This window comes from Micromonospora sp. DT46 (genome assembly GCF_049841735.1).
Taxonomy (GTDB): domain Bacteria; phylum Actinomycetota; class Actinomycetes; order Mycobacteriales; family Micromonosporaceae; genus Micromonospora; species Micromonospora reichwaldensis.
Window position 1 is genome coordinate 230,686 of the sequence record NZ_JBNCKW010000007.1, and the last position, 115,343, is coordinate 346,028.

The window sequence follows — 115,343 nt, forward strand, 5'->3', positions numbered from 1 at the left end:
ACGACGCCGACGACGCCGGGGCGGCGGCCGAGGCGGTCGCGGACCTTCTCGGCGAGGCGGCGCGCGTCGCCGGTGGTGGTGATGCCGGCGTACGCGATGCCGTCGAGGTCGGTGGCGTTGGCGGCGTAGGTGTCGGCGTCCAGGTCGATGAGCCGGCCGCGTAGGTCGTCGGCGTCGCGTTCGGTCTGCTTGAGTCGTGCCAGCAGGGTGGTGATGCGGTCGGGCAGTTCGTCGGGGCGGGCTTTGAGCTGGGCTGCGAGTTGGGTGACGAGGTCGCGTTCGCGGGCGAGGTAGCGGAACGCCTCGATTCCGGTGACGGCTTCGATGCGGCGTTGGCCGGCGCCGACCGACGATTCGCCGGTGACGGCGAGGGAGCCGATCTGCGCGGAGTGGTCGACGTGGGTGCCGCCGCACAGCTCACGCGACCATGCGCCGCCGATCTCGACGACCCGCACGGTCTCGTCGTAGGTTTCGCCGAACAGGGCCAGGGCGCCTTCGGTGCGGGCCTGTTCCAGCGGCAGGTAGCGGACGTCGACGGGCAGGTCGCGGCGGATCGCCAGGTTCGAGACCTCCTCGATCTCGCTGCGGGTGGCGTCGGAGAGGCCGCCGCGCCAGGCGAAGTCCAGGCGCAGGTATCCGGGCCGGTTGTACGAGCCGGACTGCAACGCGTTCGGCCCGAGCACCTGCCGCAGCGCGGCATGCACGACGTGCGTGCCGGAGTGCGCCTGCCGGGCGCCGACGCGCCATTCGGGGTCGACTGCGGCGTGCACCGCGTCGCCGACGGTGAGGCTGCCGTCGAGGATCCGGACGGTGTGCGCGATCAGGCCCTTGACCGGTCGCTGCACGTCGATGATCTCGGCGCGCAGGTTCGGGCCGGTGATTGCGCCTGCGTCGGAGTCCTGGCCGCCGCTCTCGGCGTAGAACGGCGTCTGGTCCAGGGCGACCGTGACGATGTCGCCGGCGTGGGCGGCATCGACCGCCGCGCCGCCGGACCAGAGCGCGACGACCCGGGAGTCGGTGTCGAGCGTCTCGTAGGCCAGCCACTGCGTGGGCCCGTTCGCGTCGAGCACCGACCGGTACGCCGACAGGTCGGCGTGGCCGGTCTTGCGGGCCTTCGCGTCGGCCTTCGCGCGGGCGCGTTGCTCGGTCATGAGCGCCCGGAAGCCGTCGGCGTCCACGGTCAGGCCCTGCTCGTTGGCGATTTCGAGAGTGAGGTCGATCGGGAAGCCGTACGTGTCGTGCAGTTGGAAGGCCTTGTCGGCGGGCAGTGCGGAGCGCCCGGCCTTCTTGGTTTCCGTGATCGCGGTGTCGAGGATGGTGGTGCCGGCGCGCAGCGTGCCGAGGAAGGTGTCCTCCTCGGCGTAGGCGGCCGAGGAGATCCGGTCGAAGTCGGTGGCGAGTTCGGGGTACGACGGGGCCATGCAGTCGCGGGCGACGGGCAGCAGTTCGGGTAGAGCCTTGTCGTGCCAGCCGAGCAGCCGCATGGCGCGGATGGCGCGGCGCATGATCCGGCGCAGCACGTACCCGCGGCCCTCGTTGGACGGGGTCACCCCGTCACCGATCAGCATGAGCGAGGTCCGCACGTGGTCGGCGATGACCCGCAGGCGTACGTCGTCGGGGTGGGACTGGGTGGCGGCCTGCCCGGAGTGCACGCCGTACTGCTTGCCGGTGAGGTCGGCGGCTCTGGCCAGGATGGGGCGGACCTCGTCGATCTCGTAGAGGTTGTCCACGCCCTGCAGGATCGAGGCGATGCGCTCCAGGCCCATGCCGGTGTCGATGTTCTTGTTTGGCAGGTCGCCGACGATGCGGAAGTCGGTCTTCGACGCCACGTCGGCGATCTCGTACTGCATGAACACGAGGTTCCAGAATTCCAGGTACCGGTCCTCGTCGACCTCCGGGCCGCCCTCGGCGCCGTAGGCGGGGCCGCGGTCGTAGTACAGCTCGGAGCAGGGGCCGGCCGGACCGGGGATGCCCATCGACCAGAAGTTGTCCGCCTTGCCGCGGCGCACGATCCGCTCCGCCGGCACGCCGGTGGCGAGCCACAGGTCGTACGCCTCGTCGTCGTCCAGGTAGACCGTCGCCCAGATCCGCTGCGGGTCCAGCCCGAAACCGCCCTGCTCGACCGGCGTGGTGGACAACTCCCACGCCAGCGGAATCGCGCCGGCCTTGAAGTAGTCGCCGAACGAGAAGTTGCCGTTCATCTGGAAGAACGTGCCGTGCCGTGACGTCTTGCCGACCTCGTCGATGTCCGGCGTCCGGATGCACTTCTGCACCGACGTCGCGGCCCGGTACGGCGCGGCCCGCTGGCCGAGGAAGTAGGGGACGAACTGCACCATGCCGGCGTTGATGAACAGCAGGTTCGGGTCCGCTATCGCCGGCAGCGGCGCCGACGGCACCACCGTGTGCCCGTTGGTCTCGAAGTGCGCCAGGAAACGCCGCTTGATCTCCGCCGTCCGCACCAACGCCCCCTTGTTGCCCATGATGTGCAGCTACAGCTTATTGGCAACAGAGCGAGAGTGTTTCAGGTACCCCGCAGTCGCTCACGCACCCCGGGCGACGGTTGCGGTGATCCGGTCGGTGTCGCCGGCATGGCGTGCCGGCGACACCGACCGATGGACCAGCCGGGTCAGGTCTCGGGTGGTGTGGCGGTGGCGGCGACGAGCAGGGACAGCTCTCGTACGAGGTCGTCCATGGACTGGCCGCTCTGCGCCCGGAGCAGCCCGAGGCTCAGGTCTGCCAGCAGGTAGAAACCGAGGGTCCTGGCCTGCTCGGTGCCGAAGGCGGCGAGCAGTTCCTCGGCGCCGCCGAGATCACCGCGGTGCTTGGCCGCGATGACCCCGGCGGCCCGTTGGAGCAGCTCCGCCGCAGCCGGGGTGGGCTCGGTCACGCCGATCAGATCTTCGGCGTCGTGGCGCGGGCGGCGTCGAATCGGGCGATTACGTCCGACCAGTTGACCAGGTTCCACAGCCGGTCCACGTAGTCGGGCCGCACGTTCTTGTACTGCAGGTAGTAGGCGTGCTCCCAGGCGTCGAAGACCAGCAGCGGCGTGGAGCCCTGCCCGATGTTGCCGTGATGGTCGTACACCTGCTCCACGATCAGCCGCTGGCCCAGCGGCTCCCAGGCCAGGACTCCCCATCCGGAGCCCTGCACGCTCTTCGTGGCGGCGGAGAGCTGCCCGGCGAACGCGTCGAACGAGCCGAAGTGCTCATCGATCGCGGCGGCCAGCTCCCCGTCCGGGCGGTCGCCGCCGTCCGGGGACAGGTTGCCCCAGAAGATGGTGTGCAGCACGTGACCCGACAGGTTGAAGGCGAACGTCTTCTCCAGGCCGACAAGCTTCGAGAAGTCGCCCTTGTCGCGGGCCTCGGCGAGCTGGTCCAGGCCGTCGTTCGCACCCTTGACGTACGCGGCGTGGTGCTTGTCGTGGTGCAGCTCCAGGATCTGCCCCGACATGGCCGGCTCCAGTGCGCCGTAGTCGTAGGGCAAATCCGGCAGGTTGTAGACCGCCATCAGAACTCCTCTGTTGCTGCCAAGGCTAGGTTGTTGCCACTATCTTGCAACATGAGGAGTGCGTACGCGCTGAGGAGTGGCGATTGAGCACATCGGGAGCCGACCGGGTGGACGCCGCGGTGAGGCGCCTGCGTCGTGCGGGCCTGCGCAACACCGCACCACGTCGGGGAGTACTTGACGAGCTCGCCCGTGCGGTTGGCGACCAGGGGCACCTCACCGCTTCCCAGCTGCACCACGCGCTACTCGCCCGCGGCCTGGCCGTGGAGCTTTCCACGGTGCACCGGGTCCTGGCGCAACTGGTCGAACTCGGCATCGCGCACACCGTGCCCATCGGCAGGACGATCACCTTCGGTCTCGCCGACGACGCGCACCACCACGCCGTCTGCGCAGGCTGCGGCGACATACGACAACTGCCGGCCGAGGCGGTCGCGGCGAGCGTCGCCGCCGCGCAAGCCGCCGGCATCGAGGCGGACCCCAGCGGGCACCTCGCGGGCGTCGTCGTCTACGGACGGTGTACGCGGTGCCGGACGACGGCTCGCTGAGGCCGAATCCGCTGGTCCACGGCCCGCCACGATGCCGGCACCGGTCACGACGGCACGCCCGTCGAGCCCTCGGAAACCGACGTGGGCAACCGCAGCGGCCTCGCCGATCTCCGATGGCGCCGTCCAGCCCTGGCACCTGGCCATGCCCCACCAACCGGCCCAGCCTTACTGCCACTCATGTGCAGTTGCATAATATGGGCGACTATGGAAACGCATGCCGGCACCCCGAGGCCGATCACGCGCTACGGCGCCCCGGTGCTGCACCGCCGGTGCGCCCCGGTGACCGTCTTCGACGACGCGCTCGCCACGCTCGTCGACGACATGTTCGCCAGCATGTACGCCGCCCACGGCGTGGGTCTGGCCGCGAACCAGATCGGCGTCGACGCCCGGATCTTCGTCGTCGACTGCCCCGACGCCACCGGTACCCACACCGTCGCCCACGTGATCAACCCGGTGCTGCACCTACCCGAGCACCGGGAACTCGTGACCGACTCCGAGGGATGTCTGTCCGTCCCGGGACAACAGGCCGACCTGGCCCGCTCCGCCACCGCCGCCGTCACCGGAGTCGACCTGCACGGCGAGCCGATCCGCCTGGAGGGCACCGGCACCCTCGCCCGCTGCTTCCAGCACGAGGTCGACCACCTCGACGGCCTCGCCTACGTCGACCGGCTCCCCATCAAGCAACGTAAGCAGATCCTGGCCGCCAGCGCCGAACACCCCGGCGTCGGCGTCGGCACCCCCGACGGCACCTGACCATGCCGATCGTCCTCGGCATCGAGACGTCCTGCGACGAGACCGGCGTCGGCATCGTCGCCGACGGTGTCCTGCTCGGCGACGCCCTGGCAACCAGCATGGAAGAGCACGCCCGCTTCGGCGGCGTCGTACCCGAGATCGCCGCCCGCGCCCACCTGCACGCCATCACCCCGATGGTCACACACGCCCTCGACCGCGCCGGTATCGGCTTCGCCGACATCGACGCCGTCGCCGCGACCGCCGGCCCAGGCCTCGCCACCGCCGTACAGGTCGGCCTCGCCGCCGGCAAGGCCTACGCCCTCACCCTCGGCGTGCCCCTCTACGGCGTACACCACCTCGCCGGCCACGCCGCCGTCGACATCCTCGAACACGGGCCCCTGCCCGCCCGCTGCGTCGCACTGATCGTCTCCGGCGGCCACACCAGCCTGCTGCTCCTCGGTGACCTCGCCCGTGACCCGGTCGTCCACCTCGGCGACACCGTCGACGACGCCGCCGGGGAGGCATTCGACAAGGTCGCCCGCCTGCTCGGCCTGCCCTACCCCGGCGGCCCGGCGATCGACCGGATCGCCCGCACCGGCGACCCCGCCGCGATCGCCTTCCCCCGGCCGATGACCGGCCCACACGACCCGCCCTACCGGTTCTCCTTCTCCGGCCTCAAGACCGCGGTGGCCCGCTGGGTCGAACAACGCCGCGACCAACCAGTTCCGGTGGCCGACGTCGCCGCCTCCTTCCAGGAGGCCGTCGCCGACACCCTCACCCGCAAGGCCCTCGCCGCCTGCCGCGACCACCACGCCGACACCCTCCTGCTCGTCGGCGGCGTCGCCGCCAACAGCCGCGTGCGCGCACTCGCCGAACAACGCTGCCGCACGGCGGGCGTACGGCTGCGTGTCCCCTCACCACGGCTCTGCACCGACAACGGCGCCATGATCGCCACCCTCGGCGACCTCCTCGCCGCCGCCGACGCTACCCCGGACCCACTCGACCTCGGCGCCGACCCGTCCGCCGTACTGCACGGCGCGCTCCTGCACGGTCCCCGCTGACGACACGACCGGGTCGGCGGCCACACCTTCACCGTGCGCGATGCGACCGCCCCGCCGTCCGGGGCGCCAGGGTCAGGCGGCTGCGCACCTCCGGCGGGCTGTCGAGGCGTACCTCGTACAGCCGCCCCTCGGCGTGCGCCGGCGTCTGGTCCGTGTAGTGCGGCGAGAGGGGATGTCCCGAGCTGCCGTGGCGGAGCACGTCGCGGATGCGGGTGCTGCCGGAGGGGCCGAACTCCACGACGAAGCGCCAGGGCGCGCCCTCGACCACCTGGCCGTGGCGGTCGGGATACATCAGGCAGACGCTCTGCCCGCCGCCGCTTACCGGGGTCGGGGGCGATCCGTACAGCGAACGCAGCGTGTCCGACGCCGCGGCCAGGGGATGCTGGTCCGCGATCCGGTTCGACCTGCCGTAACGCCAGCCGGTGGGGTCGTCGCCGAATCTGTCGGCGAGTCGACGCGCCGCCTCGGTGAGGGCGTCGGCCACGACGACCGGCATTTCCTCCGTCTCGCCGAGCCGCCGGCGGGCGTCCGCGTCCATCACCAGGTGATCCACCTGGAGGGTCACATCGGTCATGGCGTCGGCGACGGCCGCACCGAGCCGGCTGGTGATCCAGCGCTCGGTCAACACGCGGGCCAGCGCCCCGAAGACCAGAGGTGCGGCCTGATCGGCGTCGTCCCTGCCGTCCCAGGTGGCCAACGACTGATGGCCGAACACGGCCAGCGGCGACTCCGGTGGATTCTCGTCGAGCGCCTTCAGCAGGGTGGGCAGGATGCGCTGTGCCCGACCGTTGCGCAGGTCCATCTGCCACGCGCCGAAGTCGTCCGGGCGGACCGTCGGGGTCGCCGTCAGCAGTTCCTCGATCCGGTCGGCCCGGTACGGTCCGCCCCAGTCGCTGCCCAGGTGCGGGGCGACCCCGTCGGGCAGGATCTGGTGGTTGGCGCTGACCACGAAGCCCGCTGGCGGATCGACGACCTCCGGTAGCTCGTCGAACCCGAGCGTGGTGGTCCAGCGAGCGGCCACCTCTGCCGCGCTGGCCGGGGCGAGGGCCTCCCGACGGTCCCGGCGGGGCACGATTCCGGCCGTCCGCAGCGCGACCGTCCCGTCCCGGGTCGCGACGACGAGGTTGAGCACGGGCACACCGAAGCCCCGCAGGGTTTCGCGGAACGCCGGGTAGTCGCGCGCCCGCCACATCCGCTGGCAGCTCTCGGCCTCGGTGGACGGGTGCAGACCACTCCAGTAGAGGGCCACCGGCTCGGCTTCCGCACCGCGCGGGCCCGGCAGGTCGACGTATCCCGTACCGCCTGCGGCGCGCACGGAGATCTCGTTCCCGCCGCGCACCCGGACGACGCTGGTCTGCGACCACCGTGGCTCTCCCGTCGGGTCCGGCCGCTCCCCCACGGCCAGGTCCTGGGTGTCGATGGTGGAGTTGGTCACCCCCCACGCGAGGTCCGGGTTGGCGCCGATCACCAGTCCGGGCACGCCCGGCACCGTCACCCCGTACGCGCGTTCGCCGTCGAGGTCCAGTCCCAGCTGGTACCAGAGGCTCGGCTGGGTGAACAGGATGTGCGGGTCGTTGGCCAGCGCGGCGAAGCCGGCGGCGGACCTGGCCGGGGACACCGCCCACGCGTTCGAGCCGCTCCCCTGCCGGCCTGCGAAGAGGTCGCCGAGGTGGGCGGCGCCGGCCGCGGAGAGCAGCGCGGTGTCGCCGCGCCGTGCCGCCGGCCCCGCCGGGGCGCCGGCCCTGATGGTGACGCTGCCGCCGGGCGGGTACTTCGGCGCCAGGAAGCTGTGGACGAGGTCCGGTCGCTCCGCCAGCAGCCGGCTACGGAAGACCTCCTGCTGCAGGTTGCGGCCCAGGTGGAAACCGAGCTGCTTGACGACGGCCAGCGAGTCGCCGACCGACCACGGGCCCGGCCGGTACCTCAGGAGGTGGAATTCGGGCGGGAGCTGCCCGCGGCGCCGCATCCGGCGTACCGCGGTGTCGACCCCGTGCGCGAAGGCCGCGAGGTTGGCGCGGGCAGGCGGTGAGAGCAGCGCCTCGCTCTGGTGGGCGGCCCGTTCGAAGGCGAGGGTACGGGCGAGGACGTCCGAACCGGCGGCACGAGCGCCGAACACCTCCGCCAGTCGTCCGGTCGCCCGCCGGCGCAGGACGTCCATCTGCCACAGCCGGTCGTACGCCATCGCGACCCCGACGCCCACGTAGAGATCGCGCTCGTCGCCCGCCCGGATCCACGGGATGCCGCGTTCGTCCCGGTCGATGTCGACGGTCCCATGCAGGGCCGCCACGGAAAGTACCCGGGTGCGCCGGAGCGCCCGACTGCTCGGCCAGGCGGCCAGGCGCAGGATGCCCGCCGCGGCTCTCATGACGCCTTTTCGGTCTCCGCCTCCGGGAGGGTGTCGTGGCGGCTCAGGTCGGGGATGCGCCGGCCGACCAGCAGGTAGAGCGCGACGCTCACCAACGCCAGGGAGCCGATGGCGAGGAACATGACCGGCCCGCCGAAGGACGCGAGGACGAGACTGCCGAGGAACGGTCCGGTGAACCCGCCGACCTGCGCGAAGGTCTGTGCGCCGAAGTAGGCTCCGCGCCGTTCCTCGGGCGCGATGCGGTCGACGAGGGCGAACTCCGACGGCACGATCAGGGTCTCGGCGACGGTGAACACCACCATCGCCACGATGTAGTGCCACATCTGCTCGGAGATCGCGAAGCCGGCCATCCCCACGAAGGTGAGGATCCCACCGAGGGTGATGGCGTTCAGCGGGTTGTAGCGCTGCACGTAGCCGGCGGCGAAGAGCTGGAGAACGATCACCGCCACCGCGTTGGTGGTCATGACCGCGGCGAGCACCCGGGCGCTGTCGGCGAAGTCGATGACGAAGTTCTGGGCGAGCAGCACCGAGATCCTGCTGTGCACCGTCTCCAACAGGATCGCGCCGATGAGCAGGAGGAGCAGGCGGCGGTCCGACATCACCGCCCGGGCCGATTCGCCCAGTCCCCGGACGATGGCGCCCGTGCTGCGGCCGAGCGTCGTCAGCCCGCCGTCCCCCGTGGACGGCCGTGGCAGTTGCCGCGTGGCCGCCCAGAGGACGGCGAGGTAGACCAGGTACACGCCGGCGGCGGCGGGGAACGAGAGCCGGGCGCCGGTGAGCCCGAGGGCCACGCCGATCAGCGGACCGACGGCGTAGCCGGCGTTGATCGCGAGGTACTGGTAGGAGAACCACTTCACCCGCAGCGCGACGGGGAGCAGGTCGCTGATGAGTACCTTCGCGACCGGGCTGAAGGCACTGGTGGCGAACGCCATGGACGCGTTGAAGGCGAACGCCGTCGCGGCGTCGCGGGCGAAGTAGAACCCGACGAAGCTGCCGATCACCACCAGCAGGCAGGAGAGCAGGACCCGGCGGCGGCCCACGATGTCGGAGAGCGCGCCGCCGAGGAACCCACCGGAGATGCCGAAGAGCACGGAGGAGCCGATGACCAGGCCGACCGCCGAGACGGACAGGCCGAGTTCGTTGCGGAGGTAGATGGTGAGGAAGGGAATCGTCACGCCGTTGGCCAGGCTCATCACGCCGGAACCGCCGACGAGGATCCTGGCCAGTCGCGGTGGGCGGAACGCTGCGCTCGCAGCCGGTTCCCGGGTCAACTCGGATTTCCTTCCGTCTTGTCCTGCTGGCGCTGGAATTCGGTCATTGCCTCGGCGACGGTCGCCGCTCCGGGCTCACGCAGCATGCCTTCGTGGCTGGTGGCCACCACCGTCTCGGTCAGGTTCGGCAGCACCAGGTGCCAGCCCTCGGTGTGCCCGCCGTCGTCGGTGGACCTCTCCAGGCCCGCCACCAGGAGCAGCGCGGGCACGGCCAGTGCAGGCGCGGGCTCTGCCATGATCCGTCCCATCGTCCGGTAGTCCTCGAAGGCGTGGGCGAGCCCGCCGATCGTGGCAGCCAGCGCGGGCGCCGCGGTGGAGGCGGCCCACCGCAGCAGTTCCGTGTCGGCCATCCCGGCTGCGGACTGCGGGGAGAGCTCGCGCCACCGGCGGGTGTGCTCGGGAAACGCGAGGGCCACGTCGGAGAGGAAGGCGACCAGCTGGGCCCGGTGCTCCTCGGAGAGGCGCTGGTGGAGACAGCGTGGGCTCGGCGCGTCGAGCAGGGTGATGCTCCGCACCTGGTGGCCGGCCGCCCGTACCGCGTGGGCGAGGTGCAGCGCCATCGCCCCACCCAGGGAGTGTCCGACGAGGTGGACCCCGGGATCGACGACGGGCAGCAGCTCGGTCAGGCACGCCTGCGCGGCCACGGCGGAGGACGGCGTGCCGTCCTGGGCCCGGAGGAGGTCCCGGGTGTGCAGGGCGTGGAACGGGCGGCCCCGGACGTGCGTCGACAGCCGCGCCATCGAGGCTGCGATCCCGAAGACGCCGGGCAGCGCCACCACGGGCGCCCGGCCCGCCGCGGAGTCCCCCAGCGGCAACAGGTCGACCGGGCGGCGGGACGCCGCACCCGGGCCGGCCTGCCGGGCCCGGCGGACCGCGCCCGCCACCGCCCGTACCGTCGGCGCCCGCAGGAAGTCGCGCAGCGGGACGACGACACCGAACTGCCGGCGTACGGCGGCCAGCAGGCGGGTCGCCAGCAGGGAGTTCCCGCCCTGCCGGAAGAAGTCGGTGTCCGGTTCGACCTCGGTGCCGGGCAGCAGCTCGGCCAGGATCGTCAGCAGGGACCGCGTGACGTCGTCGACGCCCGCGGGCACGTGTGGCGTCAGGACGGGGCCGGGATCGGGCAGGGCTGCCCGGTCGAGTTTGCCGTTGGCGGTGCGCGGCAGCGCGTCGACGGCGACGAACGCGGACGGAACGGCGTACGCCGGAAGCCGGTCCTCCAGCCGGGAGCGCAGCTGCGCCGGGCCGGCGTCGCCGACGACGTACGCCACCAGCCGCGTTCCCGTGCCGGGTGCGGTGTGCGGCACCACCGCGGCCTGCCGTACCCCGGGCAGGGCGAGCAGGGCGGCGTGCACCTCCCCCAGCTCCAGGCGGTAGCCGCGGATCTTGATCTGGTCGTCGTTGCGCCCGTGGTACTCGTACTCGCCGGAGGGCGTCCGCCGGGCGAGGTCCCCGGAGCGGTATCCGCGTACCGGCCGGCCCTGCGCGTCGGTGACGGTGACGAACCGCTGCGCGGTGAGTTCCGGCTGCCCCAGGTATCCGAGGGCCACGCCCGCGCCCGTGACGATGATCTGCCCGATCCCGCCGTCGGCGACCGGCTGGTCGTCCTCGTCCCACAGCAGGAAGTCGAGGTCGGGAAGTGGCGCGCCGATCAGGCTGGTCGTGCCGGCGAGGTCGGGGGCGAGGATCCGGCGGTACGACGCGTGGACGGTGGTCTCGGTGATCCCGTACATGTTGACCAGTTCGGGCCCGGCGTCGCCGTACTTGGCGACCCACGGCCGCAGGTCCGCGAACCGGAGCGCCTCACCGCCGAAGACCACCCACCGCAACGGCAGCCGGTCGTCGTACTCGTCCTCCTGGGCCGCCAGCGCACTGAAGGCGGTGGGCGTCTGGCTGAGCATCGTGACCCGCTCCGCCCGCAGCAGGCGCCGCAGGGCCACCGGGTCCCGCATGACCTCGCCCTCGACGACGACCACACACCCGCCGGTGAGCAGCGCCCCCCACATCTCCCACACCGAGAAGTCGAAGGCGAACGAGTGGGCCATGGTCCACACGTCGCCCGGCCCGAACCCGAACAGTGGCTGCGTGGTGCCGATCAGGCGCAGGACGTTGGCGTGGGAGACCTCGATGCCCTTGGGACGGCCGGTCGTGCCCGAGGTGTGGATGACGTACGCCCGGTCGGTGGGCGCGATCGGGCGGGCCGGTGCGGCGGGCGGGTCCGGCTGCTCCCCGCCGTTGTCCGGCGCGTCGAGCAGGACAGCCGCAGCCGTCGCGGGCAGGGAGCCGGCCAGCGCACCCGTGGTGATCACGAGGGACGGCGCCGCGTCACCGACGATCGTGCCGGTACGGACGGCGGGCGCCTCCGGGTCGAGCGGCAGGTACGCGGCCCCCGTGCGGAGCACCGCCAGCGCCGCCACGATCATCCGCGCCGAGCGCGGCAGCAGCACGCCGACCGGCCGACCGGGCGGCGCGACAGTCGCGATCCGGCCGGCCAGGGCCCGGGAGGCGGCGGCCAGTTCCCGGTACGTCAGGGCCTGCCGGTCGCAGCGGACGGCGACCCGGTCGGGGTGCCGTCCGGCGACCTCGTCGAAGGCGGCGACGAGGTTGTCGGCGGTGACCGGTGCGGTGGCGGCCGGGCCGACCTCCGGTGTGGACACCTCGCGGCGTCCGGCGAGCCGCCGACGCAGCCGTAGCGCGCGATCGGTCGACGTCATGAGCATCTCTCCCCAGGTTTCGTCCCGCTGGTCCTCACAGGGCGAGCACCAGCGGGACGATCAGCCCTGCCGCTTCGACCCGCGACACGTACGCGCCCCAGTGCGGGGAGTCGATGAGCGTCGCCGTCGCGCGGTGGTCGATCTCCAGGGACTGGCCGCTCACCTCCCGCCAGATCTCCCCGAGCGCCCCGCGGTCCTTGTCGTCGACGAGCGTCGCCTCCTCCACCGGCCGGTCCGGGCTGCCCAGGAAGAACCTCAGCAGCCGGTCGGCCGCCCCGGCCAGCCGGTCGACGGCCTCCGGGGTGAACAGCGACCGGTCGTACTCGATGGTCAGCCCGATCCGGTCCTCGTCGGTGAAGTGCAGCAACAGGTCGAAGCGACTCGTCTGCGCGCCCAACGGGGTCACGCTCGTGTCCAGGCCCGGCAGCGCGGCGACACCGTGCATCGACCGGGCGACGGAGACCACGACCTGCACCAGGGGGTTCACCCCGGGTCGACGGGGTGCTCCCACGAGGTCCACGATCTTCTGCAACGGCAGGCTCTGGTGGTCCAGGGCGTTCAGGGCGCTGTCCCGGACCGATGCGACGACGGCCCGCGCGCTGTGCTCCGGGTCGACCTGGTAGCGGAACGGCACGGTGTTGGCGAAGAAGCCGACGAGGTCCCTCGTCTCAGCCGGGTGCCGACCGGCGACGGCCGCGCCGATCACCACGTCCGACTGCTGGGCGAGCTTGGCCATCAGCACCGCGCTGACGGCGTGCACGACCATGAAGAGGGTCACGTTGTGCTGCTGCGCGAACGCCCGCACCTCGGCGGAGAAGGACTCGTCCCACTCCCGGCGGCGCCGGCCCGCGGCCCGCGCGCGGTCCTCGGTCCGCTCCAGGTCGGTCGCGAGGGCGAGTTCCCCGTCGTAGCCCTTCAGGTAGGACCGCCAGAAGTCGCCGTCGCGTCGGGCCGGCGCCGATTCGAGGTAGTCCTGCTGCCAGCGGGAGTAGTCGCCGTACTGGATCGGGAGCGGGGCCAGGTCCGCCTCCCGACCCGCCCGGTGGGCCGCGTACGACTCCGCGATCTCCCGCAGGATCAGCTCGTTGGACCAGCCGTCGGTGACCACGTGGTGGCTCGTCCATTCGAGCACGTGGTCCCGGTCGGCGAAGCGGTACAGGGTGGCCCGGGTCAGCACGCCACCGAGGTCGATGCGTCGCGTCGCCCGCTGCCGGACGTACTCCATCATCGCCTCGGTGTCCCCCTCCGCGACCACGCCGTCGGTGACCTCCCGGACCCGCAGGCGCGGCTTCGCATCGGGGTCCACGACCAGCAACGGCACGCCGTCGCGTTCGACGATCCGGCTGGACAACACCTCGTGCCGCGCGACGAGCCGGTCGACGGCCGCCCGCAGCGCCGTCACGTCGAGGTCACCGCGCAGATGCAGGAGGTACCCGTCGGTGTAGGCGCCGTCGGAGTCGATCTGGTCGAGGTACCAGAGGCTCGACTGCGCCATGGACAGCGGGAACTCCCGCAGGCCGGCGGGCCTCGCCGGGATCGGCACCTCCGACTCCCGGTCGTCGGTCAGCGCCGCCTCGACCCGGGCGGCGAAACCCCGCAGCGTCGGGTTCTCGAACAGTTCCCGGATCGGCAGGCGGACCCCGAGGCGGTCCCCCAGCCGGGCGAGGACCTGCGTCGCGTGCAGGGAGTGGCCGCCCAGGTCGAAGAAGCTGACCTGGGGCCCGGGCCGGCGACCGGCGAGCACGGAGGCCCAGATCTCGGCGACGGCCTCCTCCGTCGGGGTCATCGGGGCGGAGTTCTCCTCGGTCGGTTCGTCGACCGGGGACAGGGCCGTCGCCGCCAGCGCGCGGGTGTCGACCTTGCCGTGGCTCGTACGCGGCAACTGGTCGACGCGGACGAGGAAGTCCGGGATGGCGTTGCGTGGCAGGACCTGGCTGAGCCCGGAGCGCACCTCCTCGGGCCGCAGGTCCCGGCGGACCAGGGAGCCCTCGGTCGCACCGCCGGCGCCGCCGGAGACCACCTCCGGTACGAAGAAGCCCGCGAGTTGCTTGCCGCCGTCGGCGGACTGCCGGACGATCACGACGCTCTCCTGGACGCCCTCGACGCCGGCGAGGGCCCGACTGACCTCGTCCAGTTCGACCCGGTTCCCTCTGATCTTGAGCTGGTTGTCGGTCCGGCCGAGGAACTCCACCGAGCCGTCCGCCAACCGGCGGCCACGGTCACCGGTGCGGTACATGATGCCGTCCCCGTCCCCGTCCCCGTCCCCGTCGCCGGCGAAGGGGTCGCCGACGAAGACCGCGGCGGTCCGGTCGGGGTCGTTGACGTAGCCGCCGCCGACGCAGACGCCGCCGGCGTACAGCTCACCCGGCGTGCCGGTGGGCACCGGCTCCCGGGCGCCGTCCAGCACGTACAGGGCGGTGTTGCGCGCGGGCCGTCCGAGGGGGACGGAGGCGTCCCGCTCGTCGACGTCCGCCGCGACGAGGTGGTGCAGGACGTCGTCGGACGTCTCGGTCGCCCCCCACATGTTCAGCAGTCCCACCCCGGGCAGCAGCCGGCGGAACGTGTTGGCGGACTGCGGGGTCAGGGTCTCCGCCTGCGAGGCGACCCAGCGCAGGCGGAACGGGGGGAACGCGTCGACGCCGTAGAACGCGAGTTCGGCGCACATGATGTTGAGCACGGAGGGCGTCACCTCCAGCACGGTGACCCCGTCCTCGGCCACGGCCCGCAGCAGCGACGCCGCGTCCTGGCCGATCTCGTCCGGGTAGATCACGGTCGTGGCGCCGACGGCGAGCGGCGCGAGGAGTTGCCAGACGGAGATGTCGAAGGTGGCGGCGGCGTCCTGGGCCAGCCGGTCGCCGGGCCGCAGGTCCAGTTGCTGGATCTTGGCGTCGATGTGGTTGAGCATGCCGTCGTGCCGGATCAGGGCGCCCTTGGGGTCGCCCGTGGATCCCGAGGTGAAGAGGACGTACGCGCTGTCCCGACCGCCCGGTGCGGGGCCGAGCCCGGCCGGCGTGCCGGCGGCGGCGAGGACGTCCGCCAGATCGACCAGCTCGACCTCACCGATCGCGGCCAACGCGGCGCGGTGCGTCTCGTCGGACACCACCAGCCTCGCCTCCGCCCGCCCGACCATGCGGGCGACGCGTGCGGCCGGGCCCTGCGGCAGCGGCAGGTACACCGCGCCGAGGCGGAGGATGGCGAGGGTGACGACGAGGTAGTCGATGTTCCGGCCGCTGGCCAGGCCGACCACGGTGCCGTGGCCCACCTGCCGGTCACGCAACCATCCGGCCGCCCGCTCGACGTGCGCGGCGAGCTCCCGGTAGGTGATCTCGCGGCCGCGGCAGACGGCGGCCACCTCGTCGGGGAACGTCCGCACCGAATGGGCCATCCGTTCGAGGAAGCCCGTGGCCGTCGCCGGCTCGACCGGCCCGCGTGAGATCTCCACCAACGCCCGGTACCGCTGCTCACCGAGCAGCGCGACCTGCGTCGGCTCGTCGTCGGGCTGGTCGACGACGCTGGTCAGCGCCCGCAGGAAGATGTCCGCCACCTCGTGGAGCTGGTCCTCCGAGATCCGCTCCATGTTCGCTTCGAGGTCGAGCGTGAGCAGTCGACTGAACGGGTCCTTGTTGAACTCGGCCCGCAGGGTGAAGTTCGTCTGGATGTAGCCGAAGCCGTCGACCACCTCGATGCCGGTGGCGTGGGCGAGCCGTTCGTAGCCGTGGAAGTGGGTGTAGTTGAACATGATGTCGGTCAGCTCGGGCACGCCGGCGAGACGGAGCATCTCGGCGTGCGGGAAGCGCCGCACCGGCAGCAGTTCCCGCTCCTTGTCGCTGGTCGCCGCGATCAGGTCGCGCCAGGTGCGACCCCGCGGCCGGAACCGGAAGGGTACGAGGTTGAGGTGCAGGCCGATGACCTCGGTGCCACCCTCCTCCTCGATCCGCCCGTTGGCGGCGACGCCCAGCACGACGTCGTCGCGTCCCGTGAGCGCCATCACCACCCGCGCCTGGACGGCCATCACCACGTGTTTGACCGACACCCCGCAGGCGGCGGCGAGCTGGTGCAGGCGGTCGGAGAGTTCCGCCGGGAGGTCCACGCTGAGGAAGCCCATCCGCCCCTCGTGGACGGCGCCGGAGCCCCGGGCGAGGCGGGGCAGCAGGCTCGGCTCGACGTCGGCCAGTTCCTGCCGCCAGAACTCCCGCACCGCCTCGTCGCGGAGCACGGCCTGTTCCTCGGCGATGAAGTGGGCGTACCGGCGGACGGGCAGGGCACGGTCGTGCGACGCGATGCCCTGCAGGTCCTGCCAGTAGTCGACGAGGATCTCCGCGAGCAGCGACGTCTCGCTCCACCCGTCGAACATCGTGTCGTGGAAGCTCATGGAGAACATGAACTCGTCCGGGCCGAGCAGGTGCGCCGTGAACCGCACCAGTGGCGGCTGCGCCCAGTCGTACGGGTTGCTCATCTCCCGACGTTGCCAGGCCTCGAACTCGGCCAGCTGCCGATCCTCGTCGAACCGGCTCAGGTCCGTCACGTTCAGTGGGGTCCGGGCCCGCGCGTGGACGACCTGGAGCGGTTGCGAGAAGCCGGACAGGTGGAACGACGTCCGCAGGATCTCGTGGCGCTCGGTCACCCGCGCGAGCGCGCGGCTCATGGCGTCGTGGTCGAACCCCGCGCGCAACCGGAACATGAAGATGTCGCAGTACATGTTGACGCCCTCGGCGTACGCGCTGTGGAACAGCACGCCGGCCTGGAGGGTGGCCAACGGGTAGGCGTCCACCGCGTCGGCCGGCAGGTGCGCCCGGTCCGCCGGGTCGATGAGGCTGAACGGCTCGACCGGCGGGTCGGTCGACTCGTCCGTGGTGACCGCGTACGTGGCCAGCGCACGGGGCGTCTTCAGCTCGTAGATGTCGGCCAGGTCCAGCGTCATCCCGCGGTTCGCCGCCGCCGCACGCAGCTGCACCGCGATGATGGAGTCCCCGCCGATGCCGAAGAAGGAGTCGTCGGGTCCCACCCCCTCGACGCCGAGCACCTCCTCGAACAGCGCGCAGATCGCCCGTTCCACCGTCGCCGTCGAGGCGTCGGCGACCGCCTCCGTAGCCATCGGCGCCCGGAGCTGGTTGGCCGGGGTGGGTGCGGGCAGGAGCGTGAAGTCGGCCTTCCCGTTGGCGTTCACGGGAATCTCCGGCACCGGGACGACGAACGCCGGAAGCATGTACGACGGCAGGCTCGCCCGCAGCAGTTCCGGGATCTCGCCCAGCTCGCAGCCGGGGTCGTGGGTCACGTACGCGACGATCTGCGTCCGGTCGTTGCCGGCGCCCGACGCCGGCTGCCCGGCCCGGACGAGACTGCGGACCGAGGAGATCCGCCCGGACACCGCCTCCTGCTTCACCACCGGATTGCGCTGCGGGCGCGCCCGACGGACGGTCACCGCGACCTGCTCGACGCCGGGTACCGCGCTCAGCGCCGCGTGGATCTCCCCGAGCTCGACCCGGTGCCCACGGATCTTGACCTGGTCGTCGGCCCGCCCCAGGTACTCGTACTCCCCGGCGGGGGTCAGCCGCGCGAGGTCACCGGACCGGTATCCCCGCACGGGCCTGCCGTCGACGGTCAGGTCGAGGAACCGCTCAGCGGTCGCTCCGGGCTGGCCCAGGTATCCGGTGGCCACCCCCGGTCCGGTCACGATGATCTCGCCGGTCTGGCCCGGGGCCACCGGCCGGCCCTGCTCGTCCCCGAGCAGGAAACCGAGGTCCGCCAGCGGACGGCCGATGAGGCTGGCCGTGCTCGTCAGATCGGCCGCCAGGACCCTGCGGTACGAGGAGTGGACCGTCGTCTCCGTGATGCCGTACATGTTGACCAGCTGCGGCTGCTGGTCGCCGTACCTGTCCACCCAGGGCCGGAGGTCACCGAAGCGCAGCGCCTCGCCGCCGAAGACCACCCACTTCAGCGGCAGCCTGTCGGGCCGGGAGACCTCGTGCGCCACCAGGCTGTTGAAGGCGGTGGGGGTCTGGCTGAGCATCGTCACCTGTTCGTCGGCGAGCAACGCCCGGAAGGCCACCGGGTCCCGTGCGACGTCCTGTCCCACGACGACCAGCCGGCCACCGGACAGCAGCGCGCCCCACATCTCCCAGACGGAGAAGTCGAAGGCGAACGAGTGGAACATCGTCCAGACGTCCCCGGCGCCGAAGCCGAACTGCGGCTGGGTGGCCCGGATCAGGCGCAGCACGTTGCCGTGGCTGACCTCCACGCCCTTCGGCCGCCCGGTGGTGCCCGAGGTGTAGATCACGTAGGCGCGGGTGTCCCACGCCGCGGGGCACCGCCCGCCGGTGTCGTCGCTGCGGTCCTCCGTGACGTCCTGCGGCCCCATCACCGGGGTGTCCGGCGGCAGCAGCTCCGCCAGCTCGGAAGTCGTCAACACCACCGAGGGCGCCGCGTCCGCCACGATCATTCTCAGCCGGGCGGCGGGGGTGGACGGGTCGACCGGCACGTACGCCGCGCCGACCCGCAGCACGGCCAGGCTCGCGACCACCATGTCCACCGAACGCGGCAGGAGCAGCAGCACCGGACGCGACGGGTCGTCGACCCGCGCCCTGATCGCCGCGGCGAGCGCCGTCGAGCGGGCGGCCACCTCGGCGTACGACATCCGCCGGTCGCCGCAGCACACCGCGATGCTGTCCGGGTCACGTCGGACGACCTCGTCGAACGACTCCACCAGATTACCGACGGCACCATCGGAAGCAGTCATCATCTCCGCCTTAGCTGAGTCGAACCGGGTCGTGAGCGAGTGGTGCGGACGGCCGTCGGACCAGCCGGGCGAGGTTCTCGGAGAACCGCCGGCACACCTCGGCAGCCGTCTCCGCGGACACGAGGGTGCGTTGGTGGACGAGGCGGAACGCGAGTCCGCCCGCGTCGAGGGCGCCGTAGAGGCTCGTCGCGAAGGCGACGTCCACGGGCGGCACGTCGAACGTCTCGACGTCGTGGGACCCGATCCGTCGCCGCCGGCGGCTCCAGGGCACGGACAGTCCGACGTCGCCGCCGTCCACCGGCTGCTGGAGCGTCAACGTCGCCTGGAAGAGCGGATTCTGGCCGTGCCGATCCGCGGCGAGTGCCCGGACCAGGTCGCTGAAGGGCACGTCCGCCGTCGACAGCGCCGCCCGCAGTTCCCGCCACAGGCGTTCCTCGAGTGCCGACGGATCGGGCCCGTCGGTCAGGTCACCGAGGACGGGCACCATGTTGACCAGGTAGCCGACGGTGCCGGCGAAGCGCTGGTCGGTGCGCCCGTGGTGCGGCGCGCCGATCACGATCCTGGGCTGGCCGGTCACCTCGTGCAGGGCTTGAACGTAGGCGGCCAGCAGGGAGACGAACGGGGTGAAGCCGCGCCGCGCCGCGTGCCGGTGGAGGGTCCGTACGACGTCCGGGTCGGCCTCGAAGTCGATCCAGCCGGCCCGGTGCCGGTCCGGGTCCGGCCGTCGTCGTGCCGACCCGCCGCCAGCAGGTCGTTGCGGAAAGAGTACGAGGTCACGCAGTGGCCGCCACCTCTCCGCCAGGGCCGTGACCCGGTCGCGCCGGTCGGGATCGAGTCGCGCCTGCTGCTGCAGCCGGGCCCAGTCGGTGGCGTCCGCCGCGCCCGGTCCCGCCGTGACCGGCGGGGCGTTGCCGCCCGTGATCCGGGGCAGGATCTCGGCGAGCAGGAGCTGAAGCGACCAGTGGTCGACGACCGCGTGATGACACGCCACGAGAAGCACCGTGCCGTCCGGCGGGTACGCCACCCCGGCCCGCACCAACGGGCCCTTCACCAGGTCGAAGGGGCGGTAGGCCCGCTCGTGCAGGTAGGCGCGTACCGCCTCGTCGGGGCCGTCCGGGAAGGCCCGGCACTCCCAGTCGACCGTGCCCTGCTCGTGCACGGTCTGGACGCCGGATCCGAGCGGTCCGAGCGTCGTGCGCAGCGCGGGGTGCCGAGCGACGGCCTCGTCGATCGCGGCCCGCAGCAGGTCCTCCTCGACGCGGCCGGAGACGCGCAGGGCGATCGCCAGGCTGTTCGCCCGGTTGCCGCGGGACACCTCGTCGTAGAAGTGCAGCTCGACCTGGCCGGCCGAGGCGGGGCTCACCGCGCCGGTCTCCGCCGGCAGCGGCACGGCGGCCGGGCCGGGGCTCGCGGCGGCGGCGACCAGCTCGGCCACCGACCGGTCGCCGAAGAACAGCTCGGTGTCCAGGGTGCCGTCCACCAACCGCTCGACCGCCGCCTTGAGTTCGATCAGTCGCAGCGAACCGAGTCCCAGCGCCGCCAGCGGCAGCGACGGGTCCCACTCGGCCCCTTCGAGGTTCGCGTACCGCCGGACGAGCTGTTCCACCGCAGTGGACCGGTCGCCGGGGTGGGTGTCGGCGGCGGCCCGCTCGGGCGCCACGGACGGGACCGCCGGCACGACGCGCTTGAGCCGCCCGCCGACGAACTGCTCCCTGGTGGCACGCCGGCGGACCTTCCCGCTGGAGGTCTTCGGTATCGCGCCGGGCATGACGACGACCACGTCGTCGAGGTCCAACCCGCACTCGGTGGCCACCCGACGCCGCAACCCGCCGGTCAGCGACGCGAGCAGCGCGGGGTCCGCGAGCAGCCGCGCCAGCCCGCGGCGGGAGGCCTCGACCACCAGTGCCACCCGCTGGTCACCGGTCTCCGGCTGGAACGCCGCGGCGCCGCCCTGGCGCAGGTGCTCGTCGCCCGCGGTGGCGACGGCCTCGATGTCGTGCGGGTGGTAGTTGCGGCCCGCGCGGATGATCAGATCCTTCTGGCGCCCCGCGACGTAGAGCTCGCCGTCGTACATCGCGCCGAGGTCCCCGGTACGCAGGAACGTCCCCTGCTGGCCGCCGACGGTGGCGGCGAACGTCGCGGCGGAGTCGGACCTGCCCCAGTACCCGGCGGCCACCCCGCCGGAGCTCACGCAGATCTCGCCGACCTCGCCCGCCGCGCAGGATGCGCCGTCCGCGCGGCGCACGACGACCGTCGTACCCGGTGGCGGGGTGCCGCAGGAGACCAGCGTGACCGGGTCCGTCCCCGCTGCTCCGGTCGCCCCGGTCAGCCGGCCCGTCTCGAGGGCGTGCCGGTCGAAGGTGCCGGCGCGGTAGCCGGTCGACGCCTCGGGGCCGCTGACGAAGAGCGTCGCCTCCGCCAGGCCGTAGCACGGATAGAACGCCCGGCGGTCGAAACCGAGCGGCGCGTACGCGGCGGAGAACGCGTCCATCGTCCGCCTGTGCACCGGCTCCGCGCCGTTGAAGGCGACCCGCCACGAGCTGAGGTCGATCCCGTCGAGCAGCCCGGCGTCGAAGCGGTCCGCCAGGAGCTGATAGGCGAAGTTGGGTCCACCGGAGAGGGTCGCCCTGAAACGGGACACCTCCGCTGGCCACCGCAGCGGATTCCGGACGAACGCGAACGTGTCGAGCAGGACCGCCGGTACGCCCATGAACAGCGGCAGCAACGTGGTGCCGATGAGACCCATGTCGTGGTACATCGGCAGCCAGCTGAGCACCACGTCGTCGGCGTTGATCCCGAAGCCGGCCGCGATGGCCCGGTGGTTGTCGGTGAGGTTGCCGTGGCCGACCATGACCCCCTTGGGATCGCCCGTCGATCCGGAGGTGTACTGGAGGAAGGCGAGGTCGTCCGGCGCCGGCCGGTGGGGGCCCACCGGAGCGGCGTGCGCCCGCACCGCCTCGATCGGGTGCACCGCCGGTCCGCCCGGCTCGGCCGCCAGCCCCGACAGCGCTTCGACCAGCTTCGCGGTGGTCAGCGCGTGGGTGGCTCCGCAGTCGCGCACGACGGTGGTGACGCGGTCGAGGCGCGCGTTGGGGCCCGGCGGGTAGAGCGGCACCGCGACCACGTTGGCGTAGAGGCAGCCGAGGAAGGCCGTGACGTAGTCGAGGCCGGGTGGGAAGAGCAGCAGCGCCCGGTCACCCGGTTCGGCGATCGACCGCAGGTGGCCGGCCACGGTACGAGCGCCCTCGTCGAGCTGCCCGTACGTGGTGCTGGTCGTCGCCCCGGCGCTGTCGACGAAGGTCAGCGCGGGGTCGTCCGCTCGGGTGTCCGCCCAGGCCGACAGGGCCACGATGAGCGAGGTGTGCGTCATGGTCGTCCCTCAGTGGGCCGGGGCCAGGGACGCTTCGTCGCTGACGGCGTCCGGGCTGTCCTCGTCGACCAGCAGCTGGACCTGGTCCACGGCGGTACGGATCCGGCGGACGACCTCCGCTCTGCTGGAGCCCGTGGCGATGACGTACCCCAGGCGGTCGTAGCCGTTTCGCGGTGGTCGCACGGAGGTGCCGGGGGACGCCGTCACGGTCACCTGTTCGACGCCGTCGAGGCGCTCGATCTCCGCCCCGCCCACGGTGCCCCGGAGCGTCCCGGGTCGGGAAGCCACCAGGAACTCGATCGCGGCGTACCCGTGGGTGGTCGAGGAGAGCCGGGTCGGTCCCCCGACGGCCGCGGCCAGCTGCGCGGCGAGCAGGTCGGAGCCGGTGGCGAGGCGGTAGAGCTCGGGGATCATCCCGCCAGCCGGGCGGGGATTGATCTCGATGATGGCCGGGCCGGACGGCGTGAGGCGTACCTCGGTGTGGGTGGCCCCGTGTGACATCCCGACCGTGGCGAGCGCCCGCAGGACGGCATCCACCATCTCGGTCGCCTGATCCGCCGGCAGGTCCGCGGGAAAGACGTGACCGAGCTCCGCGAAGTACGGCCCGCCGGTCACCCGCTTCTCGGTGATCCCGAGACAGCGGTTCCCGGTGCTCTCGCCGAACACCTCGACGCTGAACTCGGCACCCCGCACGTACTCCTCGACCAGTGCGCAGCGGGCGGTCGGCATGCCCCGGACGTTGACGCGCATCGCCAGGACCGCCGCCACGTGCGCGGTCGCCTCCTCGACGGTGGCGCAGAGCAGCACGGCGTTGGACCCGGAGTCGTCCGCGGGCTTCACCACGCAGGGCAGTCCGACCTCGCGCACCGCGGCAGCGGCCCGTGCCGGGTCCGTCACCGCGACGAAGCGGGGTTGCCGGATCCCGCTGTCCCGCAGCGCCTCCCGCAGCAGGGCCTTGTTCCGACAGGCGGCCACGGCCGCCGGCGGGTTGCCCGGCAGTCCCAGCCAGTTGGCCAGTTCGGCGGCGAGCACGGTGTAGAAGTCGCTCGTCGTCGTCACCCCGGCGAGCTGTTCACGACGGAACCTGCCCTGAATGAGCGAGCGCAGGGCCGGCAGGTCGTGCGTCTCGCAGACGAGGACCTCGCAGTCGGTGTCGGCGAGCCCCGGGTAACGGTCGGGACGGTCGGTGAGCAGCACCGGACGCAGCCCCATCCGTCGTGCGACGCTCAGGGCGAGCACGCCGGTCCCGCTCGTGTTCGCCTCCAGGAACAACAGGTAGCGCTCGCCGTCCGTGCGCGGGACGTCGTCCGTCCGCGACCAGCTCACGGCGACCTCGCCGGGGCTGATCGGACGCGGCCGGTCCGCCGCGTCCATCTCGTGCAGGCGGTCGGCGGCCCATCCGTCGTCGTAGACGGTCTGCGCGTACCGGTCGCCGCGATCGGGGAAGATGCCGACGATCCGGGTCCCCGGCTCCGCCCGGCGAGCCACGTCCTTCAACACCTGGTAGACCGAGCCCGACGTGTTGCCGCCGAAGATCTGCTGCTCGCGGGCCAGGTCACGGGTGGCGCCGAACGCCTCCCGGTCGTTGAGCCAGTGCACCTCGTCGATCTGGCGACGGTCCAGGTTGGCGGGCTCGAGGCTATTGCCGAGCCCGCCCTGCAGCCTGGTGGGCACGTCCGGCTGACCGAACAGCACGCTGCCCACGCAGTCCACCCCCACCACCCGCAGCTCGGGCAGCGTGCGTCGCAGCGCCCGGGCCGAGCCGCACAGCGATCCACCGGTGCCGACCGCCCCGACCAGGACGTCGAAGGAGGTGAGGTCCCCCAGCAGCTCCCCGGCCAGGGACCGGTACGCACCCGGGTTGTCCGGATTCCGGTACTGCTCGGGAAAGAACGCACCCGGCAGGGCTTCGAGGAGCTCGTGCAGCCGTTCGAGGCGGGCACCCTGCCAGCCCTGGCTGGACATCCGGTCGACGACGTGCACCTGGCAGCCCAGGGCGCGCAGCTTGGCGAGCGTCACGGGGTCGATCCGGGGGTCGGTGACGACGTGCACCGGATGGCCCAGGGCGGTGCCGACGAGGGCGACTCCCAGCGCCATCGTGCCGGAGGAACTCTCGACGATCGGCGCGCCCGGTCGGAGCACGCCCAGCCGTCTGGCCTCGAGGATCACGTAGCGGGCGACCCGGTCCTTCATCGCGAAGAGGTTCTGGAGTTCGAGTTTGGCGTACACCTCGACGCGCGGGTCGACATCCATCCTCAGCCTGATCAACGGCGTGTGCCCGATGGCGTCGACGACACTCTGGAAGATCACGCGCTGGCCCCCGATCGTCCGTGGGTGCCGACGTCGCTCGCGCCCACCCGGGCTGCTCCGCTCAAGATCGTCATTCTTCCCCCGCTTCGACGCTCATCGACGCCCGAGCAGCGCCCGAGCGGCACCTCGCCGTTCACGACGGTCGTCCCACCGCTGCCGGAGGAGCCGGAACTCGTCCGCCTGGCTGGCGAGCAGGTCGGCCAACGCCTGGGGATTGACCGAGCCCGCCGACCGCTTTCCACGAATCGCGTTCTCGACGTCGAAGGCGTCGGCGAGCACGCGTGCGGCGTCGGAGACCTGGTATCCGTACCGGCCGGCGACCTCGGCCAACAGCCCGGGGTCTCCGGGATGGGGCGGGATGTCGGCGGAAATGGCGGCGGCGATGTACTGCCCGACGACGATCTGGGAGTCGCGCCAGGGGATCCCGTCGTTGAGGGTCAGGTCGTTCGCCAGTGCGAACGCGCCCAGATACTCCCGCCGGCAGGCTTCCCGCATCCGGTCGGACCGGAAACGCAGGTTGTCGACGACGGTCGAGAAGAGCCGCAGGGCCGTCCGCGTGGTGGCGACGGAGACATGGAGGTTCGCGGTCGCCTCCTTGGACACCTCCACCATGTTGGAATAGGGCGTCGAGCGTTGGGCGAGGACGATGTCCACACCGAAGGCGCCGAGATGCGCCAGCTTTCCGCGGATCCGCTCCAGGATCGGAAAGTTCTTCTTCTGCGGCATCGCCGCCGAGATGCCGGAAAGCTCGTCAGGCAGGTCGATGAAGGCGTACTCGTTGCTGCCCCAGGTCATGAGATCGGTGACGAAGCGGCTCAGTTCGGCACCCAGAATGGAGAATTCCGCCATCATCTCCAAGGCCAGCGACCGGGACGCCACGGCGGTCAGGGCGTGCGGAACCGGTCCCGCGAAGCCGAGCAGGTGCGCCATGCGATGCCGGTCCCAGGGCAACTGTTGGCCGGCCATCGAGCCCGCGCCGAGCGGTGAGAGGTCGTTGCCGTCATAGGTGGCGAGCCAACGGCGCAGGTTGTGCAGAATCTGCTGGGAGAGGGCGGCCAGGTAGAAGCCGGGAGTGATCACCTGGGCCGCCTGGAGGTGGGTGTATCCCGGCATCAGCAGGTCGGTCGTGCCGTTGGCGAGTCGATGGACAGCCTCGCCGAGGCCCAGCAGGTCCTCCGCCGCCCCACCCAACCACTCGCGTGCCGCGAGAGCGTGTGCGGTCGCCTGAGAGTCGTTACGACTGCGGTCGACGTGCCAGGCCGGGACCGGCTCGACCAACTGACCATGCACCCACTGCTCGATGGCCATCGACGTGTCGGACATGTTGGTGGCGGGGTCCGCGCTGAGCGTGGACTCGTCGATCCTGCAAAGTCTGTCCGCGATGTCTCGTCGTTGATCGCCGGTGATGACTCCCATCCGCTCGTACTCGAGCAGGAGAACCACTTCCACAGCGAGATAGTGAGGAAGCAGGTGAGTCATGTCGAAGTCGAACTGCGGTCGGAGGATTTCGTCATGCACCTGCCGGGACGGACCGCTGGACAACCGTCCTGACATCAGGGCGGAGCCCTCGGGAACGAGCTGCAACTGAAGACCCCCGTTACGGAGTTGCACGGCCGGACTGCAACCCGAATCCGCGCCCTGGGGCGCGTGACATCGCCTGCGGATCGGACCGCCTCGAATGAAGGACAGTCACCTGTGGTGGGTGCGACGATTCACAAGGAAGGCGCGATCGGCGGCACTGGACGAATTCGACGCTTGCCGTCAGCAGACATGAGCCCAACTCCCCCGTGGAGCGATTACGAACTCGTGCAGGCAACGGAGCGTGAATCGGCAGTTCGTGCCAATGCGCGGTCTTCGATGGGGCGAGATTAGCCGCGCGCCTCATGCCTCGCAAGGGACTGCATTTCGCGCGCTATGTCTGATACGGGTCGCATTTGTTCGTCCCGGCACCCGGCTCCGAAGCACCCGCCTGGGCACCCTGACGATGGTGGGAGCTTTCCCCCCGGCCGGGGCCACCCACGGCCATTGATACTGCTGGCAGGCTCACGGCCAAGACGAACGAGTGCCATTGGCGCGTGGAAACTCGGAAGGTGTCAGGGGATTTGGTCGGCCCCATCCCCTCGTCAGCCGACACGGGACAGTGCCTGTCTGCACGTGGCCCCTTCAAGCGGAATTCCAGGCTCCGTCGATGGCGCTAACTGGAAGCATCACCCGCGACTACCGACCGTACGGGCGGGCATGGCGTTCCGACCCCCCGGACGGCGACGACTTCCCTTCCACCGCCCGTGCCGGCGGCACGGCTCATCGAGCCGGTCTTGGCGATCGAGGCATTGTGGGACGGCGATACGGCGGGTAGGGCGTACTCCTCCTTGCCGTCGTTCACCGGCCCAGCGCGCGACACCCGCAGTTCGACGAGCAGGAGCTGGCGTTCGTTCACGGTCGCGGCGCACCAGTGCTCCACCAGCACTGGTCTGCTTGGTACTCCAACGTCACTTGGCTCCGGCGTTGGGCGTGGCGCGGGCATGAAGACGGCCACCGCGTTGATCATCGATGGCTCCTGAGGACAACCGAAGATCGTGCGGCGGCCGTGTGCCGCAGCGTAGACCCCGCCGGGTGGCGGGTCATCCTGGACGAGGCCGTGACACGTGTTGCTGACCGGTTCGTGCGGGCCGGGCCGCGCGCGGCGGCGGCGCAGTTCGTGGAAGGGCAGCTGTCGGGCATAGAACGCAAGACCTGCTGGCCCCTCGCGGAACGGGCGGGTCACGACGATCCGCAGGCGATGCAGCGGCTGCTGGGTACGGCGGCGCGGGACGCAGCAGGAAGGCTTCGCCCGGATCCGGACCTCGTCCCGGCCCGGCTCACCTGGATCAACCCCGCCAGCGAGATTTTGACAAGACCCGTTGGGTCAATGTCGAGGTCCTTGAAACCCACGCCAACAAGGGCGAATACTGACCTAAATTACGCGACACCGGGCCTCACCAGGACGGAAACAAGCATTATCTTCAATCGGGTCATCACGGGCCGCACCCCGCGCGATCACGAGAGGTAGTTGGTTGCGCACCTTGCGTGAATGCCGAGCGTGACGAATACTGGATCGGACCGATCGGCTCACTTCCACTCCGCAAGTTGCCTCATTTCCGCGCGCAGATCCGAATGGATCTGTTCGCCTCCCGTGCGCCAATTCGGGCCGCCGCCACAGTAAGAACGAGTTGCCCTTTGCCGTGCTCTCCGAACGCGGATGCGCCCTGCCCGGGAACACCACAATCGAAAGGAGAAAGGCTACATGCCCTTGTCCGTGCCCGACCTCGCCTCGCTCGACGACACCCCGGTGACGATCCGGTCGACGGCATTTCCCAACGTGTTCCTGCGACTGGCCGGTGGTGGCGTGACCGCCGCCACCTCCACCGGCGGTGGGTACGTCAACTGCCAGTACACCCCGGTCGGCGACTTCGAGCGGTTCAGGGTCCGCAGGCAAACTGACGGCACGTACTCGTTCGAGTCGGTGTTCTTTCCGAACGTGTACGTGCGGATGGACGGCACCGGTGTCACCTCGCAGACCGTCAACGGTGGCGGAACGGTGAACTGCCAGTTCACCCCGGCCGGCAGCCCGCCCAGCGCCTACGAGCGGTTCAAGGCCAAGGCGCAGGCGGACGGGTCGATGTCGTTCGAGTCGGCAGCCTTCCCGAACGTGTACCTGCGTATGGAAGCTTCCGGGTTCACCGCCAACAACGGCAACGGTGGCGGCACGGTGAACTGTCAGTACAACGCCAACGGCGGGTCGCACGAGAAGTTCTTCATCAACATGGTCGACCAGCGGCTGAACTTCGCCATGCAGCCCCAGGTGCAGACCCAGTGGTGCTGGGCGGCGAGCGCGGTCAGCATCGCCGCGTTCTACAACGCGAACACGAACTGGACCCAGTGCTCGCTGGTCAACGCGGAGCGCGGGGTGAACAACTGCTGTGGCGACGCCGGCGCGAACTGGCCGTGCAACCAGGGTTCCTGGCCGGAGGGGCCGATGCAGCGGGTCGGGCACCTTCGTGAGCGCTTGGTCGGCGTGCTGACCCCGGCCCAGGTCGGAGCCGAGTTGGCCAAGTCCCGGCCGTTCGCGATAAACACGGCCTGGGCCGGCGGCGGGGGGCACATCCTCGTGGTACGGGGACGCTACGTCGCCGACGGCGTGGAGTACGTGAGCGTCGGGGACCCGTGGTACGGGGACTCGGACGTGACGTACGAGGCCTTCCGGAACCGGTACCAGGGCAGTGGTAGCTGGACCCACACCTACAAGACGCAGGCCTGAGGAGCTACGGAATGCCGGTGCACATGCCCGACCCGCAGGGCGTACCCGACAAGGTCCGCGCGAAGCTGAACGCCCTCGCCGACAGCGGTCGATTCTCCACCAAGGCCCTACGCCAGGCCCGCAAGGAGAACCTCGATCTGAACACCCCGCACCAGGTCTTCACCCTCGGACTGGACGTCGTCACCGCCGGCGGCGGCCTCGACCAGGCGCAGCCGGTCGGCTGGCGGTTCCTGGTCGTCGACGGCGGCCAGCTCATCGCCAGCGCCGAGACCGCCGAGAAGCCGGACGGCACACACGAGGTGGCGCAGTTCACCGAGGGGCCGTTCGTCGCCGCCACCGACAAGGCGCTGAAGATCGCCAACCGGCTGCCCCAGGTAGCGGCGGCGAGCTTCGAACTGCGCCTGCTCCGCGTGTCCGCCCTGTATGTGATGGCGCTCTGGTTGCATTCGCCGCTGGTCGACCTGCTGGTGCCGCTGGCTCCGTCGCCGATCGGCAAGGACGGCAAGCCGCTACTCCCGGCTGTGTTCCTCGACGACCTGCGCAAACTGGCCGGCAAGATGAGCCCGCCCGAAAGTTCCGCCTAACCGCCTGCCGGGGCCAGGGCCGCACCCTGGCCCCGGCAGGCGGTGCGGACGGCCCGGCGGGGCCCGCGATCAGGACCATTCGGAGACCTCGTAGTCGCCCCTGTCGCCACGGGCCCGCATCGTGGCCACCACCGCCTTGGCGTCGGACTCGAACGGCGTCCGGGCCGCCTCGACCCACCTGCCAGCTCCCTCCCGGCGCCAGACGAGCCACCCTGCGGCCGATCGCAACCTCGCCTGCGCGGGCGCGCAGCCGCTCGGCGAACAGATGGCCGGCCGTCGCATAGCCCGACAGGAATGGGTGACCCCCGCCTCCACCGGTAACCATGAGCAGTTTCTGCCTTGTGTGGTTCGTCAGCGTCGCGCCTGTGACCCCATGGCCTGCTCGGAATCCCCACCCTTCGTATCCGTGACAGCGAGGGCTGGTCGGCTGGAGAACTCCGCATCAGTCGCGTTGGAGCGATCCAACAGCAGGCACCTTCGCGACATGGGGCTGGTGCAAGCCGGTCAGGGGGTCACACGTGCGTAGATGGTGGATGCTGGCGCTCATCCTGCGGTTCGTCGCGGTGTCCGGCGTCGCGGAGCGGGCCTACCTCACCCGCCGCCGCGACCAGCTCGCCAGCTGACCGACACGTGGCGCCAGCCCGTCCCAGCACCGTTCGTGGCCAGATCAGTGTCCATGATCATGAAATGCCGATCACGGCGTGGGCGGAGGCTTGGCCTTCTGCGGGTAGATCGTCTCGTGACGGGCCAGCATGGCGACGAACTCGCCGATCTTCCGCTCGCGGGTCTGCGCCCGTTTGACCCCGTTGACACGGTGGATGAGAGCGAACCGGTTGGTCTTGGTGAGTACGTCGAACATGGCCTGGGCGGCGGGGTCGGCAGCGATGGCGGCGAGGAGGTCGTCCGGCACCTCGGCTTCCGACGGCGGGGCGTAGGCGGCCGCCCACCGCCCGTCCGCCTTCGCGGCTTCCACCGCGGCCCGGCCGGAGGGCAGCATCCGCCCCTGCTCCTCCAGCCGCGCCACGTGGGCGACGTTGCGTTGCGACCAGGAACTGCGAGGCCGGCGCGGGGTGAACCGGATCCAGGAGGTCTCCTGATCCCGCTTACGAGCCTGCCCATCGATCCAGCCGAAACACAGGGCCTCGTCGACCGCCTGCTGCCAGGTCAGCGTCGTGACCGTGCCGCCCTTCCTGGTCAGGGCGAGCCAGACACCGGGCGACGTGGCGTGGTTGGCCGACAACCACGCCCGCAGCGACTCGGCGTCCACGACGATCAACTCATCCAGTTCGGCGCTCACCATGACGGCAGGCTATCGCTGCGCCGTGGCCGCAGCCTCTGCCTGTGGGACAGCCCGGCTCGTCGGGCTGCCGGCGCATGCCGTTCGGCGATCCCTCTTCGGTCCACGCCCTGTGGAACTGTGCGCACTCGGCCGCCAATGACCCCACTCCTCGAACGCGTTCTCAGACCGCTCGAACCTCGGCGAGCCGCCTGACCGCGTACTCGTCGTCCCAGCGACGGCGGCTTCCCAGGCGGCCGACGCCTGCCCGGTGATGTCGAGCGCGCCGTCGTCGAGGCCGGCGGCGTTGCCGGGCAGCACGAGGTCGGGGACGTCGACGTACGACTCGTCCCAGTCGATCAGCGCGACCTGCTCGCGGTCATGCGGACGTTGCCAGGGTTGTTGGGTTGCCGTGGACGACGCACGTCCGACGTCCGGTGAGCCGCGCCCACGCTGCTCGGCATCGAGCAACACTCTCCGGGGGCATCGCGCCGAGGTCGATCTTCGTCCCGGTCTCGGCGTGCAGGAGGTCGGTCGACGATCTGCGGCCTGTCGGGGACGCGCTGTACCGTGCCGCCTCGTGAACGCCTTGCTACGACGGTTCGTCGAACTCATCGAAGCCGACCTGGCAGCCGCCGGCTTCATCCGCCGCGGGCCGGTCTTCCGGTACTTCGACCCGGATGGCAACGGCATCGCCCTCGACATCCAGCGCACCACCGCGCTGAGGGGAGAGGTCGAATTCTTCATCAACGTCGGAGTGCTGCTCGCCCCGCACCTGCGGTACTACTTCGGAGAGAACGATCCGCGCCGTGACACCATGCCGCACCACAGCGTCTGGCACCACCGACTGGTGGCGACCGACGACACCGCGGAGCTGCCCGACCACACGTTCTCGCTGGCCACGGAAGCCGACGCGGAACGCGCCGCCACCATCGTGCGGACCTGGCTGGCGGAGAACCTGCCCCGCATGAAGAGCTGGCTGGGCGACTTCGACGCGATGCTCGCCGCCATCGAGGCAGACCGCGACCGATCCGCCCGGGCCCGCGCCGAGCAGCTCGCCTCCGGGCGGTGGAAGGCCGGCCGCTGGCCGGACGGAAGTTGGAGTGGCGGCGTCATCCGCGCCTACGCGCACGCTCAGCGCGGCGACGTGGACGCGGTCACGGCCGAGACCGCGGGCTGGCACGACCACAGCCCCGACTCGCTGGCCGCCGACGCCCTGGCACTCGCCAGCCAGCGCCTCACCGAACGGCAGGGATGATCGTGGGCTACTCCGGTCTTGTCATCATCGCCCGCACCGGCGACACGCGGCTCGACGAACTGGCGTGCGTCGACGACCTGTTCGTGGCCGTGACCGACAACGTCCGCGCCGACGGCTGGCGGATCGGGTTCCTCGGCCCGGTCGACGACACCTCGCCCGACGACCTGGCCAACGACCTCGCGCTGGAGACGACGGCACCGGCCATCGCGCTGTCGGTCTTCGACAGCGACTGCGCCTTCGCCACGGCGGCCGACCCCGCCGGCGAGGCCGTCGAGTTCTACCTCAACGAGGAGGTCGTCCGGGCTCTCGTCGACGACGACAGGTTCGATCCGCTCAACAGCCAGGCCGCCGCCGGACTGCTGCGATGGGCCGAGAAGGCGGGCCTCGTCGCCGGCCCCGATCGACTCGCGAGCGCACTTGAGGAGCGCCCGGGTCCGTTCGGGGACGGAATCGTCGAGCTCACCGGGGCCCTCGGCATCGCGGCCCCTCCCGGCTAGAGATCGCGGGCCGCGCGGATCGCGGCGGAACCGGAGACGGATGTCGAGTTGGCCGGGCAACGTCGGTTCGGGTCCGGCACGATGGGCTGGGCGGTGTCGGTGTCCGGCTGCTGTTGGGCGTACATCTGATCCTCGCGGCCGTAGCCGGACGCGACGGTGACCACCGGCACCACACTCGCCAGACTCGGAGCCGATGTCGGCATGCTGCCCCTCGCCGGGGCAGCCGGGAGGAGGACGCGATGCGGGCCGTCCAGAAGGTCCGCCATCGACGGGCCGACGTCGACGGACTGGAAGTGTTCTTCCGCGAGGCCGGGCGCCCCGGCCAGCCGGCGGTACTGCTGCTGCACGGATTCCCCTCCTCGTCGCACACGTTCCGCGAGGTCATGCCCACACTCGCCGACGTCGCGCACGTGATCGCGCCGGATCTGCCCGGCTTCGGGATGTCCTCGTCGCCAACCGTCGACGACTACGACTACACGTTCGAGAACCTCTCCTGGACGATCGAGAACCTTCTCGACCAGCTCGGGATCGAACGCCTCTTCGTCTATCTGCACGACTTCGGCGCGCCGGTGGGATACCACCTGGCCACCCGCGCCCCGACTCGCATCCGCGGCCTGATCGTCCAGAGCGGCAACGCGCACCAGGACGGCCTCGGCGAGCAGTGGGACAGCGCCCGGGCCTACTGGGCCGACCCGACCGACGCCAAGCGCGCCGACCTGCCGGACTGGTTGAACTTCGCCGGTACCCGCGACCAGTACCTGGCCGGGCTGCCCGAACGGCTGCGCGCCCTGCACGCACCCGAGTCGTGGCACCTCGACTGGGAGCGCATGAGCCGGCCCGGCAACGTCGACGCGCAGTTCGCGCTGTTCACCGACTACGCCAACCACGTCGCCCGCTTCGATGAGCTCGCCGCGTACCACCGCGCTCACCAGCCGCCGGCGCTCGTGCTGTGGGGACGGCACGACGCGTACTTCGACGTCGACGAGGTCCTCGCCTACCACCGCGTTCTCGAGCGCCTGGACGCGCACATCTACGACGGTGGCCACCTCCTGTTGGAGACGCACGCGGCGGAGTGCGCCGAGCTCATGCGGGCGTTCGTGCGCGACAACGCGTGAGCCGGTCCACCCGTGGGCGCGACGTTGCCAAAAGCGTAACAACCTGGTTACCCTTTCGGCGTGGACGAGGTGGCTGCCGCGATCGCCGATCCGGTTCGGCGGGAGATCCTGCTGATGCTGCGCGACGAACCGCTCTCGGCCGGCCAGATCGCCGACCGGTTCGTGATCAGCCGGCCGGCCGTCAGCCGTCACCTGCGCGTGTTACGCGAGGCCGGCCTGGTGCGCGACACGGCCGACGGACGCAGGCGTGTCTACACGCTGGTCACCGCGCCGCTCGACGAGCTGACCGGGTGGCTGGGACGGCTGATGCGCCCGTCCGGCTGGCTGCACCGCCTCGACGCGCTGGAGACCGAGGTCTACCGCACCCGCCGCGAGCGGCAGACGGCCGCCAAGCGGCACCCATCGGAGAAGGAGACCGCATGAGCCCCACACCCACCGGCCGACTGATCGGCGACGACCTCGTGCTGACCCGCACGTTCCGCGCTCCCGTGGCCGACGTCTGGGCCAGCCTCACCGATCCGGCGCGCACCGCACGCTGGTTCGGCCCGTGGCAGGGCGACGCCGCGCCCGGACGCACGATCAAGGTCCAGATGGCGTACGAGGAGGGCGAGCCCTGGATGGACATGACCATCGACGCGTGCGAACCGCCGCACCGGCTGGCGGTTTCCGCGGTGGACGAGCACGGCAGCTGGCATCTGGACCTGGTGCTGGTCGAAAGCGCGGGCGTGACCGAGCTCCGGTTCACGCAGCACCTGACCGGCACGGAGGGCGTCGGCGAGGTCGGACCCGGTTGGGAGTACTACCTGGACGCGTTGACCGCCTCCCATGACGGCCGGCCGGCGCCGGACTTCGACGACTACTACCCCGCGATGAAGGAGCACTTCGAAGCGCAGCGGTAGAGGTGATGTGATCAGGACGTCGATCCGAAGGGGGCACGGTGGGGCGCAGCGCGATCATCTTCCACGGGACCGGCGGCAACCCGGACGCGTGCTGGTATCCCTGGCTGGCAGGGCGGCTCGCGGCCCGGGGATACGCCGTCGAGGTGCCGCACCACCCGGGCATCAACGTCGAGCCGATCGCCACGTTCCTGCCGAAGGTGCTCAACGGGCACAGCTTCGACGAGGACACGGTCCTCGTGGGCCACTCCGGCGGCGCGGCCCTCCTGCTCGCGCTCCTGGAACACGTGGACGTGACCGTCGCCCAGGCGATCCTGGTCGCCGGATACTGCACCCGGCCCAACACCGAGGAGGAACCGGTCCTCCAGCAGGGCTACGACTGGGCCGCGATCCGGTCGCACGTACGCGACATCTACTTCATCAACTCCCGGGAGGATCCGTACGGCTGCGACGACCGGCAGGGGCGCGCCATGTTCGAGCGGCTCGGCGGCACCCAGATCGTGCGCGACGACGGGCACTTCGGCGACTACGACCAGCCGTACGAGCGGTTCGAGCTGCTCGACCGGCTCATCCCCTGACGCCGCCGGCGCGACGGCACCGACCCGTCGGACCGGTCCGCTAAGCGGTGAGCCCCTTGGCCATGATGTGCTCCCTACGCAGACCGTCGGGCATGAGGTCGCCGAGCTCACCCGTGTCACGGAAGCCGTTGCGCCGGTAGAGCGCCCAGGCGTTCCTGTTGCCCTCCGCCACGGCCAGGCGCAGAGTCCTCGCGCCAACCAGCCGAGCCCACTGCTCGACCGCCCGCACGAGGAGGTCGCCCACACTCTGGCCACGTCCCACCGGCGCCACGTACATCGAGATCAGCTCGACAACGCGATCCTGATCGGTCGGCACCCCGCTGGCCATGCCGACGGGATGCCCGTCGAGCGTCGCCACGACGTTGTATGAGCCGGGAATGGCCAGCCGACCGCGCCAGCGTTCCTCCCGGTCGCCGTCACCCTGCCAATCCGCCAGTTGGGAACCGAAGGCGTACGGCGCCTCCGCCAGCGCGGCGAGCCGCAGATCCCGCCAGGTCTTCCAATCGCCCTCGGTGAGCACACGCGTCTCGATCACGTCGCGAAGGCTGCCGCAGGTGCGAAGACCAGGCAACCTGGTTCCTGTCGCATGGGCGCTACGAATGAAGGGCGTCCCTGAAGGCTTCGCGGATCACGCCGCCAGTGACGACGCACCACGTCCTGGTGTCCACTTCGCCGTTGGCGGGCAGGCCGTGCAGCTTCTGCAGGTCCTTGACGGCACTCTCGGTGGCATCGTCGAACTGGCCGTCGACGCCGACCCCCAGGTATCCCTTGGCGATGAGGATGCCTTGCAGCGCCCTGACCACATCGCCAGTGGCGTGCTGGTCCAGCTCAGGAGCGAGGGTCTCCCAGGTTCCGGCGGTCATGGTCCCGTCCGGCGAGACCGCAAGACCGTGCCTGTGCTGCCAGTCCTTGATGGCTGACGTCATCTCGGGGGACCACTGCCCGCCATCCGTCAGCGGGACGGGGTAACCGGCGTTGCGCAGGAGGTACTGGGCGACGGTAACCACCGGGCCCCCGACGGGCGTACCCTCGGCGACCTCGTAGATGTCGGGCCAGGTGCGCTCCGGGACCTCCCCGATCTGTGTGCCGAGCTGGGCCGCCACCTCGCGGCGCAGCTGCGGGAACTGGCGGTAGAAGCCGATGCCGGGACATTGCGTGTTGCGGAAGTCCCAGTGGCCGAAGATGTGGTGCGCTCTGAGCTGGTATTGCCGGCAGATCGTGACGCAGAGCCGCACCAGCGAGTCCCACAGCTTCTGCGTCGGGGTCTCCTCGATGTAGAAACCCTCGTTCTCGATGCCGATCGAGTCGTGGTTACGGCCGGGACAGTGCGCCGATCTGACCTGGGCCAGGCCGGTCTCCAGCGTCTCGAGGCTGCACGCCCGTCCTTCCAGCACATGACCACCCCGGCTGACCGTGAAGTGCTGCCCGGAGTCGGACCAGCCCCTCTCGTCCTGGTGAAATCGTTGGATGTCCTTTGCCAACCTCACCGCCCGCTCGCGGGAGAAGTCGGTGGTGTTGTGCGCCGGCTCCCCGGTGTGGTGAAGGATGATCTTCCGGGTGGTGCCTTCGAGCAGCACCACCCCAGGGGGCTTCGGCCGGCGGGCACCCCAGCTGCCGCAGTCGATGATCCAGGGGAACATGGCGCTGGGCACGGCGTCGGCAGTGTCGGTTTCGCGCTTGATCACCATTGATCCTCCATGATCTCGAAGCTGAGTGGGTCGCGGGGCCGCCTGGAGGAGCTGCCGGTAGGCGGATGCGGCACCGGCGTGCTGCCCGAAGACCGTGGCCGCGGAGATGACTACCGGCGCCGGCGCCAGAAGGGGCGCGAGGTCCACCGCTGTTCCCTCTTGTACGCGTCGCGGTGGTGGCGGCGGTACGCCGCCCGGATCCTGGCAAGGTTCGCGGCGTACTCCGGTAGGGCGTCACGCTCGCCGCGGAGGTGCCGGTCGATGGCTCGGCCGGCGACGAGCCCGGCGTAGAGGGCGGTGAGGATGCCCTGGCTGGAGAGAGGGTCGAGGGCGATGGCGGCGTCACCAGCGGCGATCCACCCGTCGCCGTACGGGAGGGTGAGATGGCTGCTGTGGGCGGCGACCCGCCGCGGTGGGGACCATTCTCCGACATCCTGAACAGGAGCCGTCACATGGTGGAGCCTGGCCAGCAGCGCCCGGTACCGGACCGGCCGGTGCAGGTCCGCCGGCGCCAGATCGGCATCGGTGAAGTAGGTGAGCACCCGGTGCCCGTTCGGAGCGGGCGCGGCGTACCACCACCCGTCGGGCGCCGCCTCGACCAGCGAGGCGGCCGGGACCGGATCGGCTGCGGGAACTCGGACTTCGACGCCGATGAGCCGGTCGGTGGTCTGGTAGTGGCCGCCGTGGCGACGGGCGATGGCCCCGGCCCGGCCGGTCGCCTCGACCAGCCACGCGCACCTGACCCGACGGGCCCCCGTTGCGGTGCGCAGCCGCAGAGTCCACGCACCGCCCGGCTCGCGCACGGCCTCGGCGACCCGTGTGTCGTCGAGGGCCCGGGCTCCGGCGGCCACGGTGGCCGCGCGTAGTTGGCGGTCGTAGAGCGGCCGGTCCAGGTGCCAGCCGTGCCCATACGGGTCGAGAATCGTGTCGACACGGGCAAGGGTTTCCGAGTCCCAGGCCGAAAGGTTGGCCAGGCACCGTTGGTGGCCGCCGGCCGCGTCCGGAGTGGGCAGGCCAAGCTCGTTCAGCATGCGGCGGGCCGCCCCGGGCAGGGCCTGCCCGGCCCGCGGCGTGCGGTGGCCGGCGTCGGCGAGCAGAACCGAGCGGCCGGCGCAGACCAGGGCCGCGGTGGCGGCGGTACCGGCGGGACCGCCGCCGGCCACCACGACGTCGTACCAGGAATCGGGCGGCGGGCCGCCTTCGCTCACCGCTGGTCCCGGTACGGGCTGACCTTGTCGAAGCGGCCCACCAGCACCTCGTCGGAGTCGAACGGGCTCTGCTCGATGACGTATCCGACCTCGTCATCGGAGACCCCTGCACCGTCGGCCGTCTCGGGCACGTGCAGGGCGATCAGGTTTCGGGTGTACGGCACCTGGTCGAGGTCGAGCAGTGGCGTGGACTCCACCCGCATGACAGCGGGAAAGGTGCCGTCGTCAGGGCCGTCGCGGGTCTCCACGATGCCGAGCTTGGACCAGACCTCCACCATCTGCTTGTGCTGCTGCTCATCGTCGCCGTGCAGCGCCCGGAACCACACCGCCCGCTGCTCGAATGCCTTGCGCCGCACCTCGATGTCCTGGTGCGTGTCCATGACCGTGCGGTAGTCGGCTTCGGTGAGCACATGGTTGGGCACGGTCGCGGGCCACCACGTCGGCAGGTACGGGTCGAACCCGGCGGTGAAGCCCATCTCCTCCTGACTGGCGTAGCCGGAACGGCACTCAGAGGTGTCGGTCTGCCACGGCACGGCCATCCAGCGGATGAGGTCGCCGGGAGCCTGGGCGTACAGCGGGCCGTCCACCGCCATCGCGGTCTGCGGGGTCAGCCAGGGCCCGTAGAACGGCTCCTGCCAGCCGCTGGGCCGGTGCCGGATGCGGAAGCGGCCCTGGTACATCGACGGATGCCGGATGGGCCAGGTCACCTCGCAACCCGGGTGGAACGCGTCGGCCAGGCAGAAGTCGAGCGCCGCGCGGTCGAGCGTCTCCGGTTGCAGATCCAGTGCCACGTCACGGAACTGCCTGCCGGAGGCGGGCGGGTCGCCCGGCACGAACCTGCCCGCCGCCCAGTAGCGGAACATGCGGTACTGGGCGGGTGACAACGTCACGTGGTGGCGCACCGAGCGGGGCGGCACCGACATGGCGTCGCCGTAGATCCATGGCCACGGCACCGGGGAGATCCCGTCCCGGTCGATGTGGCGCAGCGCCGTGTAGATCTGGGTGCGCAGCTCCGCGTACTGCTGATCGGGACGGGCGAGCTTGGCCATGACGGAGTCGTCGAGAAAGTAGTCGGCCCCGCCCCAGCCGAACCGGGTGGCGAACCCGTGGTTGACCCATTGAAGCTCGGTCATCCGGCGCAATACGGGCGCGATGTGCTCGTGGAACGACACCTCGGGAAAGGGCAGCACACCGCTGGCGACGTGCATGTCGAACAGCAGGTCGTACAACGTGCGCACGCTCTTGACGCCGGGCGCGTAGTCGGGCGGTCCGACGATGACCCATGCCGGATCCACCGGTATCTCGCGGCCGTCGATGGTCACTTTCGCGGTCACGGGTCCGTCGGAGACGTCGTCGTGCCAACCATCGTTGTTGGCATACGACTTCAGCGTCTCGTACTTCTTGTCGTACGGAGCGGCGGCACCCTTGCCGCCGAGGACCAGCAGCCGCCCTTCCTCATCGGTGTGCAGCTCGCCGAGATAGACGGGGATGCCCATGAACTTTCCCGTGTCGAAGACAGCACCGGTGCTGACATTGACACCACTGACCTCGCGGGGACCGGGCTTGATCTCCAGCCGGTCACGCTCGGCGCGCGGCACGTCGGCGTTGCGCAGCTCGGCGTTCTTGGCCTGCTCGGCTTCGGGGATGTCCATCGCCAGCCGGAACTGGTACCAGGCGGCCTTCTTGTTGGCCAGCTCGACGCTCCAGCGCAGGGACGTGCCCTCCTGGGGAAGGATCTCCTTGACCACTTGGCCTTTGGCGTTGTACCCGTACACCCGGAACCGGGCGGCCTGACGTTTGATCGCCCCGGACCGGTCCCGGTAGAAGCCCGGTTCACGAGGCGGAGGATCCGGCATCTCCGGGCCGATGAAATACTCACTGTCGCTGTTGCCTACCCGCGCCACACCGATCGCCGGGTGAACAGCCGCGCGGATGATTTCCTCTGCCATTAGAATCTTTCGCTTTCCATCTGACGGAACAAGCATCCACCAGGAGATTAGCGAGCTGCGGAGGCTTGCATTCGGCGAACGGCGTCAGGCGGCGGATCTGGTGCTGCTCAGCGGGATCAGGCCGTGTCCCGCAGTCGGGTGCAAAGACCGACCACCCGCCTTCTCCACCAAACTGACCACACCCGCTCGGCGCGGCCACCCGTCTGAGATGTTCGGGCTCCTTGGCCGCTCGGGGCCACCTCGCCGCCCAGCGATACGACCGGCTACCAGAAGCCCTCTTCGGCAGCGTGCCCCTACGTGGAGGTCAACTCCTGCGCCAGCCGATCCAGACCGCCCTTGATCAGCTGCGCGTACGCGTCATCGCCAAGCGCGCCGATCCCCGCTTGCGCACGCTGGAGGCACTCGCGGGCACGGCCGAGGTCGCCGAGCTTCCGGTAACACTCACCCAGGTTGAGATGCAAGGACGGGTACAGAGCGGCCACCGACATCGGCACTCCAGCCTGCGCAACCCGGTCAGACGGGCCGGGTGGACGGCGGCGAGGCCTGGTTGACTGTGCGACATGACCTTGTTGGTCAGGTCGCTCGTGCCGTCGCCTTCAGGGTTATGTTGCGCACGGGTCCGCTGGTAATGCAGGCGGCAGCGCCGGCGAGTGCGAGGGCGGCGGCGGCGAGGAACGCGGTTCGTAACCCTGCCTGGTCGGTGATGAGTGCGGCGGCTGCGATGGACAGTGGGGACACGCCAACGGTGGCGAGGGCGAACAGGCTCATGGTGCGGCCGAGAATGTCGGGGGGTGTGTCGGCTTGGATGATCGGTAGGACGATCCCGGCGACGGCACCGCCGACCGCGCCGAGGGCAACCGAGAGCGTAAGGGTGGCCGGTAGGTCGACTGCGGCGGGGAAGAGGCTCATGACGATGGCGCCGGTGCAGGCGGCGCCGGCGACGACGAGCCCTGGTGCAGGTAGGCGTCGGATGATCACGAGGACTAGTGCAGCTGCTGCGGCGCCGGCGCCAAGGGCCGCCATCAGCCATCCGAGGCCTTGAGCTCCCCACTGTCGTTCGGCGGCGAGGGCTGGAAACGCGGTGTTGATGACCCCGTTTACCGCGAACTCAAGCAGCGCGACCAGTAGGAGCAGGTTGCGTATCACGGGCTTGCCGAGGGCGTAGCGGAGCCCTTGCATCGCCTGACGGACGACGCCACCGGCACCGTCTTGATGCTGAGCCACAACGGGGCGGATGCGTAGGGCTGTCAGGGCTGCGGCCGACACGGCGAAGGTGGCCGCGTTGACGGTGAAGGAGGTGGACGGGCCTCCGATCGCCAGGAGGAGGCCGCCGAGAGGAGCGCCGATCAGGACGGCGGCGCGGGTGCCGAGTGCGCGCAGGTTCTGGACTCGGACGAGTTGGTCATGGGCTACGACGAGTGGGGCGAGGGCGTTGGTTGCGGGATAGAAAAGTGCGTCGATGACGCCGAAAATCAGTGCGAGAGCCAGGAGCAGGAGGATCGTTGCACCGGCGGCGGCGATCACGGCGGCCGCGAGCATGAGCAGGGCACGCAGGATGTCGCTGCTGAGGGCGACGCGTCGAGGGCCGAGGCGGTCGACGAGCGTCCCGCCCAGGAGCATGAAGAGTGCGCGGGGCACGGCGCCGGCGGCGAGGACCAGACCGGCGCCGGCTGGACCTGCTTCCTGTACGGCGGTCCACGCGATCGCCAGGAAGAAGATCTGGTCTCCGATGAGGGAGACCGGCTCGGCGGTCAGCCAGCAGAGCAGCCGCCAGCGCGGTTGGTTCGGCGTGACGACGGCGGATGAAGTCTTTGTGGCCTCGGTCATGAGGTCACCTCATTGGGAAGGCATGGACGAACACGAACATGCTGCGCGTCGCCTCTTCAGCGGCAGGGGCAGCGCTGTCGGTCGGACGGCTGTTGTCCCGAAAGCGCAGGAGCACCTCGGTGAGTTGCTCGCGCAGGAGATCCACCTCGGCGCGGCTCAGGTTGAGGACTATGTCGGAGCCGAACGCGGCGGCGCGGAACTCGTCCTCGGCGTCCGGACCGCTCGCGAAGAACTCCTGCAGATGCTCGAAGTGGATGCCAGCCTGGCCACGGTGCAGGACCTCCATGTCACTCACCGTGTCGGATCCGAGACTGTCGGCAGTGAAGGAGAGGCCCTGGGTTGATCGCTTCCAGTAGCGCTCCCGGCCTCGGGCGGGGGCCGCGTCGTCCTCCTCGAGCACACCCAACTCGGCCATCCGCGAGAGATGGTAGAAGGCCAGCTGAGCAGTGGTTCCCACATCCTTGGCCAGGCTCGTAGCAGTCGCCGAGCCGCGCTTGGCGAGTGCGTAGTACAGGCGCAGGCGCAGCGGGTGGGAGAAGGACTTCAAGACCCCCACCTGGGCCACTCGCCTGGGTTGCTGTTCGTCCACAGTGTGCACGATATGTGACGGACAGGCCTTATTCAAGAGTTCTTGAATTAATCGCCGATCGAAGTTTCAGGATTCCTTTTACAGGACCCCTTGACCCACTAAATCGATGCGAGCTAGCTTCACCTCGCGGCCGCACCCATTGACACATCTGGCTCTCTACGGGGGATGTGCTCCACGTGTTCGACGACGCCCCCATCGCCACCACTGCTGGTGGACCGGCAGACCGCAACGTGAACGTCATCTGCTGACCTTCTCCTTCGGAGAGGCAGTAGATCCACAGAGGCCGGGTACCGCTGTATAAGCGGCACCCGGCCTCTGTACGACCTGATCGCTGCCATCCGCGCGTTCATCGACGGCTACAACGAGCGCTGCCAGCCGTTCCGCTGGACCAAGACCACCGACCAGATTCTCGTCAAGGCCCAGCGCACCCCTTCCGCGTGACGTTAGAGATCACGCCAAACGTGCGGCTCCTGGTAGGCATGCCACCCGCGAAAGAACCACTCCGTCAGATCCCGCAACCGCTCCAGGCAATCCTGGTAGTACTGCGCCGGCTGCGGCCGAGGGAAGTTCGGGTGCGCGGTCCACTCCGCCACGAAGTGTGAGACCTCGTAGAACCCCTCAGCCACCCAGCGCGGCAGGTCGTCATGACTCTCGTACTGCTCACAGCCCACCCGCATCGCCTGCTCCAACCGGCTGAACGCCGCCCGGTCCCAGACGAGTTCACAGCGCAGTCGGAGCAGGAAGCTCCCCTCCACGGACTCGAACTCTCGCCTCAGCACCCTCAAAGCGTCATCCACGTCTGCATCGTGGCAGCCCGGTACGACGACTCGGCACCGTCAAACTTATTCAGACACGCGACACTATTGCGGCCAGACCCACCGCCGGACGACACTTCGGGCAAACCACCGAGACGCGGTTCGACGCCGGGCGTCCGCGAGTTGCCGGCACTCGGATCGGACTCCTCGGTGGATACGGGCAGCAGCATGACCGGTTCGTCGTGGGCGAACTGAATGGCGAGGTGATGCGCGTCGTCGGCGAATACCAGCTGGTTCTACCGGACGGGGCTGCGCTTCCGGCTCGCGTGACGGTGGTCGGCCGCGGTCCGGTGCTGCACCTGATCACCGCCGAGCGCTGGTACCAACTGAGCCTGGACGCCGCTCCCGCGAGGTGACCGATATGGGCGTCACGGGGTCCTGCTCGGCGGCGAAGACGGCAGCGTCATCGGGCGGCGCGGTCCGGCCCCCCGTCCGTCCTGGCCGGCGTCAGCCGGTAGACCGAGAAGACGAAGTCGGGGCAGACCATCTGGCACGCGGTGCAGCCGGTGCAGCCCGGTGTCAGCTCCGGAAACCGGTAGCCCATCTCGTTGACCTCGTCGGACATCACGAGCACCTCGGGCGGGCAGGCGATGACGCACAGCTCGCAACCCTTGCAGCTCTCGACGTCGATGACCAGGGTGCCCCGGCTGCTTCTCGTCGCGTTCTCCGGTGCCGTCACGGGCGTACTCCTCCGGTCGTGGCCCGCACGATGCCGAGCAGTCGGGCCCGGTCCCCGGTGGCGGGCGGCGCGGCCTCCGCCGCGAAGACGCCGCGTCGTTGCAGCGCCCGCACCGCGTTCTCGGCCGTCATCAACACGTGGTCGAGGCTCGCCTCGGCGGCGGCCTCGGGATCGCCGGCCGTCAGCGCCGCGTGTTCGCGGCGCAACGCGGCCCGTTCCTCGTCCATCGCGTCCTCGATCGAGAACCTGGCCGCGACCGGCACCAGACCGCTGAAGGTACGCAGCAGCGCCCTGAGGTGCGGCCCGGCGGCGGCGAGGTTGACCACCTTGCGGAACTCCCGGGCCAGCCGCTCGAACTCGTCCACCTGGTCGCAGCCGCCCAGCGCCTCGATGAGCTTGTCGAGCGTCTCGCGCAGCCCGGCGTCGCCGGACGTGGCCGCCCGGCTGCTGGTCAGCGCGCTCAGCATGCCGTACAGCTCGAACGCCTCGCGGACCGTGCCCGCGTCGAAGGCGGAGACGAACGCGCCCCGGTAGTGCGGCATGCTCACCAGGCCGTCGCGCTCCAACTGCATCAGCCCCTCCCGGACCGGGACCCGGCTGACGTCGAGGGTGGTGGCGATGCTGTCGAGGTCGATCCGGTCACCGCTGCGCAGCGTGCCGTCGAAGAGCAGCCCGAGAATGTGTCCGGCGACGGCCTCACCCGCCTTCGCCCGTACCAGTGCCGTCATGTGACCAACTCCCCGAGTGGATAGCTCTGCTCCAGCGACCCGCCAAGATAACCAGGGCCCTCGCCGGCCGGCACGAACCATCCCGTGGGGCACATGGTGAGGATCTCCACCAGGCTGAACCCGGCACCGGAGAGCTGCGTCTCGAAGGCGCGGCGCAGCATCCGTTTCGTCTGGGCCACCCCACCGGCGGTGGAGACCGCGCCCCGGGCGACGTAGGCGCTGCCCTGCAACCCCGCGACCAGATCGGCCACCGGGATGGGGTATCCGTGCGCCTCCGCGTCCCGACCGGCCAGGCTGGTCTTGGTCCGCTGGCCGAGCACGGTGGTCGCGGTGAGCTGGCCGCCGGTGTCGCCGAAGACGCCGTTGTTGAGCATGACGCAGGTGATCTTCTCGCCCCGGGCGGCGGCGTGCAGGACCTCCTGGAGCCCCTCGTTGGCCATGTCGCCGTCGCCCTGCATGGTGAACACGGCGCACTCCGGCCGGACCCGCTTGATACCGGTGGCGCAGGAGGGCGCCCGGCCGTGCAGGCACTGGAGCACGTCGACGTCCATGATCCGTACGAAGCTGCCGTAGCAGCCGTGCCCCACCACCCCGATGGTCCGCTGCACGATGTCGAGTTCCTGAAGGACCTCCAGCAGCAGCCGCAGCGCGACCGGCTCGCCGCAGCCCGGGCAGAGCGAGTGCTCGCCGAGGAGCAGCGACGGTCGTGGGTCGGCCACCTTGCGGGCGGGCACCGAGGGCGGGCCCGACGTGTCGATGACGATCTGTTCCCGGGTCATGCGGAGGCACCTCCGGTGAGTGCGGCGAGGATCCGGTCCCGGATCGCCGGCGCGTCCATCAGGTCGCCGTAGGCGAGGCCGGACTCGGCGATGCTGACTCCGCCGATGAACCGGACGGCCGAGCGGTCGGCGGCGTGGATGCGGACGTCGTCGAGCATCTGCCCGGCGTTGAGTTCGAACACGAGCACCCGGCGGGCCCCGGTGGTGGCGGCGGCCAACGCGTCCCCGGGGAACGGCCACAGGGTCACCGGCCGGAACCACCCGATCCGGTGTCCCTCGGCGCGCAGCTGCTCGACCACGTACTCGACGAAGAGCGCCGCGGTGCCGAAGGCCACCACCACCGTCTCGGCGTCCTCGACGTGCGCCTGCTCGAACCGGGCCTCGGTGGCGGCGATGGCGTCGAACTTGTCGGCCACCGCCCGCCAGTGCCGGTCCGGGCCGGGGCCCGGGTCGGTCGCCTTGCCCATCGCCCAGGTCCAGACCTGGCGGGACCGGCCGGTGCCGCCGCCCGTGCCGTCGAGCACCCAGTCCCGCTCCGGCAGCGGCCCGTGGTCCTGGGGCGCCACGGTGACCGAGACGCGGGTCTGGGCGATCAGGGGGTCGCCGTACAGGATCACCGGGGCGCGGTACAGCTCGGCGAGGTGGAAACTCAGTTGGGTGTGCGCGACCGCCTCGGTGACGTCCTTCGGCGCGAGGGTGATCGTCCGGTAGTCCCCCCAGCCGCCGCCGCGCGTGCACTGGAAGTAGTCCTGCTGGTTGCGGGCCATGTTGAAGACGACGAACGGGGTCTGGTTGAGCGCCGCCTCGGCGATCGTCTCCTGCATCAGGGCGATCCCCTGGCCGCAGGAACCCGTGGCGGCCCGGGCGCCGGCCGCCGCCGCGCCGAGCACCATGTTGACCCCTTCGATCTCGCTCTCGGCGTTGACGCACACCCCACCGGCCGCCGGCAGCTCGCGCGACATGCTCTCGAGCAGGCCGGTGAACGGCGACATCGGGTAGCCGGCGAAGAAGCGGCAGCCGGCGGTGATCGCCGCCGCCGCGATGGCCGCGCTGCCCTCCAGCAACTCCCGGGTCACGACGTCACCCCCACCGGGGCGCCGACCGCCACCGCGGGCACGGCGGCGCCGGCGGCGAGCGCCCGGGCGTTGGCCGGGGCGTGCTGCCGGCGGTACGGCGGCAGCAGCTCGGTCATCGCCTCGACCAGCGCCTCGGGGTCGACCGCCCGGGCGACCGCGTTGTACGCCCCGAGCAGCACGAACCCGATCGCCTGGGGCGCGTCGACGGACTTCGCCACGGCGCTGGCGTCCACCGGGTACACGGTCGTCTCGGGCAGGCTCGCCGGGTCGACGAGCGGCACGTTCACCACCGCCGGCCCGCCGGGGCGCAGCCGCGCCAGGGCCGGCTCGCTGAACCGGTGGTGGACGACGATTGCCGACCAGGCGGCGGCGAGCACCGGCAGGCTCCGCAGCGGCGCGTCGCCGATCACCACGCCGGCCCGGGAGGGGCCGCCGCGCATCTCGCCGCCGTAGTCGGCGGTCAGCATGGCGTACCGCCCTTCGCGGGTGGCGGCGAGCGCGAGGGTCTTGGCGAGTAGCTGGATGCCCTGACCGCCGACGCCGGTGACCACGAGTTCACGCTCCATGCGGTCCTCCCCAGCTGAGTCCTTGACCTTGTTTGGATATTAGATACAAAATTCAATCGGCAAGGCAAGGGCCGTCCCGACCCCCGCCCGTCGGAAGGAGCACGATGCGCGCCGCCGTCCTGCACGGCTTCGGCGACCTCCGGGTCGACGAGGTGCCCGATCCGGAGGTCGGCCCCGGTGAGGTGCTGATCGACGTCTCGTGCGTACAGCCGAGCGTCACCGAGTGCATGCTGATCGCCGGTGAGCCGATCGCCCTGCACCGACGGCTGGCCGAGGCGCTGGCGGACGGCCCGGTCCGCTTCGGGGGGCACGAGTTCTGCGGGGTGGTCGGCGCGGTCGGCGCCGGGGTCCGGAACTACCGGCCGGGTGACCGGGTCACCGCCGTCGAGACGCTGACCTGCGGGCGCTGTGCCGCCTGCCGACACGACCGCGCCGACGCCTGCGTCCGGCCCGAGTTTCTGGGCTTCACCCGCCCGGGGGCGCTGGCCGAGCGGGTGGTCGTACCCGAGAGCGCCGTGGTGCCGATCCCCGCGGGGGTGAGCGCCACCGCGGGCGCGGCGATCCAGCCGCTCGCCGGGGCGCTGCACGCCCACGCCCTGGCCGCCGTCGCGCCGGGCGAGAGCGTCCTGGTCCTCGGCGCCGGCGTGATGGGCCTGCTCGCCGTCCAGGTCGCCCGCCGGGGCAACGCCGGCCTCGTCGCGGTCAGCGGCCGGAGCCCGGCCAAGCTCGCCCTGGCCCGGCGGTTCGGCGCCGACCTCGTCATCGACGCGACGACGGACGGCACCGAGGGGGACCATCCGGTGCTGACGGCGATCCTGGCGGCGACCGGGGGCGTCGGCGCGGACGTGGTCGTCGAAACCGCGGGCGGGTCACCGGGGCACGGCCTGTCCGGCGTGGACACCCTGGAGCTGGCCGCCCGCTGCGCCCGCCGGGGTGGCCGGGTGGTCGGCGTCTCGGTGCTGCCCGACGGCGCGCCGGCGCCCCTCGGCCTGCTCCGCGAGCGGGCGGTCTCCCTGCTGCATCCCCGTTCCGGCGCCGGCGGATACTCCCCCTCCGGAACCGTCTTCACCCAGGCCCTGCGCCTGGTGGCCCGCTCCGACGTCGACGTGGAGTCCCTGGTGACGCATCAACTGACCGGCATCGAGGCCATTCCGGAGGCGGTGCGGATGACCCGGGACAAGACGAGGTACGGCGCGATCAACCCCGCCCAGGTCCGGCTCGGCGCCGGCTGGGGGCAGCCGTGAGCCTGCTGATCGGCGAGATCGTCCGGCTGACCGCCCGGATGACCCCGACCGCCGTGGCGGCCACCCTGTGCGGCCGACGGATCACCTTCGGCGAGCTGGACCGGCAGGCGAACCGCACGGCGAACGCCCTCGCCGGGCTGGGGGTGCGGGCCGGCGACCGGGTGGCCTGGTCGGCGGCGCCGACCCTGCGTACCCTCGACGGTTTCGTCGCCTGCGCCCGCCTCGGGGCGGTCTTCGTACCGCTCAATCCGGGCCTCTCCCCCGTCGAGACCGAGGCCGTGCTCGACTACCTGGAGCCCCGCCTCCTGGTCAGCGACCGGACGGACGCGCCGGCGGGAGCACCGCTGGCCGGCCTCGGCGGGGCACCGGGCGCCGGTGCCGACCTCGACGCGCTCACCGCCCGGGCGGCGGCCACCGCGCCGGCGGGCGCCGACCGGCTGGCCGACACCGACCCGCACATCATCTACCTCACCAGCGGCAGCACCGGTCAGCCGAAGGGCGCGCTGGTCAGCCACCGGGCCAGCTGGCTGCGCGCCGCGCCGGGCGGCGGCACCTTCACCGCCGCGATCCGCGGCCCGGGCGGCGTGTTGTGCAGCTTCCCGCTCTACCACTACGGCGGCTGGCACTACGTGCTGGAGGCGTGGCAGAACCGGACGGCCGTGCACCTGGTGCCCCGGGCCGACGCGGCCCGGCTGATCGACGTGGTCCGCACCGAACGGCCGGCCGCGCTCTACTGCATCCCGGCGGTGTGGGAGCGGCTGCTCGACAGCGAGCACCGGCGGGCCGACCTCTCCTCGCTGCGGCACGCCGACACCGGCACCTCGGCCCTGCCGGCCGATCTGGTCGCGCGGATCAAGGACCGGTTGCCCGGCACCACCACGACCATCCTGTACGGCTCCACCGAGGCCGGTCGGATGAGCGCGCTGCCGGACGCGGACCTGGCCCGGAAGCCGGGCAGCGTCGGCCGGCCGGCCTTCCCGGGCGCCCTCTGGGTGGCCGCCGAGGGCGTCGGACAGGTCGGCGAGGTGCTGGTCACGGGCCCGGCGCTGATGTCGGGCTACCACCGGTTGCCCGCCGAGACGGCGGCCGCTCTGCCGGACGGCGTCTACCGATCGGGCGACCTGGGCCGCCTGGACGAGGAGGGCTACCTGCACCTCACCGGCCGGGTCCGGGAGGTGATCCGGACCGGGGGCGAGTCGGTCTCGCCGGTCGAGGTGGAGGCGGCCCTGCGCGGCCTGGCCGGCGTCGTCGACGTGGCCGTGGTCGGCCTGCCCGACGACCGTTGGGGCGAGGTCGTCTGCGCGGTCCTGGTGCTGGCGCCCGGCGCCACCCCGCCGGACGTCGGCACGGTACGCGGCCACGTCGCCGGTCGGCTGGCCGGTTTCAAGCAGCCGCGCCGGGTGGTCGTGCTGCCGGCCATCCCGCGCACTCCCGCCACCGGCCAGGTGCAGCGGTCGCGCATCCGGGAGTCGCTGCGGAGCGCCTCGTGACGGCGGGCGGGGTCAACCGGCGCGGAGCCGGGCGCGGAGCTCGGCCTTGGCGATCTTGCCACCGGAGCCACGCGGCAGGTCGTCGACGATCTCCAACCGCTCCGGCCAGTTCTCCTTGCTGACACCCCGGTCGGCGAGGTGCGCGCGCAACCCGTCCAGGTCGAGCGTGGCACCGGGACGCGGGACCACCACCGCGCACACCCGCTCGCCGTACGTCGGATCGGGCACCGCCACCGCCGCCACCATGGCGACCGCCGGGTGCGAGCCGACCTGGTCCTCCACCGCCGCCGCGCTGACGTTCTTGCCGCCCCGGATGATGAAGTCCTGCTTGCGGTCGACCACCCGCAGGTAGCCGTCCGCGTCGCTGGTGCAGATGTCCCCGGTCAGCATCCACCCGTCGGGGGTGAAGAGGCGTTCGTTGGCCGCCGGGTCGGCGAAGTAGCCGAGGCAGGTCGCCGGGCCGGCGCAGGCCGCCTGGCCGGGGCCGCCGGCGGCGGTGACGTCGGTGCCGTCCTCCGCGAACAGCCGGACGTTCATCTCGTCGATCACCCGGCCCGCCGTCCGCAGCCGCGCGTCGATGTCGTCGTCCATCGTGGTACGCGACAGCGCCCCGGTCTCGTTCGAGCCGAAGAACTGGAGTACGCGGGCACCGGTACGGCGCTCGAACTCGGCGGCCCGCTCGAAGGGCACCGCCTCCCCGCCGGTGAACATGCACCGCAGCGAGCTGAGGTCGTAGCGGCCCGGGTCGGCGTTCAGCATCATGATGAACTGCGTGCTCACGCAGCAGAGCACGGTCACCCGTTCCCGCTCGATGAGCTCCAGCGCCCCGGTGGCGTCGAACCGGGGCATCACCACCGTCGGCGCGCCGAGCAGGGTGGGGGTGAAGTTGGCCGTCCACTGGGCGAAGCCGTACGGGGCGGGGATCAGGGTGAGGAAGACGTCGTCACCGGTGAGCGCGCCGGCCTCGACGGCGAGCTGGTGGTAGTACATCCACCGGTTCTGGTTGTGCACCACGCACTTGGGCATGCCCGTGGTGCCGGACGTGCCGTTGAGCAGGTGGATGTCGCCGAGGCCCAGGGTCCGCTCGGCGATCAGCGCCCGCTCGGCGTCGGTCGGGCCGGGCCAGCCCGCCTCCGTCACGGTCGCCGGCAGCTCCAGCCGGACCCGCAGCGGCAGACCCTCGACCAGCCCGGCGACCGGCGTGCCCCGGTGCTCGGCATGGCTGATCAGCGCGGTGGCGCCGCTGGTGGTGAGCAGGTGCCGCACCTCCAGCCGGCCGGCGCGCGGCCCGACGGCGACCACCACCACTCCCGCCTTCAGCGCGGCCAGATAGGCCACGTGCACCGCGACGCCGTCCGGGAGCAGTACGCCGACCCGCTCGCCGCGCGCGAGACCGTGCCGCAGCAGCACCGCGGCCAGCCGGTCGGAGAGGTCGTCGAGGCCCTGCCAGGTGACCCGGTCGGCCCCCGCGACGAAGGCGGCCCGCCCGCCGATCAGGCCGGCGTGCCGGCGTACCCGGTCGACCAGGGTGTCGTCGCCCCACCGACCCACCTCGGCCAGCCGCTGCGCGACGTAGCGCTCGTGGGCGCTGCCGGCGACCGGGGCCGTTCCGGGTGGGAAGAGAGCCGCGACCTCGTTCACCTGCATCGTCACCCCTACCAAACAAGCGCTTGTTTATGGCATTCTGTGGCCGTACGACGAGACGTGTCAAGGAGGCGGGATGCAGATCTGGCGAACCCCGGAGACGGTCGACCTACTGACCGCCGCCGTCGCGCCCGGCGACCGGATCGACCGATCGTTCGAGGTCGGCGCCGGCATGCTCACCGACCACGTGCCCGGTTCGCCACCGGTGCTGTCCACCCCCGCCCTGATCGGGCTCCTGGAGGACACCGCCGCCGGCATCCTGCGCCCCCGCCTCGCTCCCGGCGCCTCCTCCGTGGGCACCTGGATCGGGGTGCACCACCGCGCCCCGGCGCTGAGCGGTGACCGGGTCGACGTGGCGGCGACCGTCGCCACCGTGGCCGGCCGGTGGATCACCTTCGACGTGACCGCCTCCGTCGCCGGCCGCGTCATCGGAAACGGCCAGGTCACCCAGACCCTGATCCGGGCCACGAAAGCCTGAGTCACCCCGGCCTGCGCCGGCCGGGAGCAAGCCGAGAGGGGCAGGCAACGCCGAGGCCGCCCGACCCGGGCCAGGCCCGCCCCTCGCCCGCGAAACGGTCAGAGCAGGGCCCGCAGGGCCGCCTTGTCGACCTTGCCACCGACACCCAGCGGCAGGGCGGGCAACCCGACCAGCCGCTCCGGCCAGTTGACCTTGGACACGCCCGTCGCATCCAGGTGGACCCGCAGCTCGTCGAGGGTCAGCTCGCCGCCGTCGCGGGTCACCACGAAGGCGCAGACCCGCTCCCCCAGCACCTCGTCCGGCATGCCGAGCGCAGCGACCTGGGCCACGCGGGGGTGTCCGCCGACGGCCTCCTCCACCACCGGGGCGCTGACGTTGTGCCCGCCACGGATGATGAAGTCCGCCGTGCGCCCGGTGATCGACAGATACCCGTCCTCGTCCAGCCGCCCCAGGTCACCGGTGCGCAACCAGCCGTCGGGGCGGAAGAGCAGCCGGTTGGCTGGCTCGTCACGGAAGTACCCGGGGGCGCAGCCGGGACCGTTCACCGCCACCTGGCCCGGGCCGTCGGGCACGTCTTCCCCGTCCGGGCCGAGCAGACGTACCCGCATCGCCGGCACCGGCCGTCCGGCGGTGCCCAACCGCGCCGGGCGGGGGTCGGCCACCCGGGTCACCGAGATCGGCCCGGCCTCGTTGGACCCGTAGAACTGGAGCACGGCACAGCCGGTGCGCTCCTCGAACTCCATCGCCCGGTGCGCCGGCACCCGCTCGCCGCCGGTGAAGAGGACCCGCAGCGAGGAGAGGTCCCGCCGGGCGAACGACTCGTGGTTCAGCAACATGATGAACTGGCTGGTCACGGCCGCCAGGACGGTCACCCGGTGGCGCTCGATCAGCTCCAGCGTCCCGGCCGGGTCGAACTCGGCGGCCAGGACGGTGGGGAACCGGTACCGGGCCGGCACGACGTGGGCGCTCCAGAGACCGAAGCCGTACGGGGCGGGCAGCGCGCTGAGCACCACCTCGTCCGGACCGAACGCGCCGGCGTCGGCGGCCAGCGCGGCGAAGTACTTGCGCACGTTCATGGTCTGCCGCACGCACTTGGGTCGCCCGGTGGTGCCCGAGGTGGAGTTGAGGAAGAACAGGTCGTCCGGGCCGAGGCCACGACCCTCCAGCAGGTCGACGGCGGCGGGCACCGACGGCATCGGCAGGTCGACGCCGTCGCGGCGCAGCACCGGCTGCCCGCCGACCAGATCCAGTTCCAGGTGTGCGGGCGCGCCGGTGGCGTGGGCGATCTCCGGACCGGGCCGGCCCCGGTGCACGGCCCGGCTGACCAGCGCGACGGCCTCGGTGTGCCGCAGCAGGTGGCTGATCTCGGCGTCACCCGCCCGGGGCCCGAGCCCCAGCGTGACCAGCCCCGCCCGCTGCGCGGCCAGGTACGCGACGTGCGTGAGCGCGCCCCCGGTGAGCAGGACGGCCAGCGGTCGCTCCGGCGGCAGGCCGGCGAGCACGTACGCGCCGGCCAGCCGGGTCGCCGCCGCGTCGTACTCCCGCCAGGTCAGCGTCCCCTCCGGGGCGTGGAAGGCCACGGCCTCCGGTGTGGCTACGGCGTTGCGGGCCACCAGGTCGGCGATCGTCTCGGCGTCCCAGGAACCGTCGGCGTGGTACCGCTCGATCGTCGCCGCGGAGAACTCAGACACCTGCCCCACCGTCCATTCGTAGCACCGCACCGGTGGCGAACCGTGCCTCCGGTGAACCGAGATAGGCGATCGCGCCCGCGATCTCCTCGGGTTGGGACACCGGCGGGTCGACCAGTGCCCGGCCGTGTGCCAGCAGCCTCGGGTCGGCGGCCGGCACCGGCGGCAGGTTCCGGGTCAGCCCGGTGTCGATCGAGCCGGGGCAGACGCAGGTGACCCTGACCCCCGCCGGGGCGTACTCGACGGCGAGCGCCCGGGTCAACGCGACCACCCCGCCCTTGGCCGCCGAGTACGCGGCGCTGTAGCGGTATCCCCGCACCCCCGCCAGCGACGAGACCGTGACCAGCGCGCCACGGGCCGCGCCCAGGTGCGGCAAGGCCGCCCGCGCGGTCAGGAAGGTGCCGGTCAGGTTGACCGCCAGCATCCGCTCCCACTCGGCGAGCGGGACGTCGGTGGTGTGGCCGAAGGAGGCCACCCCCGCCGCGGTCACCACCAGGTCCAGGCCGCCGCCCCACGCGAGGGTCCGGTCCACCGCCTCGCCGACCGCCGCCTCGTCCCGGACGTCCCCGGCGAGTGCCAGGCCGGCCGGGCCGAGGCCCGCGTCGTCGGCGTGCAGATCCAGGCAGGCCACCCGGGCGCCCTCGGCCGCCAACCGGCGCGCGGTGGCCCGGCCCAGCCCGGCGGCGGCGCCGGTGACCAGCGCGATCCTGCCCTCGTACCGGCCCCTCATCGGTCCGCCGCACCACCGTCGGCCGGCGCCGCGGACCGCCTCCTCGCCGGCCGGGGCCGGTGGGGTCGCGTCCACGGTCATGCGGTTCACCGCCTGGAGGTCGAGCGCGTCGTCCTCGGTCATCCGCTCGTCAGCCATCGCCGCCTTCTCGCCGCCGGTCGCCCTGCCGTCCGCGGTCGGCCCACCCGCATCGGCTGGATCAGCACGACTCGATGTTCAGGGCCGCGCGCGCTAAAACTTACCAAGCGCTTGGTTGGTTACGCTACCCTGGATCCGGAGCGACCCGACCCGTCGATGCCGCCGGTACACTCTCGGGGGCCGCCCGGCGGGAAGCCCTTCCGACGTCCAACGACCAAGACCCTGTTCCGTCGAGTCTGTCTGCGAGAAAACATGGCGCGAGAGCCTGGAGTCCGGCGCGAGGCGATCCTCGGCAGCGCCGCCGCCCTGTTCGCCAGCAAGGGGGTGGCGGCGACCACGGTCCGGCAGATCGCCGACGACGTCGGCATCCTCTCCGGCAGCCTCTACCACCACTTCGACTCCAAGGAGTCGATGGTCGACGAGATCGTCTCGTCCTTCCTCCGGGACCTCCAGCAGCGCTACGCGCAGGTCCTGGCACAGGAGACAGACGCCCGCCAGCGCCTGCACGACCTGATCGTAGCCTCGCTGGAGGTCGTCGAGGCACACCCGCACGCCACGGAGATCTACCAGAACGACGTCAACTACCTGTTGCAGTTCGACCGGTTCGACTATCTCCGCAACGCCGGCCGGGAGGTGCAGACCGCCTGGCTGACCGTCATCGAGGCCGGCCTCGCCGAGGGCACCTTCCGCGCCGACGTCGACCCGAAGATCCTCTATCGACTGATGCGGGACGCCGTGTGGTTGTCCGTACGCTGGTTCAAGCCCAGCGCCGACCACCCCACCTCCCGCCTCGCCGAGGACTGCACCTCGCTCTTCCTGGACGGCCTGACCAACCGCGCCAGGAACTGACCGACCGGGCACGGCGCCTAACGGTGCCGGCCGAGGTCGCCGGCGAACGCGTCGGCCACCGCGGCGACCGTCCACTGCGACATCCGCACGCTGGCGGCCTGCCGGGGCGGCGTCACCAGCGACAACTCGTCGCCGTCGATCCGGACGACCTGACCGGAGACGCCGGCCGCCGCGTCGGAGAGCAGATGGATGACGGCCGGGGCGTTGCTGGCCGCGGACTTGCCCACGTTCTGCCCCCGCGCCCGGTCGCCCAGGTGGCGCTCGAACGCCTCCGCCATCCGGGTGTGCGCGTTGGGCGAGACCGCGTTGACCCGCACCCCGGTGCCGGCCAGGTCCGCCGCCCAGCACCAGGTCAGTGAGGCGACACCGCCCTTGCTCGCACCGTACGCGGCGAGCGCCGCCGTGCCGGCCTGCGCGCCGGAGGTCACGTTCACCACCGAACCGGAGCCCTGCGCCAGCATCGCCCGGATCGCGTGCAGTCCGCAATGGGCGGTGCCGAGCAGGTTCACCTCCACCACCCGGCGGAACTCGTCGGGGTCCTGCTCGCGAGGGTCCGCCAACCGGAACAGCCCGGCGTTGTTGACCAACCCGTCGATCCGTCCGTACGCCTGGCGGCAGGTGTCGATCAACCGGCCGGCACCGGCCCAGGTGGCGATGTCCGAGTCGTCGGCCAGCGCCCCGATCGAGGCGGCCACCGACGCGGCGACCGTCGTGTCGACGTCGTTGACCACGACCGAGGCGCCCTCGGCGGCGGCGAGCCTGGCGTACGCCTCGCCCAGCCCCCGACCGGCGCCGGTGACGACGACCGCCTTGCCGGCCAGTACGCCGGGCATCAGGAGAGCCGCTCGATGATCAGCGCCATGCCCTGGCCGCCCGCCGTGCACATGGTCACCAGGCCGAACTGCCGGTCCCGGAACCGCAGCGCGTTGACCAGGGTGGTGGTCATCCGGGCCCCGGTCATGCCGAACGGGTGGCCGAGCGCGATCGCTCCGCCGTGGACGTTGAGCCGGTCGGGGTCGACCCCCAGCATCCGGTAGCTCGGGATCACCTGGGCCGCGAACGCCTCGTTCATCTCCACCAGGTCGATGTCGTCGATGGCGAGCCCGGCGTGGGCCAGCGCGCGTCGGCTGGCCTGCACGGGACCGAGGCCCATGATCTCCGGGCTGAGCGCGGAGACCCCGGTGGAGACCACCCGCGCCAACGGGGTCAGGCCGAGTTCGCGGGCGCGTACGTCGCTGAGCACCACCAGGGCGGCGGCGCCGTCGTTGAGCGGGCAGCAGTTGGCGGCGGTGACGGTGCCGTCGGGACGGAAGACCGGCTTCAGGGCGGCGACCTTCTCCAGGGTGACCCCGGCGCGCGGGCCGTCGTCGCGGTCGACCACGGTGCCGTCGGGCAGGGTGACCGGCGTGATGTCGGCGGCGAAGAAGCCGTCGGCGATCGCCCGCTCGGCCAGGTTCTGGCTGCGTACGGCGAACTCGTCCTGCTCCTGGCGGCTGACCCCGCAGTGCTGGGCCACGTTCTCGGCGGTGTGCCCCATGGCGATGTAGACGTCGGGCTCCAGCCCGGCGGAACGCGGGTCGGACCATTGCCCGCCGTCCTGGGTCAGGGCGGCGGTGCGCTGCTCGGCGGCGGCGTAGCGGGGGTGGTGGGTGCCGGGCATGCCGTCGGCCTTCCCCCGGTCGTAGCGGGAGACCATCTCCACGCCGGCGGAGACGAAGGCGTGCCCCTCCCCCGCCCTGATCGCGTGCAGGGCCATCCTGGTGGTCTGCACCGACGACGCGCAGTAGCGCTGCACGACGGTGCCGGGCACCTCGTCCAGACCTAGCCGCAGGGCGAGTATCCGGGCCAGGTTGTAGCCCTGCTCGCCGGCCGGCTGGGCGCAGCCCAGCAGGACGTCGTCCAGGGTCCGCGGATCCAGCGCGGGGACCTGCGCCAGGGCCGCCCCGGTGATCTCGGTGACGAGGTCGTCGGCGCGCATCCCGACCAGTGAGCCCTTGCCGGCGCGACCGATCGGTGAACGGGCCGCGGCGACGATGACAGCTTCCGGCATTGGTTCTTCCTCACTGAGTGACCGTCCAGCCGCCGTCGACCGGCAGCAGGACGCCGTTGAGATAGCCGGCGAGCGGCGCGAGCAGGAAGAGCACCGCGTGGGCGACCTCCTCCGGCCGGCCGGGGCGCCCCATCGGGTTGCGGGCGACGAGGTCGCGGCCGAGGTCGGTTGCGGCGAAGCCGGCGGTACGGGGGGTGTCGATCAGTCCCGGCGCGACCGCGTTGGCCCGTACCGCCGGGGCGAGCCGGGTGGCCAGGTGTCGGGTGTAACCGGCGATCGCCGCCTTTCCCGCGCAGTACCAGGCGGAATCGGTGCCGACCAGGTTCCCGGCGACCGAGGCGACGTTGACGACCGCCGCTCCGGCGCCGGGGCGGCCGGCGAGCCACGCGTCGGTGACCGTCCGCACGCTGCCCACGGTGAGCGCGAGCGCCCGGTCGAAGTCGAGGTCGGTGCTGCTCGCCGGGCCGGCGTTGTTGACCAGGTAACGGGCGGGGCCGCTGGCGGCGAGCGCCGCCCGTACCGCCGCGGGATCGGCCACGTCGACGGTCAGCGCGAGGGCGGCGCCACCACCGGCGACGATCTCGTCCGCCGTTCCGGCGACCGCCCGGTCCTGGACGTCCCACGCGGCCACCCGCAGACCGGCGGCGGCGGCCAGCAACGCGGTCGCCCGGCCGATCCCGCTGCCGGCGCCGGTGACGACAACCGTCTCACCGGCCGGAAAGGCGAAGTCCATGAAACGAACCTAGCAAGCGCTTGGTTGAATGGCAACGGTCCATCCGCCCGGCCGACCGACCGCGTGCACGACGCGCGTCGCGGCCGCCGGCCTTGCCGCGCCGTCACTCGCCCAGGATCTCGCGCCGATACCTGTCGATCGTCGTGGCGAGCAGTTCCGGGTCGCGTGGGTCGGCCCGGATGACCACCCGCGCCACGCCCAGCTCACGCAGGGCGTCCGCCTCCGCCCGGGTCCCCGGGCCCCGTACGGTCACCGCGACCTCGGCCGGATCCCGGCCGAGCGCCGCGCACTCGGCGCGGAGCCGGTCCAGCAGCCGGGCCAGGGCCGGCACGTCCACGCCGAGGGGTTGCAACTGCTGCCGTGTCGAGAATCTTTAGCGCTCTATGAGCTGCCATAGTGGTCGGGTGAACTTGAAGGAATGGGCTGCGTCCACCGGCGTCGCGTACATCACCGCTCGGCGGCAGTACGCGGCCGGGACGCTGCCTGTCCCCACGTACCGGCTAGGCCGCCTGATCATGGTCGGAGAGCCGGTGACAGGCGCGACGACAGATCCGGGCAGGTCGTGGTGTACGCCCGGGTGTCCTCGGCCGACCAGAAGTCGGACCTGGACCGGCAAGTCGCCCGCGTCACCGTGTGGGCCACTGGCCAGAAGCTCGGCGTGGACCGCGTGGTAATCGAGGTTGGCTCCGCGCTCAACGGGCACCGTAAGAAGTTCCTCGCCTTACTGCGTGACCCGCAGGTGTCGACGATCGTGGTCGAGCACCGGGACCGGTTCGCCCGGTTCGGGGCCGAGTACGTGGAGGCCGCTTTGGCCGCGCAGGGCCGCCGCCTGCTGGTGGTCGACCCGAACGAGGTCGACGACGACCTCGTTCGGGACGTGACCGAGATCCTGACGTCGCTGTGCGCCCGCCTGTACGGGCGACACGCCGCCGCGAACCGCGTCCGCCGGGCCGTCAAAGCGGCCACCGAGGACGACCCGGCGTGAAGGCCATCCAGGCGTACCGGTTCGCGCTTGACCTCACGCCCAGCCAAGAGCGCGATGCGCTCGCGCATGCCGGGGCCGCCCGGGTCGCGCACAACTGGGCACTGTCCCGAGTCAAGGCGGTCATGGACCAGCGGACAGCCGAACGTTCCTACGGGGTGCCGGACGAGCAGTTGACCCCATCGCTGTCATGGTCCCTCGCCGGGCTGCGCAAGGCATGGAACGCAGCCAAGCCCGACGTCGCGCCGTGGTGGGGCGAGGTGTCCAAGGAGGCGTTCAACACCGGTCTGGACGCCCTGGCCCGCGGCTTGAAGAACTGGTCCGACTCCCGCAAGGGCGCGCGGGCCGGACGCCCGGTCGGGTTTTCCCGGTTCAAGTCCCGCCGCCACACCACCCCGTCGGTGCGGTTCACCACCGGCGCGATCCGTGTCGAGCCCGACCGGATGCACGTGGTGCTGCCCCGGCTGGGTCGGTTGAAGCTTCACGAGTCCGCGCGGAAGCTGGCACGCCGTCTCGACAACGGCACCGCGCGGATCATGTCCGCCACCGTGCGTCGTGCCGGTGGCCGGTGGCACGTCGCGTTCTGCGTCGAGGTCGAGCGGGCCGACCGCGTTCCAGCCCGGCCCGGCAGTGTGGTCGGCGTGGACGTCGGGATCACACACCTCGCGGTGCTGTCCACCGGCGAACTCGTACCGAACCCGCGCCACCTGGCGGACGCGCAGCAGCGGATGCGCTCGCTGGGCCGATCCCTGTCGCGCAAGATCTGCCCAGACCGACGCACCGGCCGCCGCGCGTCAAAGCGGTGGCAACGAGCGGCGGCCCGGCTCGGCCGCGCGCACGCCCGGGTGGCGAACCTGCGCCGCGACGGCCTGCACAAGCTCACCACCCGACTCGCCACGACGTGCGGCGCGATCGTGGTCGAAGACCTCAACGTGACCGGGATGCTGCGTAATCGGCGGCTCGCCCGGCACATCGCCGACGCCGGATTCGCAGAGATCCGCCGGCAGCTGACGTACAAGACCTCGTGGAACGGTGGCCGGCTCGTTGTGGCCGACCGCTGGTACCCATCCTCGAAAACCTGCTCGGGCTGCGGCGCGGTGAAAACCAAGCTGGCCCTGTCCGAGCGTGAATACACCTGCGAGGCGTGCGGCCTAATCATCGATCGGGACCGCAACGCCGCCCGTAACCTGGCCGCCCTGGCGGCTGAGTTCGACACCGCCGGGAGTGGCCCGGTGGCAGCGCGTGGAGCCGACCAGAAGACCCGCACACGCGGGCCGGTGGCCGTGAAGCGTGAACCCGGCACGACGCCAGTCGGTCAGACCGGGACCGTCCTACCGCAAGGCAGGACTACCGATCTTGTGCTCACGAAAAACGCACTGAAAGGTAACGGATAGAAGTCGGTGGCGAAGCGGGCGGCGCGGCGCACGGCCGCGACGCTGTGCCCGCCGACCATGACGGGGACCCCGCCCGGTCGGGTGGGCCGTGGCGCGCTGTGCACCGCGTCGAAGCGCACGGCAGAGCCGTGATGGCTGGCCGGTGCGCCGGTCCAGAGCGCGCGCAGCACGTCGAGGTACTCGTCGGCGAGCCGGCCCCGACCGGTGAAGGGCACCCCGACCGCGTCGTACTCCTCGCGGAGCCAGCCCACCCCGACCCCGGCTATCAACCGGCCGCCGCTGAGCACGTCCAGCGTGGCCAGCCTCTTGGCCAGGCCGACGGGGTGGTGCAGGGGAAGGATCAGCATGGCCTGCCGAGCACCAGCCGGCTGCTGTGCGCCGCCGCGAAGGTCAACCACTCCAGCGGGTCGGGGATGTCGTCGGCGGGCCCCAGCCCCATCCGGCCGCTCGGGTCGTAGGGATAGCCGGACCGGTAGGTGTCGGGCACCACCAGGTGCTCCACCGCCCAGACCGACTCGCAGCCCAGTTCCTCGATCCGCCGCACGAAGGCCGCGGTGACGCCGGGATCGGCCGCGCCGCGCCCACCCAGCACCGGCATCACGCCGAGCTTGAACCCCATGCCGACAGCCCACCAATCCCTTGCTCGGCAGTGACCGGGCCCTGGCCAGCGACCGGGCCCGGTTCGTCACCGGCCAACTGCTCGCGGCTCACGGGCGGCCACCCGGGTGGCCGCCCGTGAGCCGCGAGCCCGGCGAGAGTCAGCTCGCCGGGCGCAGCTCGCGAGGACGTTGCACACCCATGGCGGCGCGGTACGCGTCGTCCAACGCACGGCCGCCCCCCTCCTCACAGGCCACCACCTCGCCCCGGACGAGTACGTAGCCACGGTCGACGATCCGGCGCAGCACCCCCAGGGCCGGCTCGGCGAGCAACACCGCCACGCCCTCGGCGGCCAGCGCGGTCACCGTCCGGCCGAGCTCCTGCACGATCAGCGGGGCCAGCCCGGTCGTCATCTCGTCCAGCAGCAGCACCCGGGGCGAGCCCATCAGCGCCCGCGCCACCACCAGCATCTGCTGCTCGCCGCCGGAGAGCACCCCGACCAGGCTGCGGCGGCGGGTCTGCAGGATCGGGAAGCGGTCCAGCGCGCCCTGCACGACGCTGCGCGGCAGGTGCAGCAGTTCCGCCATCACCTGGAGATTGTCGACGACGTCGAGGTGCGGAAAGAGCTGCCGCCCCTGTGGGACGATCGCGATCCCCGCCCGGGCCCGGGCCGCCGGCCGCAGCCGGCTGACGTCGGTGCCGTCCAGCAGGACCTGACCGGTGGCGGGCACCGAGCCGTAGGCGGCGAGCAGCAGGCTGCTCTTGCCCGCGCCGTTCGGCCCGACCAGCGCGGTGATGGTGCCGCCCGGCACCGTCACCGTCGCGGCGGAGAGGGCGCTGGCGTGCCCGTACCGGACGCTCAGCCCCTCCACCCGCAACTCATGAGCGGACATCCTCCACCCTCCCCTGTCGTCGCACCTGGTTGCCGGGCACGGCCGCGGCGTCGGTCCCGGCCGGGCCGGCATCGGCCGGCGCCTCGTCCCGGGCCCCACCCTCGTCCTCGGCGGCCTCGTCGTCGGCGTCGTGCGCGCCGAAGTAGACCCGCTGCATCTCCGGGCTGGCCAGGCACTCCCCCGGAGCACCGTCGAAGGCGACCCGGCCCCGGTCGAGCAGCAGCACCCGGTCGACCAGCCGGGCGACCAGGTCCACGTTGTGATCGACCAGGATCACCGCGTGCCCCCGTCGTTGGACGGTCCGGATGACCTCGGCGATGCCGGCGACACCCTGGGCGTCCGACCCGGCGAAGGGCTCGTCGAGCAGCAGGACCACCGGATCCTGGCCCAGGGCCCGGCCGACCTCGACCAGGCGTTGCTCGCCCAACGTGAGGTCACCCGCCATCCGGTCGAGCCCCTCGATGCCCAGTTCCCCCGCCAGTTGCCTGACGGCCTCCCGGTCGGCGGGGCGCTCCGGGCGCATTGCGCCGGCGAACGCGCCGACCAGCATCTGCCAGGGCGTGCCGTGCCGTCGCGCGTGCCGGCCGAGCAGCAGGTTGTCCCGCACGCTCAGGTGCAGCGCCAGCTGCGGGTACTGGAAGGTCCGCCCGAGGCCGACCCGAGCCCGCCGGGACGCCGGACCGGTGAGCTTGCGACCGCGCAGCAGCAGCTCGCCGGCGGTGGCCGCCTGCGCGCCGGAGATCAGGTCCACCAGGGTCGTCTTGCCGGCTCCGTTCGGCCCGACCAGGCCGAGGATCTCGCCCGGACGCAGCTCGAAGGACACCTCCGCCAGCGCGGTCACCCCGCCGTACCGCTTGGTCAGGCCGCGGCCGACCAGCAGCTCCGTCTCATCCACCGGTACGCCCCCTCCGTGGCAACGCGATCGCGCGCCGTCTCAGCTCGTCGGCGTAGCCGATCACGCCCTTCGGCGCGACCAGCATGATGACCAGCACGCCCAACGCGAGCAGCAACGTGCCGCTGGCCTGCACGGCCGGGAAGTTCAAGGTCAGCTGGACGGCGAGCACGGCGCCGGCGACCGCGCCCCAGGGGGTGCCGGAGCCGCCGATCAGCGGCATGAAGATCGCCAGGAAGACGATGTTCAGCGTGAAGGTGTCGGGCGTGACGCTGCCGGCCGAGTAGGTGAACAGGCCGCCGCCGACCGCGGCGATCGCCGCGCCGAGCGCCAGCGCGACCAGGTTCATCATCGGTACGCGGACACCGGCCGCCTCCACCGCCCGGGGAGCGTCCCGCATCGTCCGCACGATCACGCCCCACGGCGACAGGCGCAACCGGTCCAGCAGGAAGGCGACGACGCAGACCACCACCACCGAGCCGACCACCACCTGGTAGTGGCTCGGCGTCCAGCCGAACAGGTGCAGCGGACGCAGGTTGCCCAGGCCGGCGGAGCCGCCGGTGATCCCCTCGCCGTCGATGAGGAACGCGGTGAACGCCATCCCGAAGAGCAGGGTCACCGCCGCGAGGAAGAACCCGGACAGCCGCCGGGTGGCGAGCCCCAGCAGGACCGCGATGAGCGCCGCCACGATCGGGCCCGCGATCCAGGCCAGCAGGAGTGGCAGGTCGGTACGGGTCGAGATCAGGCCGACGGCGTACCCACCGATGCCGGCGTACGCGCTGTAGGCCATCGACAGCGAGCCCGCCATCAGGTACGGCACGTACATGCCGAGGGCGATCAGCGCGTACGTGACACTGGCGGTGACGAGCGTCTGCCGGTAGCCGTCGGAGCCCACCCAAGCCAGGATCAGCACCGCCGCGGCGACGCCGAGGGCGAGCCCGCCGATGCCGGGCACCTGACGGATGTCGCGGCGCCTCGGCGGGCCCTCGATGCGAGGCGCCGCCGTGCCGGTCATGCGCGCACCATCCGGACGAAGAGTCCCTGGGGACGGAAGGCGAAGAAGAGCAGGGCGATCAGGAGCATCCCGTACACGTGTGACTGGCCCCCGAAGTAATAGGGCAGGAAGACCTCGGCCAGGCCGAGCAGCATCCCGCCGAAGAGAGGCGCCCAGACCGAACCCGTGCCGCCGATCACGACGGCGAGGAAGCCGGACAGCGACCAGTGCAGTCCCGAGAGCGAGTGCACGCCGGCCTTGGGGGCGAAGAGCAGCCCGGCCAGCGCGGCGAGGAAGCCCGCCAGCAGGAAGGCGATCAGCCGGATCCGGTTGACCGGCAGGCCGAGCAGGGACGCCGCCTGTTTGCTGTCCCCGACCGCCCGCAACATCCGGCCGGTCCGGGTTGATCTGATCCAGACCGCGACCAGGCCGAAGGCGAACAGCGTCACGCCGATCAGCAGGAACGAGCTGGGCTGGACCACGATCTCGCCGACCGTGACCGGTTCGAAGGTGGCCAGGTTCTGCCCCGGCAACGTCGGGTGGCCGAAGAGGTACCCGGCGAACTGCTGGATGGCGAAGAGCACAGCGGCCACCGCGACCAGGGCGGGAAGCTCACCGCCGCCGCTGCGCCGCTGCACCGGCCGGACGACGCCCAGCTCGGTGACGGCCGCGAGCAGCAGGGTGACCGCCACCGCTATGCCGGCGGCCGACCAGACGCCGAGGTCGTACTCGATGACCAGCCAACTCGTGCAGAGGCCGCCCATCATCGCGTACGGGCCGATGGCGAAGTTGAAGAAACCGGCACCGACCTGGACAAGGTAGTAGGCCAGGGCCAGCATGCCGAAGAAACAGCCCATCTCCACCGCGGAGAGCCAGAGCTGGGGATCTGTCATCGTCACTCCCTCGGGAACGGCGGGAGGAGACCGGCCTCGACGGCCGGCCCCCTCCACCGGATCAACCGGAACAGGGCGGCTGGAAGGTGGACCAGGGGCCCTTCGGCTTGTTGTCGGCACCGAACTCGATCAGGGAGAGCCCGCACAGGCCATCCGCGCCGAGATGCTTCGTCGCCGAGAACGACAGGGTGAAGTTCGGCTGTCCGAAGCTGGCCGAGTAGCCGGTGAGGCTCTGGATCGCGGTGTTCAGCTTCGCCGGGTCGTCCGGGCTGCCGGCCTTCTCGATGGCCAGCTTCAGCAGCTGCACCGAGTCCCAGGCCTGCGCGTCGTACGCGGTGACCTCGTAGTCCTTGCCGTGCTTCTTCTTGAGCAGCTCGGTGAGCGCCTTGGTGCGGGGGTTCTCCTGGTTGATCGAGCCCATGAAGATCAGGCCCTCCAGCGCACCGGCGTTGGCCAGTTTCCAGGAGGAGGGCTGGTTGCCGATCGACGCCAGCGAGAACCGCGGCTTGCCGGAGAACTGCCGGGCCAGGGTGTTCTGGGCGAGCACCTCGAAGGCGCCGCCGACGCTCGTCACCAGCACGGCGTCCGGGTTGGCGTTCTTCAGCCGGGCCACCTGGGCGGAGAGGTCGGAGGCGTTGGCGGCGCCCTTCTCGGTGGCCACCACCGTGACGCAGCCGAGCCCGCCCAGCAGCGACTTGTTGAGCGCGGCGATGGTGGTGGTGTCGTCGGTCAACACGCCCAGCTTGCTGATGTTCGCCGCCTTGAACGCGCCGCAGTAGACGTCGGCCCAGTCGGCGGTGGTGTTGGCGAGCATGTAGATCAGCTCGTTGTTGGGCGGCTCGACCAGCGTGGCGGTGACGCCGGTCGGTGCGATCGCCGGCAACCCGAGCTGGGTCAGCGTCGACTTGGCCTGCATGATCGCCGCGCTGCCGCTCTGCAGCAGCAGTGCCTTGGCACCCTGTCCGGCGAGCTTCTGCAGCACCGCGGGAACCTTGGTCGGATCGCTCTCGTCGTTCTCGACGACCAGGCGTAGCGGACGGCCGAGGACCCCGCCCTTGTCGTTGACGTCCTGCACGGCCAGCCGGATCGTCTCGCCGGCGATCGTGCTGTAGGACGCGCCCGGACCGGTGCTGTCCTCGTCCATCCCGATGATGATGGGGGACCCGGAGGCGGTCCCATCGGTGGGCTTGTCGTTGCCGCCGCCTCCACCACAGCCGGTGACGGCCAGCAACAGGGCAACCAGGCCCGTCGCCAGACCGGTGGTGCCACTTCTTGATACGGCCACTTCTATCCCTGCCTTGCCGGTCGTCAGTGATAGGTAGTTGTGCGTCTCGCGTCGAAGTCGGTCGGCCGGCCCGGACGGCCGACCGGTGGCTGCCGCGCGCCCACGAGGCTCCGGCCGGGAATGAGGTGCCACCCCTCCCCAGAACCTAGCAAGCGCTTGGTTGTTTCCAATGATGGTGTCAGCCGCGGGCTGTGTCAAGCACCACAATGTGAGCTGCATGTTACGAATGAATCAAGAAGCACTTTCATCTTCGAAGTCGTCCGACTGCTGGGACACGCCGACGGCTTCGCAGCTCAGCCCCGGTCGCCGAGCGAGATCACCAGGCACCTGCGCGCCGCGGGCCACTCCAGCGCCCACAAGATCGATTACACTCCGTCACCAACGACGGATCGAGCCGACCTCGCGGTCGGCGGGCGGAGCCCGGCGACGGGTCGCCGGGGCGGGATCTGCCCGAACGGCACGGGCCGTGGAAACCGCCGACCGGCCGGTGGCGTGGACGTCCTCGGCCAGTGCCGGGACAACATGGAAGTGATCCAGCGGCGTCACACACAGCGGGTGCGCCGAGGACCAGGCCGACGCGGTCTTCGGCGATCCGGAGCCGGTCGGGGGCACCGCGCAGATCACGGCCGGCCCAGCCGATCGATCCCGCCGCCTGGCATCGCCGGCGCCGGGCGTACGCGATCGGCAGAGGGCTGCCGGAGCGTCCGGCGACACCGGTCGAGGGCTCCGGGTTGGCCGGACCGCGCCGGACTCGGTCGTGCTGGTGACGGCAGCGAGCTGATCTGCGGTCTGGAGAACCGGTCCCGACCCGACTCGCCGATGCGTCAACCTGCTCGGCCATGGCCCCGGGGATGGCGAATGGCTCGTCCGCCCTACGACGCCCACAGCGGGGACAAGAGCAAGCTACGGCTCGCCCTCACCTGCAACCCCGCGCAAAACAAAAATCAGCGTCGAGGCCGAGCCTGACGCTGATTACCGTGGGGCAACTGTACGTGCCCGAGGGGCGATCACGACCGAGAATCCATGATCGTCGTCCGGGAAGAACTACGACTGGCACCCAAATGATCACCGCAGCCGATGCTGCGCCGTTGGGTTTGGTTCATGCGCAGCGATCGACACAAACCGATACTTAACCGGGGATGTGCCTTATCGGCGCTGTCCCGCTCGACTGAAGATCAGCCAGCCTTGACGGATCCTAGCCAGGCGTTGGGGGCCCGTCTGTGCGCGCGAGCCCTCTCAGCCGGACGCACCTCCACGACCCGACGCGGTGCTCGCTCATGCCGATGAGCGCGCATGATTCTTTGTAATAAGCGCACTGGCATCGATGGCGACGCTCGATGGTCCGGCCGGACGCCAATGCCGGGCTAATACTCCAGCAGGAGATCGCTCGGTGGTCTGGTGCAGACGCCGTGGTCTCGCGGGTTCAAGCGAGATTAGTGCGGGTCGTGGGGTTGATCGGGTAGTGGCCAGAGGACGTGGTAGGCGTCTTCGGCGCCTGGAGCGCATCGTCGGCTGATGTCGATGAACACCGGGCCATACGGCGATTCGACACACCAATGCTCGAACTGGTCCAACTCTAGGGCCGTGTAGCGTGCGAGCAGCCTGGCGAGTTGGCGAATCTCCGCGTCGGTCATGCGATCTGGGGTGGTGTTCTCGGCGGCCATCTCGTCATCTTGCTGCATCAGACGATGGTGGGCCCGTCAGGGTTCGGCGAGGGCCTGCCGGGCGTAGTGACTGCTTCTGGCGCTCGCTTGATGCCGTCGTTGATAGATGGACCAGGGGTCACCGACGTCCGCGACGTGCAGATCGACGACCGTGGCATTCGCTCATGCCGCTGATCGTGCGGACATGCCGAGTTGAGTGCGTTAGCAAGCTGGCCCGTCGGATCTCGGGACGCTCGGCCCGATTGGCCTGGTTTTGTCCATCTACTCGATCGTTACTTTGCCGGCGTTAGCAAGATTCGGTGAGTCCACTCCAGCAGACGGGTCACACGGAACGGGCCGGTCCAGCCGACCGGCGGGGCCTTGTCCTCATACTCGACCGCCGACCAGCAGTCGTCGAACACCACTGTGTACTCACGGGTGGCTGGAAAAACGTCTGTTACCGTTGCCACGACAACTTCGCCCTCGGAGTACCGTCTGGTGATCGCGGTCCATTCCTCACCGGACCAGCGTAAAAGGCGGGCCCCACGACCTCGCATCCCGGCGTCCAACGGAAACAGCCGCACCTGGCCGGGCCGGTGTTGCCCTACCTCGAAGAGCCCGGACTTGCCGACCGGAGGCCAGTCGGTCGGGTCATCCGGCAGGTGTAGGACGTCGACCCATCCTCGCGGCGGCTGGCCAAGGTCTACCAGAACCCCTGCTCTTCCCGCGCCCATCGGGACGGAACTCACGGTGCCTCGCACCCGGTCGCCCACCGGGAAGGCGAGCCGTGCCGCGAACAACTCGTCAGCGCTCGTAGTCAACCGGCAGTCGTCCCTTCACAGCGCGTGATCCATCACCCTGCAATTATGAGTCCCTTGCCGGTCGTGCAGATGCACTCATCTGCCGCAATCCGATCGCCGCACGGCGTCCCAACGAGCTGGTGGGTTGCCGAAGGGCCAGGCATGCCGTGATCAAGTCGCCGACAACGATGGCCCGATCGGAGTTCACCCAGAGTGGCCCGGCGGGCGGTTCACCGACCTCGACCGAGGCCAGGTAGTCCTCCGCGCCGTACACGCGTATCGCGGCCGGGCCCGAACTCGATGTCGTCGGTCGGCGGTTTGTCGTCCATCTCCGCCATCGCGAGTTCGATCCGTTCCGCGCGAATCCGCACGTCGCGTCGCTGGCGTCGTTCCGCGACCTCATCGCTCGGCTGACGCGGACGCCCCTTAGCACTCATAGCGAGTAAGTGTGGTAACTCGGCGGCATGCCCTCAAGAGCCAACTGGCCAGCACGCCTCGTCCTTCGGGCGCCGAGTCCCGCGATAGTCGGCTATCTGCTTCTGCTGCGAGTCGCGAGGTCGGCTGGCCTGTGTCGCTCTGGCGCTTTGCAACCGGTCAGCTCGCGCTGGCGGTCCCGTCGAGATAGCCGACGTCCGTCGAGCCCGACGCGACGTGGACCTGGTAGCCCCAACGCCGCAGAACCTGGACGATCTTCGTGGCACCAGCCGGGTTGGCGGAGTGGACGTAGACGACACCGATGTCGAACCGGCGATTTTCGAAGGCGGCCCGTTCCAGCACCTCCACGACCGGCCAGATCGTGTCGTCCCCGCCCAGGTCATGGTCCAGCCACAACTCGTCCAACCGCTGCCCCCGGTACCGATCGAGGAGCTGAACCCCAGCCGCACTGCTACGGGCCACCTCCGCACTGCGACCATCCACGAAGGAACGCAGATCATCCACCAGAACGATCCTGGCCCCGCTGGCATCCACCCAGAGAGGATGCCTGAAGTCGCCGTGTTCCGGCATCCGGATCTGCCGTTGTCCGCGCGTTGGCTGCCGCCCGGCGCAGTGCACGGTCGTGCCGATGTGCGGATGAGTGCTTCTGGCCTCGGTAGCTTGCTGCCGCTGCCCACCTCAGGGCGGCGGGACCGCCGGGCGGCGCTCCGAAACGTTCCGCGGCTCTGCTCCGGTGAAGTTCGCCATCTTCACTCTGCGGCCGACCGGAGGCGCCTCGCCGTTGCGGACGAGAAGGTCGTTTACCGATGGTGAGACCGGTGGCGATCGGCAGATCCTCTGGGTGCAGTCGCCGAGGACGCAGCGCAGGACGCCGTCGTCGTCACGGCGACGGGCAGGGTGAGGGGGCCGCGGCGACGGCCCTGGTGAGGCCGGCGTCGACCTGCGGCGTGCCCACCGCCCACCGACCCCTAAGTGAGGATCGAAGGTGTTGCTTTGATCCACTCGCTGTGCGTAGGATCCCCCACCAGGAGGGCAATACATGGTAAAGCGGCATCCGACTACTAATACATGCAGTCGGATGCGGCGCTCACCTTATGGTGAGTTGATTTTTTGAGGTTGTTTGCTGCGATCACATGAACGCTCGCCTACTCGCGGCGAAAGCCGTCGGGTCAGCATACCTTTCCCCGGGCATCCATCCACACGAGGGCTGGAGCCATTCATGCATCTGTCCGTCTTCAGACGCAAGGGGCCGGAAGGCACACCGTCAGACGTGTGGCCGCTCGATTCCGCTCCGCAACAGTATCACTAATTCTCTGTCTATGCGCTGCCCCCAAGGAGCCGAAGCATGCACGACGTCTTACCTTCGGCCGTCCGTGGTATCCCGGGTGGGGTGGCCCTCCAGACCATCCTGACGGCGGCCTCGACCAGACGGTCAGCATGGGTGGTCTCAGCTGATGCCTACAGACCTGGTGGCGTCTAGAGCGGGCTGCCGGCCCGGCATTCACTCCCCGCGCGGCTCACGTCCCCCGCCCTTGCCTACTCTCCGTTATCCCTCCTCCTGCTGGTCAATCCCTCTCCTTTCACGCCACGCCAGAGGAGAGAACGCAACCCATCTCTGCCACAGGAGCGGCCGTGACTGAGCAATCGCCCGAGTTAGCCGACCGGGTTCCAGGAGACGAATCACTCCTCGAACTGCCAACCGACCGGCCGCGTACTCGTGCTGCCGGTAGCCGTAGGGCGGACGAGCCATTCGCCATCACCGGAGTCATGGCCGAACAGGTCGACGCATTGGCTGGTCGGGTCGGGACCGACAGGTGGGTGGTTCTCCAGACCGCATGGCGCCTGCTGCTGCACCGGTACAGCGGGCAGAGACGATTCGTCATGGGTGTCATGGGTGTGCCCGTCGGGTCAGCCAGGGCGCACGAGCACACCACGGAGCCAGGCACCGTCGTCGAGTGCGGCGATCCCGGGCCACTGGGGTTCGACGCGTTGGCCAGAGCAAACGCCTCCGAGCTCGGGTGCCTCCTTGGCAATCCGGCAGAACAACCGGGCGACGGCGGACACCGAGCCGGATCTCGGACCCAGACGGCACGCGCGGTGTTTGCCTGGTACGGCGAGGGGACGACGGTCCACGGCGAGCCGTTGGAGTCTCCCGTGGCCGATGGGAGCACCTTCCGGGCGGAGATCAGACTGACGATGACCGCGACCTCCGCCGGTCTCGACGGTCGGCTCAGCTACGACCCCGAATTGTTCGACCGCGACACCACCCGCCGCATGGTCACTCACCTGATGACTCTCCTGGGCAGCGCATACGCTGATCCGCACACCCCTGCTCGTCTTCTCACCCTGCTGACGTCCGACGAGACCGCCACGATCACCCGGCAGTGGGGCCGGGGCAGGGCAGCCAGCACGCCCGACCTGTGCCTGCACGAGCTGTTCGAGAGGCAGGCGGATCAGGTGCCGGACGCCCTCGCGGTCTCGTGTGGTGAATCCACGCTCACCTATGGGGAGCTGGAGCGTGAGGCCAACAAACTCGCTCGGCTGCTCCGTCAGCGCGGGATCGGGCCGGAATGCCGGGTGGGCATCCTCCTGGGGCGGGAGCCGAGAGTGATCGTCGCGATCCTGGCGATCCTCAAGGCTGGCGCAGCATACGTACCGCAGGACCGCGATCAGCCTCTGGAGCGGACGGCGACCACTCTTGCGGCCGCCGGTGTCAGCCTGACCATCACGGATGCCGACACCGCTGACCTTCTGGTGCCGACTGGTCTTCCCGTTCTGGACGTCGATCGGCATGCCACCGAGCTGCGGGCACAACCGAGCGACCGACCGGAGTCCCTCGCCGCCCCACGCAATCTGGCGTACGTCATCTTCACCTCCGGCTCCACCGGCACGCCGAAAGGCTCGATGATCGAGCACCGAAGTGCCGTGAACTACCTGCTGTGGGCTGATTCCGTGCTGCCCACGGGCCATCGGCAGGGCACCCTGGTGCATAGCCGACTGAGCTTCGACTTCACCGTGCCGTGCATCTTCGTACCCCTCATGAGGGGCGCGGAGGTGGTGTTGCTGCCCGACGGCGCGAGGATCGACAAGGTGGTCGACGCGCTCACCGGCGACGCCGACTTCGACTTCGTCCGGCTCACCCCGTCGCACCTCGAAGTCCTCGAAGGGCAGCTTCGACTGCGGGGCGGAGGACTGGCCACCAGGACGCTGTTCGTCGGCGGTGAACCGCTGCGACTGGAGGTCGTCAGGTCCCTCGCGGCCCGGGCAGCGGGGCTGACGGTGCTGAGCCAGTACGGCGCCACGGAGGTCACCGTCGGCGGTTGCTGCGTGGATGCGACCGCAGTTGCCGCCGCAGGCGGTCGAGGCACCACGCCTCTGGGGCGCCCCAACCCCAACATCGACGTCTACGTGCTCGACGAGAATCTTCAACCGGTCCCGTACGGGGTCGTCGGCGAAGTGGTGTTCGGTGGTTCCGGGGTCGGCCGCGGCTACGTGAGGTCACCGGGTCTCACCGCTGAGCGCTTCGTGCCCGACCACCTCGGCGGCCGCCCTGGCGCCCGCCTGTACCGGACGGGGGACCTCGGACGATACCGCGTGGACGGGACGCTGGAGATCGTCGGGCGCCGTGACCGTCAGGTGAAGGTGAACGGGCATCGGATCGAACTCGGTGACGTGGAGAACGTACTGCACACCCATCCGGGGGTGGATCGGGCCGTCGTAGGCGTGGTCGGTCGTCCGGACGGACGGCGTCGCCTGGTGGCCCACGTGCAGCCTCGCCCGCTGGTGGAACCGGTCACCGCTCGACACCTCCAGGAGATGTGCGCCGCCGCGCTGCCGTCGTACATGGTGCCGGCCAGCATCGTCATCGTGGAGAAGATGCGGCTCACGCCGAACGGCAAGATCGACGTGAAGGCGGTTGCCGATCACGCCGACCGCGTCGGCGACGAACCCGCCCCCCTCAGTGTCGACGAGCAGCGGATTGCGCGGGCGTGGCAGACGGTGCTCGGGGTGGACGTGGTGGAGTCCGCAGACGACTTCTTCGCGCTTGGTGGCGATTCCCTCGCGGCGATGCGCGTGGTCCACCTTCTGGAATCGGCGGAGCATGTCCGGATCGGGTTGGATGACATCTTTGCCCATCCGGTCCTGTCAGCACTGGCGGCGCGGGCGACAAGGGTGGAAAGCCCCGCCCAGCCGGCCGTCGCCGCCGAGGATTCGGCAGGCCAGCCGGCCGGCGGCCTGTCCCCCACCCAAAGCGGTCAGTGGCTCCTGCACCAGGTGTATCCCGAACTACCGATATACAACGTTCCCCTGGCGTACGAGCTCACGGGGCAGATAGACGTGGCCGCGCTGAACCAGGCGTTGCACCTCCTGGTGAGCCGGCACGAGGTGTTGCGCACGTCCTTCCCGGAAAGCCGTGGCGTCTCCACCCTGCGGGTGCATCCCGACGTGAGCGTCAGCCTCGACGAGGTCGATGCGACGGGGAATGACCCAGCGGTTATGGAGGCGCAGATGCGCCTGGTGGCGCGGACACCCTTCGACCTCGAACGCGCACCCCTGCTGCGCGGCAGCCTGGTTCGGCTTCGCCCTGACAGGCATGTTCTGCTGCTCTGTCTGCACCACATCATCTGCGACGACTGGTCGATCGGTGTCCTCACCAAGGAGCTGAGCGAACTCTACGACAGCGTCGTGGAATCGCGGCCGGCACGACTGCTGACGCTCGACGTCACGTACTCCGGGTTCGCGGCGTGGTACCAGCGATGGCTCAGCGGCGAACGGCTGGCGCGCCAGCTGGACTACTGGCGTTCAGCCCTCGCCGGCTACGTCCCCTTCGACCTGCCCACCGACAGGCCGCGCCCGAAACAGCGACCGGTGAGCGGCGATCGGGTCGAGGTCGACCTGCCCGGTCCCCTCATGGGCCAACTCCGTGCGACGGCTGAGGATCACGGCTGCACGCTCTTCATGGCGGTCGCCGCGGCGTTCCAGGAACTGCTGGCACGATACGCCGACCAGGACGACGTGGCGATGATCGTGCCGGTCGCGGGCCGCCATCATCCCGGTACGGAGTCTCTCGTGGGGCTCCTGATGAACACGGTCGTCCTGCGCGTCCATACCGGCGGCGCGCCGACGTTCGTGGAGATGATGGAGCGGGTGAGGCAATCGGCGCTCGGCGCGTTCAGCAACTCGGACGTGCCTTTCGTTCGGCTCGTGCAGGAGCTCAGCCCTCCCCGCGACCGGAGCCGCCAGCCCTTCACGCAAGTCGCCTTCGCACTTCAATCGGTCACGCCTGCCCCCGTAACCTTCGCCGGCACGGAGGTCCGACAACTGTCCATTCACAACGGAACTGCCAAGCTTGACCTGATGGTCGAGGTGATCCCCGTTTCGCCGACACGGTGGTCGTTGCGCGCCGAGTTCGCTACCGAAATATTCGACCGCGATGCGATACAGGAGTTGGTTCTGCACTTCCGTCAGCTACTCACCGCCGGAGCGCGGGACCCGAAAGCACAGCTCTCGGGGGTGCAGCTGGTGGAGGAGCGCCACCCCTCGTAGACGGCCATAGAGCTTGGTGCTGCCGTCCAGCACCGATGTTCGACTCGAATCAGCCGGATGCACCGGTCGACCCCTCGATACATAGAAATCGGTCAGGAATGAGAAGCGATTACCGCCCCGGCAGGCGAACCGTCATCCTGTGCGTCGCGGCCAGCGATTCCCACGTCGTCGCGAACCACCTCATAGCCTATTTGCTCAGGTCCCGCGGCTTCAACGTGGTGAACCTCGGCGCCTGCACGACGGTGTCCGATATGTGCGATGCGCTTCTCCGGTGGCCTGAAGCGGAGGCGGTGCTCGTCGGCAGCCTCAACGGACACGCACGACAGGATCTCGCCGACCTGCCAGCGGCGAAGGAACGCGGCGCGATCACCTGCCCGGTGATCGTCGGGGGCAACCTGTCGGTGGCCGTGACCGACGACATCAGCCAAGAGGCGGCCCTCTACGCCCTGGGGGTGGATCACATCCTCCGCGACCCGTCCACGATCCCCACGGTGCTCGACCAACTCCGGGGGCGACCCGACGGCGAGGTGACCGCCTTCTCGGGTGCGCCACGCATCGAGGAGACAGCCGATGGACACCGATGAGCTTCCATCGGCTGCCGATTCGATCGGCTTCATCAAAGGGCTGGACAAGCCCACTGTCTCCGATGTCCTGAGGGCGGCGCAGGCCCAGGGCCTGGTGGCGGTTCAGCCGCGATGCGGTGTCGGCGGTCATGAGCAGATGCGCGCCCTGCTGCTCGCCCTCGAAGAAGGCGCCCACCCCGACATCCTGAGTCTGACAATCGACTCCTACACGCGGCTCAACCAGTTCGACAGGGCGCTGTCGTCGTTGTCCAACGCCCCTGAGGAAATGAACGGCTACCCGCTGGTGACGCATGGTTGGCGGCGCGGACGCGACCTCAACCAGGCGGTCTCGGCCCCGCTGGAGGTACGCCATGGCTCTCCGTTGCCGCACCGACTGTTCGAAACCACGATCGCGTCAGGAATAACGTCCTTCGAGGGCGGCGGGATATCGTACAACCTGCCGTACTGCAAGGACGTGCCGCTCGCGGCCTCGTTGGACGCGTACGCGGAGATCGACGCGAGGTGCGGCGAGCTGGCTCAGGCGGGCGTGGTCGTCGACCGTGAACTGTTCGGCAGCCTCACCGGCGTGCTCGTGCCGCCGTCGGTCAGTCTCGCGATCAGCGTGTTGGAAGCGGTCATGGCCACCCGTGCCGGAGTGACCTGCGTGTCGATCGCGTATCCGCAGGCCGGCAACCTGGTGCAGGATGTGGCCGCGCTGCGCGCGATCCGGTCTCTCGCGAGCCGCTACCTACCCTCGTCAGTCGACGTCCATCCGGTGCTCCACGAGTTCATGGGTGTCTTTCCGAAGAGCCGCGCCCGTGCCGAGCAACTCATATTCGCGGGAGCCCTGACCGCGAGGCTCGGCGGCGCGGCGAAGGTGGTCACGAAGACGATCCAGGAGGGTTACGGCATCCCGGACGCCTCGGCGAACGTTCATGGCATGCGCCTCGCACGGATCGCGAACGCCCCATTCGTCCGCGCCATCCGGCTCGACGAGGACGCCCTGGAGGAGGAGCAACACTGGATCGAGCGCGAGGTGGATGAGATCGTGGGTCCACTGCTCGGCGCCGCCAATCTTCCACTGGCAATCTCCTCGGCATTCGAACGCGGCTCCCTGGACGTTCCCTTCAGCGCGAGCAGGCACGCGAGGTCGAACGTCATGCCGTGTCGGGATCGTGCCGGCGCGGTCCGCTATCTGGACGCGGGTGGGCTTCCCTTCTCCGAGGACGTCATGCGTCGAAACCGCAGCCTGCTCGATGACCGGTGGCTCACGGTCACCGATCACGACCGGATGCGACTACTGATGGCGGACATCAACTACTTCCTTGAGCCGCCAGGCGAGCAGGATTTCGACTTTGCGCCGACTGTGGTTGATTCGGCAACCCAGGGAGCTGATCCGGAGGAAACGTATGCTGCATGACTGGTTCATCCGGAGCGTCGAGAAGTATCCAGACGAGCCCGCGCTGATCGCCGACGGACGGCAGTTCAGCTATGCCGAGCTCGACGGGATCTCCCGCAGCATCGGCCACCGCCTGCTCGCCGAGGGCGTCGACCGGCCGCGAATCGGCCTGCTGTCCACGCGTACCGTCGAGACCTACGCGGCCTACCTCGCGGGGCTGCGGATCGGCGGTGTCGTCGTGCCGCTCGACCCTGCCCATCCTGTGGATCGCCTGGCCGTGGTCGCCCGCTCAGCCGGCCTGGACTTCATCGTCGCCGACGACACGGCGGACGCCGCACTCCTGGACGCGCTCCCGGCCCGTGTCGTACGCATCGGGTCGCCTTCGGCATCGGACATCGCTGCCGGATCTGCGTCGCGGGACAGCTTGCCTGACTGGACGGGCGATCCTGACGACCTCGCCTATCTGCTGTTCACCTCGGGCTCGACGGGCCGGCCCAAGGGCGTGCCGATCAGGCACGGCAACGTGGACCCGTTCATCGATCTCAACGTCGCCCGCTACGGGATGGAACCAGGCTGCCGACACTCGCAGATGTTCAGCCTGACGTTCGACCTGTCGATCTTCGACATGTTCGTCACCTGGGGATCCGGCGCCGCTCTGGTGGTGCCGTCGGCCGACGACCTCTACGATCCGGTCGAGTTCGTCAACAAGCACCGGTTGACGCACTGGTTCTGCGTACCCTCTCTGGTTTCCATGGCCACCCGAGCGCGGCTGCTGTCTCCGGGATGCATGCCGTCGCTGCGCTGGAGCCTGTTCTGCGGGGAGCAGCTCACGCTCAACCAGGCGCAGGCATGGGCCGAGGCGGCGCCGAACAGCACGTTGGAGAACCTCTACGGGCCGACCGAGCTCACGGTGGCGATGACGTCATACCGCCTACCGAAGGAACGCGGCGCCTGGCCGACGACATCCAACGGAACAGTGCCGATCGGCGCGGTGTACCCGCATCTGGACTCTCAGATCGACCCAGAATCCGGCGAGCTGCAGGTACGGGGCTCCCAGCGGTTCCACGGCTATCACGACGCCAAGGACAACGAGGGGCGGTTCATCGAACCCGCCCTTCCTCAACCCGGGTCCGACCGCCCCGAACCAGGGCCTGAGGCGTGGTACCGCACCGGCGACCGGATCGCCCTCGAAAATGGAATCCTCGTTCACCTGGGCCGCCTTGACCACCAGGTCAAGATCCGCGGATACCGGATCGAGATACCCGAGATTGAAAGCGCCATGCGGATGTGGGCAGGGGTCGATGACGCGATCGTCCACGCGGTCGTGCATCTCGACGGGCAGCTGGAGCTCGCCGCCGTCTGCACCGGTGACGTTCCGTCAGGGCGTGAACTACGCAACCTGCTTCGCCCCCACCTGCCCGAATACATGATCCCTACGCGCATCGCGACCTTGGACGGCCTTCCGGTGAACGATCGCGGCAAGACCGACCGAACGGCCTGCGCGGGACTGCTGCAGAAGAGGTTCGCGCGCTGAGTTCGGCCGTCCGGAGCATGGCGAACGGGAAGGCGATGACTCCAGCCGACAGGATGGAGTGCGTTTCTCTTCGGGTGACCGCCCGCCCGAGTGGTGGCCTCAGCGGCGAGCAGCCGGGCAGAGCCCGAGTTTGTCCCTTCTACTTCTTCTGGAGAATCTGATGCCCATGGATCAACTTGCGCGGAAGTCGCTGGAGGAGTCGATGTGCGCCCTGTTCGCCGAGTGTCTCGACATCGAGACCGTTTCGGTGACGGACGACTTCTTCGACGTCGGTGGCCACTCGTTGCTCGCGGCTGAGGTCGTGACGAGGATCAACGTCGAATTGGCGGTCGACCTGAGGCTCCGTGACTTCTTCCGCAATCCGACTGTCGCGGACGTCTGTGAGCTCATCGCCGAACAGGAGGGCGTCGCCCGGAGCGAGCGCTCGTGAGGACGCCCAGCGCCGCCGCTCCGGCCCTGTCCTCGTCGGACAGCGCCTCGGCCAGCGGCCCGACAACGGCGGGAGTCAGCTTCCAGCGGTGGCTGTCCCACGGCGGTCACCGCTCGGCGTTTGAGAGCCGGAGTTGAGGAGCACCGGCGCGAGCAGGGTGCCTCGTTCGGTGGTGCCGCGGATGACGGTGCTCGGGTCCCTGACCAGTCGGGAGGTGAGACCGGTGAGCCCGGCCGGTCCGTAGTGCAGCCCCCACACCGCGTGCCAGTCTCGCACCGGGCCGCCCTGCTCGTCGTAGCCCGGTTCGATCCGGGGCACCACCCGCCGCTGCACGATGTACCGGCCGTCCCTGGCCGCCGTGGTGAGCGCGGCGCGCCACGTCGTGTCGTCGACCGTCCAGCCGGCCACCGTGCCCTCCCCCCGGGCCAGCGTGGTCGGTTTGAGGATGTTGTCGGACCGGTCGCGGATCAGACCGGTCAGGTCGTACGACGCGTCGATGCGGGTCGCCTGGGGCAGGATCCGGCGCAACGCAGCGCGTTCGGCCTCGGTCAGCGCGCCCTGCACCGCGGGCAGCTGCACCAGGGCGAGGCAGGACTTGCTGTTGAACACGTCATGCGCCGGTACGGTGACCACCGGCGGCATGGTGTCGTCCGCTGCGGGGTGCAGCCGCCGCCAGGCGATCGCCGGTTCCGGCTCGGCGGCGAGTTCCTCCAGGTTGAACAGCCGCAGGATCGCGCTGGCTCCGGTGACACCGTCGGCGATGGTCCCATCGGGTTTCGACAGATCGGCGATTTCTGCCAGCCGAGTCCGGAAGGGTCGCGTCTCGATCCGCTCGGCCATCGGCTGCCATGCGGCGGCCCACTCCGCGAGTGCCCCGGTCGCTTCGACCATCAGCACCTCCCTGAGCTCGCCCGGCTTTCCGGCTTCCTGCGCCGGCGCCGCCGCGTCCAACACGTCGACCAGGCCGGTGACGGAATCGAGGTGACGTAGTCCGTGTCGCTCGGCGAAGGAACTGAATCGTGGGTCGGCCAGGATCGCGGCAGCCAGAGGTGCCCGCCGCACCCCGCCGACCGCGGTGCTCAGGCCCAGCTCGATCACCTTGAAGCCGGTGCCGTCGTGGATCAGGTCGGCGCGGCCGTACCGGACGAGGCGTGGCAGGTCGGTGTCGACGAGCATCGGGCGGATCGCCGCCGGCGCGTCGGTCAGCGCGCCGAACGCGGCCAGGCTGCCGCCGGCGAGAAGATCGGGCAGCCTGCCGACGACATCGAGCAACACCTCGAAGTCGGCGTAGAACGAAGCGATCTCACGCTCCGCGACGAACATCGGGCGCGGGAAGGTGCGCGCCGCGAGTTCCGGCCCCAGCACCGCGACCGCGTGATCGGCTGGCAGGTCGGCCGGCAGCTTGCCGGCTCCGACCGCCCTCAGATAGTCCGCGGCGGGGTCGGGAAGGAACACCGGGCCGGTGGAGCCCATCAGGCGCCCCCTGCCCTGGTCGCGGCGCGCAGGTGGTGCGGCGTGCCGTGGCAGGAGCGGCTCGGCGTCGGCCGTCCAGGCTGACAGGAGCAGGGCATGGTCTGCCTCCAACTGGCGCAGCAAGCGGTGATCGGCGTGCAGGAGTTGACAGCGACCGGGAACGGGTCGCCTGGTCGAAGGTGGCTGTCGACGGAGTGGAAGGACTCGGTTCCTCCTTGGCTCCGACATCACGAAGAGGTCGAACCCGAGGGCTGGAAGGAGCCGCTGCCAGCGGTCGACGAGTGATCAAGGCCATGATCAGCCATAACTGCCTGTTTGGCAACGAGGGAGTTGTCGGTCCCCGGGTTCCCGCACCGGGTTGCCGCCCATCAGCTCGCTGCCGACATGAGCACGACCGAGTCCGGCCCGGTCCGGGCAACCCCGCCGCCTGTTGCCGCACGCCGGCGAAAGCCTCGCCGACGCGGGCACGACGGCGGGCGGCTGGGCACTCCGTCGCGCCGCCGGCCAGCGGGCGTGGTCACCGAGGGCGGAGGCGACGATGAGAGTGGGATGAGGCCGCCGATGAAGATCGCCACGACGAGCGTCATGAGGATGGCGGCGGCGCCGCGGCCTGCCTGGCCGCGGCGCCGCCGGACGTCAGGGGGTGCTGCCGGTCACCGTGGTGCCGGTCTTGGTGATGCGGTACGTGGTCCGCGCGCCGCTCCAGAAGTGGAACGTGAGGGTGACGGCGCCATCGTCGACCTCGGCGAAGAACTCGGGCTTGAGAAGGATCGTCGACGCGGCGTAGTCGGGCTGGAAGTGCTGCCAGAACTCCTCGTACGGGGTCCAGTCCGCCGGTCCGGCGGGACTGCCGTCGGCGTACTTCGCCTCCATGGCGGCAGTTGGTCGCCGCGGAACTGGGTCGGGACGGCGAACGACTGCGTCGTCCCCGTCGCGGCAGCCTGGGTCGGCGGGTCGGAGGTGACGACGTCGATCCGCCACGGCACCCCCGCCGAGAAGCGGGCCTCGATGCTGGCGTTGACGCCGTACGCCCGGTTGCCGGCCAGCCGGGTGAGCGCGGCCGGGGTGAGCGTGAGCGTGTTGCCGGAGACGGTGTGGTCGGCACCGTTCGCCAGCGCCGTGCTCCCCTGCCACAACCCCTGGAAGGTCAGGCCGTTGAGGTTCAGCGTCAGCGACTTCGCCGGGATCGCGCACCTTCTGCCCCTGCTCGCGAGCCAGGTGAGTCTAGGTGGTCAGCCCGCCCCGCGAGCGGCCCAGCGCATGATCGGCCGGCTCGTCGTGCACGCCACCTGGCGGTTCCTTTTGCAGATGCCCGTCGATGCGGGCGCTGGCGGCGTGTTGGTGGGCGCGGCTGGTCATCGAGTCCACGCTCACTGTCCAACCGATCCGGCCCTGCGCATCGCCCGCGGTCTGCAACGCCGACAGGATCTTGTCCTCAGGTCCCGTCCCGCTGCCACCGGCGGAACAGGCCGTAGACGGTGGGCCACGGCGCGGACTCAGCCGGGACATCCCGCCATGGGGCGCCGATGCGGATCCGCCACCGGATCCATCAATGAGCTGTCGTTTCTCCCACTTCAGCGGACGACCTGTTTTTGGCGCGGGAGGCAGCAGCGGAGCCAGAACAGCCCACTGCCCGTCGGTCAGGTCATGCCGCCTCGTCAGCTGACCTGGCGGCCTGCTCGATCTTCGCGCAGTAGGCTGCACGGGCTTCCTCGTCGATCTGGTTCTCGTGTTCGGCGCGCAACCCGGTCCGGCCGTCGAGGCCCTCGCGCAGGATATCGGCGTGCCCGGCATGCCGGATGGACTCGCCGAGGACATGGACCATGATGGCGAACAGGTTCGTGTCGGCATAAGGCTCCGGCCACCACGGCACGTGGCCGGGGGCGTCGAGGGGAAGCGCGGTGATCGTCGCGTCCGAGTGTTCCCACATGCGCCGGTAGAACGCGATGATCTGATCGCGGGTCTCGTCCTCGGTCGCCCACAGATCGCTGCCGTTGGAGTCCTGCCACCGGGGCAGCGGTTCCGGGGAAGGGCGGCCGAAGACCTCGCCGAAGTACCTGGCCTCGACGGTGGCCACGTGTTTGACCAGGCCGAGGAGGTTGGTCCCGGTCGCTGTCAAAGGTCGGCGGGCGTCGTATTCGGACAAGCCGTCGAGTTTCCAGAGCAGCGCCTTGCGGTCCCGCCGCAGTCTCCCGTGCAGGTTGGCTTTCGCGAAATCATCAATCATGCGGCATGAGCCTGCCATGGGCTACTCGTGGTCTCAAGATCCCGTACGTGGTCCGCAACGACCGGCAGAGCCGAGGCCTGGCCATGGCCACCGCCCTGACCTGCTACAAGAAGCTCGCGAGACTTGCCACGTGAGACAACCTCTTACGAAACACGCCTTAGTGCCGGCCCGCCCCCGACAGAGGCGAACCGGAGCACTTTCATCTCGACTTCGGGTACTGCTCCGCCACGTCCCTGGACAGCACAGCTAGGCCGCGCTCCGGTCGAAGAGGTCGGCCGTCGCAAGGTCGAACAGGCTGTGTACGCGAAGGATGCCCTCGGGCGCCGCGGCCCCGTACGTCTGCTGCCGGTCCAGCCAGCATCCCCGTAATCCCGCGGCGGCGGCGGCTAAGGCATCGCCCTGAAGATCGTCACCGACGTACAGAACCTCGGAGGGTTCCCAGCCCATCCGCTCGCAGGCGCCGAGGAAGCTTGTGGGATTCGGCTTCGAAGCACCGACGTCGGAGGGCGTGAACAGCGGTGGCGTCGAGGGGAGACGGAGCGAGGCCAGTTTAGCTTCCTGCTGCGCGCGATCGCCGTTGCTCAACACCGCCACACCGGCGGGTGCCCCGCCGAGGAAACGCATCACCTCCGGGACGTCGCTATACGCTGCCCAGGAATTCTCATAGTGGCGCAGGTAGAGCGTGAAGAGGTCATCGGCTTGGTCGTCGCTCACGGCTCCGGTTTCTCGGCCGTAGGCGGACAGCACACCGCGGAGCCTAGCCCGCCGTTGTTCCTGGAAGGTCATTGTCTTGTCCAAGTACGCCCGCATGTGGACGGCCTCCAGCCGCTGCCACTCCGTGTGAGCCTCGTACCGCGCCTCCTCGTCGAGGTCGGGAAGCCATTGCAGGCAGGCGGCGAGGAACGCCTTCTCCGCGGCACCCTTGTGGTCCAGCAGAGTGCCGTCCAGGTCCAGCAGGACGGCTTTCACCCGCATCGTCATCACACGACTCCCTGGAAGTCGACCGCTGTCCGCACGGCGCTCACGGTATCGCGGGTCATGGTCCATGGATTTCCCCGTAACCGGACCAGGGCATCACCGACCACTCGACCGGCAGCCGGACAAGACCTTCCTTTGCCACCTTGAAGACGCCTTGTGGATCCGCGGAAACACAATCAGCCCGTGGCGCTCCCTGATGCTCAATCGCAGTCCGGGCGCCCACTGGAGCACCTTCATCGCCGACCGATCAGCGACGGTCATGCAGGCGTCCGGGAACCGCATCGCTCGCGGTGTCGTACAGGCGCTGGAGAGCCAGGTCATCAACACCGCCCGCTACATGGGCCGGACCGAACGCTCCCTGTGCGTGGCGTCCAACCGCGGCCACCGGCGCATCTACGAGCGCATCGCCGCGCACGACCCGGACGGCGCGGCCGAGGCCATGTTCACCCACATCACCGAGGCCTGGCTGGTCCGCCGCAGCGGTTCGGGCAAGCCGACCCGCCTGCAACGCTGACCCGGCCAGGAGGCCGGCGCTCAGGATCCTCGCCATCCCGGCCCGACGTCAGGCGGCGCCGGCCCCCGCGTCGCGCGGGCCAGCGCCGCCTGACCCGTCTGCGTCACGAGAACTGCGCGAAGAACCTCCAGATCTCACCCTTGGTCCAGGTGGTGACGCCACTCTCGGCGTACGTCCCGTCCACCGGTCCGGGCATGTGACCGTTGTCGAACGCGGCCCACTGGACCGGGTAGCCGGCCCTGCAGCCGGAGTAGGCGGTCGTGATGTGCGTACGGCTGCCCGGCCCCGGCTCGGGCGGGTTCTGGGCGGCGCAACCGTTGTTCCGGACGAACGTGTCGCGCAACGACCGCCCCTGCGAGATGTTCAGGACGTTGTCCGAGATGCCGTGCAGCCCGAAGTACGCGATGGGCTGCGTACCGCCGCTGCACCCGCTGATCTGTGCGCCGGAGATGACCGCGACCGCCCGGAAGACGGTAGCCCGCGCGCAGGCGAGCGCATAGCTCATGCCGCCGCCCCAACTGAAGCCGAGGGCGAACCGCTGCCTCGGGTTGACGCAGAGGTCACTCTCGATCCGTCTGATCATGTCGTCGACGAAGGTGACGTCCTCACCGCCGGCGTTGCCCCAGCCGTTGCCAATTCCCTGGGGCGCGACCAAGATCGCGCTGTTGTTCGACTGCTCCTGCTGCCCGTAGTAGGACCAGGCCGTCCCGCTGGTGCCGCCCGAGGATATCTCCTGCATGGTGCCGCCGCGCCAGTGGAACGCGAAGATCAGCCGGTAGGGGTTGTTGCTGTTGTAGTTGGTGGGCACCCGCAGGATGAAGGAGCGGCTCTTGCCGTTGCTCTGAATCGTGTGCGTGCCGCTGGACAGCGTCGGTGCCCTACCGCACCCGGTGCCTCCCGGTGGCGGATCGTCGCTGCCCGCCCGGACAAGCTGCCACTGCTGGTTGGCGCCGTTCCAGTCGGAGTACTGCACGATGTTCCCACCGTCGGCGGTGGAGGCACCCTGCACCTCCACGACCTTGCCGCTGTGCCGGCTGATCAGCCGGACGTGACCGCCGTCCGAGTCCGCGAGCCGGAACTGCTGGTTCGTCGCGTTGGTGTCGGACCACTGCACGATCGCTCCGCCGTCGGCGGTCGACCAGTTGTGCACATCGAGGACCTTGCCGGAGTGCCGGGACTTCAGCCTGTAGTAGCCGCCACCTGAGTCCAGGAACTGCCACTGCTGGTTCGCCCCGTCGTTCCGCGTCCACTGGCTGATCCGCGCACCGTCGTTGGTGGCCGAGGCGTACAGGTCCAGCGCCTTGCCGCTGTTCCTGTTCAGCAAGACGTACCAGGCGCTGGTGTCCACGGTCGCCGCAGCCGCGGGGGCCGCGTCCACGGCGACCAACGTGCTGGCCGCGATGACCGCCGCAGCCGTCGCGGCCAGCCCTGACCGCCAGCGATGTCTCGGTGGAAGGGCGCGACGACCCGCACCGATGGCATTCATGGTCCACTCCTCTGGTCGGGGTCACCCGCGAGCGGAACGCATGCGGGTGGCCTGGCGTGCGTGCCGACGTCTGGTGGCGTCAGCACGGTGTTCGTCGTACGGGCGCGATGCGGCCACCGGCGCACGTCCCTGGCCGGTTGCCCGCCTGCGGTGGCGCGAACGGATGCTGTCCGCGCCACCGAACGGAGGACCAGCTACCCGATGCGGATCAGCTGCCATTGCTGGTTGTTGCCGCCCCAGTCGGTGTACTGAACGATGTTCGCCCCGTCGGCGGTGGACCCGCCCTGCACCTCCACGGCCTTGCCGCTGTTGCGGTTGACCAGGCGCAGGTAACCCCCGGCCGACTCGGCGAGGCGGAACTGCTGGTTCGTGCCGTTGCCGTCGCTCCACTGCACGATCGCCGCACCGTCGGAGCCGGAGAAGTTGTAGACGTCCAGCACCTTGCCGGAGAGCCGGGACTTCACCCGGTAGTAGCCGCCGCCGGAGTCCACGAACTGCCACTGCTGCTGGTTGCCGTTGTTGCGGGACCACTGGGTGATCCGGGCGCCGTCGTTGGTCGCGAGGTTGTAGACGTCCAACGCCTTGCCGCTGTTCCGGTTCACCAGCACGTACCAGGCGCTGGTGTCTACCGGGGAGCCCGGCGGAGGCGTGGTGGGCGGGTTGGTGCCGGCGTTGAGGGCGTTGAGAACGGCGTCGTACGCCGCCTTCTTGTTGCCCGACCGGTCGAACAGCAGGGCGTCGTCGTCGCCGCGCCAGGAGTCGCTGTCCCGCACCCCCCAGACCGTGATGCCGTTGCAGCGCGCGACGGCCAGGCAGGCGCGGGTGACCGTGGCGAAGATGTTGGCCTGGTTGGAGCCCTTCATGACGTCGAGTTCGGTGATCTGGACGTCGACGCCGAGGTCGGCGAAGCGCTGCAGGTTGGCCTGGTAGTCCCCCGGGATCGAGGTTCCCAGGTGGGACTGGAACCCGACGCAGTCGATCGGCACGCCCCGGGACTTGAAGTCCCGCACCATGTTGTAGATACCGGTCGACTTCGCATTGACGCCGTCGGTGTTGTAGTCGTTGTAGCACAACTTCGCGCCGGGATCGGCCGCCCTGGCGGCGCGGAACGCCGCCTCGATCCAGTCGTTGCCCGTGCGCTGCAGGTTGGAGTCACGCCGACCGCCGCTGCCACCGTCGGCGAACGCCTCGTTCACCACGTCCCAGGAGTGGATCTGGCCCCGGAAATGGGTGGCGACCTGGGTGACGTGGTTGATCGCGGCGTTGCGCAACGCGCTACCGGAGAGGCTCTGCGCCCAACCCGGCTGCTGCGCGTGCCAGAGCAGGGCGTGACCCCGCACGCTCATGCCGTTGGCCCGAGCGTGACTGACGAGACGATCACCGCCCGTATAGCTGAACCGACCCTGTTGCGGCTCGGTGGCGTCCCACTTCATCTCGTTCTCGGCGACAACGCTGTTGAACTCGCGGTTGAGAATGCCAACGTACTGGCTGTCGGAGAGCTTGCCCGTCGCGACGGCCGCGCCATAGTAGCGACCCTTCTCGGCGGCGGACGCTTTCAGGGTCGTTCCGGCACTGGCCGTCGGGGCCAGCGCCACCGTCGTACCCGCGGTCAACGCGACGGCGAGGGCCATCGTCGACAGCAGGGTTCTCTTGGATCTCATGGCATTCCTTCCCAGTGAATCCGGTGGTGGTGATGTGCCGGTTCGCTCGGGCAAGCCGGTCCGGGACGGCGGACGCGGCTCGCGGACGGTCAGACGGGTGGGTGGCGACGCCGCCCAGGTGCCGCTCCGCCGGTCGTCGTCGGTCGGTCCGCGCTGGCACGGGCAGTCCGACCGGCTGTCGCACACAGCTGCTGATGGTCCTGACGCGACGTCCGTGCACCCCTGGGGATGCCCTGGACGCGAGGTTCGGCCAGCGGGCTCGCCCGGTGAGCCACAGGTGCCGTCATCCTCGACATCGAGAGTGAGCGATAACATCCCGTTCGTCAATACGTGCCGGCGCCGCAATGCCCACACCTCCGGGGCACAGTCGGAGCGCGCCGGGCGCGGCGCGCATCGCCGGGGGCGCACGTCCGCGAGATCGGGTTCGGGGAGCGAGAAGCCGGCGTCAGCCCCGCCGGACCGCGACATCCCGACTGGGTGCCCGGGCCGGCAACCTCGGTCAGGGAATCGATGTCAAGTCATGTTAGCGATATCATGACCCCGGCCGAACGGCGAGTTCCGCGCTGCGCCCTGACGCGCTGCGGGCGTGCGTCAGGTTCTGACCGCGCGATCCGGTGCGCTGGACGCGCTGATCACCGAGGAGACCGCCCAGGCGGCCCGGGACGGCATGGTGTTCGTCCCCCCAATGAGCCGATCCCAGGTGCGGGACGCGATCACCGCTGCGGACGTCCCAGGGCGAGCAGCCGCGGCCGCGTCGGCAGCAGCCTCATGACGTTGGCCGCGCCGACGACGTGGGCGGTGTCCTGGACAGCGAGAGTCATGACTTCAACCGTATCGTTGAACAACGCTGTTGAGAGTTCTGCGATGTCGGCGAGAGATCCGTGGGGAACCCTCAAATCGGGTATCACCGGGGCGGCGCGGCGTCAGCACACCTCCCGCGAGGAGGCGAAGCAGCGCGCCAGCGGCGGGCCGTCGTGCTGCCAGAAGTTATCGATGCCCGTCGAGATTCGGGACCGGGTTGATGCGGATCAGGGCAGAGGTGTGCGCACGAACGCCACGGCCAAAACTCCGATAAGAGGGTGGCTGCCCTTCCCCTCGTAGCCTGGAGGCCAGAGCTTGAGGGATAGAGGTTAAGCGGCTGGTGAGACGCGACGATATTCCGCCGGTTCGCCCCCACGACCTGCGCCACGGAGCAGCCACGATGGCGCTCATGGCCGGTGCCGACAAGAAGGTGGTTCCGTCGCGTCCAACGGAGTGGTGTACGACTGGCCCGTGATGGGCGTGTTGCGTAGATCGGAGACGGCCGCCGCGTGATCTGGCGGCAGATCAGGTCGAACAACCCGCAGGAGCGGTTGAACAAGGAGATCCGCCGCCGCACCGACGTCGTCGGGATCTTCCCCGACAGGCCGGCGATCATCCGCCTCGTCGGCGCCGTCCTTGCCGAGCAGACCGACGAATGGACTGAAGGCCGCCGTTACTCGGGCCTGGAACTACTGGCCAAAGCCCGCCTGATTACCGTCGACACCGACCAACACGACACCGACGACACCGAGCCGACCCCGATCGCCCTTGGCCTGGTTGACGTGTCGGCGAGTTGCGTGACGATCCGGACCGGAGCGCCGAGATCCAGGCGGCAATGGCTGGAGAAGCGCCGCCGACTTTCCGGACGGCAGCCGGGCGTCGGGTGGTCGCCTGCCCCGCCCCGCCGCCCTGATCGTCCTCCACCGTGGCCGTCGTCATCCGGTGGCCCGGAAAGCACGCTCGCCGGGCACCGGGAAGGACCGCACCGCGCGGACCGGAACGGTGCTGGCAAGCGCCGCCGCGTGACCGGCCGGGGCAGGCAGGTCGTGCAGATGGACAGGGATGCGCGGCCAGCCGGGAACGCTGCCCACGGTGACCGTCGGCCCGCTCACGTCCAGCTGGCCGGGCGGTGCCCGCAGCCCGAATCCCGTCAACTTCATCGCCGCTTCCTTGCGCGTCCAGGCGGTCAGGAACCAGCCGGGCCGATCGGCGGGGGGCACCCGGGCGAACAGCGCCCGTTCATTGGCGGTCAGCGCGACCGCGGCGAGACCGTCGGTGTCCCGGTCCGGGCTCGACCGCTCGACGTCCACCCCGATCAGGCCGACTCCGGCCACCGCCAGCAGCACCCAGTCCTCGGTGTGCGAGACGGAGTAGTCGACCCGGGAATCAGCGAACCTAGGCCGGCCGTGCGTCCCCGCGCAGTACTGGCAGTCGCGGTCGATGCGCACCTGGGCCGGCGGTACGCCGAGATAGCGGGAGCCCAACCGGCGCTGGGCCGCGCGGGAGGTCACGAAGACGTCCCGCGCCGGCGAGCCGAGCAGGTCCTCGGCCCGGAGGCGCTCTGCCGGGTCGAGCAGGTCGACGCGACCGCCACCTGGCCGGACCGGCACCCACCAGGTGTGCGGCTGTCCGGCCGCGGGCACCTTCGGCGGGCCCGGGACGGTAGCGGGCGGCGGGCCGTCCGGCGCGGCGGGCAGCACGGCGGTCGCCGGCGGTGCTCCGAGGTCTCCAGCCGTCACCGGGTCACCCGACCAACCTGGAGCGGGTCGACAGCGCCGCCAGCGGTCGCGCGGTCGGCCGGGCCGGCGCCGGCTGCCCGAGGCCGGCCAGCAGATGCGCGACGGCGGCGGCGAGCTGGGGGTCGGCCCCGGCCAGCACGCCCTGCGGCGGGTCCGGCACGACGACGTCCGGCACGACGCCGTGGTTCTCCAGGCCGGCACCGATGCCGTCGAAGACGTAACAGAACTCCGGTTGCGTGGTGACCGTGCCGTCGACCAACTCGTGGCGTGGCCAGGTGGCGATGGTGCCGCCCCAGGTCCGGTTCCCGATCAGCGGCCCCAGGCCGAGCTGCCGGAACATGTGGCTGAAGATCTCCCCGTCCGATCCGGTGTGCTCGTTGATGAGCACCGCCATCGGGCCGCGCGGCGACTCGACCGGGTACGGGGTGGCGCCGCTCCAGCGCCCGTGTTCGGCGCCACCACGGCGCCGGGCGAGCCGGTCGAGCAGCAACGGGGAGACCTGTCCGCCGCCGTTGAAGCGCACGTCCACCACCAGCCCGTCCCGGTCGAGCTCGGAGAGGAAGCCCCGGATGAAGTCGGCGTAGCCGGTCCGGAACATGTCCGGCACGTGCAGGTAGCCGAGCCGGCCCCGCGAGGTGGATGCGACCAGGGCGCGGTTGCCCTCCACCCAGTCACGGTAGCGGGCCCGGCCCTCGGCCCGGATCGCCCGCACGCACACCCGGCGCGGGGCGGCGCCGTCGCGCAGCACCGTCAGCTCGACCTCTCGGTCGGCCTGGCCGACCAGCAGTTCCCCCGGCCCGGCCGGGCCGACGGGTTGCCCGTCGATGGCCACCACCGCGTCACCCGGGCGCAGGTCGACACCGGGCCGGTTGCACGGCGAGGTGGCATCGGGGTTCCACGGGTCACCGCGCAGGATGCGCTCGATGCGCCACTGTGCCGGCGGATCGCCGACCCCGCTGGTGGTGGCGCTCCAGTCCACTCCGAGAAACCCCTGCGCCTGCTCGACAGGCCGGCGGTAGTCACCACCGTGTTCGTAGGCGTGCGAGGTGGCCAGCTCGCCCTGCAGTTCCCAGAGCAGGTCGGAGAGCTCCGAGCGACACCCGACCAGATCCACCAGGGGCAGGTAGCGCTGGTACAGCCCGTCCCAGTCCAGCCCGGACATCTCGGCGTGCCAGAAGCTCTCCCGCTGCAGCCGCCAGGTCTCGCGGTACATCTGCCGCCACTCCGCGGCCGGCTGGATCGACACCCGCAGCCGGGTCAGGTCTACCCAGCCGTTCTTCCGGGTCGGCGGGGCGCACCGGGCGTACGGGTCGTCGTCGGCGTCCTCCGCGTCCTCGGCGGCGAGCACCCGCAGCCGGTCACGCACCTGGCAGAGCAGCGTGCCGCCGTCCGGGCTGGCGCTGATGTCGTCGACCCCGAGCAACTGCTCCTCGGTGACCTCCGCGGTCTGCAGGTCGACCACGGTGACCATGCCGACGGGGGCAGCGTCCGGCTTGACCGGGTCCGGCGCGGTGACCGGCACGGTGTGCAGGAGCACCCTGTCGGGCAGTCCGACGATGCTGGCGTACCGCCCCTCCGGTACCGGGAACCCGACGATCCGGCGATCGATGTCGGTGAGGTCTATCTCGACGAACGGCGGTCCGGCTCCGGCCTCGGTGCCCCGCCGCGCACCGTCGACGGGCCGCGGCACGAACGGCGACGCCTCGGTCGCCCGCAAGGTCACCAGGTACGGCCGGTTACCGAAGGGGAAGCCGACGTCGAAGCGCACCTGGTCGTGCTCCGGGGTGAGGTCGCGCTGGCCAAGGAAGTAGAGGTAGCGCCCGGCCGGGTCGAACGCCGGCCGGCTGTCGCGCAGCACCGGTCGGGTGACCTGGAACGAGCGCCGTAGCGCCACCTCCGCCAGCTTGATCGCCGAGGTGCGCGGCGTGTCCGGGAACGTGTAGGCGAGCCACCGGCCATCCGGCGACCAGGCCAGGTCCTCGATCCGCTCGAACGCACTGCTGTCCAGCAACCGCGGTGTCGGCAGCACGCTGTCGGTGTCCAGCAGCCACAGCTGCTGGCGGTTGGTGGCGAAGGCCACCTGGCCGGACGCCGACGAGGCGACCAGCTCGGTGACGCAGCCGATGTCGGTGAGCGGGATCTCCACCGAGGCGGCCCCGCCCTCGGCCGGGAAGAGCACCAGCCGCTCGTCCGGTCGGTCGTCGGCGGCGACCGCGACCAGCCGGCGGCCGTCGGCCAACCAGCTCAGCAACCGGTGCCGCGTCCTTTCGGCGGTGCCGTGTCGACGCACCGGGCCGGACCAGTGCGCCATGGTGAACGCCTTGCCCCGCGCGACGAGGGCCAGGTTGGTGCCGTCCGGGCTGAGGCGGGCGCTGTCGAGGAACTCGGCGGCCGAGACGATCCGCCGGGCCTGCTGGCGGCGCGAGCTCGCAAGTGAGACGTCGAGCCGCCGGGACGCCTCACCGGGGGCGTCCAACGCGTACAACCGGGCACCGGCGTGGTAGACGAGCCGCTGTCCGTCGGTGCTCAGACCACGGGCGTAGAAGTCGCGGTGTCCGGTGTGCCGGGTCAGCGCGCTGCCGTCCGGCCGGCACGAGTAGACGTTGCCGGTGCCCTCGTGGTCGCTGATCAGGAAGATCCGGTCACCGACCCAGCACGGGTTGGCCACGTTGCCGGGCAGCGCCAGCCGGGTGAAGGAGCCGCTGCCGTCGTGGTCGACCCAGAGTTCACCGGCGGCGCCCCCGGTGTACCGCTTGCGGCGGGCCGGGTCGGCGAGGTTGCGCCCGATCACCAGCGCGCCGCCGGGGCCGTACGAGAGGGTGCTGGCCGCGCCGTGGTCGAACAGCCGGGTCGGCCCGCCGTCGACCCCGACGGCGAAGAGCCGGTAGCCGAAGCCGGTCGGCTGCTCGGCGGTGCTGGCGTAGATGATCTCGTCGTGGTGCGGGTGCCAGCCGACCACCACGCACCGGGCCGCCTGGAAGGTGAGCCGGCGGGCCGGGCCGCCGGCCAGCGGCAGCAGGTAGACCTCGCTCGGTCCGTCGTCCGAGCCGACGAACGCCACCAGCTTGCCGTCCGGGGACAACCGGGGGTGGGCGTACTCGGTGCCGCCGGCGGTCAGCCGGCTCGCCGGTCCACCCGCGAACGGCACCCGCCACAGGTCGTCCCCGGCGGTGAACACCACGGTGTCGCCGGCGACGGTGGGGAACCGCAGGTAGCCTCCGGTCGCGCCATCGGTGTTCACCGGGCGCGCTGGGTCATCGCGCGGATCCGCTCGGCGACCGCGGCGCGGCGGTCCTCGACCTGGGACCGCTGTGCCTGCGCGTCCTGCTGGTTCTCCGACCAGTAGCAGGCGGTGCGCCACTGCCCCACCGTGTACGAGTCGTAGGCGCAGCGCACCCGGCGCTGCGCGGCCAGGTTCTCTGAGGACAGCAGCATGGTGTTGTGTTCGAGCACCTGGTTCACCACGACCCGCATGTTCAGCTCGGTACGCAGGAAGGTGTGCGCGGCGGCCACCGCCGCGGCGCCGAAGGCCCCCCGGAACCGGGGCAGGATCCCGAACGACAGCTCGCAGCACTGGCTGCGCCAGTCGATGGTGGTGATCCAGGCGAACCCCACCACCTGCTCGCGTGGGCCGCAGAGGGTGAAGTGCCGCTTGATGTCGTGTTCCTCGGTGATACCCACCCGCTGGCGGTGCTCCAGCACGTCGTCGCCGGTGACGACCGCGTAGTCGGTGAGGTTCGCCTGGAACCGCGACTCGCGCATCAGCGCGGTCCGGATGGGGATGTCGGCCTCGGTGAGATGCCTGACCGTCACGAACGGCACGTGTCCTCCCCACGGACGAAGTACACCGACACATCCTGGTAGGCGCCGGACTGGTAGCGGTGCTCGCGCAAGGTGCCGACCCGGGTGAACCCACAGTCGTGCAACGCCAGCACCGGCGGGCTGTCCGCCGGCACCAGGGCGACGAACGAGGTGCACCGCTGGTAGTTGCCGAGGAAGTCGAGGAAACCGCGTAGCGGCTCGGGATCGGGCGAGGTGCTCGCCACGTACGCCTGGCGTGGCTGTTCCTCGTTGGGCAGGTAGCCCAGCAGCGTGTCACCGGTCCGGAAGACCTGCGCGCCCAGCCGGGTCAGCTCGCGGACCAGCAGGGCGTGGTTCTGGGTGACCGGGTCGACGCCGAGGAAACCCCGGGCCGCCCCGGGTACCGCCGCCAGCGCCGAGGCGGCGGCTGCGGTGTCGAGTCGCTGAATCTCAGTCATGGCGTACCGCTCCCCAGATCTGCCGGTCGACGGGACGGCCGGCGAACCACCGGCCGGCCGGGACCGTCGCTTCGCCGATGAACCCGGCGTCCTGCAACAGGTCCACCGGCGCGGCCGCCGCCGGGGTCACCCAGCCGTACAGCCGGTGCAGGTTGAGCACCCGGAAGCCGTGCGAGACGGCGGTCTTGAGCAGCGCCGGGACCAGGTCATCGGCGCCCGGCTGCACGCCGATCTCCAACCGGGCCCGGCGGTGCACCCAGTCCAGCTCGGCGAAGCGGACGAAGGCCGCTCCCGGCAGCACGCACAGCTCCACGGTGTTGTCCTTCGGCGCCTCGACCGCCGCCGGCACCACCGTTGCCGGTGCCTGCTCCAGCGGCATGCCGAGCAGTTCGCCGGCGAGCCACGGCCCGGTCAGCAGCGGTAGGTCGGTACTGCGGTACCCGCGCAATGTCATGATGTCGGCACCCAGATCTGCGAGAAGAAGACGTACCCGTACCGGCGTCCCTCCTGCACGACCACGTCGGCGAGGGTGCCCTCCTCGGTCAGCCCGGCCGCCCGGGCCGCCTCGAGCCCGTCCTGGTCGTACTCGCCCACCAGGACGGAGATCCGGACCACCTCGCGCCGCCAGCGCAGCGCCCGCACCGCCTCGTCGTACGCCTGGCACCACCAGTTCAGCGGGGCGCCGGAACGCAGCCGCAGGTGCAGTTGGTAGTGGCAGCCGTGCTCGGCGCCAACCGCTTCGGTGGCGAACAGGCCCACCGGCTCACCGTCGGCGAGCAGCACCTCGGTCTCGGTGCCGAGCAGATCGAGCAGTTCCCACTCACCGCGGGTGTCCGGTTGGGCCGTGCGGAAGTAGAAGTCCGGCTCGGTGAACATCCCCAGCACCTGGTCGCGGTCCGCCTCTGCGAAGGCCCGGGCGGACCAGCGCGGTGTGCGTACCCCGTCCAGCGGCGTCGCGGTCAACGTCATGACGTCGGCCTCCGGGTGGCGATGCCGTGCGTGATGTGCAGGCGCAGGATGTTGCTGGTGCCGTCCATGAACTCGAAGGCGCGCACGTCACGGCACCACTTCTCGAGCAGCGGGTGCAGCAGCAGGGAGCCCGGGCCGAGCGCGTTCGCTGCCCAGCCGGTGACGTGGACAGCCAGGTCGGTGGCGTGCAGCTTGGCGATCGACGGCGTCCGACGGTCGTCCGGCGAAAGGTCGACCTCGTTCGCGGCGTCGTAGAGCAGGGCCCGCGCCGCCGCCAGCCGGGCGGTGGTCAGCTCGTGCCCGGACCAGCCCGGCCGCTGTTCGCAGACGTAGTCGCGGGCGGCGAAGGCCACCCCGAGCGCCATCGCGGCGATCTGGATCCGCATCACGTTGAAGGTCCGGCTCGCGCCCCAGATCCCACGGCGGGACGCCGGCAGGTGGGCGCCGAGCAGCATCTCGCGCGGTACGTGCACCCCGTCGAAGGAAAGCTCGCTGATCCGCGCGCCACGCAGCCCGGTCATCTCCAGCGCGTGGCCGGCGAAGCCGGGGGTCGGGCAGCTCAGGATGGCCGCCCTGATCGACAGCGGGGAGCGGCCGGTCCGGGCGAACACCACCCCGGTCGCACCCCGGGAGCCGTTGCCGACGTACCGCTTGGCGCCGAAGAGGCGGTAGTCGCCGTCGGGGTCCGCGTCGAGGCGGGTCTCCATCGCGGTCGCGTCGCTGCCGCGGGCGTCCTCGGTCATCGCGAAGAAGGTCCAGGTCCGGCCGTCGGCGATGGACTCGTAGAAGAACTCCTGCTGGGCCTCGCTGCCGAGCGCGTCCACGGCGATGCCGGCGAGCGCCGGGCCGGTGTTGGCGGTCAGCAGGCCGGCGTCACCGCAGGCCAGCTCGAGGCTGGCCACCGCGCGGGACAGGCAGCTGTCGGTGTACTCGCCCTGCCAGCCGGACGGGTCCTGGAAGCGTTTGGGGGTGCTGGCCGCCCGGACCATCGCCAGCGCCGGCGAGTCCAGGTGCCCGGTCATGTCCTCCGGGTCGACGTCGACCGACAGGGCCCGCGAGCGCAGGTCCGTCGCCGCGTCCCGGCACTGGTCCCGTAGGGCGCGCAGTGGCGGATCCAGCTCGATCATGAGACACCTTCCCGGGGAAGCCAGCAGTTCGCGGTCAGTTGGGCCACGTACGCGCCGCGGGTGGGGGTGCCGGCGACGTATCCGCTGGCGCCCAGCAGCTTGGCGGCCTCCCAGTCCAGGGTGGTCACCCGGTCGTGCACGTCGAGCACCGCGGCCGGGACCGTGCCGGAGACCCGCAAGGACCGGCGGGCCGCCTCGACGGCGGTCTGCACGTCCGCCAGTACGCCCAGCACCAGCTGTTTGCGGATGGTGGGCTCCCCGCCGACCGTCCGGCCGGAGAGGTACTCCACGGCCCACTCCAGCAACCGTCGGGTGACGCCCAGCCGGACCGCGCCCAGGTGCGCGCAGAACTGGGTGAGCTGCCCGTCGGCGGGGCCGGGGTGGCCGTCGGTGGTGGCGAAGCTGATGCCCTCCTGACCGGCCATCCGATGCCCGACCGTCGAGGCGGGCGTGGTCGCCCAACCGGCGGGCAGGGCGGCGGTGGGAACGGCGGCGACCCGGCCCGGCGGCGTGATGCCCGGCGCCTCGGCGAGCGCCACGGCCAGCCCGGCGGCCAGCCCGGCGGAGTACGCCGTCTGCTCGCACTCGTCGATCATGTCCCGCATGCGGTCCTCCTGTGCCTGCCGCGAACGGCTAACGGGCGACGTCCACCTGTTGCAGGCGGGTCTGGATGTAGTCGGCGAAGGAACCGACCGACTGGAACACCTCCGGCTCCAGCGATTCGGGATCGACGTCGAGCTGGAGGGTGTCCTCAAGGCTCATTATCAGCTCAATGAAACGAATCGAGTCGATTTCCAGGTCCTCAAGGATCTGCGTCTCGGCGGAGAGCTCGGGCAGTTCCCGGTTGAGCACCACCGACAGCGAGATCCGCAGGTGCTCGATAATCTCCGAACGTTCCATTGACCCGATCCTTCCCTTGTGCGGATTGATGGTGCATGGCCGGCGAAGCCACCTCCAGGCAGCTCACCGACCATGCCACCGAACCCTCTTGAGACTTAGAGGGAGCTCTTGGAAGCGGCCTTCGCGGCAGCCTTCGCAGCGGCCTTCGCGGCAGCCTTCGCGGCAGCCTTGGCAGCGGCCTTGGCAGCGATCTTCGCCATGGTAATCACTCCTTCTCCGGGTTTTGCTGAACCAGTTTCCCGAGCCTGTTGGATCGGTACGCAGAGATTTGCCGACCAGGCCACCCGGTGTCAATAGCGTCGGGAGAACTGCCCGGTGCCGGCCGATGGCAGCTCTTTGCCGTCAATTATTGTCACCGGCACTGACTAGCCGAAACGTTTCCGGCGGCCCGATCATATGGGCGGACGAACGCGGGAAGAGGAGTCAGTTTCTGTGGAGAAGAGCGCGAATCTCTGCTGGGGCCAGCGCTACCACTGGCTCCGGTACCAGCACATACCCGCCGGGGCCCGGCACGACGCACACATCGTCGCCAACTGCCCCCTGCCGGAGGGCATCTCGGTCGCCGATCTGCGCGCCGCGCTCAACCACCTGGTCCGCCGGCACGAGGCGCTGCGTACCGTCATCCTCGCCGATCCGGCCGGTTGGCCGCAGCAGCGGGTCCAACCGCCCGCGCCACTGCCGGTACGGCTGGTGTCGACCGAGTCGGACGGCACCCCGGCCCCGGCCGCGGTGGTCGCGGAGCTGACCGTCGCCGACTTTGACCTGACCCGGGACTGGCCGATCCGGGCCTGCGTGGTCACCACCGGTGGCCGGCCCCGGCGCCTCGTGGTGGTGCTCAACCACATCGCCTTCGACGACTGGAGCCTGAACACCTTCCGTCGCGAGTTCGAGGCGATGCTCGCCGCGATCACCGCCCGCCGCCGGGCGGTGTTGCCGCCGGTGGCGCACCAGCCGGTGGACCTCGCCCGGCAGGAGTCGAACCGCGACGCCGCAGCGAACGCCGCCGAGCTGGCGCACTGGCGCCGGGAGATCGAGCGGCTCCCGGCGGACGTCTTCGCCTCCCGGCGGTCCACCGCCGCCGGGCCGGGCACCGCGTTCAGCGCGTCGATCACCTCACCGGGGCTGCTGACGGCGAGCCGGGAGATCGCGGCACGGCACGGCTGCTGGCCGTCGGCCGTCCACCTGGCCTGCTACGCGATACTCACCGCCGGCTACACCGGCGAGGCGTCGGTCCCGTTCAGCTGGCTCACCAGCCACCGTGAGGCCAGCCAGCACATGTCCGTGATGACGTGCATGTTCTCCCCGACGGTGGTTTCCGTGCAGCTGGCCGACGATCCGCCGTTCAGCGAGTTGCTGCGCCGCACGGCGGACCGGGTGGAGCAGGCGCAGCGGCACGCCTACGTGCCGTACGACGAGATCGCCGAGCTGATCGCGGCCGAGAGCTTCCGTCGCGGCCAGCCGGTGCGGATCGCCTCGGAGGTGAACTTCCTGAGTTACGCCCCGCGCTCCTGCGGGGCTCGCCGGGACCGGTTCGCCTGGAACACCCCGCCGGCGGCCTGGGCGCAGGCCGGTTCGGACAGCTACCTCGGAATCTACGAGTGGCGCGACGGGGTGACGGTGGCCCTGCACGCCCAGTCGGCGGTGCTGCCCGCCGAGACGGTGGAGCGGTTCCTGCGCGGTCATGTCCGGCTGATCGAGGCGCACCGCGACCCCTCGGTGGACCTGCGGGTCAGCGAGGCAGCCCGGGAGCTGGGATTCGCCCCGCCGGCCCGCCGCGAACTGGTCCGGGTCGGGTCGGACGCGGTGTGCGTCGAGGCGACCCGGGCCGCGCTGCGCTCGCATCCCGCGGTGATCGACGCGCGGGTGCAGGTGCGCACGGGCGAGCTGGTCGCCCGGGTACGGACCCGGGCTCCGCTCACTCCGGCCGAGCTGCGCACGCATGTCCTCGGCACGATGTACGACCGGCCGGCGGTGCGTTGCCCGGACCGGTTGGAGCTCGTCGACGCCGGGGACGGGGACGTCGACACCGACGCGCACGCCGACCTCGATCGCCCGGCGACGGCGGCCGGCGGCCGGTCGCCCGGGCCCGCCGAGGAGCTGCTCACCGAGGTAGTCGCCCTGGTCAACGAGCTGGCCGCCGTGGACGGCTCGGACAGCTACACGGCCGCCGGCGGCCGGGCTCTGCGGGTGCCCCGCACCCTGTCCGCGCTGCGCGAGCGGGGCTGGGTCGGGATCTCGCCGGATCAGCTGGCCAGCGCCCGGCCGTTGCGGGCGCTGGCAGCCCGGCTGACCCGGGTGGGCTGAGCCGGTCCCCGCGCCGGCCCGGCGGGCATCAGGTGCCGAGCGGGGACCCGGTGGCGAAGCGGGTGGCCACCTGCACGCCGGCCTGGAAGCGGCTGACCGAGCCGAGACTGCGCAGCAGCGCGGCAATGTGTCGGCGGCAGGTGCGCACCGACATCCCGAGCCGACGGGCCACCGCCTCGTCGGTGAGGCCCTGGGCCATCAGCAGCGCGATCGAGCGTTGCAGGTCGTCGGCGACCTCGTCGGCGTAGCCGGTCTCGTCCGCGGCCAGCGGTGCCGCGCCCTCCCAGAGCTGGTCGAACATCTCGATGAGGTACCGCACCACGTTCTCGTCGCGGACCCGGTGCCCCGTGGGCAGTAGTCCGTCGGCGGACGTCCCGAACACCACCGCGAGCGAGCGGTCGAAGACCACCGAGGCCTGCGGGACCTGGCTGATGGTCCGGATCGCCGCGCCGCCGTCGATCAACCGCCGGGACTTGGCCCGGGAGGCGAAACCGGCCCGGCTGCGGTGCGGCGAGATGATCCGGACGGAGACGCCCCGGTCGAGCACGCCGTGACAGGCCTCGAGGAGCCGGTCGAGCACCTCGTCGTCGTCGTGGCTCGGCCGCAGCACGACGAGTTCGTCGCGGCACACGTCAGCGGCCTGCTTGAGCAGTCCGCGCAGCTCCGCCACGCCTTCGAGCCGGTCGATCGAGCCGCCGGGCACCACGGCGGAGTCCCTTGCGCCGGCGATCGAGTCGATCCGCTCGCGCAGCTGGTCGGCCAGCTCCCGCTGCTGGTAGATCGCGCGTTCGATCGGTGAGACCAGCAGGGTGGCGGCATACTGCGGGTCGACCGGGACCAACCGGCCGCCGACCGCGCCGTCGGTACGTAACAGGCGCAGCTCGACGAGCTGCATGATCGTCGAGACCACTTCGTGTCCGGTCCGGCCGAGTTCCACCGCCACCCGGTCGAACCCGGACGGCGCGATCGCGCCGTGTCGCACTATATAGTGGTATACTTCGATGCATTGCGCGTTCACGCGATCCTGGGCGTCGATGCCGTCGTCCTCGACGAGGCGTCCGCCGAAGCTGGGCGTCCAACTGATCCGCGACAGAGCGTCTGTCGACATCCGCTGCCTCCCGGTCATGTTTCCCGAGTTCCGCTGGCGGTTCACCGCCGCGGGCTCCACGGTGACAGCAGCGGCAATCACGCCAACCTCACTCGCGCACCGCGCCACCCGGCCGTGCGGCACCGTCGCTCTCATCCCGCTATCACCGGCACCACCGGGGCGACCGGACGACCCACGACGACAGCCGGACCAAGAGCCGGACGATGGCAGGTTGAGAGAGCGCCGTGATGAGGTTCCTCCGTCGGCGGGCCAGGCCCGCCATCCGGTCCAGGCAGGTGGCCGGCCGACGCGTCGCGACGACGCTTAGCGATCGAGAGGGACCACGGTGACGAACGCGGACATGCCTCGCTCATTCCAGGAGACGCTGCTCCCCCACCTTCCGTACGCCGAGGGCGGCGAGCTGGCCCCGACCGACGACCTCACGGCCCTCGGCCTCGACTCGATGGGCGTGGTGCAGCTGCTGGCCGACCTGGAAGACCGGTACGGCCTGGAGATGCCCGACGAGCGGCTGACCGAGGAGACGTTCGCGACGGTCGGGTCGCTGTGGGCGACGGTCGCCGAGTTCGTCACCGTCGAGACGGTCACCGGTGAGTGAGCTGGTCACCGCCGCTCCCGGCACTCCACTGGTCCGCGTCGACCAGCTGACCCGGTACGGCGCGGCGGACCGGCCCGCAGTCACCTTCAGGTCGGAGACGATCGACTACCGCGAGCTGACCGACCGGGTCGCCCGGCTCGCCCGCGGACTGCACGAGCTGGGAGTACGCCGCGGTGACCGGATCGCCGTGTACGCCGAGAAGCGGATCGAGACCGTCGTCGCGATGCTGGCGATCTCGGCGGCCGGCGCGGTGTTCGTCCCGGTCAACCCGCTGTTCAAGGCGCGGCACCTGGCACACGTCACGGCCGATTGCACGGCCCGCGTGGTGATCACGACGGCCGAGCGGTTCGAGACCGTACGCGCCGCGCTGAGCGAGAGCACCTCGGTCACCGACATCGTGCTCGTCGGCGCCGACGCCGTCACCGGGCCCGCCGGGCGCTGGCGGATCACCGACTGGCAGCGGCTGGCCGCGACCGCCGCCGACCGGGTACCGGACGGCGCGGTGGTGATCGACACCGACATCGCGGCCATCTTCTACACCTCGGGCAGCACCGGCGGCCCGAAGGGAGTGGTGCTGTCGCACCGTAACGTGCTGGCTGGCGCGGCGAGCGTCGCCGGCTACCTCGGGCACACCGCCGACGACACGGTACTGGCGGTACTGCCGCTCAGCTTCGACGCCGGCTTCAGCCAGCTGACCACCTCGTTCATCGCCGGCGCGCACGTGGTGCTGACCAACTACCTGGTACCGCGGGACGTGGTGCGGCTCTGCGCCCGGCACCGGGTGACCGCGCTGACCTGCGTACCTCCGCTGTGGATGCAGCTGGCGGCGCTGGACTGGCCGGCGGAGGCCGGTGCCGGGCTGCGCTACTTCGCCAACACCGGTGGCCGGATGCCGCTGGCCACCCTGACCCGGCTGCGCGCGCTGCTGCCGAACGCGCGGCCCTACCTGATGTACGGGCTGACCGAGGCCTTCCGCTCCACCTACCTCGACCCCGACGAGGTGGACCGTCGACCGGACTCGATCGGCAAGGCGATCGGCAACGCCGAGATCCTGGTGGTGCGGCCGGACGGCACGAACTGCGCGCCGGGCGAACACGGTGAGCTGGTGCACCGGGGCGCCCTGGTGGCCCAGGGTTACTGGAACGACCCGGCACGCACCGCGCTGCGGTTCCGGCCGGCCCCCGGCGCCGATCCGGCGATCCGTCCGGAGATCGCGGTCTGGTCCGGTGACACCGTCTACCACGACGCCGAGGGCTTCCTGTACTTCGTCGGGCGTACCGACGACATGATCAAGACCTCCGGCTACCGGGTCAGCCCCACCGAGATCGAAGAGGCCGCCTACGCGACCGGGCTGGTGAGCGAGGCGGTGGCGCTGGGCGTCGGCGACGAGCGGCTCGGGCACGAGGTGGTGCTGGTCGTCGGCGGCGACTGCGACACCGAGGTGCTGCGCAAGTCGCTGGCGCACGACCTGCCGACGTACATGTTGCCGCAGCGGACCGTCGTACTGCCGCAGCTGCCCCGCTCGGTCAACGGGAAGTTCGACCGGGTCGAGCTGCGCCGACTGGTGGAGGCCGGCTCGTGAGCGCGCCGGTCGGGTTCACCGCCACCGGCGGCCAGCTCACCGTGGGCACGGTACCGGTGGAGCGGCTGGCCGCCCGGGTCGGCGGCACGCCGTTCTTCGCCTACGACCGCCGCCTGGTCTCCGAGCGGGTCGCGGCGGTCCGCGCCGCGCTGCCGCCGGGCATCCGGTTGAGCTACGCGGTCAAGGCCAACCCGATGCCCGCGCTGCTGCACCACCTGAGTGGCCTGGTCGACGGCTTCGACGTGGCCTCCGCCGGCGAGCTGCGGCACGCGCTGGACACCCCGATGCCGGCCGAGCAGGTCAGTTTCGCCGGGCCGGGTAAGACGACCGATGAACTCACCCGGGCGGTCGCCGCCGGTGTCCTGATCGAGCTGGAGTCGGCGGGCGAACTCGCCCGGCTGCGCGAGGTCGGCAAGACCCTCGGCATCCAGGCCCGCGTGGCGCTGCGGGTGAACCCCGACTTCGCGGTACGCGCCTCCGGCATGCGCCTCGGCGGCGGTCCGCAGCAGTTCGGCGTCGACGTCGAGTCCGTCCCCGACCTGCTGCCCGAGCTGGCCGTCGACGAGATCGACTTCCACGGCTTCCACGTCTTCGCCGGCTCGCAGAACCTGCACGCCGAGAACATCTGCGAGGCGCAGCGTCGCACCGTCGACATGATCCTCACGTTGGCCGAGCTGACCCCGGCGCCGATCCGCTACCTGAACCTCGGCGGCGGCTTCGGTGTCCCGTACTCGGCCAGGGACCAGCCGCTGGAGCTGGCACCGATCGGCGAGAACCTGGCCGACCTGCTCGACACCCGGATCCGCCCGAACCTGCCGCACGCCCGGGTGGCCGTGGAGCTGGGCCGCTACCTGGTCGGTGAGGCCGGTGTCTACCTCACCAGGGTCGTCGACCGGAAGACCTCTCGCGGCAAGACCTTCCTGGTGGTCGACGGCGGGCTGCACCACCAGCTCGCCGCGTCCGGCAACTTCGGCCAGGTGATCCGGCGCAACTATCCGCTCGCGGTGGCCAACCGGTTCGACGCCGCGCCGGAGGAGACGGTCACCGTGGTCGGCTGCCTCTGCACCCCGCTGGACCTGCTCGGCAACGACGTGTCCCTGCCCCGGGCGGAGCCCGGGGACCTGATCGCGATCTTCCAGGCCGGCGCGTACGGCCTGACCGCGAGCCCGACCGCGTTCCTCGGCCATCCACCGCCGACCGAGGTCCTGCTCTGAACGCGCGCCCGCACGCCGCCGCAGCCCGACACTCCGAACCGTCGTCGTCGCAGTACCGCTGAATGAGGCAGGTGGATCAATTGGTCAGGCAGGAAGACGACGAACACGGACCGCTCTGCTTCCGGGTCCTCGGGCCGTTGCAGGTGCAGGGCGAGGAGCCGGTCACCGTGACGGCGCGCCGGCAGAGCGTCGTGCTGTCGCTGCTGCTGCTCAGCCCCAACCAGGTGGTGGCGCTGAAGTCGATGATCGACGCGGTGTGGGGCGAGACGCCGCCCACCACCGCCCGGGCCCAGGTGCAGACCGCCGTGTCGGTACTGCGCCGGTCGCTGGCCCGGGCCGGGCTCGGCGAGCGCATCCGGATGCAGGGCACCGGCTATCTCATCGACCTGGCGCCGGGCGAACTCGACCTGCACGTCTTCGCCGACCTGGTCGCCCGGGGCCGGGCCGCCGGCGTGGCCCGGGATCCGCAGGCGGCGCGGACGGCGTTCCGCGCCGCGCTGGCCCTGTGGCGCGGTGAGCCGCTCTGCGACGTGGACAGCGACGTGGTCCGGGCGAAGCTGGTCCGGATCGCCGAACGGCGGGTCGAGGTGCTCGAGGAGTGCATCGAGGCCGAACTCGAACTGGGCCTGCACCACGAGGTGATCGGCGAGATCCGGGCCCTGGTCGCCGAGTACCCGCTGCGCGAGCGACCGGCCGGCCAGTTGATGAGGGCGCTGTACCGGTCCGGCCGGCAGGCCGAGGCGTTGGCCACCTTCCAGGCGGTGCGCAAGACCTTCGTGGACGAGCTGGGGCTCGAACCGAGCCCGGCGCTGCACCGACTGGAGTTGGCCATCCTGACCGGCGCCGACCAGCTGGCGACGCCGGTGGCGGCCGGGCCCGGGCCGCAGTTGCGGATGCCGGTACCCCGGATGCTGCCGGCCCGGACGCCGGACTTCACCGGCCGCGCGGAGATGCTGCACCTGTTGCGGCACCGGCTCGGCGGCGCAACCGTTACAGGGCGCGACCGCCACTCGCTCGACGTGGCGGTGATCACCGGCTTCGTCGGGGTCGGCAAGTCGACCGTGGCCATCGAGACCGCTCACGCGCTGGCCGGCGAGTTTCCCGACGGCCAGCTCTACGCCCGGATGCCGCCCGGCCCGGACGGCGCCGCCGAGGTGCTGGAGCGGTTCCTCCGGTCGCTCGGCTTCACCAGGTCGGCCATTCCGGAGACCCTCGACGGCCGGGAGGCGCTCTACCGCAGCGCCCTCGCCGACCGGCGGATGCTGGTGGTGATCGAGGACGTCACCGACCCGACCCAGGCCCGCCCGCTCCTGCCCGGTACGCCGGCCTGTCGGCTGATCGTGACCACCCGGGCCCGCCGGGCGTGGCTGCCCGGCGCGCACGTCTTCGAGATCGACCGACTCGACGCCCACGACGGCATCGAGCTGCTGGCCGCCATGGTCGGCCGGGACCGGGTCGCCGCCGAGCCGAGCAAGGCCATCGAGCTGGTCGAACTCTGCGGTGGTCTGCCGCTGGCGCTGCGGATCGCCGCGAACCGGCTCGCCGCCCGTCCGCACTGGAGCCTGGGACAGCTCGCCGCCCGGCTCGTCGAGCCCGGGCAGCGGCTGGGTGGGCTGGTCCACCAGGGCCTGGACGTACGGGCCGGGCTGAGGGGGACCTACGACGCCCTGCCGCCGGCGGCACAACTGCTGTTCAGGCACCTCGGCGAGTTGGAGACCGACACCTTCGCGGCCTGGGTGGCCGCCCCGCTGCTGCAGCTCGACGCGGACTCCGCCGCCGAGGTGCTGGAGACCCTCATCGACGCCCGGCTGGTCGACGTGCTCAGCGGCACCGGCGGGGCCACCCGCTACCGACTGCGTGACCTGGTCCGGCTGCACGCCCGTGACCTGTCGCTGGCCGAGAGCAGCGCGGCCGACCGGGCCGCCGCGACCCGACGGATGCTCGGCGGGTGGCTCTTCCTGGCCGACGAGGCCCGGCTGCGGCAGGGCGGCCACCGCATCGCCCGCCATTCGGCCGCGGCCGTCTGGCCCCTGGCCGAGCCGCTCGTCGACGCCGCGCTGACCGATCCGCTGGCCTGGTACGAGCGGGAACGCACCGCGCTGCTGGCCGCGGTCCGGCAGGCCGCCCGCGCCGGCGAGGTGGCCTACTGCTGGAACCTCGCCGCCGCCGTCGCCGCGCTCGCCGAGACGCAGTCCCGCTTCGGCGAGTGGCGGGAGAGCAGCCTCTGCGCCCTGGAGGCCGCGGTGCGGGCCGGGGACCGACTCGGTGAGGCGGTGATGCTGTACGGGCTCGGCCGGCTCGACCTCTGCGAGCAGCGGCTGGACCATGCCGCGGCCCGGCACGAGGTGGCCCTGGAGGCGTTCGACCAGCTCGGCGCCCTGGACTGGCGGGCGATCACGCTGCGCTCGTTGAGTGCGGTGCACCGGATGAGCAGCCGGCCGGCGCAGCTGGTGCCCGACACCGGCGCGGCGCGTCGGGACGACCGGCATCCCGAGCACCGGGTAGCGGTCGGCCGCATCCCGTTCCGGCAGCACCAGTTCGGGCTGGCCAGCGGCATGGCGGAGGACCAATGACCCAGGGAAGGGACGCTGATGTGAGCACGATCAAGGCGCAGCCGGTCGGATCGCCGGCGCGGCACCAGGATCAGGAGTGGACGTCGCTGGAGGCGGTCGAGGTCACCAAGCGCTACGGCGACGTGGCCGCGCTGGCCGGCTTCAGCCTGACCGTCGCCCGAGGCGAGATCGTGGGACTGGTCGGACACAACGGTGCCGGCAAGACCACCTTCGTCGAGGTGGTCTCGGGCCTGATCCGGCCGGACAGCGGGGTGGTGCTGGTCGACGGTCGGACACCCACCCAGGCGCGCGGGCAGATCGGCATCTCGCCGCAGCACATCGCGCTGTACCCGCCGATCACCGTCCGGGAGCACCTGCGGCTCTTCGGCGGCATCGCCGGGCTGCGGCGCCAGGCACTGCGTACCGAGATCGACGACCTCGCCACCGGTCTGCACCTGACCGGGTTCCTGGACCGGCCGGTCGGGGTGCTCTCCGGCGGGCAGCAACGCCGGACCCAGGCCGCGGTGGCCCTGATCCACCGACCGTCGCTGCTGCTGCTCGACGAGCCGACCGCGGGCGCCGACCCGGAGACCCGGCAGGCGCTGCTCAACGTGGTCAAGCAGCGGGCCGGCGAGGGGGCGGCGGTCATCTACACCACTCACTACCTCAACGAACTCACCGACCTGCAGGCAAGTATCGCGGTCGCCCGACGCGGCCGGATCATCGCCCGCGGCAGCAGCGCGGAGCTGCTGGAGGGGTTGCCCGGCGAGGTCCGGGTGACCTTCGCCGACGAGGTGGTGCAGGTCTCCACCACCGACCCCACCACCGCCCTGGTGGAGCTGCTGAAGGGCACCGACCGTCAGGTCGAGTCCGTCGAGCTGCGCCGTCCCGACCTTGACGACCTCTACCACTCGCTGGCGGTAACCGATGTCGACTGACGCCCTTCGCCGTACCGGCCTGCTGGTCCGGCACAACGCCGTGCTCCGGCTGCGCGACCCCGCCCAGCTGATCAGCTACATCGCCCTGCCGATGGTGCTGATGCTGGTGCTCAAGCCGCTCTACGAGGAGGCGCTGGACAGCGGCACGCTGCAGGCGGTGACCGGGCCGCTGGTGATGTTCTCGGTCTTCGCGCTGTCGATCGTCGGCAACTCGATCCTGGTCGAGCGGGAGTGGCGCACCTGGGACCGGCTGCGGGCCAGCCGGGCCGGCCGCGTCGAGCTGCTGCTCGGCAAGACCGGTCCGGTACTCGTCCTGCTGCTGTTGCAGCAGGCCGTGCTGTTCGCGTTCGGCTGCCTGGTCGTCGGGCTGCCATTGCCCCGGCCGTCCGCGGTCGGCTACCTGGCCCTCGCGGTCGGCATCTGGGGGCTGACCCTGCTCGCGGTGGGCGCCGCCCTGGCCACCGTGGTACGCAGCCGCGGCGAACTGAGCGTCGCCTCCGACCTGGGGGCGATCATGGTCAGCGCGCTGGGCGGCGCGCTGGTGCCGGTGTCGCTGATGCCCGGTTGGGCGCAGCACGTCGCGCCGCTCTCCCCCGGCTACTGGGCCATGTCGATGCTGCGTGCCGCGGTCGACAGCGACCCCGCCGGCATGCTCCGCCCGGCGCTGGTCTGCCTGGGCATCGCCCTCGTCGCCGGAGGGCTGGCCTCCTGGCGGCTCGCTCGGGGCTGGGGCCGCAGCCGGCTGATGTGACCGGCACGAGCAATCCGTCCGAACCCCCGATCCGGTGTACCTGGAGGTCATCGTGACTGAAACTGACTACGACTCCGCGGTCGCGCTCATCGGTATGGCCGGGCGCTTTCCGGGGGCGGCCGACGTCGGCGAACTCTGGCGCAATCTGCGCGACGGGGTGCCCGGGCTGCGGCCGATCACCGACGAGGAGCTGACCCGCGCCGGTGTCGCCCCGGCCCGGGCCGCCGACCCGGACTACATCCGGGTCGGCGGCCCGGTCGACGACCTCGACCTGTTCGACGCGGGCGCGTTCGGCTTCAGCCCGCGCGAGGCCGAGACGATGGAGCCGCAGCACCGGCTCTTCCTGGAGTGCTCCTGGCAGGCGCTGGAGGCCGCCGGCTACCAGCCGGTCGACCCGGGCGCCCGGGTCGGTGTCTTCGCCGGCTGCGCGTTCCCGGACTACATGATCGACAACGTCGCGCACATGGTCGACGAACCCGGTGAGGGCCTGCTCTTCGCGGTCGGCAACGAGCGGGACTCGCTCACCTCGCTGGTCTCGTACAAGCTCGGGCTGCGCGGGCCGAGCGTGACCGTGCAGACGTTCTGCTCCACCTCGCTGGTCGCGGTGCACCTGGCCTGCCAGAGCCTGCTGACCTACGACTGTGACGTGGCCCTCGCCGGTGGCGCCTTCCTGCCGCTGCCCCAGCCCGCCGGCTACCTCTACGAGCAGGGCGGGATCCTCTCCCCCGACGGCCGGGTGCGCAGCTTCGACGCGGCGGCCAACGGCAGCGTGATGGGCTCGGGGGTCGGGGTGGTGGCGCTCAAGCGGATGACCGACGCGCTCGCCGACGGTGACGTCATCCACGCGGTCATCCTCGGCTCGGCGGTCAACAACGACGGGCCGGAGCGGGTCGGGTACACCGCGCCCGGCGTCGAGGGCCAGGCCGAGGTGATCGAGACGGCGCTGGCCGTCGCCGGCGTGAAGTCGGAGACCATCGGCTACGTCGAGTGCCATGCCACCGGCACGCCGCTGGGCGACTCCATCGAGCTGGCGGCGATGAGCCGGGTGTTCCAGACGACCCCGCCGACCCCGTGCGTGCTCAGCTCGGTCAAACCCTCGGTGGGGCACCTGGACCGCGCGGCCGGGGTGACCGGCCTGATGCGCGCCGCGCTGAGCCTGCGGCACGAGATCCTGCCGGCAGTCGCCGGCTACACCACACCGAACCCGACGCTCGCCGCGGCGGCCGACCGGTTCACCGTGCTCACCGAGCCCCGCCCCTGGCCTGCCGGACCCGACCCACGCCGCGCCGGGGTCAGCTCGTTCGGGCTCGGCGGCACCAACGCGCACGTGGTGTTGGAGCAGGCGCCGGCGCGTGTTCCCCGGGCCGCGACCGGTCCGCAGCTGCTCACCTTCTCCGCCGGTGACCCGACGGCGCTGGAAGCGCTGACCGACCGGCTGCGCCAGCACCTGGTCCAGCACCCGGAGGCCGACCTCGCCGACGTCGCGTACACCCTGCAGGTGTCCCGTGGGCGCTTCGCGCTGCGCCGGGCGGTGGTCTGCCGGGACCGCGACGACGCGATCGCGGCCTTGGCCGACGCCGGCCGGTGGATCGACGGCGAGACCCGTCGGCGGGACCCGGCGGTGCTGCTACGCGCCGGTGACGGCGTACCGGACGCCTGGTGGGCCGAGCTGTCCGCGGCGGTCGGCCCACTGCTGCCGGCTGACGGCGCAGCGCGTGGCACCGACCGGAACAGCGTGCTGGCCGACCTGGGCACCGGGCTGGCCCGGCTCGGGGTGGTGCTGACCGGCGAGCCGGCCGACTCCGCCAGCCCGGTCGAGGTGCTCGTCGCCCCCGGTGACGAGGTCGCCGCCGAGTGGGTGCTGACCACCCTGGCCCAGCTCTGGCTAGCCGGGGCGACGGTGGACTGGGCGGCGCTGCACCTGGGTGCCGGCCGGCGCGTCGAGCTGCCGACCTACCCGTTCCAGCGCAGCCGGTACTGGGTCAAGCCCCGCCCGGCGCAGGCCACCGCGGCCCGGCCGGTCGAGGGCCGCGTCGACGACCCGGCGGAGTGGACCTACCTGCCGACCTGGACACCACGCCCGCTGGACACCGCGGACCTGGACGAGCGGCTGCGCGCCGCCGGCCCATGGCTGGTGCTCACCGCCGACGAGCGCGGCGAGGCGCTGCTCGCCCGACTGGCCGAGGCCGGCGCCGAGGTCTGCGCGGCCCGGCCGGGCGAGGCGTTCGAGCAGGACGAGGCCGGCGACTTCACCGTCCGCGCGGACGCACCGGACGACCTGGCCGAGCTGGTCCGTGCCCTGTTCGTCGCCCCGCGCACCATCGTGCACGGGTTCAGCCTGGGCTCCCCGGAGGGCACCGGCGGCGAGCACTTCGAGCGGGGGCAGGACCGGGGATTCCGCTCCGCGCTCGCCCTGGTACGGGCGCTGGCCGACGACCCGGACACCCCGCCGACCGAGCTGGTGCTGCTGACCTCCGGGGCGCTCGGGGTGCTCGGCGCCGATCTGCGCCACCCCGAGCACGCCACGCTGGCCGCGCTGGCGCCGAGCCTGGCCCAGGAGAACCCGTTCCTGGCCTGCCGGCACGTCGACGTGGCCGGCACCGTCGACGTCGAACAGGCGCTCGCCGCCAGCGTGCACCCGCACCAGGGCCCGGTCGCCGTCCGGGACGGCGACGCCTGGTCCCGGCACTACCGACCGCACCCGCTGCCCGCCCCGACGGCGGACCGGCCGATCGTCAGCGCCGGTGACACCGTGCTGATCACCGGCGGGCTCGGCGACGTGGGGCTGGTGCTGGCCCGACACCTGGCGGAGCGCTACGGCTGCCGACTGGTGCTCACCGCCCGGACCGCGCTGCCGCCGCGCGAGCAGTGGCCGGCGCGGAAGGACGGCGACGACCGGGTCGCCCGGCACATCCGCAACATCCTCGACCTGGAGCGGCAGGGCGCCGCGGTGCTGGCGACAGCCGCCGACGTCGGGGACGAGGCGCGGATGCGCGAGGTGGTCGACGCCGCGGTGGCCAAGTTCGGCGGCATCGACGTGGTGGTGCACGCGGCCGGCATCCAGAGCCCGGAGTACTTCGGGCTGGCCCACCTCTCCGACCGGGCGTCCTGCGACGCGCACCTGAACGCCAAGATCCACGGCTTCCACGTGCTCCAGGCGGTGCTCGGTGAGCACGCCCCGGACCGGCGCATCACGCTGTCCTCGGTCTCCGCCGTGCTGGGCGGGATCGCGCTGGGACCGTACTCGGCGGCGAACGCCGGCCTCGACGCGTACGCCCGGGTGGCCCGGCTGCGCGGCGAGGGGCGCTGGATCACCGTCGACTGGGACACCTGGGCGATCGATCCGAGCCGACCGGACGGGATGACCGGACAGACGGTCCGCGAGTACGAGATGTCGCCGGCCGAGGGGGTCGACGTCTTCGGTCGGGCCCTCGCCGCCGTCGGGCACGTCGGCCACCTGGTGATCTCCACGGGCCCGATCGAGGCCCGGATCGCGCAGTGGGTCACCAACGACCCGGCGGCCGGCGGTGCCGAGGAGGTCGAACGCGAGCGCCATCCCCGGCCCACGCTGGCCACCCCGTACGTCGAACCGGAGGCCGGGGTGGAGCGCACGATCGCCGACATCTGGGCGGCCACCCTCGGCCTGGAGACTGTCGGCGCCACCGACAACTTCTTCGAGCTGGGTGGACACTCGCTCATCGCCATCTCGCTCGCCACCAAGCTGCGCAGCAACGTCTCGGCGCAGCTGCCGGTCACCGCGCTGGTGGAGTACCCGACGGTCCGCCAGCTGGCCGCCCTGGTCGGGCAGGATCAGTAACAGTCAAGCTGAACCAAGCGAGGGGGGCACCGGCGGTCCGCCGGTGCCCCCCTCGCTCGCCGGGTCAGCTGCCGACCAGCTCGGCGGCGGTCGCGGCCAGCGCCCGACGGTCGGTCTTGCGGTTGGCGTTGAGCGGAAACTCGGCCAGGAAGACGAACCGCCGGGGCAGCAGTGCGCGCGGCAGGGTGGCGGCCAGTTCGCCGGCCAGCACGGCGGCCGGACGGCGTACCCCCACGCAGAACGCCACCAGCACGTCGTCGACCACCACCGCGACCGCGTCCTGGACGCCGTCCAGCGCGCGCAGCCGGCACTCGATCTCGGCCAGTTCGACCCGTACCCCACGGATCTTGACCTGGTGGTCCACCCGGCCGAGGTAGGCCAGTTCGCCGCCGCCGATCGGCCGGACCAGGTCACCGGTGCGGTACCAGCGCTCGCCGCCGTGGCGCAGGAACCGGCCCTCGTCGTCGGCCGGGTCGAGGTAGCCGGGGAACATCTGGTCCCCGGTCACGCACAGCTCACCGACGGTACCGGCGGCGGCGCCGGGCAGCTCGATCCCGGCGTCGTCGGCCGCCTCCCGGGCGACCGGTCGGATCAGGTGGCGCATGCCCGGATGCATGGTGCCGATCGACACCACGTCGTTGACACAGCGGGCCGGCGACGAGTCGGGGTCCCACCGGTGCACGCTGCACGAGATGGTCAGCTCGGTCGGGCCGTACAGGTTCTCCACCAGGCTGCCCGGTGCGGCGGCCTGCCAGTCGGCGGCGTCGTGCGCGAGCAACGGCTCCCCGCAGAACAGGCTCCAGCGCAGGCTGGGAAAGGCGTCGGGCGCCAGCCGGCGCAGCCGGCGGGTCAGCGCGATCACGCTGGGCGAGGAGAACCAGACGGTGATCCGGTGCTCGGTCAGGAACTCCGCGAGGTTGGCGTAGCAGGTGGGCGGGACGGTGACCACCGTGCCGCCGCTGCCCCACCCCGCGAAGAGGTCGAACATCGCCAGGTCGAAGGTCAGGTCGAAGGTCTGGGAGAAGACGTCCGCGGCGGTGAAGCCGTACCGGTCGTGCACGAACCGCAGGTACGCGTCGACGTTGCGGTGCAGCACCGGTACGCCCTTGGGCCGGCCGGTGGAGCCCGAGGTGAACAGGATGTAGGCGATCTCGTCGGCACCGACCTGCCGGGGCGCGGCCAGCGGGGTGCCACCCGGCTCGCGGACCACCACCACGTCGGTGAGTTCGGCGGCCAACTCGGGCAGCACCCGCTCGCCGTGCTCGTCCACGATCAGCGTGTCCACCCGGGCCGCCGCCATCATCTGCCGGGTCCGCTCGGCCGGGAAGTCGGGGTGCAGCGGCACCACCGCCGCACCGGAGTAGACCGCGGCGAGCAGACCGGCGTACGCCTGCGGGGTGCGGCTGGCCAGCAGTCCGACCCGTCGCGGCGCCGCGCCGGCCGTGGTGACCAGGTCGCCGGCCAGCGCCAACGCCCGCTCGTGCAGCCAGCGGTAGCTGTAGGTGTGCCCGTCGACCCGCAGCGCCTCGGCCGTCGGGTCGATCCGCAGCCCCCGGTCGAACCACTCGGCGAGCACCCGGGGCGGCGCCCCGGCCGGCACCGGGGCCGGCCGGGGCGGATCGTCGATCGACCGCTCGGGCAGCGGCGACCGCGTCGCGATCTGCACGGTGCTCACGGGGTCCCTCCCACCGGCCCGGCGCCGGCGAGCACACCGAGCGCCGCGCCGATGTACCGGTGGGTCACCGAGGGCTGTTCGAGGACGGCGAAGTGTCCACCACCGATGCTGTGCGCCCGGAACCGCCCGGTGGTCTCCTCGCGCCAGCCGTGCATCGACACCGCGCTGGCGCGTGGGTCGTGGCTGGCCGCGATCGCGGTGATCGGCACCCGCAGCGGCGGCTCGGGCCGGTACCGGTAGTTCTCCTTGAGCGCGAAGTCGCCGCGGAACGGCGGCAGGATCATCCGCCGTACGCTCGGGTCGGCCAGCATCCAGTCCGGTGTACCGCCGAGCCGGCGCAGCATCGCCACCACCTGCTCGTCGTCCAGCCCGGTCACCTGCGGGTCGGTGTCCGGCGTGCCGGGTGCCGGGCTGGCGGAGACGAAGAGGTGCACCGGGTCCGGGCCGCCGCGCCGGCGGATCTCGCGCACCAGCTCGAACCCGACCACCGCGCCCAGGCTGTGCCCGTAGACCGCCCAGGGGCGGTCGTCCTCCGTGAGCACCACCTCGGCCAGCTCGCCGACCAGCGCCTCCACCCCGGTGAACGGCTCCTCCCGCAGCCGGGTCTCCCGGCCGGGCGGCTGCACCGGGCAGACCGCCACCGGCCCCAACCGGCCGAACCAGGGCCGGTACGCCGACGCCGACCCGCCGGCGTGCGGCAGGCAGTAGAGCCGCACGTCGCCGTCGGACATGCCGAACGGCAGCCAGCGGCGCAGCCGGGTGTCGTCGACCGTTCTGGTCACCGCAGCACCTCGATCCGGACGTAGTCCGGCGGCTCCTGCAGGTTGTCCAGGTTCGCCGCCAGCACCAGGTGCGAACCGTCCCGGCTGACCTCCCGGAAACCGCTGAACGCGTAGGTGATCTGCATCATCCGGTTACGGCCGGTCTCCACGAAGTCCGCCCGCAGGCCGGCCCCGGCCGCCTTCGCCTGGCTCATGATCTGGCCGAGCAGCACCGAGCCGACGCCCCGGGACATCACCCGGCAGGACATCAGGATCATGTGCAGCCGCCAGTCCGGCTTGCTCTTCTCCACCAGCGCGACGCCGATCTTGCCGTACGAGCCGAACCGGTCGGTCAGCGTCGCGACCAGCAGCAGGTGGTCCGGTGACTCACGCAGCGCGTCGAGCTCGTCGTAGGAGTACGTCTTGCCGGTCGAGTTGAGCTGGTTGGTGCGGACGGTCAACTCCTCGGCGCGCTGCAGGTCCTCCCGCCGGGCCGGCTCGATGGTGAAGGTCATGTCCAGGGTGGCGAGGAACTCCTCGCTGGTCCCCACGAAGTCGGCGGCCACCTCGTCGCGGGTCAGCTGGCTCTGGTACATGCCCCGGCGCTGGGCCGACTCGTCGGTGATGAACCGCGGCCGGAACTCCACCCCGGTCAGCACCTGCTCGATGTCGGCGGCGTCCACACAGGTCACCTCGGGCAGCGCGTACGCCACCTCGGCCAGCTCGAACTCCTGGTCGTCGACGAAGGCGAACGCGTCCAGGCCCAGGTTGAGCTTCGCGGCGATCTGCCGGATCGACTCGGACTTGGCGTCCCAGCCGATCCGGGGGAACACGAACATCTCGTCCAGGCCGAGTTCGCGCAGCTTGGCCATGGCCGCTTCGTGGTCGTTCTTGCTGGCCACCGAGTTGAGCACACCCATCGCGTCCAGCGCGCGGATCTGCGCGACCGCGGCCGGCCGGACGGTCACCTCGCCGTCCTCCAGCAGCACCCCGTCCCAGACGGTGTGGTCCAGGTCCCAGACCACGCACTTGATCCGGCCCTGCTTGGGCTTGGTCGGCGGGGCCTGCGCCAGCACGCTCATGCCGCCCACCCCCGGTAGGCCTCGCCGGCGATGGTCATCCGTTGGATCTCGTTGCTGCCTTCGATGATCTCCATGACCTTCGCGTCCCGGTAGTAGCGGGCGACCGGGTAGTCCGGGCTGCACCCGTTGGCGCCGTGCACCTGGACCGCCTCGGCGGCGTGCCGCGCGGCGGCGGTGGAGGCGAAGTACTTCGCCACCCAGGTCGCCATGATGGTCGAGGCGTCACCGGCGTCCTTGAGCCGGCCGGCCTCGGCGACCAGCATCCGGGCCGCCCGGACGTCGGTCACCATGTCGGAGATCTTCGCCTGGATCAGCGGCAGGTCGCGCAGCGGCGAGCCGCCGACCCGGCGGCGGGAGGTGTAGCCGACGCAGGCGTCCAGGCAGGCCTGGAGGATGCCGACGCTGCCGGTGGCGACGCTGTACCGGCCGAGGTCCAGCGTGCCGGTGAGCACCATCCCGGAGGCGAAGGCGCTCGGGCCGAGCTGGGCTTCCCGG

General features: G+C 71.0%; 91 protein-coding genes and 4 pseudogenes (2 of these 95 only partly in view). 33 read left to right on the forward strand and 62 right to left on the reverse strand.

The window, feature by feature from the left end; translation table 11 throughout:
- The 3 genes from alaS to ACLQ20_RS20980 form a co-directional block, all read right to left on the reverse strand.
- Positions 1-2,459 carry the 5' portion of an alanine--tRNA ligase gene (alaS, locus tag ACLQ20_RS20970; protein WP_151452373.1) on the reverse strand. The gene continues 187 nt to the left of window position 1, outside the view, so only the first 2,459 of its 2,646 coding nucleotides appear in the window; its start codon is at positions 2,457-2,459; its stop codon lies off the left edge, out of view.
- Between the two features lie 167 nt (positions 2,460-2,626).
- Positions 2,627-2,887 (reverse strand): superoxide dismutase, encoded by a 261-nt coding sequence (locus tag ACLQ20_RS20975; protein WP_327028916.1) that lies wholly within the window; start codon positions 2,885-2,887, stop codon positions 2,627-2,629.
- A 5-nt stretch (positions 2,888-2,892) separates the two neighbouring features.
- On the reverse strand, positions 2,893-3,507 hold the full coding sequence (locus ACLQ20_RS20980) for a superoxide dismutase (protein ID WP_151452286.1): 615 nt from the start codon (positions 3,505-3,507) through the stop codon (positions 2,893-2,895).
- Positions 3,508-3,614: 107 nt separating this feature from the next.
- Here ACLQ20_RS20980 and ACLQ20_RS20985 point away from each other — a divergent pair, with 107 nt between their 5' ends.
- The 3 genes from ACLQ20_RS20985 (at position 3,615) to tsaD (ending at position 5,842) form a co-directional block, all read left to right on the forward strand.
- Positions 3,615-4,049 carry a Fur family transcriptional regulator gene (locus ACLQ20_RS20985; protein ID WP_192581202.1) on the forward strand — a complete coding sequence of 145 codons (435 nt, stop codon included), beginning with the start codon at positions 3,615-3,617 and terminating at the stop codon, positions 4,047-4,049.
- Between the two features lie 204 nt (positions 4,050-4,253).
- Positions 4,254-4,802, forward strand: a complete 549-nt coding sequence (gene def, locus ACLQ20_RS20990) for a peptide deformylase (protein ID WP_151452288.1) — start codon at positions 4,254-4,256, stop codon at positions 4,800-4,802.
- Between the two features lie 2 nt (positions 4,803-4,804).
- Positions 4,805-5,842, forward strand: a complete 1,038-nt coding sequence (gene tsaD, locus ACLQ20_RS20995; protein ID WP_151452289.1) for a tRNA (adenosine(37)-N6)-threonylcarbamoyltransferase complex transferase subunit TsaD — start codon at positions 4,805-4,807, stop codon at positions 5,840-5,842.
- A gap of 28 nt (positions 5,843-5,870) precedes the next feature.
- On the opposite strand, the gene ACLQ20_RS21000 is transcribed toward tsaD, so the two are convergent.
- From ACLQ20_RS21000 to ACLQ20_RS21030, 7 genes are all read right to left on the reverse strand, one after another.
- The gene (locus ACLQ20_RS21000) at positions 5,871-8,207 is read right to left on the reverse strand and encodes a penicillin acylase family protein (protein WP_425857363.1); all 2,337 of its coding nucleotides are present in this window, start codon (positions 8,205-8,207) and stop codon (positions 5,871-5,873) included.
- Positions 8,204-9,478 carry an MFS transporter gene (locus tag ACLQ20_RS21005; protein WP_225851844.1) on the reverse strand — a complete coding sequence of 425 codons (1,275 nt, stop codon included), beginning with the start codon at positions 9,476-9,478 and terminating at the stop codon, positions 8,204-8,206. Before ACLQ20_RS21005 ends, ACLQ20_RS21000 begins: the two co-directional genes overlap by 4 nt.
- Complete coding sequence (locus tag ACLQ20_RS21010) at positions 9,475-12,189, reverse strand: amino acid adenylation domain-containing protein (protein ID WP_358118527.1); 2,715 nt, start codon at positions 12,187-12,189, stop codon at positions 9,475-9,477. The genes ACLQ20_RS21005 and ACLQ20_RS21010 overlap by 4 nt, the downstream gene beginning before the upstream one ends.
- Before the next feature lie 34 nt (positions 12,190-12,223).
- Entirely contained in the window at positions 12,224-18,925 is a 6,702-nt protein-coding gene (locus ACLQ20_RS21015) for an amino acid adenylation domain-containing protein (RefSeq protein ID WP_425857365.1), read from the reverse strand.
- 10 nt (positions 18,926-18,935) lie between these two features.
- Positions 18,936-22,295, reverse strand: a complete 3,360-nt coding sequence (locus ACLQ20_RS21020) for an AMP-binding protein (protein WP_425857366.1) — start codon at positions 22,293-22,295, stop codon at positions 18,936-18,938.
- 9 nt (positions 22,296-22,304) lie between these two features.
- On the reverse strand, positions 22,305-24,605 hold the full coding sequence (locus tag ACLQ20_RS21025) for a pyridoxal-phosphate dependent enzyme (protein WP_425857368.1): 2,301 nt from the start codon (positions 24,603-24,605) through the stop codon (positions 22,305-22,307).
- Positions 24,606-24,698: 93 nt separating this feature from the next.
- Positions 24,699-26,189 carry an argininosuccinate lyase gene (locus ACLQ20_RS21030; RefSeq protein WP_425857369.1) on the reverse strand — a complete coding sequence of 497 codons (1,491 nt, stop codon included), beginning with the start codon at positions 26,187-26,189 and terminating at the stop codon, positions 24,699-24,701.
- A 1,699-nt stretch (positions 26,190-27,888) separates the two neighbouring features.
- Between ACLQ20_RS21030 and ACLQ20_RS21035 the strand changes: the two genes are divergently transcribed.
- Both ACLQ20_RS21035 and ACLQ20_RS21040 read left to right on the forward strand, forming a co-directional pair.
- Complete coding sequence (locus ACLQ20_RS21035) at positions 27,889-28,902, forward strand: papain-like cysteine protease family protein (RefSeq protein WP_192581205.1); 1,014 nt, start codon at positions 27,889-27,891, stop codon at positions 28,900-28,902.
- Between the two features lie 11 nt (positions 28,903-28,913).
- Positions 28,914-29,486, forward strand: a complete 573-nt coding sequence (locus ACLQ20_RS21040) for a hypothetical protein (protein WP_151452296.1) — start codon at positions 28,914-28,916, stop codon at positions 29,484-29,486.
- Between the two features lie 694 nt (positions 29,487-30,180).
- On the opposite strand, the gene ACLQ20_RS21045 is transcribed toward ACLQ20_RS21040, so the two are convergent.
- Positions 30,181-30,786: a YdeI/OmpD-associated family protein gene (locus tag ACLQ20_RS21045; RefSeq protein WP_151452297.1), complete on the reverse strand. Its 606-nt coding sequence runs from the start codon at positions 30,784-30,786 to the stop codon at positions 30,181-30,183.
- Between the two features lie 556 nt (positions 30,787-31,342).
- Here ACLQ20_RS21045 and ACLQ20_RS21050 point away from each other — a divergent pair.
- Positions 31,343-32,020 carry a hypothetical protein gene (locus tag ACLQ20_RS21050; protein ID WP_151452298.1) on the forward strand — a complete coding sequence of 226 codons (678 nt, stop codon included), beginning with the start codon at positions 31,343-31,345 and terminating at the stop codon, positions 32,018-32,020.
- 2 nt (positions 32,021-32,022) lie between these two features.
- Entirely contained in the window at positions 32,023-32,517 is a 495-nt protein-coding gene (locus ACLQ20_RS21055; RefSeq protein WP_425857371.1) for a hypothetical protein, read from the forward strand.
- Here the strand turns inward: ACLQ20_RS21055 and ACLQ20_RS21060 are convergent.
- Positions 32,514-32,690, reverse strand: coding sequence for a hypothetical protein (locus ACLQ20_RS21060; RefSeq protein WP_192581206.1), 177 nt, complete (start codon positions 32,688-32,690; stop codon positions 32,514-32,516). The genes ACLQ20_RS21055 and ACLQ20_RS21060 overlap by 4 nt on opposite strands.
- Before the next feature lie 66 nt (positions 32,691-32,756).
- Here ACLQ20_RS21060 and ACLQ20_RS21065 point away from each other — a divergent pair, with 66 nt between their 5' ends.
- Genes ACLQ20_RS21065 through ACLQ20_RS21080 form a run of 4 tightly spaced genes read left to right on the forward strand, consistent with a single transcriptional unit; the run spans position 32,757 to position 35,106 of the window.
- Complete coding sequence (locus tag ACLQ20_RS21065; protein ID WP_425857373.1) at positions 32,757-33,632, forward strand: alpha/beta fold hydrolase; 876 nt, start codon at positions 32,757-32,759, stop codon at positions 33,630-33,632.
- Between the two features lie 60 nt (positions 33,633-33,692).
- On the forward strand, positions 33,693-34,055 hold the full coding sequence (locus tag ACLQ20_RS21070) for a metalloregulator ArsR/SmtB family transcription factor (protein ID WP_425857374.1): 363 nt from the start codon (positions 33,693-33,695) through the stop codon (positions 34,053-34,055).
- Positions 34,052-34,531 (forward strand): SRPBCC family protein, encoded by a 480-nt coding sequence (locus tag ACLQ20_RS21075; protein WP_358118548.1) that lies wholly within the window; start codon positions 34,052-34,054, stop codon positions 34,529-34,531. The genes ACLQ20_RS21070 and ACLQ20_RS21075 overlap by 4 nt, the downstream gene beginning before the upstream one ends.
- 38 nt (positions 34,532-34,569) lie before the next feature.
- The gene (locus ACLQ20_RS21080; RefSeq protein ID WP_151452303.1) at positions 34,570-35,106 is read left to right on the forward strand and encodes an RBBP9/YdeN family alpha/beta hydrolase; all 537 of its coding nucleotides are present in this window, start codon (positions 34,570-34,572) and stop codon (positions 35,104-35,106) included.
- A 40-nt stretch (positions 35,107-35,146) separates the two neighbouring features.
- Here the strand turns inward: ACLQ20_RS21080 and ACLQ20_RS21085 are convergent, their stop codons facing one another.
- The 8 genes from ACLQ20_RS21085 to ACLQ20_RS21120 form a co-directional block, all read right to left on the reverse strand.
- Positions 35,147-35,641 (reverse strand): GNAT family N-acetyltransferase, encoded by a 495-nt coding sequence (locus ACLQ20_RS21085; protein ID WP_151452304.1) that lies wholly within the window; start codon positions 35,639-35,641, stop codon positions 35,147-35,149.
- A 58-nt stretch (positions 35,642-35,699) separates the two neighbouring features.
- On the reverse strand, positions 35,700-36,794 hold the full coding sequence (locus ACLQ20_RS21090; RefSeq protein ID WP_151452305.1) for a peptidoglycan recognition protein family protein: 1,095 nt from the start codon (positions 36,792-36,794) through the stop codon (positions 35,700-35,702).
- Positions 36,795-36,904: 110 nt separating this feature from the next.
- Positions 36,905-38,002, reverse strand: coding sequence for an FAD-dependent monooxygenase (locus ACLQ20_RS21095; protein WP_151452306.1), 1,098 nt, complete (start codon positions 38,000-38,002; stop codon positions 36,905-36,907).
- Complete coding sequence (locus tag ACLQ20_RS21100) at positions 37,999-39,987, reverse strand: LodA/GoxA family CTQ-dependent oxidase (protein WP_425857378.1); 1,989 nt, start codon at positions 39,985-39,987, stop codon at positions 37,999-38,001. The genes ACLQ20_RS21095 and ACLQ20_RS21100 overlap by 4 nt, the downstream gene beginning before the upstream one ends.
- 257 nt (positions 39,988-40,244) lie before the next feature.
- Positions 40,245-40,439, reverse strand: a complete 195-nt coding sequence (locus ACLQ20_RS21105; protein WP_225851847.1) for a tetratricopeptide repeat protein — start codon at positions 40,437-40,439, stop codon at positions 40,245-40,247.
- Between the two features lie 85 nt (positions 40,440-40,524).
- Positions 40,525-41,778 (reverse strand): MFS transporter, encoded by a 1,254-nt coding sequence (locus ACLQ20_RS21110; protein WP_151452307.1) that lies wholly within the window; start codon positions 41,776-41,778, stop codon positions 40,525-40,527.
- Positions 41,779-41,782: 4 nt separating this feature from the next.
- On the reverse strand, positions 41,783-42,367 hold the full coding sequence (locus tag ACLQ20_RS21115; protein WP_151452308.1) for a winged helix-turn-helix domain-containing protein: 585 nt from the start codon (positions 42,365-42,367) through the stop codon (positions 41,783-41,785).
- A 443-nt stretch (positions 42,368-42,810) separates the two neighbouring features.
- Positions 42,811-43,164 carry a hypothetical protein gene (locus ACLQ20_RS21120; protein ID WP_151452309.1) on the reverse strand — a complete coding sequence of 118 codons (354 nt, stop codon included), beginning with the start codon at positions 43,162-43,164 and terminating at the stop codon, positions 42,811-42,813.
- 200 nt (positions 43,165-43,364) lie between these two features.
- On the opposite strand from ACLQ20_RS21120, the gene ACLQ20_RS21125 reads away from it, so the two are divergent.
- Positions 43,365-43,538 carry a hypothetical protein gene (locus ACLQ20_RS21125; RefSeq protein ID WP_192581207.1) on the forward strand — a complete coding sequence of 58 codons (174 nt, stop codon included), beginning with the start codon at positions 43,365-43,367 and terminating at the stop codon, positions 43,536-43,538.
- Positions 43,539-43,585: 47 nt separating this feature from the next.
- Here the strand turns inward: ACLQ20_RS21125 and ACLQ20_RS21130 are convergent, their stop codons facing one another.
- Genes ACLQ20_RS21130 through ACLQ20_RS21150 form a run of 5 tightly spaced genes read right to left on the reverse strand, consistent with a single transcriptional unit; the run spans position 43,586 to position 47,010 of the window.
- Positions 43,586-43,861 carry a 4Fe-4S dicluster domain-containing protein gene (locus ACLQ20_RS21130; RefSeq protein ID WP_151452310.1) on the reverse strand — a complete coding sequence of 92 codons (276 nt, stop codon included), beginning with the start codon at positions 43,859-43,861 and terminating at the stop codon, positions 43,586-43,588.
- A complete protein-coding gene (locus tag ACLQ20_RS21135) occupies positions 43,858-44,589 on the reverse strand; it encodes a GntR family transcriptional regulator (protein WP_192581208.1) in 732 nt (243 codons plus the stop codon). Before ACLQ20_RS21135 ends, ACLQ20_RS21130 begins: the two co-directional genes overlap by 4 nt.
- On the reverse strand, positions 44,586-45,368 hold the full coding sequence (locus ACLQ20_RS21140) for a thiamine pyrophosphate-dependent enzyme (RefSeq protein ID WP_151452312.1): 783 nt from the start codon (positions 45,366-45,368) through the stop codon (positions 44,586-44,588). Before ACLQ20_RS21140 ends, ACLQ20_RS21135 begins: the two co-directional genes overlap by 4 nt.
- Positions 45,365-46,444: a hypothetical protein gene (locus tag ACLQ20_RS21145; protein ID WP_151452313.1), complete on the reverse strand. Its 1,080-nt coding sequence runs from the start codon at positions 46,442-46,444 to the stop codon at positions 45,365-45,367. The genes ACLQ20_RS21140 and ACLQ20_RS21145 overlap by 4 nt, the downstream gene beginning before the upstream one ends.
- Positions 46,441-47,010: a 2-oxoacid:acceptor oxidoreductase family protein gene (locus ACLQ20_RS21150; protein WP_151452314.1), complete on the reverse strand. Its 570-nt coding sequence runs from the start codon at positions 47,008-47,010 to the stop codon at positions 46,441-46,443. Before ACLQ20_RS21150 ends, ACLQ20_RS21145 begins: the two co-directional genes overlap by 4 nt.
- 104 nt (positions 47,011-47,114) lie before the next feature.
- On the opposite strand from ACLQ20_RS21150, the gene ACLQ20_RS21155 reads away from it, so the two are divergent.
- A complete protein-coding gene (locus ACLQ20_RS21155; RefSeq protein WP_151452315.1) occupies positions 47,115-48,254 on the forward strand; it encodes a zinc-dependent alcohol dehydrogenase in 1,140 nt (379 codons plus the stop codon).
- On the forward strand, positions 48,251-49,744 hold the full coding sequence (locus tag ACLQ20_RS21160; protein WP_151452316.1) for a class I adenylate-forming enzyme family protein: 1,494 nt from the start codon (positions 48,251-48,253) through the stop codon (positions 49,742-49,744). Before ACLQ20_RS21155 ends, ACLQ20_RS21160 begins: the two co-directional genes overlap by 4 nt.
- A gap of 12 nt (positions 49,745-49,756) precedes the next feature.
- Here ACLQ20_RS21160 and ACLQ20_RS21165 read toward each other — a convergent pair whose 3' ends face one another.
- Positions 49,757-51,391: a class I adenylate-forming enzyme family protein gene (locus tag ACLQ20_RS21165; RefSeq protein WP_151452317.1), complete on the reverse strand. Its 1,635-nt coding sequence runs from the start codon at positions 51,389-51,391 to the stop codon at positions 49,757-49,759.
- Between the two features lie 73 nt (positions 51,392-51,464).
- On the opposite strand from ACLQ20_RS21165, the gene ACLQ20_RS21170 reads away from it, so the two are divergent.
- The gene (locus ACLQ20_RS21170; RefSeq protein ID WP_151452318.1) at positions 51,465-51,866 is read left to right on the forward strand and encodes a thioesterase family protein; all 402 of its coding nucleotides are present in this window, start codon (positions 51,465-51,467) and stop codon (positions 51,864-51,866) included.
- A 98-nt stretch (positions 51,867-51,964) separates the two neighbouring features.
- On the opposite strand, the gene ACLQ20_RS21175 is transcribed toward ACLQ20_RS21170, so the two are convergent.
- Positions 51,965-53,557 carry a class I adenylate-forming enzyme family protein gene (locus tag ACLQ20_RS21175; protein ID WP_425857383.1) on the reverse strand — a complete coding sequence of 531 codons (1,593 nt, stop codon included), beginning with the start codon at positions 53,555-53,557 and terminating at the stop codon, positions 51,965-51,967.
- Positions 53,550-54,422 (reverse strand): SDR family NAD(P)-dependent oxidoreductase, encoded by an 873-nt coding sequence (locus tag ACLQ20_RS21180; protein ID WP_358118569.1) that lies wholly within the window; start codon positions 54,420-54,422, stop codon positions 53,550-53,552. The genes ACLQ20_RS21175 and ACLQ20_RS21180 overlap by 8 nt, the downstream gene beginning before the upstream one ends.
- Positions 54,423-54,674: 252 nt before the next feature.
- Here ACLQ20_RS21180 and ACLQ20_RS21185 point away from each other — a divergent pair, with 252 nt between their 5' ends.
- Positions 54,675-55,271, forward strand: a complete 597-nt coding sequence (locus tag ACLQ20_RS21185) for a TetR/AcrR family transcriptional regulator (RefSeq protein WP_151452320.1) — start codon at positions 54,675-54,677, stop codon at positions 55,269-55,271.
- A 17-nt stretch (positions 55,272-55,288) separates the two neighbouring features.
- Here ACLQ20_RS21185 and ACLQ20_RS21190 read toward each other — a convergent pair whose 3' ends face one another.
- The 4 genes from ACLQ20_RS21190 to ACLQ20_RS21205 form a co-directional block, all read right to left on the reverse strand.
- On the reverse strand, positions 55,289-56,104 hold the full coding sequence (locus ACLQ20_RS21190) for an SDR family NAD(P)-dependent oxidoreductase (protein WP_425857385.1): 816 nt from the start codon (positions 56,102-56,104) through the stop codon (positions 55,289-55,291).
- The gene (locus ACLQ20_RS21195; protein ID WP_425857386.1) at positions 56,104-57,321 is read right to left on the reverse strand and encodes an acetyl-CoA C-acetyltransferase; all 1,218 of its coding nucleotides are present in this window, start codon (positions 57,319-57,321) and stop codon (positions 56,104-56,106) included. The genes ACLQ20_RS21190 and ACLQ20_RS21195 overlap by 1 nt, the downstream gene beginning before the upstream one ends.
- Before the next feature lie 10 nt (positions 57,322-57,331).
- The gene (locus tag ACLQ20_RS21200; RefSeq protein ID WP_151452323.1) at positions 57,332-58,054 is read right to left on the reverse strand and encodes an SDR family NAD(P)-dependent oxidoreductase; all 723 of its coding nucleotides are present in this window, start codon (positions 58,052-58,054) and stop codon (positions 57,332-57,334) included.
- Positions 58,055-58,157: 103 nt separating this feature from the next.
- The gene (locus tag ACLQ20_RS21205; protein ID WP_425857388.1) at positions 58,158-58,391 is read right to left on the reverse strand and encodes a hypothetical protein; all 234 of its coding nucleotides are present in this window, start codon (positions 58,389-58,391) and stop codon (positions 58,158-58,160) included.
- Between the two features lie 67 nt (positions 58,392-58,458).
- On the opposite strand from ACLQ20_RS21205, the pseudogene ACLQ20_RS21210 reads away from it, so the two are divergent.
- A pseudogene (locus tag ACLQ20_RS21210) lies at positions 58,459-59,039 on the forward strand (IS607 family transposase).
- A complete protein-coding gene (tnpB, locus tag ACLQ20_RS21215) occupies positions 59,036-60,430 on the forward strand; it encodes an IS607 family element RNA-guided endonuclease TnpB (RefSeq protein WP_425857390.1) in 1,395 nt (464 codons plus the stop codon). The pseudogene ACLQ20_RS21210 and the gene tnpB overlap by 4 nt, the downstream one beginning before the upstream one ends.
- On the opposite strand, the gene ACLQ20_RS21220 is transcribed toward tnpB, so the two are convergent.
- The 9 genes from ACLQ20_RS21220 to ACLQ20_RS21260 all read right to left on the reverse strand — a co-directional run bounded on the left by ACLQ20_RS21220 (position 60,352) and on the right by ACLQ20_RS21260 (position 69,396).
- The gene (locus tag ACLQ20_RS21220; protein WP_327028938.1) at positions 60,352-60,777 is read right to left on the reverse strand and encodes an LLM class flavin-dependent oxidoreductase; all 426 of its coding nucleotides are present in this window, start codon (positions 60,775-60,777) and stop codon (positions 60,352-60,354) included. The two genes, tnpB and ACLQ20_RS21220, sit on opposite strands and share 79 nt — an antisense overlap.
- Positions 60,771-61,049 carry a hypothetical protein gene (locus ACLQ20_RS21225; RefSeq protein ID WP_425857392.1) on the reverse strand — a complete coding sequence of 93 codons (279 nt, stop codon included), beginning with the start codon at positions 61,047-61,049 and terminating at the stop codon, positions 60,771-60,773. Before ACLQ20_RS21225 ends, ACLQ20_RS21220 begins: the two co-directional genes overlap by 7 nt.
- Before the next feature lie 139 nt (positions 61,050-61,188).
- Positions 61,189-61,920, reverse strand: a complete 732-nt coding sequence (locus ACLQ20_RS21230) for an ABC transporter ATP-binding protein (RefSeq protein WP_151452325.1) — start codon at positions 61,918-61,920, stop codon at positions 61,189-61,191.
- Positions 61,907-62,815, reverse strand: coding sequence for an ABC transporter ATP-binding protein (locus ACLQ20_RS21235; RefSeq protein WP_425857393.1), 909 nt, complete (start codon positions 62,813-62,815; stop codon positions 61,907-61,909). The genes ACLQ20_RS21230 and ACLQ20_RS21235 overlap by 14 nt, the downstream gene beginning before the upstream one ends.
- Complete coding sequence (locus ACLQ20_RS21240; protein ID WP_151452326.1) at positions 62,808-63,827, reverse strand: branched-chain amino acid ABC transporter permease; 1,020 nt, start codon at positions 63,825-63,827, stop codon at positions 62,808-62,810. Before ACLQ20_RS21240 ends, ACLQ20_RS21235 begins: the two co-directional genes overlap by 8 nt.
- Positions 63,824-64,699, reverse strand: a complete 876-nt coding sequence (locus ACLQ20_RS21245) for a branched-chain amino acid ABC transporter permease (protein WP_151452327.1) — start codon at positions 64,697-64,699, stop codon at positions 63,824-63,826. Before ACLQ20_RS21245 ends, ACLQ20_RS21240 begins: the two co-directional genes overlap by 4 nt.
- Positions 64,700-64,760: 61 nt before the next feature.
- Complete coding sequence (locus ACLQ20_RS21250) at positions 64,761-66,203, reverse strand: ABC transporter substrate-binding protein (protein WP_225851855.1); 1,443 nt, start codon at positions 66,201-66,203, stop codon at positions 64,761-64,763.
- Between the two features lie 1,214 nt (positions 66,204-67,417).
- The gene (locus ACLQ20_RS21255; protein WP_425857396.1) at positions 67,418-67,666 is read right to left on the reverse strand and encodes a hypothetical protein; all 249 of its coding nucleotides are present in this window, start codon (positions 67,664-67,666) and stop codon (positions 67,418-67,420) included.
- 1,355 nt (positions 67,667-69,021) lie between these two features.
- On the reverse strand, positions 69,022-69,396 hold the full coding sequence (locus tag ACLQ20_RS21260; RefSeq protein WP_425857398.1) for a cyclic-phosphate processing receiver domain-containing protein: 375 nt from the start codon (positions 69,394-69,396) through the stop codon (positions 69,022-69,024).
- Positions 69,397-70,629: 1,233 nt separating this feature from the next.
- Between ACLQ20_RS21260 and ACLQ20_RS21265 the strand changes: the two genes are divergently transcribed.
- The 5 genes from ACLQ20_RS21265 to ACLQ20_RS21285 all read left to right on the forward strand — a co-directional run bounded on the left by ACLQ20_RS21265 (position 70,630) and on the right by ACLQ20_RS21285 (position 78,335).
- Positions 70,630-74,409 (forward strand): amino acid adenylation domain-containing protein, encoded by a 3,780-nt coding sequence (locus tag ACLQ20_RS21265; protein WP_425857399.1) that lies wholly within the window; start codon positions 70,630-70,632, stop codon positions 74,407-74,409.
- 98 nt (positions 74,410-74,507) lie between these two features.
- On the forward strand, positions 74,508-74,993 hold the full coding sequence (locus ACLQ20_RS21270; RefSeq protein ID WP_151452331.1) for a cobalamin-dependent protein: 486 nt from the start codon (positions 74,508-74,510) through the stop codon (positions 74,991-74,993).
- Complete coding sequence (locus ACLQ20_RS21275) at positions 74,980-76,392, forward strand: methylaspartate mutase (protein ID WP_151452332.1); 1,413 nt, start codon at positions 74,980-74,982, stop codon at positions 76,390-76,392. Before ACLQ20_RS21270 ends, ACLQ20_RS21275 begins: the two co-directional genes overlap by 14 nt.
- Positions 76,382-77,905: an AMP-binding protein gene (locus tag ACLQ20_RS21280; protein WP_425857402.1), complete on the forward strand. Its 1,524-nt coding sequence runs from the start codon at positions 76,382-76,384 to the stop codon at positions 77,903-77,905. Before ACLQ20_RS21275 ends, ACLQ20_RS21280 begins: the two co-directional genes overlap by 11 nt.
- 166 nt (positions 77,906-78,071) lie before the next feature.
- Positions 78,072-78,335 carry a phosphopantetheine-binding protein gene (locus ACLQ20_RS21285; RefSeq protein WP_425857404.1) on the forward strand — a complete coding sequence of 88 codons (264 nt, stop codon included), beginning with the start codon at positions 78,072-78,074 and terminating at the stop codon, positions 78,333-78,335.
- 75 nt (positions 78,336-78,410) lie between these two features.
- Here ACLQ20_RS21285 and ACLQ20_RS21290 read toward each other — a convergent pair whose 3' ends face one another.
- The 5 genes and pseudogenes from ACLQ20_RS21290 to ACLQ20_RS21310 form a co-directional block, all read right to left on the reverse strand.
- Positions 78,411-79,808, reverse strand: coding sequence for a hypothetical protein (locus ACLQ20_RS21290; protein ID WP_425857406.1), 1,398 nt, complete (start codon positions 79,806-79,808; stop codon positions 78,411-78,413).
- Between the two features lie 636 nt (positions 79,809-80,444).
- A pseudogene (locus tag ACLQ20_RS21295) lies at positions 80,445-80,944 on the reverse strand (X2-like carbohydrate binding domain-containing protein).
- Between the two features lie 91 nt (positions 80,945-81,035).
- Positions 81,036-81,470 (reverse strand): annotated as a pseudogene (locus tag ACLQ20_RS21300) (transposase); the annotation flags it as partial.
- On the reverse strand, positions 81,454-82,035 hold the full coding sequence (locus ACLQ20_RS21305; RefSeq protein ID WP_425857407.1) for a DinB family protein: 582 nt from the start codon (positions 82,033-82,035) through the stop codon (positions 81,454-81,456). The pseudogene ACLQ20_RS21300 and the gene ACLQ20_RS21305, both read right to left, overlap by 17 nt.
- Positions 82,036-82,281: 246 nt before the next feature.
- Positions 82,282-83,016, reverse strand: coding sequence for an HAD family hydrolase (locus ACLQ20_RS21310; protein ID WP_327028949.1), 735 nt, complete (start codon positions 83,014-83,016; stop codon positions 82,282-82,284).
- Positions 83,017-83,080: 64 nt separating this feature from the next.
- Between ACLQ20_RS21310 and ACLQ20_RS21315 the strand changes: the two genes are divergently transcribed.
- Complete coding sequence (locus tag ACLQ20_RS21315) at positions 83,081-83,527, forward strand: FCD domain-containing protein (RefSeq protein ID WP_425857409.1); 447 nt, start codon at positions 83,081-83,083, stop codon at positions 83,525-83,527.
- 103 nt (positions 83,528-83,630) lie between these two features.
- On the opposite strand, the gene ACLQ20_RS21320 is transcribed toward ACLQ20_RS21315, so the two are convergent.
- Together ACLQ20_RS21320 and ACLQ20_RS21325 are read right to left on the reverse strand one after the other, a co-directional pair.
- Complete coding sequence (locus tag ACLQ20_RS21320; protein WP_425857410.1) at positions 83,631-85,013, reverse strand: RICIN domain-containing protein; 1,383 nt, start codon at positions 85,011-85,013, stop codon at positions 83,631-83,633.
- A gap of 194 nt (positions 85,014-85,207) precedes the next feature.
- Positions 85,208-86,674, reverse strand: a complete 1,467-nt coding sequence (locus ACLQ20_RS21325; protein ID WP_151452339.1) for an endo-1,4-beta-xylanase — start codon at positions 86,672-86,674, stop codon at positions 85,208-85,210.
- A gap of 1,313 nt (positions 86,675-87,987) precedes the next feature.
- Here ACLQ20_RS21325 and ACLQ20_RS21330 point away from each other — a divergent pair.
- A pseudogene (locus ACLQ20_RS21330) lies at positions 87,988-88,176 on the forward strand (transposase); the annotation flags it as partial.
- Between the two features lie 234 nt (positions 88,177-88,410).
- On the opposite strand, the gene ACLQ20_RS21335 reads toward ACLQ20_RS21330, so the two are convergent.
- From ACLQ20_RS21335 to ACLQ20_RS21375, 9 genes are read right to left on the reverse strand one after another with little or no spacing between them, the layout of a single operon-like run.
- Positions 88,411-89,214 (reverse strand): 4'-phosphopantetheinyl transferase family protein, encoded by an 804-nt coding sequence (locus ACLQ20_RS21335; RefSeq protein WP_425857411.1) that lies wholly within the window; start codon positions 89,212-89,214, stop codon positions 88,411-88,413.
- Positions 89,215-89,218: 4 nt separating this feature from the next.
- On the reverse strand, positions 89,219-92,455 hold the full coding sequence (locus ACLQ20_RS21340) for a S41 family peptidase (protein ID WP_192581210.1): 3,237 nt from the start codon (positions 92,453-92,455) through the stop codon (positions 89,219-89,221).
- Positions 92,452-93,036, reverse strand: coding sequence for a hypothetical protein (locus ACLQ20_RS21345; protein ID WP_192581211.1), 585 nt, complete (start codon positions 93,034-93,036; stop codon positions 92,452-92,454). Before ACLQ20_RS21345 ends, ACLQ20_RS21340 begins: the two co-directional genes overlap by 4 nt.
- Positions 93,024-93,473, reverse strand: coding sequence for a GNAT family N-acetyltransferase (locus tag ACLQ20_RS21350; protein ID WP_151452342.1), 450 nt, complete (start codon positions 93,471-93,473; stop codon positions 93,024-93,026). The genes ACLQ20_RS21345 and ACLQ20_RS21350 overlap by 13 nt, the downstream gene beginning before the upstream one ends.
- On the reverse strand, positions 93,466-93,927 hold the full coding sequence (locus ACLQ20_RS21355; RefSeq protein WP_151452343.1) for a hypothetical protein: 462 nt from the start codon (positions 93,925-93,927) through the stop codon (positions 93,466-93,468). The genes ACLQ20_RS21350 and ACLQ20_RS21355 overlap by 8 nt, the downstream gene beginning before the upstream one ends.
- Positions 93,924-94,442, reverse strand: a complete 519-nt coding sequence (locus tag ACLQ20_RS21360) for a hypothetical protein (RefSeq protein ID WP_151452344.1) — start codon at positions 94,440-94,442, stop codon at positions 93,924-93,926. Before ACLQ20_RS21360 ends, ACLQ20_RS21355 begins: the two co-directional genes overlap by 4 nt.
- Positions 94,439-95,569 (reverse strand): acyl-CoA dehydrogenase family protein, encoded by a 1,131-nt coding sequence (locus ACLQ20_RS21365; protein WP_151452345.1) that lies wholly within the window; start codon positions 95,567-95,569, stop codon positions 94,439-94,441. The genes ACLQ20_RS21360 and ACLQ20_RS21365 overlap by 4 nt, the downstream gene beginning before the upstream one ends.
- Complete coding sequence (locus tag ACLQ20_RS21370) at positions 95,566-96,174, reverse strand: acyl-CoA dehydrogenase family protein (protein WP_151452346.1); 609 nt, start codon at positions 96,172-96,174, stop codon at positions 95,566-95,568. Before ACLQ20_RS21370 ends, ACLQ20_RS21365 begins: the two co-directional genes overlap by 4 nt.
- A gap of 28 nt (positions 96,175-96,202) precedes the next feature.
- Positions 96,203-96,469, reverse strand: coding sequence for an acyl carrier protein (locus ACLQ20_RS21375; protein WP_132234309.1), 267 nt, complete (start codon positions 96,467-96,469; stop codon positions 96,203-96,205).
- Between the two features lie 432 nt (positions 96,470-96,901).
- Between ACLQ20_RS21375 and ACLQ20_RS21380 the strand changes: the two genes are divergently transcribed.
- Positions 96,902-98,773 (forward strand): condensation domain-containing protein, encoded by a 1,872-nt coding sequence (locus tag ACLQ20_RS21380; protein ID WP_425857415.1) that lies wholly within the window; start codon positions 96,902-96,904, stop codon positions 98,771-98,773.
- Positions 98,774-98,801: 28 nt separating this feature from the next.
- On the opposite strand, the gene ACLQ20_RS21385 is transcribed toward ACLQ20_RS21380, so the two are convergent.
- Entirely contained in the window at positions 98,802-99,881 is a 1,080-nt protein-coding gene (locus ACLQ20_RS21385; protein WP_151452348.1) for a helix-turn-helix transcriptional regulator, read from the reverse strand.
- A gap of 340 nt (positions 99,882-100,221) precedes the next feature.
- Here ACLQ20_RS21385 and ACLQ20_RS21390 point away from each other — a divergent pair, with 340 nt between their 5' ends.
- From ACLQ20_RS21390 to ACLQ20_RS21420, 7 genes are all read left to right on the forward strand, one after another.
- Positions 100,222-100,476, forward strand: a complete 255-nt coding sequence (locus ACLQ20_RS21390; protein WP_151452349.1) for a phosphopantetheine-binding protein — start codon at positions 100,222-100,224, stop codon at positions 100,474-100,476.
- A complete protein-coding gene (locus ACLQ20_RS21395; protein WP_358118610.1) occupies positions 100,469-102,058 on the forward strand; it encodes an acyl-CoA ligase (AMP-forming), exosortase A system-associated in 1,590 nt (529 codons plus the stop codon). The genes ACLQ20_RS21390 and ACLQ20_RS21395 overlap by 8 nt, the downstream gene beginning before the upstream one ends.
- Entirely contained in the window at positions 102,055-103,272 is a 1,218-nt protein-coding gene (locus ACLQ20_RS21400; protein WP_151452350.1) for a pyridoxal-dependent decarboxylase, exosortase A system-associated, read from the forward strand. The genes ACLQ20_RS21395 and ACLQ20_RS21400 overlap by 4 nt, the downstream gene beginning before the upstream one ends.
- An 80-nt stretch (positions 103,273-103,352) precedes the next feature.
- Positions 103,353-105,845 (forward strand): AfsR/SARP family transcriptional regulator, encoded by a 2,493-nt coding sequence (locus tag ACLQ20_RS21405; RefSeq protein ID WP_327028955.1) that lies wholly within the window; start codon positions 103,353-103,355, stop codon positions 105,843-105,845.
- Positions 105,846-105,865: 20 nt separating this feature from the next.
- Entirely contained in the window at positions 105,866-106,762 is an 897-nt protein-coding gene (locus ACLQ20_RS21410) for an ABC transporter ATP-binding protein (protein WP_225851865.1), read from the forward strand.
- Positions 106,752-107,513: an ABC transporter permease gene (locus tag ACLQ20_RS21415; RefSeq protein WP_151452353.1), complete on the forward strand. Its 762-nt coding sequence runs from the start codon at positions 106,752-106,754 to the stop codon at positions 107,511-107,513. Before ACLQ20_RS21410 ends, ACLQ20_RS21415 begins: the two co-directional genes overlap by 11 nt.
- Before the next feature lie 52 nt (positions 107,514-107,565).
- A complete protein-coding gene (locus ACLQ20_RS21420) occupies positions 107,566-111,330 on the forward strand; it encodes an SDR family NAD(P)-dependent oxidoreductase (protein ID WP_425857417.1) in 3,765 nt (1,254 codons plus the stop codon).
- Between the two features lie 64 nt (positions 111,331-111,394).
- On the opposite strand, the gene ACLQ20_RS21425 is transcribed toward ACLQ20_RS21420, so the two are convergent.
- The 4 genes in view from ACLQ20_RS21425 to ACLQ20_RS21440 are tightly spaced (each overlapping or abutting the next) and all read right to left on the reverse strand, a layout consistent with a single transcriptional unit that may run on beyond the window.
- Complete coding sequence (locus ACLQ20_RS21425; RefSeq protein WP_425857419.1) at positions 111,395-113,005, reverse strand: AMP-binding protein; 1,611 nt, start codon at positions 113,003-113,005, stop codon at positions 111,395-111,397.
- Positions 113,002-113,787 carry a thioesterase II family protein gene (locus ACLQ20_RS21430; protein WP_358118616.1) on the reverse strand — a complete coding sequence of 262 codons (786 nt, stop codon included), beginning with the start codon at positions 113,785-113,787 and terminating at the stop codon, positions 113,002-113,004. The genes ACLQ20_RS21425 and ACLQ20_RS21430 overlap by 4 nt, the downstream gene beginning before the upstream one ends.
- Positions 113,784-114,848 (reverse strand): HAD-IIIC family phosphatase, encoded by a 1,065-nt coding sequence (locus ACLQ20_RS21435; protein ID WP_425857421.1) that lies wholly within the window; start codon positions 114,846-114,848, stop codon positions 113,784-113,786. The genes ACLQ20_RS21430 and ACLQ20_RS21435 overlap by 4 nt, the downstream gene beginning before the upstream one ends.
- Positions 114,845-115,343, reverse strand: partial view of an acyl-CoA dehydrogenase family protein gene (locus ACLQ20_RS21440; RefSeq protein ID WP_225851870.1) — the 3' end only. Its footprint extends 653 nt past the window's final position; the window shows 499 of its 1,152 coding nt (coding positions 654-1,152); the start codon falls outside the window, past its right edge; its stop codon occupies positions 114,845-114,847. Before ACLQ20_RS21440 ends, ACLQ20_RS21435 begins: the two co-directional genes overlap by 4 nt.

Coding starts and splice junctions, on each gene's coding strand:
- ACLQ20_RS21265 (WP_425857399.1), top strand. CDS start 70,630: ATGGCCGAACAGGTCGACGCATTGGCTGGTCGGGTCGGGACCGACAGG.
- ACLQ20_RS21065 (WP_425857373.1), top strand. CDS start 32,757: ATGCGGGCCGTCCAGAAGGTCCGCCATCGACGGGCCGACGTCGACGGA.
- ACLQ20_RS21040 (WP_151452296.1), top strand. CDS start 28,914: ATGCCGGTGCACATGCCCGACCCGCAGGGCGTACCCGACAAGGTCCGC.
- ACLQ20_RS21275 (WP_151452332.1), top strand. CDS start 74,980: ATGGACACCGATGAGCTTCCATCGGCTGCCGATTCGATCGGCTTCATC.
- ACLQ20_RS21325 (WP_151452339.1), bottom strand. CDS start 86,674: ATGAGATCCAAGAGAACCCTGCTGTCGACGATGGCCCTCGCCGTCGCG.
- ACLQ20_RS21370 (WP_151452346.1), bottom strand. CDS start 96,174: ATGCGGGACATGATCGACGAGTGCGAGCAGACGGCGTACTCCGCCGGG.
- ACLQ20_RS21015 (WP_425857365.1), bottom strand. CDS start 18,925: ATGACTGCTTCCGATGGTGCCGTCGGTAATCTGGTGGAGTCGTTCGAC.
- ACLQ20_RS21180 (WP_358118569.1), bottom strand. CDS start 54,422: ATGGCTGACGAGCGGATGACCGAGGACGACGCGCTCGACCTCCAGGCG.
- ACLQ20_RS21240 (WP_151452326.1), bottom strand. CDS start 63,827: ATGACCGGCACGGCGGCGCCTCGCATCGAGGGCCCGCCGAGGCGCCGC.
- ACLQ20_RS21375 (WP_132234309.1), bottom strand. CDS start 96,469: ATGGAACGTTCGGAGATTATCGAGCACCTGCGGATCTCGCTGTCGGTG.
- ACLQ20_RS21090 (WP_151452305.1), bottom strand. CDS start 36,794: ATGGTGATCAAGCGCGAAACCGACACTGCCGACGCCGTGCCCAGCGCC.
- ACLQ20_RS21310 (WP_327028949.1), bottom strand. CDS start 83,016: ATGACGATGCGGGTGAAAGCCGTCCTGCTGGACCTGGACGGCACTCTG.
- ACLQ20_RS21155 (WP_151452315.1), top strand. CDS start 47,115: ATGCGCGCCGCCGTCCTGCACGGCTTCGGCGACCTCCGGGTCGACGAG.
- ACLQ20_RS21195 (WP_425857386.1), bottom strand. CDS start 57,321: ATGCCGGAAGCTGTCATCGTCGCCGCGGCCCGTTCACCGATCGGTCGC.
- ACLQ20_RS21230 (WP_151452325.1), bottom strand. CDS start 61,920: ATGTCCGCTCATGAGTTGCGGGTGGAGGGGCTGAGCGTCCGGTACGGG.
- ACLQ20_RS21075 (WP_358118548.1), top strand. CDS start 34,052: ATGAGCCCCACACCCACCGGCCGACTGATCGGCGACGACCTCGTGCTG.
- ACLQ20_RS21150 (WP_151452314.1), bottom strand. CDS start 47,010: ATGGAGCGTGAACTCGTGGTCACCGGCGTCGGCGGTCAGGGCATCCAG.
- ACLQ20_RS21385 (WP_151452348.1), bottom strand. CDS start 99,881: ATGTCGACAGACGCTCTGTCGCGGATCAGTTGGACGCCCAGCTTCGGC.
- ACLQ20_RS21135 (WP_192581208.1), bottom strand. CDS start 44,589: ATGACGGCACTGGTACGGGCGAAGGCGGGTGAGGCCGTCGCCGGACAC.
- ACLQ20_RS21165 (WP_151452317.1), bottom strand. CDS start 51,391: ATGCAGGTGAACGAGGTCGCGGCTCTCTTCCCACCCGGAACGGCCCCG.
- ACLQ20_RS21110 (WP_151452307.1), bottom strand. CDS start 41,778: ATGACCGAGGCCACAAAGACTTCATCCGCCGTCGTCACGCCGAACCAA.
- def (WP_151452288.1), top strand. CDS start 4,254: ATGGAAACGCATGCCGGCACCCCGAGGCCGATCACGCGCTACGGCGCC.
- ACLQ20_RS21045 (WP_151452297.1), bottom strand. CDS start 30,786: ATGGTGAGCGCCGAACTGGATGAGTTGATCGTCGTGGACGCCGAGTCG.
- tsaD (WP_151452289.1), top strand. CDS start 4,805: ATGCCGATCGTCCTCGGCATCGAGACGTCCTGCGACGAGACCGGCGTC.
- ACLQ20_RS21225 (WP_425857392.1), bottom strand. CDS start 61,049: ATGGGGTTCAAGCTCGGCGTGATGCCGGTGCTGGGTGGGCGCGGCGCG.
- ACLQ20_RS21170 (WP_151452318.1), top strand. CDS start 51,465: ATGCAGATCTGGCGAACCCCGGAGACGGTCGACCTACTGACCGCCGCC.
- ACLQ20_RS21220 (WP_327028938.1), bottom strand. CDS start 60,777: ATGCTGATCCTTCCCCTGCACCACCCCGTCGGCCTGGCCAAGAGGCTG.
- ACLQ20_RS21315 (WP_425857409.1), top strand. CDS start 83,081: ATGGATTTCCCCGTAACCGGACCAGGGCATCACCGACCACTCGACCGG.
- ACLQ20_RS21250 (WP_225851855.1), bottom strand. CDS start 66,203: ATGCAGCTCACATTGTGGTGCTTGACACAGCCCGCGGCTGACACCATC.
- ACLQ20_RS21185 (WP_151452320.1), top strand. CDS start 54,675: ATGGCGCGAGAGCCTGGAGTCCGGCGCGAGGCGATCCTCGGCAGCGCC.
- ACLQ20_RS21435 (WP_425857421.1), bottom strand. CDS start 114,848: ATGAGCGTGCTGGCGCAGGCCCCGCCGACCAAGCCCAAGCAGGGCCGG.
- ACLQ20_RS21020 (WP_425857366.1), bottom strand. CDS start 22,295: ATGACGCACACCTCGCTCATCGTGGCCCTGTCGGCCTGGGCGGACACC.
- ACLQ20_RS21305 (WP_425857407.1), bottom strand. CDS start 82,035: ATGATTGATGATTTCGCGAAAGCCAACCTGCACGGGAGACTGCGGCGG.
- ACLQ20_RS21280 (WP_425857402.1), top strand. CDS start 76,382: ATGCTGCATGACTGGTTCATCCGGAGCGTCGAGAAGTATCCAGACGAG.
- ACLQ20_RS21290 (WP_425857406.1), bottom strand. CDS start 79,808: ATGGGCTCCACCGGCCCGGTGTTCCTTCCCGACCCCGCCGCGGACTAT.
- ACLQ20_RS21200 (WP_151452323.1), bottom strand. CDS start 58,054: ATGGACTTCGCCTTTCCGGCCGGTGAGACGGTTGTCGTCACCGGCGCC.
- ACLQ20_RS21355 (WP_151452343.1), bottom strand. CDS start 93,927: ATGACATTGCGCGGGTACCGCAGTACCGACCTACCGCTGCTGACCGGG.
- ACLQ20_RS20980 (WP_151452286.1), bottom strand. CDS start 3,507: ATGGCGGTCTACAACCTGCCGGATTTGCCCTACGACTACGGCGCACTG.
- ACLQ20_RS21245 (WP_151452327.1), bottom strand. CDS start 64,699: ATGACAGATCCCCAGCTCTGGCTCTCCGCGGTGGAGATGGGCTGTTTC.
- ACLQ20_RS21100 (WP_425857378.1), bottom strand. CDS start 39,987: ATGCTTGTTCCGTCAGATGGAAAGCGAAAGATTCTAATGGCAGAGGAA.
- ACLQ20_RS21285 (WP_425857404.1), top strand. CDS start 78,072: ATGGATCAACTTGCGCGGAAGTCGCTGGAGGAGTCGATGTGCGCCCTG.
- ACLQ20_RS21105 (WP_225851847.1), bottom strand. CDS start 40,439: ATGTCGGTGGCCGCTCTGTACCCGTCCTTGCATCTCAACCTGGGTGAG.
- ACLQ20_RS21190 (WP_425857385.1), bottom strand. CDS start 56,104: ATGCCCGGCGTACTGGCCGGCAAGGCGGTCGTCGTCACCGGCGCCGGT.
- ACLQ20_RS21320 (WP_425857410.1), bottom strand. CDS start 85,013: ATGAATGCCATCGGTGCGGGTCGTCGCGCCCTTCCACCGAGACATCGC.
- ACLQ20_RS21000 (WP_425857363.1), bottom strand. CDS start 8,207: ATGAGAGCCGCGGCGGGCATCCTGCGCCTGGCCGCCTGGCCGAGCAGT.
- ACLQ20_RS21035 (WP_192581205.1), top strand. CDS start 27,889: ATGCCCTTGTCCGTGCCCGACCTCGCCTCGCTCGACGACACCCCGGTG.
- ACLQ20_RS21365 (WP_151452345.1), bottom strand. CDS start 95,569: ATGATCGAGCTGGATCCGCCACTGCGCGCCCTACGGGACCAGTGCCGG.
- ACLQ20_RS21360 (WP_151452344.1), bottom strand. CDS start 94,442: ATGACGTTGACCGCGACGCCGCTGGACGGGGTACGCACACCGCGCTGG.
- ACLQ20_RS21415 (WP_151452353.1), top strand. CDS start 106,752: ATGTCGACTGACGCCCTTCGCCGTACCGGCCTGCTGGTCCGGCACAAC.
- ACLQ20_RS21140 (WP_151452312.1), bottom strand. CDS start 45,368: ATGACCCGGGAACAGATCGTCATCGACACGTCGGGCCCGCCCTCGGTG.
- ACLQ20_RS21270 (WP_151452331.1), top strand. CDS start 74,508: ATGAGAAGCGATTACCGCCCCGGCAGGCGAACCGTCATCCTGTGCGTC.
- ACLQ20_RS21390 (WP_151452349.1), top strand. CDS start 100,222: ATGCCTCGCTCATTCCAGGAGACGCTGCTCCCCCACCTTCCGTACGCC.
- ACLQ20_RS21350 (WP_151452342.1), bottom strand. CDS start 93,473: ATGACTGAGATTCAGCGACTCGACACCGCAGCCGCCGCCTCGGCGCTG.
- ACLQ20_RS21255 (WP_425857396.1), bottom strand. CDS start 67,666: ATGCAGCAAGATGACGAGATGGCCGCCGAGAACACCACCCCAGATCGC.
- ACLQ20_RS21010 (WP_358118527.1), bottom strand. CDS start 12,189: ATGACGTCGACCGATCGCGCGCTACGGCTGCGTCGGCGGCTCGCCGGA.